General features: G+C 49.7%; 94 protein-coding genes, 4 tRNA genes, 1 other RNA gene and 1 riboswitch (1 of these 100 running past the window's edge). Of the genes, 55 read left to right on the top strand and 44 right to left on the bottom strand.

What is annotated here, in order from left to right; translation table 11 throughout:
- Positions 1-147: 147 nt before the first annotated feature.
- Positions 148-606: a hypothetical protein gene (locus IC617_RS02240; protein ID WP_191143367.1), complete on the bottom strand. Its 459-nt coding sequence runs from the start codon at positions 604-606 to the stop codon at positions 148-150.
- 511 nt (positions 607-1,117) lie between these two features.
- On the opposite strand from IC617_RS02240, the gene IC617_RS02245 reads away from it, so the two are divergent.
- Complete coding sequence (locus tag IC617_RS02245; RefSeq protein ID WP_191143368.1) at positions 1,118-1,525, top strand: hypothetical protein; 408 nt, start codon at positions 1,118-1,120, stop codon at positions 1,523-1,525.
- Here IC617_RS02245 and IC617_RS02250 read toward each other — a convergent pair.
- Positions 1,522-2,463, bottom strand: a complete 942-nt coding sequence (locus tag IC617_RS02250; protein ID WP_191143369.1) for an AEC family transporter — start codon at positions 2,461-2,463, stop codon at positions 1,522-1,524. The genes IC617_RS02245 and IC617_RS02250 overlap by 4 nt on opposite strands.
- Positions 2,464-2,637: 174 nt before the next feature.
- Between IC617_RS02250 and IC617_RS02255 the strand changes: the two genes are divergently transcribed.
- Positions 2,638-3,195 carry a sugar O-acetyltransferase gene (locus tag IC617_RS02255; RefSeq protein WP_191143370.1) on the top strand — a complete coding sequence of 186 codons (558 nt, stop codon included), beginning with the start codon at positions 2,638-2,640 and terminating at the stop codon, positions 3,193-3,195.
- On the opposite strand, the gene IC617_RS02260 is transcribed toward IC617_RS02255, so the two are convergent.
- Positions 3,192-4,514, bottom strand: a complete 1,323-nt coding sequence (locus IC617_RS02260) for an NTP/NDP exchange transporter (protein WP_191143371.1) — start codon at positions 4,512-4,514, stop codon at positions 3,192-3,194. The genes IC617_RS02255 and IC617_RS02260 overlap by 4 nt on opposite strands.
- The gene (locus IC617_RS02265) at positions 4,514-6,334 is read right to left on the bottom strand and encodes a metallophosphoesterase (RefSeq protein WP_191143372.1); all 1,821 of its coding nucleotides are present in this window, start codon (positions 6,332-6,334) and stop codon (positions 4,514-4,516) included. The genes IC617_RS02260 and IC617_RS02265 overlap by 1 nt, the downstream gene beginning before the upstream one ends.
- 238 nt (positions 6,335-6,572) lie before the next feature.
- Here IC617_RS02265 and IC617_RS02270 point away from each other — a divergent pair, with 238 nt between their 5' ends.
- From IC617_RS02270 to IC617_RS02295, 6 genes are all read left to right on the top strand, one after another.
- Entirely contained in the window at positions 6,573-7,589 is a 1,017-nt protein-coding gene (locus IC617_RS02270) for an alpha/beta fold hydrolase (protein WP_191143373.1), read from the top strand.
- Between the two features lie 244 nt (positions 7,590-7,833).
- Positions 7,834-9,273 carry a nitrogenase iron-molybdenum cofactor biosynthesis protein NifE gene (gene nifE, locus IC617_RS02275; RefSeq protein ID WP_191143374.1) on the top strand — a complete coding sequence of 480 codons (1,440 nt, stop codon included), beginning with the start codon at positions 7,834-7,836 and terminating at the stop codon, positions 9,271-9,273.
- 2 nt (positions 9,274-9,275) lie between these two features.
- Entirely contained in the window at positions 9,276-10,676 is a 1,401-nt protein-coding gene (gene nifN / locus IC617_RS02280; RefSeq protein WP_191143375.1) for a nitrogenase iron-molybdenum cofactor biosynthesis protein NifN, read from the top strand.
- A 2-nt stretch (positions 10,677-10,678) separates the two neighbouring features.
- Positions 10,679-11,161, top strand: coding sequence for a NifB/NifX family molybdenum-iron cluster-binding protein (locus IC617_RS02285; protein ID WP_191143376.1), 483 nt, complete (start codon positions 10,679-10,681; stop codon positions 11,159-11,161).
- A 48-nt stretch (positions 11,162-11,209) separates the two neighbouring features.
- On the top strand, positions 11,210-11,512 hold the full coding sequence (gene fdxB / locus IC617_RS02290; protein WP_191143377.1) for a ferredoxin III, nif-specific: 303 nt from the start codon (positions 11,210-11,212) through the stop codon (positions 11,510-11,512).
- Between the two features lie 9 nt (positions 11,513-11,521).
- A complete protein-coding gene (locus IC617_RS02295; RefSeq protein WP_191143378.1) occupies positions 11,522-12,034 on the top strand; it encodes a SoxR reducing system RseC family protein in 513 nt (170 codons plus the stop codon).
- Positions 12,035-12,042: 8 nt separating this feature from the next.
- On the opposite strand, the gene IC617_RS02300 is transcribed toward IC617_RS02295, so the two are convergent.
- The 3 genes from IC617_RS02300 to cmoA form a co-directional block, all read right to left on the bottom strand.
- Positions 12,043-13,101 (bottom strand): phosphotransferase, encoded by a 1,059-nt coding sequence (locus IC617_RS02300; protein ID WP_191143379.1) that lies wholly within the window; start codon positions 13,099-13,101, stop codon positions 12,043-12,045.
- Between the two features lie 126 nt (positions 13,102-13,227).
- Positions 13,228-14,202 (bottom strand): tRNA 5-methoxyuridine(34)/uridine 5-oxyacetic acid(34) synthase CmoB, encoded by a 975-nt coding sequence (gene cmoB, locus IC617_RS02305; RefSeq protein WP_191143380.1) that lies wholly within the window; start codon positions 14,200-14,202, stop codon positions 13,228-13,230.
- Between the two features lie 36 nt (positions 14,203-14,238).
- On the bottom strand, positions 14,239-14,967 hold the full coding sequence (gene cmoA, locus IC617_RS02310; RefSeq protein ID WP_191143381.1) for a carboxy-S-adenosyl-L-methionine synthase CmoA: 729 nt from the start codon (positions 14,965-14,967) through the stop codon (positions 14,239-14,241).
- A 1,282-nt stretch (positions 14,968-16,249) separates the two neighbouring features.
- On the opposite strand from cmoA, the gene IC617_RS02315 reads away from it, so the two are divergent.
- From IC617_RS02315 to ruvC, 5 genes are all read left to right on the top strand, one after another.
- Positions 16,250-16,483, top strand: coding sequence for an FmdB family zinc ribbon protein (locus IC617_RS02315; RefSeq protein ID WP_087506904.1), 234 nt, complete (start codon positions 16,250-16,252; stop codon positions 16,481-16,483).
- 105 nt (positions 16,484-16,588) lie between these two features.
- The gene (gene aspS, locus IC617_RS02320) at positions 16,589-18,355 is read left to right on the top strand and encodes an aspartate--tRNA ligase (RefSeq protein WP_191143382.1); all 1,767 of its coding nucleotides are present in this window, start codon (positions 16,589-16,591) and stop codon (positions 18,353-18,355) included.
- A gap of 48 nt (positions 18,356-18,403) precedes the next feature.
- On the top strand, positions 18,404-18,850 hold the full coding sequence (gene nudB, locus IC617_RS02325; RefSeq protein ID WP_087506902.1) for a dihydroneopterin triphosphate diphosphatase: 447 nt from the start codon (positions 18,404-18,406) through the stop codon (positions 18,848-18,850).
- Between the two features lie 52 nt (positions 18,851-18,902).
- Positions 18,903-19,649: a YebC/PmpR family DNA-binding transcriptional regulator gene (locus IC617_RS02330; RefSeq protein ID WP_191143383.1), complete on the top strand. Its 747-nt coding sequence runs from the start codon at positions 18,903-18,905 to the stop codon at positions 19,647-19,649.
- Positions 19,650-19,861: 212 nt separating this feature from the next.
- Positions 19,862-20,383, top strand: a complete 522-nt coding sequence (ruvC, locus tag IC617_RS02335) for a crossover junction endodeoxyribonuclease RuvC (RefSeq protein ID WP_191143384.1) — start codon at positions 19,862-19,864, stop codon at positions 20,381-20,383.
- Positions 20,384-20,416: 33 nt separating this feature from the next.
- Here the strand turns inward: ruvC and hcp are convergent, their stop codons facing one another.
- On the bottom strand, positions 20,417-21,994 hold the full coding sequence (gene hcp / locus IC617_RS02340; RefSeq protein WP_224745737.1) for a hydroxylamine reductase: 1,578 nt from the start codon (positions 21,992-21,994) through the stop codon (positions 20,417-20,419).
- A gap of 296 nt (positions 21,995-22,290) precedes the next feature.
- On the opposite strand from hcp, the gene ruvA reads away from it, so the two are divergent.
- From ruvA to IC617_RS02435, 19 genes are all read left to right on the top strand, one after another.
- The gene (gene ruvA, locus IC617_RS02345) at positions 22,291-22,905 is read left to right on the top strand and encodes a Holliday junction branch migration protein RuvA (protein ID WP_191143385.1); all 615 of its coding nucleotides are present in this window, start codon (positions 22,291-22,293) and stop codon (positions 22,903-22,905) included.
- A 12-nt stretch (positions 22,906-22,917) separates the two neighbouring features.
- Positions 22,918-23,931, top strand: coding sequence for a Holliday junction branch migration DNA helicase RuvB (ruvB, locus tag IC617_RS02350; protein WP_087506897.1), 1,014 nt, complete (start codon positions 22,918-22,920; stop codon positions 23,929-23,931).
- Positions 23,932-24,426: 495 nt separating this feature from the next.
- Positions 24,427-24,840, top strand: a complete 414-nt coding sequence (ybgC, locus tag IC617_RS02355; protein WP_191143386.1) for a tol-pal system-associated acyl-CoA thioesterase — start codon at positions 24,427-24,429, stop codon at positions 24,838-24,840.
- Positions 24,830-25,519: a protein TolQ gene (gene tolQ / locus IC617_RS02360; protein ID WP_191143387.1), complete on the top strand. Its 690-nt coding sequence runs from the start codon at positions 24,830-24,832 to the stop codon at positions 25,517-25,519. The genes ybgC and tolQ overlap by 11 nt, the downstream gene beginning before the upstream one ends.
- A 2-nt stretch (positions 25,520-25,521) precedes the next feature.
- Positions 25,522-25,947: a protein TolR gene (tolR, locus tag IC617_RS02365; protein ID WP_087506894.1), complete on the top strand. Its 426-nt coding sequence runs from the start codon at positions 25,522-25,524 to the stop codon at positions 25,945-25,947.
- A gap of 12 nt (positions 25,948-25,959) precedes the next feature.
- Positions 25,960-26,868: a cell envelope integrity protein TolA gene (tolA, locus tag IC617_RS02370; protein WP_191143388.1), complete on the top strand. Its 909-nt coding sequence runs from the start codon at positions 25,960-25,962 to the stop codon at positions 26,866-26,868.
- The gene (gene tolB, locus IC617_RS02375) at positions 26,868-28,232 is read left to right on the top strand and encodes a Tol-Pal system beta propeller repeat protein TolB (protein WP_191143389.1); all 1,365 of its coding nucleotides are present in this window, start codon (positions 26,868-26,870) and stop codon (positions 28,230-28,232) included. Before tolA ends, tolB begins: the two co-directional genes overlap by 1 nt.
- A gap of 38 nt (positions 28,233-28,270) precedes the next feature.
- Complete coding sequence (pal, locus tag IC617_RS02380; RefSeq protein WP_191143390.1) at positions 28,271-28,786, top strand: peptidoglycan-associated lipoprotein Pal; 516 nt, start codon at positions 28,271-28,273, stop codon at positions 28,784-28,786.
- Positions 28,787-28,797: 11 nt separating this feature from the next.
- A complete protein-coding gene (ybgF, locus tag IC617_RS02385; RefSeq protein ID WP_191143391.1) occupies positions 28,798-29,517 on the top strand; it encodes a tol-pal system protein YbgF in 720 nt (239 codons plus the stop codon).
- Between the two features lie 224 nt (positions 29,518-29,741).
- Positions 29,742-29,817 (top strand) — tRNA-Lys (locus tag IC617_RS02390).
- Positions 29,818-29,878: 61 nt separating this feature from the next.
- Positions 29,879-29,954 (top strand) — tRNA-Lys (locus tag IC617_RS02395).
- Between the two features lie 17 nt (positions 29,955-29,971).
- A tRNA-Lys gene (locus IC617_RS02400) sits at positions 29,972-30,047 on the top strand.
- Between the two features lie 37 nt (positions 30,048-30,084).
- A riboswitch (molybdenum cofactor riboswitch) is annotated at positions 30,085-30,242 on the top strand.
- A complete protein-coding gene (gene moaA, locus IC617_RS02405; protein ID WP_191143392.1) occupies positions 30,231-31,208 on the top strand; it encodes a GTP 3',8-cyclase MoaA in 978 nt (325 codons plus the stop codon). Its footprint overlaps the riboswitch before it by 12 nt.
- Positions 31,209-31,210: 2 nt before the next feature.
- A complete protein-coding gene (gene napF / locus IC617_RS02410; RefSeq protein WP_224745738.1) occupies positions 31,211-31,705 on the top strand; it encodes a ferredoxin-type protein NapF in 495 nt (164 codons plus the stop codon).
- 116 nt (positions 31,706-31,821) lie between these two features.
- Positions 31,822-32,856: a quinolinate synthase NadA gene (gene nadA, locus IC617_RS02415; protein ID WP_191143393.1), complete on the top strand. Its 1,035-nt coding sequence runs from the start codon at positions 31,822-31,824 to the stop codon at positions 32,854-32,856.
- Between the two features lie 535 nt (positions 32,857-33,391).
- Positions 33,392-33,479: transfer RNA gene (locus tag IC617_RS02420), tRNA-Ser, on the top strand.
- Positions 33,480-33,550: 71 nt separating this feature from the next.
- Positions 33,551-33,680: non-coding RNA, RtT sRNA (locus IC617_RS02425), on the top strand.
- 281 nt (positions 33,681-33,961) lie between these two features.
- Positions 33,962-36,091, top strand: a complete 2,130-nt coding sequence (locus tag IC617_RS02430; protein WP_191143394.1) for an agarase — start codon at positions 33,962-33,964, stop codon at positions 36,089-36,091.
- Positions 36,092-36,217: 126 nt separating this feature from the next.
- Positions 36,218-38,068: a DUF5060 domain-containing protein gene (locus IC617_RS02435; RefSeq protein WP_191143395.1), complete on the top strand. Its 1,851-nt coding sequence runs from the start codon at positions 36,218-36,220 to the stop codon at positions 38,066-38,068.
- A gap of 25 nt (positions 38,069-38,093) precedes the next feature.
- On the opposite strand, the gene IC617_RS02440 is transcribed toward IC617_RS02435, so the two are convergent.
- From IC617_RS02440 to IC617_RS02465, 6 genes are all read right to left on the bottom strand, one after another.
- On the bottom strand, positions 38,094-38,846 hold the full coding sequence (locus IC617_RS02440; RefSeq protein ID WP_191143396.1) for a response regulator: 753 nt from the start codon (positions 38,844-38,846) through the stop codon (positions 38,094-38,096).
- Positions 38,847-39,126: 280 nt separating this feature from the next.
- On the bottom strand, positions 39,127-41,328 hold the full coding sequence (locus tag IC617_RS02445; RefSeq protein ID WP_191143397.1) for a hypothetical protein: 2,202 nt from the start codon (positions 41,326-41,328) through the stop codon (positions 39,127-39,129).
- Between the two features lie 58 nt (positions 41,329-41,386).
- On the bottom strand, positions 41,387-45,121 hold the full coding sequence (locus tag IC617_RS02450) for a TonB-dependent receptor domain-containing protein (RefSeq protein ID WP_191143398.1): 3,735 nt from the start codon (positions 45,119-45,121) through the stop codon (positions 41,387-41,389).
- A gap of 284 nt (positions 45,122-45,405) precedes the next feature.
- A complete protein-coding gene (locus tag IC617_RS02455) occupies positions 45,406-46,515 on the bottom strand; it encodes an S-methyl thiohydantoin desulfurase family protein (RefSeq protein WP_191143399.1) in 1,110 nt (369 codons plus the stop codon).
- A 7-nt stretch (positions 46,516-46,522) separates the two neighbouring features.
- Positions 46,523-47,827 (bottom strand): cytosine permease, encoded by a 1,305-nt coding sequence (locus tag IC617_RS02460; RefSeq protein WP_224745739.1) that lies wholly within the window; start codon positions 47,825-47,827, stop codon positions 46,523-46,525.
- A 56-nt stretch (positions 47,828-47,883) separates the two neighbouring features.
- Positions 47,884-50,040, bottom strand: coding sequence for a TonB-dependent receptor (locus IC617_RS02465; RefSeq protein WP_191143400.1), 2,157 nt, complete (start codon positions 50,038-50,040; stop codon positions 47,884-47,886).
- Positions 50,041-50,236: 196 nt separating this feature from the next.
- Here IC617_RS02465 and IC617_RS02470 point away from each other — a divergent pair, with 196 nt between their 5' ends.
- The 11 genes from IC617_RS02470 to IC617_RS02520 all read left to right on the top strand — a co-directional run bounded on the left by IC617_RS02470 (position 50,237) and on the right by IC617_RS02520 (position 65,975).
- A complete protein-coding gene (locus IC617_RS02470; protein WP_191143401.1) occupies positions 50,237-50,752 on the top strand; it encodes an Lrp/AsnC family transcriptional regulator in 516 nt (171 codons plus the stop codon).
- 348 nt (positions 50,753-51,100) lie between these two features.
- Positions 51,101-53,410 carry a TonB-dependent receptor gene (locus tag IC617_RS02475; protein WP_191143402.1) on the top strand — a complete coding sequence of 770 codons (2,310 nt, stop codon included), beginning with the start codon at positions 51,101-51,103 and terminating at the stop codon, positions 53,408-53,410.
- A 114-nt stretch (positions 53,411-53,524) separates the two neighbouring features.
- Complete coding sequence (locus IC617_RS02480; protein WP_191143403.1) at positions 53,525-54,763, top strand: NupC/NupG family nucleoside CNT transporter; 1,239 nt, start codon at positions 53,525-53,527, stop codon at positions 54,761-54,763.
- Between the two features lie 265 nt (positions 54,764-55,028).
- Positions 55,029-55,808 carry a deoxyribose-phosphate aldolase gene (gene deoC / locus IC617_RS02485; RefSeq protein WP_191143404.1) on the top strand — a complete coding sequence of 260 codons (780 nt, stop codon included), beginning with the start codon at positions 55,029-55,031 and terminating at the stop codon, positions 55,806-55,808.
- Between the two features lie 8 nt (positions 55,809-55,816).
- Positions 55,817-57,028: a phosphopentomutase gene (locus IC617_RS02490; protein WP_191143405.1), complete on the top strand. Its 1,212-nt coding sequence runs from the start codon at positions 55,817-55,819 to the stop codon at positions 57,026-57,028.
- A gap of 60 nt (positions 57,029-57,088) precedes the next feature.
- Positions 57,089-57,793 (top strand): purine-nucleoside phosphorylase, encoded by a 705-nt coding sequence (gene deoD / locus IC617_RS02495; RefSeq protein ID WP_191143406.1) that lies wholly within the window; start codon positions 57,089-57,091, stop codon positions 57,791-57,793.
- A 315-nt stretch (positions 57,794-58,108) separates the two neighbouring features.
- Complete coding sequence (locus IC617_RS02500; protein ID WP_191143407.1) at positions 58,109-59,041, top strand: alpha/beta hydrolase; 933 nt, start codon at positions 58,109-58,111, stop codon at positions 59,039-59,041.
- 31 nt (positions 59,042-59,072) lie between these two features.
- Positions 59,073-60,047, top strand: a complete 975-nt coding sequence (locus IC617_RS02505) for a sugar kinase (RefSeq protein ID WP_191143408.1) — start codon at positions 59,073-59,075, stop codon at positions 60,045-60,047.
- Positions 60,048-60,062: 15 nt separating this feature from the next.
- Positions 60,063-60,680, top strand: a complete 618-nt coding sequence (gene eda, locus IC617_RS02510; protein ID WP_191143409.1) for a bifunctional 4-hydroxy-2-oxoglutarate aldolase/2-dehydro-3-deoxy-phosphogluconate aldolase — start codon at positions 60,063-60,065, stop codon at positions 60,678-60,680.
- A gap of 734 nt (positions 60,681-61,414) precedes the next feature.
- Positions 61,415-64,264, top strand: coding sequence for a TonB-dependent receptor (locus tag IC617_RS02515; protein ID WP_224745740.1), 2,850 nt, complete (start codon positions 61,415-61,417; stop codon positions 64,262-64,264).
- Positions 64,265-64,505: 241 nt separating this feature from the next.
- Complete coding sequence (locus IC617_RS02520) at positions 64,506-65,975, top strand: right-handed parallel beta-helix repeat-containing protein (protein WP_191143410.1); 1,470 nt, start codon at positions 64,506-64,508, stop codon at positions 65,973-65,975.
- A 58-nt stretch (positions 65,976-66,033) separates the two neighbouring features.
- On the opposite strand, the gene uxaC is transcribed toward IC617_RS02520, so the two are convergent.
- From uxaC to kduD (IC617_RS02565), 9 genes are all read right to left on the bottom strand, one after another.
- Positions 66,034-67,443 carry a glucuronate isomerase gene (gene uxaC / locus IC617_RS02525; protein WP_191143411.1) on the bottom strand — a complete coding sequence of 470 codons (1,410 nt, stop codon included), beginning with the start codon at positions 67,441-67,443 and terminating at the stop codon, positions 66,034-66,036.
- A 70-nt stretch (positions 67,444-67,513) separates the two neighbouring features.
- On the bottom strand, positions 67,514-68,377 hold the full coding sequence (locus IC617_RS02530) for a transporter substrate-binding domain-containing protein (RefSeq protein ID WP_191143412.1): 864 nt from the start codon (positions 68,375-68,377) through the stop codon (positions 67,514-67,516).
- 134 nt (positions 68,378-68,511) lie between these two features.
- Positions 68,512-70,254, bottom strand: a complete 1,743-nt coding sequence (locus IC617_RS02535) for a sodium:solute symporter family transporter (protein ID WP_191143413.1) — start codon at positions 70,252-70,254, stop codon at positions 68,512-68,514.
- A 160-nt stretch (positions 70,255-70,414) separates the two neighbouring features.
- Positions 70,415-71,170: a 2-dehydro-3-deoxy-D-gluconate 5-dehydrogenase KduD gene (gene kduD, locus IC617_RS02540; RefSeq protein ID WP_191143414.1), complete on the bottom strand. Its 756-nt coding sequence runs from the start codon at positions 71,168-71,170 to the stop codon at positions 70,415-70,417.
- A 36-nt stretch (positions 71,171-71,206) separates the two neighbouring features.
- Positions 71,207-73,228: a heparinase II/III domain-containing protein gene (locus tag IC617_RS02545; RefSeq protein ID WP_191143415.1), complete on the bottom strand. Its 2,022-nt coding sequence runs from the start codon at positions 73,226-73,228 to the stop codon at positions 71,207-71,209.
- A 69-nt stretch (positions 73,229-73,297) separates the two neighbouring features.
- A complete protein-coding gene (locus IC617_RS02550) occupies positions 73,298-74,335 on the bottom strand; it encodes an alginate lyase family protein (protein ID WP_191143416.1) in 1,038 nt (345 codons plus the stop codon).
- 288 nt (positions 74,336-74,623) lie between these two features.
- Positions 74,624-75,262, bottom strand: a complete 639-nt coding sequence (locus IC617_RS02555) for an RpiB/LacA/LacB family sugar-phosphate isomerase (protein ID WP_191143417.1) — start codon at positions 75,260-75,262, stop codon at positions 74,624-74,626.
- 44 nt (positions 75,263-75,306) lie between these two features.
- Positions 75,307-75,627: a cupin domain-containing protein gene (locus IC617_RS02560; protein WP_191143418.1), complete on the bottom strand. Its 321-nt coding sequence runs from the start codon at positions 75,625-75,627 to the stop codon at positions 75,307-75,309.
- A gap of 98 nt (positions 75,628-75,725) precedes the next feature.
- Entirely contained in the window at positions 75,726-76,487 is a 762-nt protein-coding gene (gene kduD, locus IC617_RS02565) for a 2-dehydro-3-deoxy-D-gluconate 5-dehydrogenase KduD (protein ID WP_191143419.1), read from the bottom strand.
- Between the two features lie 245 nt (positions 76,488-76,732).
- On the opposite strand from kduD (IC617_RS02565), the gene kdgR reads away from it, so the two are divergent.
- Complete coding sequence (gene kdgR, locus IC617_RS02570) at positions 76,733-77,521, top strand: DNA-binding transcriptional regulator KdgR (protein ID WP_191143420.1); 789 nt, start codon at positions 76,733-76,735, stop codon at positions 77,519-77,521.
- An 81-nt stretch (positions 77,522-77,602) separates the two neighbouring features.
- On the opposite strand, the gene IC617_RS02575 is transcribed toward kdgR, so the two are convergent.
- Together IC617_RS02575 and IC617_RS02580 are read right to left on the bottom strand one after the other, a co-directional pair.
- On the bottom strand, positions 77,603-78,436 hold the full coding sequence (locus IC617_RS02575) for a heparin lyase I family protein (RefSeq protein ID WP_191143421.1): 834 nt from the start codon (positions 78,434-78,436) through the stop codon (positions 77,603-77,605).
- 270 nt (positions 78,437-78,706) lie between these two features.
- Positions 78,707-79,552, bottom strand: a complete 846-nt coding sequence (locus tag IC617_RS02580) for a helix-turn-helix domain-containing protein (protein WP_191143422.1) — start codon at positions 79,550-79,552, stop codon at positions 78,707-78,709.
- Between the two features lie 212 nt (positions 79,553-79,764).
- Here IC617_RS02580 and IC617_RS02585 point away from each other — a divergent pair, with 212 nt between their 5' ends.
- Positions 79,765-81,297: an alpha-L-fucosidase gene (locus IC617_RS02585; RefSeq protein ID WP_191143423.1), complete on the top strand. Its 1,533-nt coding sequence runs from the start codon at positions 79,765-79,767 to the stop codon at positions 81,295-81,297.
- A 105-nt stretch (positions 81,298-81,402) separates the two neighbouring features.
- On the opposite strand, the gene IC617_RS02590 is transcribed toward IC617_RS02585, so the two are convergent.
- From IC617_RS02590 to ureA, 7 genes are read right to left on the bottom strand one after another with little or no spacing between them, the layout of a single operon-like run.
- Entirely contained in the window at positions 81,403-81,939 is a 537-nt protein-coding gene (locus IC617_RS02590; protein WP_191143424.1) for a HupE/UreJ family protein, read from the bottom strand.
- Positions 81,940-81,955: 16 nt separating this feature from the next.
- Positions 81,956-82,612: an urease accessory protein UreG gene (gene ureG, locus IC617_RS02595; RefSeq protein WP_087505935.1), complete on the bottom strand. Its 657-nt coding sequence runs from the start codon at positions 82,610-82,612 to the stop codon at positions 81,956-81,958.
- A gap of 1 nt (position 82,613) precedes the next feature.
- Positions 82,614-83,276: an urease accessory protein UreF gene (locus tag IC617_RS02600; protein WP_191143425.1), complete on the bottom strand. Its 663-nt coding sequence runs from the start codon at positions 83,274-83,276 to the stop codon at positions 82,614-82,616.
- Complete coding sequence (gene ureE, locus IC617_RS02605; protein ID WP_191143426.1) at positions 83,273-83,767, bottom strand: urease accessory protein UreE; 495 nt, start codon at positions 83,765-83,767, stop codon at positions 83,273-83,275. Before ureE ends, IC617_RS02600 begins: the two co-directional genes overlap by 4 nt.
- A gap of 25 nt (positions 83,768-83,792) precedes the next feature.
- Positions 83,793-85,499: an urease subunit alpha gene (gene ureC, locus IC617_RS02610; protein ID WP_191143427.1), complete on the bottom strand. Its 1,707-nt coding sequence runs from the start codon at positions 85,497-85,499 to the stop codon at positions 83,793-83,795.
- Positions 85,496-85,849, bottom strand: a complete 354-nt coding sequence (locus tag IC617_RS02615; RefSeq protein ID WP_191143428.1) for an urease subunit beta — start codon at positions 85,847-85,849, stop codon at positions 85,496-85,498. Before IC617_RS02615 ends, ureC begins: the two co-directional genes overlap by 4 nt.
- 9 nt (positions 85,850-85,858) lie before the next feature.
- Positions 85,859-86,161, bottom strand: coding sequence for an urease subunit gamma (gene ureA / locus IC617_RS02620; protein ID WP_191143429.1), 303 nt, complete (start codon positions 86,159-86,161; stop codon positions 85,859-85,861).
- Positions 86,162-86,290: 129 nt separating this feature from the next.
- On the opposite strand from ureA, the gene IC617_RS02625 reads away from it, so the two are divergent.
- From IC617_RS02625 to IC617_RS02660, 8 genes are all read left to right on the top strand, one after another.
- Positions 86,291-87,082, top strand: a complete 792-nt coding sequence (locus IC617_RS02625; RefSeq protein ID WP_191143430.1) for a PhzF family phenazine biosynthesis protein — start codon at positions 86,291-86,293, stop codon at positions 87,080-87,082.
- 245 nt (positions 87,083-87,327) lie between these two features.
- The gene (nirB, locus tag IC617_RS02630) at positions 87,328-89,898 is read left to right on the top strand and encodes a nitrite reductase large subunit NirB (RefSeq protein WP_191143431.1); all 2,571 of its coding nucleotides are present in this window, start codon (positions 87,328-87,330) and stop codon (positions 89,896-89,898) included.
- 14 nt (positions 89,899-89,912) lie between these two features.
- A complete protein-coding gene (gene nirD / locus IC617_RS02635) occupies positions 89,913-90,236 on the top strand; it encodes a nitrite reductase small subunit NirD (RefSeq protein WP_191143432.1) in 324 nt (107 codons plus the stop codon).
- A 164-nt stretch (positions 90,237-90,400) separates the two neighbouring features.
- The gene (locus IC617_RS02640) at positions 90,401-91,249 is read left to right on the top strand and encodes a formate/nitrite transporter family protein (protein ID WP_191143433.1); all 849 of its coding nucleotides are present in this window, start codon (positions 90,401-90,403) and stop codon (positions 91,247-91,249) included.
- Between the two features lie 109 nt (positions 91,250-91,358).
- Positions 91,359-92,849, top strand: a complete 1,491-nt coding sequence (locus IC617_RS02645) for an FAD-dependent oxidoreductase (RefSeq protein ID WP_369410352.1) — start codon at positions 91,359-91,361, stop codon at positions 92,847-92,849.
- Positions 92,850-92,914: 65 nt separating this feature from the next.
- Positions 92,915-93,472 carry a YehS family protein gene (locus IC617_RS02650; protein WP_191143434.1) on the top strand — a complete coding sequence of 186 codons (558 nt, stop codon included), beginning with the start codon at positions 92,915-92,917 and terminating at the stop codon, positions 93,470-93,472.
- A gap of 275 nt (positions 93,473-93,747) precedes the next feature.
- Positions 93,748-94,251 carry a hypothetical protein gene (locus tag IC617_RS02655; protein WP_191143435.1) on the top strand — a complete coding sequence of 168 codons (504 nt, stop codon included), beginning with the start codon at positions 93,748-93,750 and terminating at the stop codon, positions 94,249-94,251.
- A 102-nt stretch (positions 94,252-94,353) separates the two neighbouring features.
- The gene (locus tag IC617_RS02660) at positions 94,354-94,611 is read left to right on the top strand and encodes a hypothetical protein (RefSeq protein ID WP_191143436.1); all 258 of its coding nucleotides are present in this window, start codon (positions 94,354-94,356) and stop codon (positions 94,609-94,611) included.
- A gap of 70 nt (positions 94,612-94,681) precedes the next feature.
- Here the strand turns inward: IC617_RS02660 and IC617_RS02665 are convergent, their stop codons facing one another.
- From IC617_RS02665 to IC617_RS02700, 8 genes are all read right to left on the bottom strand, one after another.
- Entirely contained in the window at positions 94,682-95,209 is a 528-nt protein-coding gene (locus IC617_RS02665; protein ID WP_191143437.1) for an arsinothricin resistance N-acetyltransferase ArsN1 family B, read from the bottom strand.
- 27 nt (positions 95,210-95,236) lie between these two features.
- Positions 95,237-96,118, bottom strand: a complete 882-nt coding sequence (locus IC617_RS02670; protein ID WP_191143438.1) for an urease accessory protein UreD — start codon at positions 96,116-96,118, stop codon at positions 95,237-95,239.
- Between the two features lie 36 nt (positions 96,119-96,154).
- Positions 96,155-96,862, bottom strand: coding sequence for an urea ABC transporter ATP-binding subunit UrtE (urtE, locus tag IC617_RS02675; RefSeq protein WP_191143667.1), 708 nt, complete (start codon positions 96,860-96,862; stop codon positions 96,155-96,157).
- Between the two features lie 14 nt (positions 96,863-96,876).
- Positions 96,877-97,650, bottom strand: a complete 774-nt coding sequence (gene urtD, locus IC617_RS02680) for an urea ABC transporter ATP-binding protein UrtD (RefSeq protein ID WP_255522909.1) — start codon at positions 97,648-97,650, stop codon at positions 96,877-96,879.
- Between the two features lie 44 nt (positions 97,651-97,694).
- The gene (urtC, locus tag IC617_RS02685) at positions 97,695-98,852 is read right to left on the bottom strand and encodes an urea ABC transporter permease subunit UrtC (RefSeq protein ID WP_224745741.1); all 1,158 of its coding nucleotides are present in this window, start codon (positions 98,850-98,852) and stop codon (positions 97,695-97,697) included.
- 3 nt (positions 98,853-98,855) lie between these two features.
- Positions 98,856-100,469, bottom strand: coding sequence for an urea ABC transporter permease subunit UrtB (gene urtB / locus IC617_RS02690; RefSeq protein ID WP_191143440.1), 1,614 nt, complete (start codon positions 100,467-100,469; stop codon positions 98,856-98,858).
- A 178-nt stretch (positions 100,470-100,647) separates the two neighbouring features.
- Positions 100,648-101,928, bottom strand: coding sequence for an urea ABC transporter substrate-binding protein (urtA, locus tag IC617_RS02695; RefSeq protein WP_191143441.1), 1,281 nt, complete (start codon positions 101,926-101,928; stop codon positions 100,648-100,650).
- Between the two features lie 40 nt (positions 101,929-101,968).
- Entirely contained in the window at positions 101,969-102,970 is a 1,002-nt protein-coding gene (locus IC617_RS02700; RefSeq protein ID WP_191143669.1) for a porin, read from the bottom strand.
- A gap of 299 nt (positions 102,971-103,269) precedes the next feature.
- On the opposite strand from IC617_RS02700, the gene IC617_RS02705 reads away from it, so the two are divergent.
- Together IC617_RS02705 and IC617_RS02710 are read left to right on the top strand one after the other, a co-directional pair.
- Positions 103,270-106,638, top strand: a complete 3,369-nt coding sequence (locus IC617_RS02705) for an ATP-binding protein (protein WP_224745742.1) — start codon at positions 103,270-103,272, stop codon at positions 106,636-106,638.
- Entirely contained in the window at positions 106,619-107,521 is a 903-nt protein-coding gene (locus IC617_RS02710) for a response regulator (protein ID WP_191143442.1), read from the top strand. The genes IC617_RS02705 and IC617_RS02710 overlap by 20 nt, the downstream gene beginning before the upstream one ends.
- Before the next feature lie 5 nt (positions 107,522-107,526).
- Here the strand turns inward: IC617_RS02710 and IC617_RS02715 are convergent, their stop codons facing one another.
- From IC617_RS02715 to IC617_RS02730, 4 genes are all read right to left on the bottom strand, one after another.
- Complete coding sequence (locus tag IC617_RS02715) at positions 107,527-108,672, bottom strand: Hpt domain-containing response regulator (RefSeq protein WP_191143443.1); 1,146 nt, start codon at positions 108,670-108,672, stop codon at positions 107,527-107,529.
- 24 nt (positions 108,673-108,696) lie between these two features.
- Positions 108,697-113,637 (bottom strand): CHASE domain-containing hybrid sensor histidine kinase/response regulator, encoded by a 4,941-nt coding sequence (locus IC617_RS02720; protein WP_191143444.1) that lies wholly within the window; start codon positions 113,635-113,637, stop codon positions 108,697-108,699.
- 454 nt (positions 113,638-114,091) lie between these two features.
- Positions 114,092-114,787: an energy transducer TonB gene (locus tag IC617_RS02725; protein ID WP_191143445.1), complete on the bottom strand. Its 696-nt coding sequence runs from the start codon at positions 114,785-114,787 to the stop codon at positions 114,092-114,094.
- Positions 114,788-115,091: 304 nt separating this feature from the next.
- On the bottom strand, positions 115,092-115,343 hold the 3' portion of the coding sequence (locus IC617_RS02730) for a glycoside hydrolase family 127 protein (protein WP_191143446.1). The gene runs 1,734 nt beyond the window's last position; only the last 252 of its 1,986 coding nucleotides appear in the window; the start codon falls outside the window, past its right edge; its stop codon occupies positions 115,092-115,094.

Below are 115,343 nucleotides of genomic sequence, written 5' to 3' on the forward strand. Positions count from 1 at the left end.
TCAGTGCGCCAATCTGCAGAACGATCATTGATGGAGGCATCAAATAATGCGCTGAGGTGCTTCAGCCGACATGGATGTCGGGTGTAGAGCGATCCATGGATGGACTCGAGCGTCACCGAAGGGCATTGTTTGCTGCCGACTTAGGACTTATTGTTTTGGCTGCGGGTCTAGCTGCATCAAGTGTCCAATATCAAAGACGCCGAGAAATCGTCCCTGATGACTCAACTGCAGCCACTTCAACTTACAGCGGATGTTGTCGCAGCTTGCGAGTTGTCTAGTAGAGACGCCGTAAATACTTCCATGTAGGCTCTGCTGCCGCATCCCTGCGGCAGAAGCTCGACAATCCAACTCCCAAGCGGCTCTCAAACCGTCAGCATGCCAAATCAGCCCAGAGCGATAGTAAACCTCGCAACTTGCTGCTTCAGGCGGCATGGATGCCGCATGCAGAGCGACACAAGGATGTGCTTGAGCGTCAGCATGGGGTGAGGTTTGCTCTCGCTGTTGTTCGCGAATGCTGCTTGTTCCTCGTGAGAAATCTTCGCCGTTTGCAAGCTGTCTCGTCGAGACGCCGTAAATACTTTGCTGGCGGGCTCCTGCCCTCTGCAAAGCCCCGCTCCGGCGTCCTGCCTGCGCGACAACTTAATAAAGTTGTCCCATATAGGCTCTGCTGCCTCATCCCTGCGGCAGAAGCTCGACAATCCAACTCCCAAGCGGCTCTCAAACCGTCCGTGCGCCAATCTATCCAGAGCGATAGTAAACCTCGCAACTTGCTGCTTCAGGCGGCATGGATGCCGCATGCAGAGCGACACAAGGATGTGCTTGAGCGCCAGCATGGGGTGAGGTTTGCTCTCGCAGTTGTTCGCGAATGTCGATTCTGTTCTCAAGAGTCGGCTTCGCCGCTTGCGAGCTGTCTTGACGAGACGCCGTGAAATCATCCCTGATGGCTCTACAGACGCTTCCCTGCGGCAGAAGCTCGACGATCCAACTCCCAAGCGACTCTCAAACCGTCAGTGCGATCTCCTTCGCAGCCAATACCCACAGGGAGTGTGTGATCATTGTCGTGCAAGCCTCTGTTACACTGAATGGATGGCAATGGGCCAGTAATAGGGATGGGTATATGTTCGACCGACACAACGTAGCAACAAAAACTCTGGTGACTTTGCTGACACTCAGCAGTCTGCTGGGATTTCTTTTGTTTGGTTATATGGTGTTGCCAGAGGTCGCCGGCGATGACTCAGGTTTGTACCTGTATCAAGCCTTACTCACAGGATTATTGGCTTGGATGATCTCCAGAAAGAGCATCATGGCATTGCGCATCACAGGCGTTTTGAGCCTCGTTCAGATCATTGAAATTGAAGCTCAAAGCTGGTCTTTAGGCGTTGGCGCGCCACTCAAAATCTTGCTGTCGTGGCAGGCCAACGGTATCGAATATGGGGTTAACCTCTATGCCTTGTTTATTATGCTACTGATTTGGCTGGCCTATCGAAAATTTCGCCAACAAGATGCAGCCGAAGTCAGTCACTAAATGAGCGCTAGCGAACGCAGCGCCAGCAAACCCAAGGTTGTGGTTAGCACCGCAAATACGGTGGTCACCGCAATAATATCGGCCGCTAAATCCGCGTCTCCCGCCATTTGCTTGGCCATCACAAAGCTGGCCGTAGCCGATGGCGTTGCCATCATCAAATACAAAATACCCAAGTTAACGTCTCTGAAGCCCAGCATCGCACCGCAGAGCACCGCGAATGCAGGCATCAACACTAGCTTCACCACCGAAGCTTGCACAATCAGGCTACGATTTCCTTTCAACCGCTCAAGACTGAGCGAACCGCCAACACAAAGTAGTGCCAGTGGTAGCGTCATATTGGCAAGGTAGCGGCCACTGGTCATTAACCATTCCGGTAAGCTGATGCGAGCCAGCGCTAACAACAAACCTGCGGCAATGGCTAAAAATAAAGGGTTGGTCAGCATCGAGCCAATGGTTTGCTTGAGTAAGTTTTGTTCGGAACGACTTTGTGCTGCGCTGAGCACAACAATGGCCGTCAGGTTGTAGACAATGGCGATAATGGCAAGATAGATCCCTGCCGGCGCTAACGCATCGTTGCCAAAGGCATTGACGATGGTCGCTAAGCCGATGATGCCCATGTTGCCGCGAAAACAGCCTTGCACAAACACGCCGCGCTGGGCAGCCGCCATGTTGCGACCGTACCACCACAATAGCGCTGCTGAACCCAAGGTTATCGCCGTTGCTGTTGCCAGCAATTTGGGTTGAATCAGCGCCGCGACATCTGCGCTAGCGACATTAAGGAATAATAAGCAAGGCAAGGTGACATTGAACACCAGACTGGAGCCACTTTGAATAAAGTCGGCTGAAATCATGCCTCGACGACGAAACACATAACCCAGTACCATCATCAACAAAATTGGCGTGGTAACCGATAACGAAAAGCCAAAGGCTTGCAACATAGGTAAAGTCTTCCTGTATGACCAATGTTTTTGAAGTGGTAAGTTGGATGGTGGGTAATGTATCGTAAATTGGCAGATAAAGCTTGTTGACCTTGGTCGATGGCAGACATTTTTGCCGGACCAACTATCTTTGCCAATTCAATGACTGACTTGTTTCACTGATATGGAGCCACAATGCCATCGGAATTCGAAAAAATGCTGAGCGGTCAGCACTATAACCCCTTCGACGCGGAGCTCATGGCATTGCGCAAAAATGCCCGACAACTGACTGAACAGCTTAATCAGATCAGTATGAGTGAGATCCCCAAACGGACCCGACTGATCAAATCACTCTTCGGCTCAACCGGCAAACATATTTACATTGAATCAAATTTTCGCTGCGACTATGGCGTCAACATTCATGTCGGCGAGAACTTTTACGCCAATTTTGATTGTGTGATCTTGGATGTCGCTGAAGTTCGAATTGGTGACAATTGCCTAATGGCACCGCAAGTTGGCATTTACACCCCTGGTCATCCGCTCGACCGCAAAGAGCGGGTCAGTGGTCTGGAATTTGGTTTGCCGGTGACGATTGGTGATGACTGTTGGATTGGCGGCCATGCGGTGATTAATCCGGGAGTCACCCTAGGTGACAATGTGGTTGTTGCGTCCGGAGCGGTGGTGACCAAAAGCTTTGGTGATAATGTCGTGATTGGCGGCAATCCGGCGCGTGTGATGAAACAAATTAGCTAATCAGGTCGGTGTAACTGCCGGTAGCGATTGCCAATATTCAGCGCAAGGGCAATGACCACGATGGCGACAACGACAATAAAATACAGAAAACTCTTGGGGTGAAGAGCTAGCACGTTGAGGCCAACGAACACAGTGAGCCCTTGCAGCATATCGCCACCGCGAACGCACAGTGTTTCGATCAGCGCTCTGGCTTCATAACGCTCCTGTCGTGATGTTGGAATGTAGAGCATTTGTTTAACCGTGTTCATGAGCGAGTAATCGAGGCTGTTTTCAACAATCTTGATGATTTTGAACAGCAGTAAAGCACCAACAAAGAGCACCAGGGCATAGCCGATAAAAATAAATAGAGGCACCAAAACTAGCGATAGTTTGACGCCAAAAGCGTTGATAAATCGTGAAACGACAAAGAATTGCAATAGTGCGCTGCCGATATTCACGGCCAGAAAATAGTTGCTGTAGAACTGCTTGATGTAGGCGTTTTTCGATAACTCCACCGACCCCGACTCAAGTGCCATATCATAGTTGTGCTCGACCAGCAGACTAACCAAATATTCGCCCAATGAATTGGTCCAACTAAACAACAGCACAAACAGGGCGATGAGCATCAGGTATCGATTTGCTCGGATCAGCGCAAAAGCATTGAACAGCTTGGTTGGTTGTTTCGGCCGATCAAGATTGAGTTTGACCTGGCTCGACTTAGCAAATAGCACCGGCAACTGCGACAGCATTAAGGTGATGGCGCCTGCAGCCAGAATAATTCGGCTATCTAATTCTAGCGGTAATGCCTTGGCCGCCATGGCTCCTATCATTGCCCCCATCGACGCGCCAAATGCAATCAGACCAAACAAGCGCTTGCCGCTGTCTTCATCAAGTCGGTCACTGGCATAGGCCCAAAATTGACTGATGGTTAATACCCCAAATGCGCCCAGCCAGATGTAAAACAAAAGACCAATAGCCAGTCCGGCGAGGCTCGCCAGTAAAAACAACACAAACGACAAAATGAAGAAGGACATCACCGCCATCATAAAGCGGCGGCTGCTGAAGCGTCGTGAAAATGCGCCATAAGCGGGTAGCAAAAACAGCAGTAATAGCGCCTGAAAAGCGGTGGCATAGCTCTTTAGCTCAGAACCTTGCTCCACCAGAATTAGCTCCTCGCGAACGGGCTTGAGGATATAGGCGGTGAACATCAACATGAACAGAATGAAAAACAGCGATAGAACTTTTAGCCCTTCGCCAGGCTGAACGTCGCCGCCCAACCTGAGCACTCGCTCAAGCACGGAGTACTCAGGTTGCGATCGGTAATGAGCCGAAAACGTCATTATTTTGCTTTTCTCAAAATGTAGTCACGACGCTTAACGATGGCATTAATCTGGCTATTGCTCAGGTAATCTGACAAGGCTTCTTTGAGTTTTTCTTGAGTGAGACCACGCAGCCGTTTTTCATAGAGATTCGATAGCCGGAAGGTTGAGCGGCGATACATTTTCGGTTTGCCGACTGTATCGCCAAAGGCTTGCGAGTGATCGATGAACATGCCGAAGAACTCTTCATCCCAAAGAATATTGCCGTTGTTACGGTCAATGTTGAACGTCAAGGTATCGAAGTTGAGCATTAATCGGGTCCAACCTAGTTCCTCACAAATGCCTGCGTATTCGATTCTATGGTCTTTCCTGTGGTTATCATCAATCAGGTTTTCGACCCATAGTTGCACTGCACCTTCCTTGCCATTAATGGTCCGCAACACCGTCGGCGGCACTAGGTTTTGGCCAAGCAGACGGTCAAGCTTATAAGCGGCAACTTCAAACACGTAGCGATCGCCGCTCTTATTGAAGGTTTTAAACGAGGCGCGGAGCTGGGTCTCACCTTGCTTTAAGGTGAGTACTCGTGAGCGGGTCACGCCTTTGCCGATGGCACTGTTGTCGATGATTTCTGCTGTTTTCAGAAACTGCTCGACATCCTCGTCTTTCATCCCCGGCGGGTTGTGACGAAAACGCTCGGTTTCCGCAACGATGTTGCTGCCAAATTGATTATTGAGGTGATGACCTGTCGGTTGATCGTGCGACAGTAATAGGGCCGACGGGGTTCCGCCGTAGTAATTGGTTAACATTCCGGTGTCAGCTAAAATCACGGCGCCGTCAACTCGGCTGACGAGACGACGATATCTGACCGAGTGGCCGACGACGATGTGGTCGATCTGATATTTCTTCTGGGCTTTTTCGACCGTGTAGGATTCGAGTAGCTCAGGGCAGAATGCGTTGCCGCGATACCAAAATGGCCCGGTCTGAGAAAACAACAAACTGTCTTGGGCTTCGACAAACTGTTTGGCGGCTTTGTACCAAGGTTGGCGTTTTGCGTTGCGACTATCTAGAAAGGCTAAGGCAGCGGATTCACCCGAGTAGTTGAGCAAGGTGAAGGGCAAAATACCGAATTCAAGCAGGTCATCAAACGGTTTTTGGTAGTCATTTAAAGCTTGCGTTGTGACTTCGTTGAGCTGATCAATGGACAGCTCGAGGGAATCGAGTGATAAACCACCATGAACGAACACCTGATTATTGACTTTGACTGCCGCTCGACCATGTTTGCGCAGCCACTTGCCGATGTCGCCTTGGGGCGAAAAGGCCTGCATCAAGCCGGTAAATCCCTCTGGAAAGTTGCCTTCAAAATCGCTGGTAATGTCCTTTTCGTTTGGAAACAACTTACTGTATTTTTTGAATAAATCATCGCGCAATGATTTCGATGACAAGTCTTTGTAACTGGCAAATTCAATATCGCTGACGTAGCGGTAGTCGCCGGTCATGAGCATGATTTCATGATTACCTAAGAGTTGACTGTAGCCGCCGCCAGCCGCTTCCGCTTGCTGTTGCAACTTCATCATCAATTCAACAACCTGACGAGAGCCTGAACCGCGGTCGACCAGATCACCAAGGCTGACTAGATGGCGATTGCCGCCAATCCAATTGAGCTGTGCATCAACCACCTTGAGCTCTTGTAGTAGCGAGGTGAGCTCATCAAATGCGCCATGAATATCGCCGATAACCACTACTTCTGCATCCGTTGTAATGGTTTCAGCTTGTGACTGCAACGGCTGGGCAAGCAGCATCAACAACAGTGCTGTGAGGAGCATTGATATCCGTGGTGTCATTGATAAATTCCTTATTAGCGTCAGTTGGTTAAAAGCTAGTTGGCGATATGAAGGTGTGCAAGATTTAATCGGTTTTTAATGCGTCGAATCAGATTTTGCGTAATGCCGCAGAATTGACCCAATTAGGCAAATTGTTAAGCCTTCGCATGTCACTTGTTGCACAGGGTATGCTAGGGTGTTGGGGTCTTATCTAGTGTTGAGGGCTTTTTATCTGTTTGCCCCGTTTAAGGATGATGTAATGACTTGTTCCGCTAAGCTTTTGGCTGCTGTATTGCTGTGCAGCATGAGTGTTGCTCATAGCCAAGAACTGACTTCTCCGGCAGAGCCATCATTGGACACGCCCGCCACAACTGGCAACAAAACTCAGACTGTTTCAACATCGGCAGATAACCCGGTGGCGAATATTGATGACAAACCGGCAAAGCCAACTAAGCCGGCGAAAAGCAAGCCGGAACCTTTGGTGCTGCCGGAGCCTGAGGTCCAGCAAGGTGCGTTGTTGGCAAATACCTTTACCCTTGGCGATGTATCAATTCACTATCGAACCGTTGGCACTGGCGCGCCATTGTTGCTGGTTCATGGTTTTCTTGATTCTGGCGAGCTATGGCAACCTTATCTTGATCGTCTGTCGAACCACTTTCAGGTGATTGTCCCTGATCTTCGCGGCCATGGTTTATCCACTAATCCATCGGAAATGTTTTCTTATCGTGAGGCAGCAGCCGATTTATCGGCATTAATGGCTCATTTGAATATCGCCAAATTTGATGCGGTCGGTTACGGTGAAGGGGCGTTGACACTCACTCGAATGGCCATTGAGCAACCCAAGCGAATTGGCAAGTTGGTCCTAATTGGCTCGGGCTCTTACCTTGCCGAGTCGGCTCGCGAACAGCAGCGCAAAGCAAAGGGCTTTAACCACTTTTCTAAGGCGTTTCAAAGTAAGTTAGTGGCGCTTCACCCTGGCGGTCAGCCGCAAGTTGACGCATTGCTCGCTCAATATCGAGCATTGGCTGCTGACTATCAGCAACCTAACTTCTCGCCGCCGCAGTTGCAGAAAATTATTGCCGATACATTGATGATTAATGGCCAGCACGATAAGTATTTCCCATTGGAGCCAGTGCTGGATCAACACCGCCACTTGAAGCAATCAAGCCTGTGGTTAATACCTGATCGTAACCATGATCTGGTGTTCTATGGCGCGCCGCCATCGCTGGAAAATGAGTTCATGCGGATCTTGTTGGCGCATTTAAAAAAAGAATAGATGAACTAACGGTTGTCGTTATTCTGTTCAAGCGAGCCTCAATGGCTCGCTTTTTTTGTCTCTAACAGGCCCATGCTGGCACCCTTTGTCGTAAACCTTACAATAATTAAATCAATTAAATCATTATGTTAATGGAGGTCCGAAGTTTGCACTGGTTCCTATGAAGACTGTTTTAGCAAGAACGGACAATGGTTGCTTGGCACTAGTGCCGTTGAGCCGGTCTTTGCTTCTCAGGAGGAGCCCAATGAAACGTAGTGAAATCGCCGAATTATTAGATGAACCCGCTTGTGAGCACAACAAAGGTGACAAAAGCGGTTGTAGTCGGCCAACCCCAGGTAATACCGCCGGAGGCTGCAGCTTCGATGGCGCACAAATCAGTTTGCTGCCGATTGCCGATGTTGCCCATATCATTCACGGACCCATTGCCTGTGCCGGTAATAGTTGGAACAACCGTGGCACCCGAGCCAATGGCCGAAACCTGTTTCGTTTGGGCTTTACCACCGATCTAAATGAGCAAGATGTCATTATGGGCCGTGCTGAAAAGCGCTTGCTCCACGCCATCAAAGAGGTCATTGAGCGTCACGATCCGCCAGCAGTATTTGTCTACATGACCTGTGTCCCTGCGCTTGAAGGCAACGATGTCGATGCCATTTGCGATTTAGCACAGCAACGTTGGAAGCGCCCAGTGATTGCTGTTGATGCCGCAGGCTTCTATGGCAATAAAAACTTGGGCAACCGCATCGCTGGCGATGTCATGGTGCGCAAAGTCATTGGTACCGCTGAGCCGCCACCTAAACCCGTGATGCGCCACGATGCGACCCGCAAAGTGCATGACATTGTGTTGATCGGCGAATACAACATTGCTGGTGAGTTTTGGCACATTTCACCGTTACTCGAACAACTTGGTTATCGAGTGCTGAGCTGCATGGCCGGTGACACTCGTTTTCATGAAATTCAAACCATGCATCGAGCCGATGCCGCCATGGTGGTTTGCTCGCGAGCACAAATCAATGTTGCCCGGATGCTGGAGCAGCGTTGGGGGATCCCGTGGTTTGAAGGGAGCTTTTATGGCCTTGAGGACACTTCAGAGTCGCTTCGACAATTTGCCCGTCTGATTGGTGATCCAAAACTGATTGCTGAAACTGAACAACTGATTGCCTTTAAGGAAATGGAAACCAAAGCGCTGTTGGCTCCTTATCGTGATCGGCTGCAAGGCAAACGGGCATTGGTTTATACCGGCGGGGTGAAATCTTGGTCAGTGGTCGCTGCACTTCAGCAACTCGACATTGAAGTGGTTGCGACTGGCACGAAGAAATCAACCGAGCACGACAAAGCGCGTATTCGCGAGATTATGGGCCCAGATGCGTTAATGCTTGATGAGGGTGGGGCGCGCAATTTATTGGATGTGGCTGCCGAACACAACGCCGATCTAATGATTGCTGGTGGCCGCAACATGTACACCGCGCTCAAGGCGAAAATGCCATTTCTCGACATTAACCAAGAGCGCGAGCATGCTTATGCGGGCTATGCCGGTCTGGTTAATTTGGCCAAGGAATTATGCCGAACCTTGGAAAGCCCAATTTGGCAAAAAGTTCGCAGTACCGCGCCATGGCTTGAGCCATCGGAGTTGATCCATTTAAGTGTGGTCCGTCATCAAGGCCGAAACATTGCGCGGGAGCACTAATCATGGTGATTCGTAAAGTGAACAAGCGTGCTTTGGTCGAACGACCACTAAAAACCAGTCAACCGACCGGCGCGACGCTGGCGATGCTGGGCTTGGCCAACAGCATTCCATTGATGCACGGCTCTCAGGGCTGTGCAGCCTTTGCCAAAGTGTATTTGATCCAGCATTTTCGTGAGCCGGTACCGCTGCAAAACACCGCGATTGATCAAGTTGCCGCCGTCATGGGCGGCGATGACAATCTGCTCAGTGCCATTGCTCTGTTGTGTGACAAACACCATCCGGATCTGATCGCAGTCATGACCACTGGCCTGACTGAAATGCAAGGGGCCGATATCGAACGCATCGCCAAGCAGTTTCGGCAGCAATATCCGCAGCATGCAGCCACTCGTGTGGTGACCATTAACACGCCTGATTTTACCGGCTCGATGCAGACCGGGTACGCTGCCGCGGTTGATGCCCTTGTTCGGCAGATAACACGGCAAACCACACCACCAGCCGTGAGTCAGCCAACGCGGGCATATCACAATCACAGTTTGCAGCTCAATGTGTTAGCAAGCAGCGCGTTAACGCCTGCTGATGTTGATTTGTTGCAGCGTTATCTTGATGCCTTTGACATCGATGCCATCATGGTGCCGGACTTATCACAATCGCTTGATGGCCACCTTGATGGTGATGATTTTTCTGCCACCAGTGCAGGAGGCACCGCCATTGAAGATATCGAGCGGATGGCAACCAGTGCGGCAACAATCGTGATTGGCGAGTCACTGCAAGCGACCGGTAAATGGTTGCAGCAGCATCATCAGGTGCCTTGCCATTTTGTCGGCAATGTCATGGGATTAGCGGAAACTGATGGCTTAGTGCAGTTGCTGACGCAGTTAACTGGCAAGCCGGTGCCGAATTGGATTAACCGCAGCCGGCAACGGCTGCAAGACGCGATGCTCGATTGCCACTTTGTACTGAGCCAGGCTGCTGTCGCGATTGCTGCAGAAACCGATTTGGCGGCAGGCTACCAAACTCTGCTGGCAGAGCAGGGCATGGCGATCAAACGAATTGTTACTGCCACAGGCAGTGCCGGCGCAGAACATTGGCAAACCGATGATTGGGTTGTCGGTGATCTATCTGACATTGAACAGGTACTGGCTGAAGTTGAAGTGGTAGTTGGCAACAGTCATTGCGCCGCCCTTTGTGAGCCGCAAGTTCCGGTGCTTCGAGCGGGTTATCCATGCCATGACAAATACGGCAGTAGCGATACCTTGCAACTTGGTTACGAAGGCAGTCGCGCCGTTTTGTTTGCGCTGGCCAATTGCTTGTACAAACATCACCACGATGAGGTGACCCCGCACTACTCCAAGTATCGATTTGAAGCTGCAGACACATTGTCGACAGTAGCGCGAGGTAGTTAACGATGAATAACGTTAATCCTCAGCGTAAGCTTCAGCTTGTGTCCGATCCGTCACAGCATTTCGAGTTGTTTGTGGCGTTTGCCACCGATGATCAAGAGCATATCAATCAGCATTTTGGCACCTGCAAATCGCTATCTATTTACGGCGTTGATCGACATCAGGCGGGCGTTGCTGAAATCATCCAATTTAACCAAATGGTCAGCGGCCATGATCAGGGCAAATTACAAGCCAGATACGACGCCTTGCACCGCTGCGCCGCGGTGTATTGCAATGCCATTGGCCCATCGGCCATTGCTCATCTTGTCAGCCAAGGGGTACAACCGGTCAAAGTCGCTCCTGAACAGCTCATTCATCAGGCCATTATTGAACTTCAGACACAGTTAGTTGATGGCCCCAAGGGCTGGCTCGGTAAGGCATTACGCCGCAGCAGTAATCAGAACAATCAGAGTAAGGCACTCACTGATTTGCTGGATGAGAGTTGGTAACACAGAATTCACTTAGGAACCTTTGTTTTAGAAAAAACGGAGAAAAACATGTCAGCCGAGTTTATGGGGAAAACCCGCAGTGGCGAAAGCTGGGAGCCACAGTTTGTCACTGATATTGACCAATCAACCTGCATTGGCTGCGGCCGTTGCTACAAGGTCTGCCCACGGGACGTTTTCGATTTGGTGGAGCGAGAAATCGATGAAGATGACGACGCTTACGATGGCTACGAAGACGATGTGATGATGGTAATGGAGCTCAAAGATGCCGGCGATTGCATCGGCTGCAGCTCCTGCGCTCGCGTTTGTCCAAAGGCCTGTCATACCCACACGCCCGCATCTGCATTTGCGTAAGGAGACGTGATGACTGGGCCAACCGGATCGCCAATAAACCATGATCAGCGAGTGGCTCAGTCGATTGTTACCGAGCAATCGAGTGCTGAAATAGATGATGTCACTGCCAGCCTGCAGGTGGTGTCGGTGACTGATGATTACATTGTTGCAAGAGGCCAACGTCTGGGGGGCTGCAGCAAGTGTCAGCAACGACAGAGTTGCCCGTCCGGCGCGTTCGCCAAAGAAGGTGAGTTTACTATTCAGCTGCCCATCAATGAGCAACTACAGGTTGGCGATCAGGTTCAACTGCAATGCTCAGGAGGTCAATTGTTCGGTGCATTTGCTGTGCTGTTTGGTGTGCCGGTGATCGGCATGGTGGCGGTACCGCTGGCGCTGGAATACTGGACCCAGGCAATTGCTGAACAACTGCCGCTGATCACATCGCTCGAAGTGCTCGTCGGATTTGCTCTTGGTTTGAGTTTGGCCAAGGTGCTCGCCGCCAAAGTGAAGTGGCAGCCGAGAATTTCTCATCACTCTCATTAATCGTCTAATTAACCGAGCACTTCTTGTGGCTCTTCGGTCATGATTTGGTGAAGCGCAGCCATGTCGTGTTCGAGATTGATCATGTCGCGCTGCAACTTACCAATGGTGACGTCACATTGGTTATCGGTGACATCAAATTGGTAGTCCGCTAACTGGTGCAAAAAGTGCACTTCAGCCATGGCAACAAAACATTGTCGTTCGGCATCATTGAGCGGCTCGGCAACTTGTTCGTAGTTTTCCAGAATTACCTGAAGACTATCCTGCCAGCACTGGACGCGGGAGTTGGTCATTGGTGTCAGAGAGAAGTGACTGTTTACACACAAAAAGGCCAGTTGGTATAGATCGTAAATCCGCAGATCGCGACGGGCATCATCAAAGTCAATGCAAGACACTAAGTTCTGCTCGTCATCGAATAGGAAATTGGAGGCTTGAATATCGCTATGAATGATATTTTGTTGGCATTGCGCGAGTAGCTGCTCCGGCAAGATCCGAGACAATCCCATGGCTTTTGGCATGGCGGTGTAGATCAACGACAGCATCGCTGCTGCACATGGGTGGCTTTGTTCGAGCGTATGTAATTCGCAGCGATAGGTCATTAAACGGTTGGTCAGGCCCTGCACGTCGTGGCTGCAAATGTGAGTCGGCAGTAGCTGCAACTCTTCATCTTTGCCGGCATTGTGAAAGTTGGCGAGTAACTTGGCGACTTGAGCGACGTGTTTTTCGGTCAGTTGGTTGTCAGTCGGCAGAGGCTTACCTGCGACGAATTCACTGACCACAAACAATTCCGAATTTTGATATTCGGTAATGGGCTGCGACATCGAGTTACTGAGCACTCGAGCCGTGGGTACGCCATGTTGAGATAGCTTAACCGACAGCGCAATTTCTTGGCGCAGACGTTCCAAGCTGTTGTTTTGAATATGATGCTTTAATGCCAGCCGGCCGCGCTGAGTATCAACAAAGAACACTTCATTGACGCTTGATGAGGCGCAAATCTCAATATTCGACAACGGCTGAATGCCGTAATAAGAGAGTACTTCCTGTAGACGCTTTTGTATCGGCAAGCTCATCGCAATCCTCAGTTCCAAACCTATTGGGTTAGACCTAAGTATTAGTCGCCGGTAATAATTTTGATAGCTTGATTAATGTGAGCCAGACTCAAAATTATTCATTGAATCTGGCTTGTTTGACTCAGATCACAATGGTCGTTGAGCGGTGATGACTGCTCGCAGTGGTGCAGGGTAACCCTCGACGGTTTTGCTCTTATCAGCTGGATCGAGAAAGTCGGCCAGACTTTCATTGGTCATCCAGTCAGTGCGTCGCTGTTCATCGGTACTGGTTTGGTCTAAATCAACCAACTTAATGTGCTGAAAGCCAATGCGTGACAGCCACAGTTGCAAGGCTTCGGCACTCGGCAGGAACCAAACATTTCGCATCTTGGCATAACGATCGGTCGGCACTAGGACTTGATTGACATCACCTTCAATCACTAATGTTTCAAGTACCAATTGACCGCCCGGATGCAGTAAGTCGTGCAATTGCTGCAAGTGATCAATCGGCGATTTGCGGTGATATAGCACGCCCATTGAAAACACCGTATCAAAGGCCGCAAGCGGCGGCATCTGCTCAATGCCAAGCGGCAGCAAATGAATTCCCGCCGGATTGCCAGCGAGCCGCTTGATCGCCAAAAACTGCATTAAAAACAGCTCAGAAGGATCAATTCCGACCACCATATTGGCGCCTTCGCCTTTCATCCGCCACATGTGATAACCATTGCCGCAACCGACATCGAGGATGGTTTTGCCGGCCAGTGGTGCTAAGTGAGGCTTTACACGATCCCATTTCCAGTCCGAGCGCCATTCGGTATCGATGTGCAAACCATGAACGTGATACGGGCCTTTGCGCCAAGGGTGGAATTGGGTCAGCAGTCCTTCAAGTTTGGCCTGCATGCCAGAGTCAATACTGTGTTCGGTACCAATTCGGACTTGCTCGCTAAAATCAACGTCTTGGCTAGCCAGCTCTGGCAGTTTGTTCAACACCCGCTGCCAGCCAGCAAACTTGGAATTGCGCAACTCGCGGTGCCACCTTGCCAGTTGGCTTGGCACGGTTTCAAGCCAATGACTGAGCTTGGTGTAGGGGAGTTCGCGGTATAAGTCGTCAAAATGAATCACGGTGAACCTATTACATTTGGAGCAAGTTGATTGCCGTTACTTGAGGGCAATGATCGAACAGAAATTGTAGCTCTGATACCAAACCGAGGCGTGAGCAAAGCCCGCTTGCTGTAAACGCTGCAGATTGGTTTCCACGCTTTCGGTTTTCATGACGTTCTCTAGAGCGGTGCGCTTTTGCGATATTTCCAGCTCAGAATAGCCATTGGCGCGTTTGAACTCATGGTGCAAGTCGATCAGTACGTCGTTCATGACTGGATCAGCATGTTGAATCTTTTCCGATAGTAACAGCATGCCGCCTTGGTTCATTCCCGCAGCAATCTGGCTCAATACATCTAACCGTTGCTCCGGCTCAATAAACTGCAGGGTAAAGTTCAGCACCACCATGGATGCATTGGTAATTTCTGTGTCTTGCAGGTTTTGGCAGCGCAGATCGATCGGCGTGTCGCCTCGGTAGCTATGAATATGCTGCTCGGCTCGCTCAAGCATGGCTTTGGAGTTATCAACCGACACAATCTGACAACCGGGTTGTTTGTTGTGACGCCGCATCATCAAGGTTGCAGCGCCTAACGAGCAGCCGAGATCATAGAGGTTCGAGTTGGCCTGAGCGTAGCGTTCGGTCAATAAACCTAGGGTGTGCAAAATGGTTTGGTAGCCTGGCACTGAGCGCTGAATCATGTCGGGGAAGACATCGGCAACGCGCTGATCGAAGTTGAAGTCAGCTACTTGTTGCTCAGAGGCGTATATGTTGTCGGTTAATCGAGTCACGGACAAAATGGCAAATTCAAATAATCCGCTAGTCTAACCGAAGCAGGGGGTAGAGCTGAACCTCTTGAGCAGAAAATGCTTCTACGGCCCATTACTCGCTTTGATCAAAAGTGGCATATGGCGATAACAAACCTCACCTCTTGCTGACGCTCAAGCACATCCATGTATCGCTCTGCATGCGGCATCCATGCCGCCTGAAGCAGCAAGTGGCGAGGTTTGCTATCACTCAAGGGAATGCCTGCACATCCGGTTCGAACGCTAGTTGGAATTGGGGGCTAGGTGACAAAATGCGCGGAACTGTCTAGAGCGGAATCAAGTGTCCAATATCAAAGCCTCTGCAGCAGGGAAGCTGCAGTGGAGCCATCAAGGATGATTCCTCGGCGTCTTTGATATTGGATACTTGATGCAGCTAGGCCCGCAGCCAAATCAATCAGCCCTAAGTCGGCAGCAAACAATGCCCTTCGGTGACGCTCGAGTCCATCCATGGATCGCTCTACACCCGACATCCATGTCGGCTGAAGCACCTCAGTGCATTATTTGCTCCCTCTTGTGTCATCGCGGACCACCTATAACACAGCGCTCATACGGTTCGGGAGTAGTTTGGAAGTTGGACCTAGGTGACAGAATGCGCGGAACTGTCTAGAGCGGAATCAAGTGTCTATATCAAAGCCTCTGCAGCAGGGAAGCTGCAGTGGAGCCATCAGGGATGATTCCTCGGCGTCTTTGATATTGGATACTTGATGCAGCTTGTGCCCGCTGCCAAATCAATCAGCGCTAAGTCGGCAGCAAACAATGCCCTTCGGTGACGCTCGAGTCCATCCATGGATCGCTCTACACCCGACATCCTTGTCGGCTGAAGCACCTCTGTGCATTATTTGCTGCCTCTTTGTGTCATCGCGGATCACCTACAACACTGCGCTCATACGGCTCGGGAGCAGCTTGGAAGTTGGGCCTAGGCGAAAAAAATGCGCGGAACTGTCTAGGGCGGAATCAAGTATCCAATATCAAAGCCTCTGCAGCAGGGAAGCTGCAGTGGAGCCATCAGGGATGATTCCTCGGTGTCTTTGATATTGGATACTTGATGCAGCTGTTGTCAGCAGCTGATACAACCGTTGCTCAAAGCACATTTGCCAATCACCGCCACAATCACCAAATTCACCGCTCATGCGCCTAGCACAGCGTAAGTGCTTTCAGTATAATTGCCCGCCGTTATTGATACCGTCGACAAATTAGTTGCCAATCAGGCCAAACCGATTGGCTTTAAAGCTGAGAAAGACACGTTATGCCGATTTACGAGTACCGTTGTGACGATTGTGGTCACGAGTTAGAAAAGTTGCAGAAAATGAGCGATGCACCGTTAACCGAGTGCCCAGCTTGCAACAACAGTAGCTTAAAAAAACTGATTTCAGCTGCCGGCTTTCGCTTATCCGGCTCCGGCTGGTATGAGACCGACTTTAAAAGTGGCAACAAGAAAAACTTGTCCGGTGACAAAAAATCAGACGCCAAGAGCGCCTGATTGCTATCGAATTTAGATTTTGTGTGATGGCCCTTAAGGCCTTTACACAGAGCAAACATCACAGCATGAAACATCATGCTAAGTAACAAAATATAAGGGATACAGATGCGCACAGTTTATTGCGGTCAGGTTAATCTTGAACATGTTGAGCAATCCGTCACTTTGTGTGGCTGGGTAAACAAACGCCGCGACTTAGGTGGCCTGATCTTCGTTGACTTGCGCGATCGTGAAGGCATTGTTCAGGTCGTATTTGACCCTGACAACAAAGACGTGTTCGAAGTCGCCAACTCTCTGCGCAACGAATACTGTGTCCAGCTCACCGGTCAAGTGCGTGCTCGTCCAGAAAGCCAAATCAATAAACAAATGGCAACCGGTGAAGTTGAGCTGATTGCTACTGAACTGACGATTTTGAATGCCAGCGCGCCGCTAGCGCTTGATTCCAACCAAGAAAACTCAGAAGAGCAGCGCCTCAAGTATCGCTACTTAGACTTGCGTCGCCCAGTTATGAGCGATCGCATCAAGTTCCGCTCTAAAGTCACTAGCGCCGTTCGCCGCTTCTTGGATGACAATGGCTTTCTCGATATTGAAACCCCAATCCTAACCGCTGCAACACCTGAAGGTGCCCGCGACTACTTGGTGCCAAGCCGCACTCACAAAGGCAAGTTCTTTGCCTTGCCGCAATCACCTCAGTTGTTCAAACAGCTACTGATGATGTCGGGTTTCGACCGTTATTACCAAATCGTTAAGTGCTTCCGTGATGAAGACTTGCGTGCCGATCGCCAGCCTGAATTTACTCAGATTGATATCGAAACCTCGTTCATGACGTCGGCCGAAGTGATGGCCAAAACTGAAGAAATGATCCGCGATTTGTTCAAACAATTGCTGGACGTCGATTTGGGTGAGTTCCCATCGATGCCATACTCCGAAGCGATGCGCCGCTTTGGCTCGGACAAGCCAGATTTGCGTAACCCGCTGGAGCTGGTCGACGTTGCGGACTTGCTCAAAGAGGTTGAATTCAAAGTATTCTCTGGCCCTGCCAACGATCCTGAAGGTCGCGTCGCGGTGATTCGCGTGCCTGGCGGTGCAAGCTTGTCGCGCAAGCAAATTGACGAATACGGCAAGTACGTTGGCATTTATGGTGCCAAAGGTCTGGCGTGGATGAAGATTAACGGCGCCGCTGCCGGTGATGTGCAGTCGCCAATTGCCAAGTTCCTCAACGAAGACATCATTGCGCAATTGATTGCTCGCACTGAAGCGGCTGACGGTGACATCCTGTTGTTCGGTGCTGATAACGAAACCGTCGTGGCGGAAGCCATGGGCGCGTTGCGTTTGAAGTTAGGCGAAGATTTTGAACTGGTAGAAGATTGCTGGAAGCCGCTTTGGGTGGTTGATTTCCCAATGTTCGAAAAGCACGACGGCGGTTTAGCTGCCATTCACCATCCATTTACTGCTCCAGTTGGGGTAACGCCAGAGCAGCTAGAAGCTGACCCTGCTAATGCGCTATCGGATGCCTATGATATGGTGTTGAATGGTGTTGAGTTAGGCGGTGGTTCGGTTCGTATTCACGACCAAGCGATGCAAGCTGCGGCCTTCCGCGTATTAGGCATTAGCGATGAAGAAGCTCGTGAGAAGTTTGGCTTCTTGCTCGACGCGCTGCAGTTCGGTGCGCCACCACATGCCGGCTTAGCTTTTGGTCTTGACCGCTTGATCATGCTAATGACAGGCGCCACTTCGATTCGTGACGTAATGGCATTCCCGAAAACCACCACTGCTGCTTGCCCGTTGACGGATGCGCCAAGTGTCGCCAACCCTGCGGCATTAGCCGAACTGGGCATTACTACCCAAGTTGAAGCAAAAGAAGACGACGCATAATTGTCGCCAGATATAGCGAAGCAAAAGGCTATAGCGAGTTAGGTCGCAATGACTATCGCTAAACGACCGGTGTCAGTGTTGGTGGTGATCACCAGCCAAACCGGTCACGCCCTAGTGATGCAACGGGCGGATGACGCTAACTTCTGGCAGTCAGTGACGGGCAGTTTGGAGTGGCATGAACTGCCTGAGCCCGCAGCAATTCGTGAGCTTGCCGAAGAAACAGGGCTGACTCCACAAATGGGAGTTTGGTCCAACATGAATCGGCAAGTTTGCTATACCATTCGTCCTCAATGGCGTCATCGCTATGCCGATGGCTGCACTACTAACACCGAGCACTGGTTTAGTTTAACGCTGCCATCTCCGACACCGATTCAATTGGCTCCTGAAGAACACCTGAAGTTTGACTGGCTGCCATGGCGTCAGGCGTTAACCCGTTTGAGCTCACCCAGTAATCAGCAAGCATTGCGATTGTTGATGACAGGGGCCGAGCAGTAGCAGTCTGAAAAAAACACAGTGCCATTGAGTAACAGCATGCAAGGAGTAACAAATGGCTGGTCACAGTAAATGGTCCAACATCAAACATCGTAAAGCGGCGCAGGATGCCAAGCGCGGCAAGCTTTTCACTAAATTGATTCGTGAGCTCACGGTATCTGCGCGAGAAGGCGGCTCCGACCCAGATTCAAATCCTCGCTTACGAGCGGCAATCGACAAAGCGTTATCGAACAACATGACTCGCGATACCGTTGATCGTGCGGTTAAACGTGGCGCAGGCGAGCTTGATGGTGTCGAACTAGAAACCGTGGTTTACGAAGGCTATGGCCCCGGCGGCACGGCGGTTATGGTTGAAACCATGACCGATAACCGTAATCGAACCGTCAGCTCGGTGCGCTCTGCCTTTACTAAGTCAGGTGGCAACCTTGGCACCGATGGCTCAGTTGCTTACTTATTCAGTAAACAAGGTGTTATTAGCTACGGCAAGTCAGAAGATGAAGATGCGCTGATGGATGCCGCTTTGGAAGGTGGCGCGGAAGACGTGCTGACCAATGACGATGGTAGCTTTGAAGTAGTTACCACACCGGAAGAGTTTGGTGATGTTAAAGATGCCCTTGATGCTGCAGGCTTCGAAGCGCTGAATGCTGAAGTGACTCAAGTACCATCGACAAAAGCTGAACTGGACCTCGATACGGCGAAGAAGTTTCTCCGTTTGATCGATACCTTGGAAGATGATGACGATGTCCAAGAGGTGTATCACAATGGCGATATCTCCGATGACGTCATGGCTGAGTTAGATTGATACTAATCGGCGCATTAAACTCGATTGGCTCAGGGGGCATCAGTGTCCTGAAGAATGCAGGAAGCTAATGCAATTTAAGACGCGCCGTAAATCCATCCGTGGAGGCTTAGCGACCGCATCCATGCGGTCGATAGTCTGAAATCGCATCAGTCATCCTCCATTCAGACCGGCGCAATCAATTGAGCTGGCAGTTTTTATAAGAAGGCAGATTTTTGGCAGTCATTCTTGGTATCGATCCTGGTTCTCGTATCACCGGCTATGGTGTGATCCGCGCGCAGGGTCGCAAACTCGACTATCTCGGCAGTGGTTGTATTCGCACCTCGGAAGGCGAGTTAGCTGAAAAATTACGGCAAATTCACGATGGCGTGCGCGAATTGATTGTTCAGTTTCAGCCCGAACAGTTTGCGATTGAACGCGTGTTTATGGCGCGTAATGCCGACTCGGCACTGAAGCTAGGGCAAGCCAGGGGCGCGGCAATTGTCGCTGCGGCATGCCAAGGTTTGCCTGTGGCCGAATACGCCGCGCGTGAAATTAAACAAGCCGTGGTTGGCACCGGCGCGGCCGATAAACCCCAAGTGCAGGCCATGGTTTCGCATATGTTAAAGCTACCCGCAGCGCCGCAAGCCGACGCAGCTGATGCCCTTGGTGTGGCCATTTGTCATGCGCACACGCAGCAGAGTTTAATTGCCATGGCAGGGACGACCACGGGTACCCGCCGCGGCCGTTGGCGCTGACGTTTCCTGAGGGAAAAAATCACTGTCCTGAGATCATCGTCCCAGCATCATCGCTTCGACATCTTGTTCAGGGCTGCCAATGCCTTTCAGTTCAAAGCCATTGAGCAAGATATCGGCAACTTTACCGGTGACAAACGCCGGTAAGTTGGGGCCAAGGCGAATCCCTTTAACGCCCAAATGCAGTAAAGCCAGTAACACCGCCACCGCTTTTTGCTCATACCAAGCGACATCAAATGACAACGGCAAATCATTGAGCGAATCAACCGCAAATGCCTCTTGTAACTTCAGTGCGATGACCGCAAGCGAGTAGCAATCGTTGCACTGACCCGCATCAAGCACCCGAGGAATACCATTAATCGTGCCTAAATCCAGCTTGTTATAGCGAAACTTTGCACAACCAGCGGTTAGGATGACGGCATCTTGCGGCAATTGCTCGGCAACTTGGGTGTAGTATTGGCGCTCATCTGAGCGTCCATCGCAACCCGCCATCACCACAAATCGCTTGATGGCCCCCGCTTGCACCGCTTCAACCACTTGATCGGCCAATGCCATCACTTGGTCATGGCCAAAGCCTCCGACAATATGGCCTGTTTCCAATGGCTCTGGAGCAGGGCATTGATGAGCCAAATCAATCAGTGCGGAAAAATCTTTGTCGCCAGCAGGATTCGTCTCGATATGAGTCAGGCCAGAATGGCGCACTGGGCCGGTGGTAAACAATCTGTCTTCATAACTCTCTTGTGGTGGTACCAAGCAATTGGTCGTCATCAAAATAGGCCCGTTAAAGGCGCTAAAATCCTGCTCTTGTTGCCACCATGCGCCGCCGTAGTTGCCCTTGAGGTGGGAGTATTGTTTGAAGTAGGGGTAATAGTGGGCCGGTAACATTTCACCATGAGTGTAGATATCGATACCCGAATCCTTGGTCTGTTCAAGTAATTGGGCCAAATCCTTCAAGTCGTGACCGGAAATTAAAATACCCGGAACAGAGCCAGCTTCGAGGCTTACTTCGGAAATTTCCGGTGAGCCATAACATTCCCTGTGGGCCTTATCGAGCAGTGCCATGGTAGCGACCGATACCTCGCCGGCTTTAACGATCCAATCCATCAAATCACTAAACCGCAACGGAGTGGTTAAAGCCGCCATCACCTGGCGAATAAACTGATCTACCGAAGGATCGCGATAACCCAACTGAGCGGCGTGTTCGGCATAGGCGGCAATCCCCTTGACGCCATAAATCAGCAATTCTTTGGCCGAGCGGCGATCTGGGTTGTGCATGGTCAACACCCCTGCTGACTTGAGAATGTCGGTGCGGATCACACTCGGGATTGCATCTGGCGTGTAGCGTTCAATTTCATTGGTCATGCAAGTGAACAATTGACGCAAACTTTGATTGTCAAAGTTGACGTTGGTGATGGTGGCAAACAGAGCGGTACGGATCAGATCGTCAACCTTCGGGCAGTCGCCGATTTCCAGCGTCGCGTAGGCCAGTTGCGATGCGGCTTCGATAAGCTGATCTTGCAGCTTGGCAGTACTGACGGATTTGCCGCACAAACCTTTGGTGGTGCAAGCCTCGCCATTGTTGGTTTCCTCACATTGGTAGCAGTGCATTGTCATAACTGGTTCCTTTTTTACTCTTGCTTGAGACTATTTGATTGCAGCTAACTCACTGATAAAAATGATTTATGTTGTCTTAAGTAGTAACGGCTATGTGTTAGCTGGGATGATTAGTGATGACTCATTGCAGATGCTAGGCCATTGTTGTCAGTGGAATGCAATTTATAATTTGCTATTGCGGACATGATGTTCAATAACCCAAATGCACCACTGTATTTTTTTACAGTGAAATCTACTCAAGACAACCAATCTTTGTTAACCTCGGGCTCATCAAAGCTATTGATGGAATCAAACACGTGATTGGACGTTTACGGGGCGAAATCGCCGACAAACAACCGCCAGAAGTTTTATTGGATGTCGGTGGCGTCGGTTATGAAGTACAAATGCCGATGAGCAGCTTCTTTAATCTGCCTGAAATTGGCCAAGCCGCCACTATCTATACCCACTTGGTGGTGCGAGAGGACGCTCAATTGCTGTTTGGCTTTGGTTCTAAATCAGAGCGCGCATTATTTCGAGAGCTCATTAAGACCAACGGTGTTGGACCTAAACTGGGTTTAGCAATCCTCAGTGGCATGACGGCAGAACAGTTTGTTCGGTGCGTCAATTTAGACGATGTCACAGCATTGACCAAGTTGCCGGGGATTGGCAAGAAAACAGCCGAACGGTTACTGATTGAGATGCGTGACAAACTCAAAGACTGGCACGGTGGTGAAACTGAGGTTTTGGCAATGCCGACGGTGGAGCCAAGTGCAGCAGTTGCAATGCCGGTTGATGCTAAAGCCGATGCCATTAGTGCTTTGGAAGCATTGGGTTACAAACACAATCAAGCCAAGCAAGCGGTGACTAAAATAGCCAAAGACGGCATGAGTTCAGAAGATCTGATCCGTGACGCGTTAAAGTCCATGATGTAAGGATCGTGAGCCATGATTGAAGCGGATCGACTGATTCAAGCCGAAGCGACCCGAGAAGACGATGCCATCGAGCGGGCAATACGGCCTAAAACATTGGCTGAGTATGAGGGCCAACCTCATGTTCGCGAGCAAATGGACATCTTTATCGAAGCGGCGCGCAAGCGCCAAGATGCGCTCGATCACTTACTGATCTTTGGCCCACCCGGTTTAGGTAAAACCACACTAGCCCATATTGTTGCCAATGAAATGGGCGTCAACATGCGACAAACTTCTGGACCTGTGTTGGAAAAAGCAGGCGATTTAGCTGCCATGCTGACTAACCTTGAAGCCAATGATGTGCTGTTTATTGATGAGATCCATCGCTTAAACCCAGCTGTTGAGGAAGTGTTGTATCCGGCCATGGAAGATTATCAGCTGGATATTATGATCGGCGAAGGGCCGGCGGCTCGCTCGATCAAACTGGATTTACCCCCTTTTACTCTGATTGGCGCCACCACTCGTGCGGGATCATTGACTTCGCCACTGCGTGATCGCTTTGGCATTGTGCAGCGCTTGGAGTTTTACAATACCGCCGATTTAACCAATATCGTTGAGCGCTCAGCTGGCTATCTCAGCATGAATTTGTCATTAACCGGCGCCGAAGAAATTGCCAAACGTTCGCGCGGCACACCAAGGATCGCTAATCGCTTGCTTCGTCGGGTGCGAGATTTTGCTGATGTCCGGCACGATGGCCAGGCTGACCAAGACGTGGCAAACAAAGCGCTGGACTTACTTGATGTTGATCCGCGTGGCTTTGATTTCATGGACCGTAAATTGTTACTGGCGATTATCGATAAATTCAGTGGTGGGCCGGTTGGCTTGGACAACTTGGCAGCAGCTATTGGTGAAGAGCGCGATACCATTGAAGATGTGCTTGAACCTTATCTGATTCAGCAAGGCTTTATTCAGCGTACGCCTCGTGGCCGTATCGCGACCGAGCGGGCCTATCAACACTTCTCACGTATCCATCCGTCTCTCGATCAGTAAAATCAAGGCAAAAAAAAGCCCGCGAAATTCGCGGGCAGCATTTATGCTTCAGGAAAGAAAATAAATCAGGGAACTATCCGTAGTAACCACCAAGTCCGTACTAAAAACTTAATGGTCATAAAACGCTTACTCGAACACAGCGCTAACTGTTGCTTCGATGGGGAGCATATTATTGTTAGATCGGTTTTATCTCAAACGAGATAATTTGAGACTCATCATTAATAAAACTAATGTCACTTCTATTTTTTCAGTTTTTATTTTTATTTGTGAATATTTTGTTAAACCTCGCTGGCGCGGGATTTGTTGATTTATTCGCGTTTCTTGAATGAATATTCGGTTTTTACTCAAGGTTAACCATAGTAATGCAATTCAAGGGCGCATTTGTAGAATTGTTGGCAGCTATTGGCGAAAGTTAAATTTGCTGGAAACTTTCTGTATAGTGAGGCACTCAAACTCTTGTGCGCTAAATAAACTGGATGCTCTGGCAGGTAAGCCGTGACAACAGAATCATTTAACTGGCCTGTACGCGTTTACTACGAAGATACGGATGCCGGTGGTGTGGTCTACTACGCCAACTATCTCAAATTTATGGAACGAGCCAGAACCGAATGGCTCCGTCATTTGGGTATTGAACAAGATAGCTATCTCGATGAAGGGATTGCCTTTGTTGTGCGCCATGTTGATATCAATTACCTTGCCTCTGCACGCTTCAATGCATCGCTCAATGTTAGCTGTGAGCTGACTAATCTGCGCAAAGCTAGCTTAACCATTGCACAAACGGTTTGCAGTTCTGATCAAAATCAACAGTTTGTCTCTGGTCAAGTGACCCTAGCCTGTGTAGATTTGACCCGCAATAAACCCGTTGCCATACCAAAACCCATTATGGAGGTGCTGACACGTGTCGGCTGAAATTTCTCTCATCGGTCTGTTTTTAGAAGCAAGCTTACTGGTCAAGCTGGTCATGCTTACGCTGTTGCTGCTCTCCGTAGTGTCTTGGGCGATGATTTTTCAACGCAGCAAAATGCTCAATAATGCTCAAAAGCGCTTAGGCCAATTTGAAGATAAGTTCTGGTCTGGGCTGGATCTGAATCGGCTATATCAAGAAGTCAGTGTGCGCTCAGATACTTTTGGTCTGGAAAAAATATTCCATTCAGGGTTTAAAGAATTCATTCGCTTGCGCCGCAATGGCAACCGTGACTCGGCACAATCACTTGAAGGCACGCGCCGCGCCATGCGGGTGGCCTTGTCACGTGAAGTCGATAACCTCGAAACACACTTGCCGTTTTTGGCAACTGTCGGCTCGACTAGCCCATATATTGGCTTGTTCGGCACCGTCTGGGGGATCATGAACGCCTTTATCGCGCTCGGTGCGGTTAAACAAGCAACGCTGCAAATGGTTGCCCCAGGTATTGCTGAAGCACTGATCGCAACGGCCATGGGCTTGTTTGCGGCAATTCCAGCGGTGATTGCCTACAACCGTTTTTCTACTCGGGTTGAAAAACTGGAAAATGCTTACATCAACTTTGCTGATGAGTTTCTTTCCATTTTGCAACGCCAGACTGTCTCTGAAGAGCAAAAAGAGTCCTAACCATGTCATTTGAGCGTAAGCGCCGTCGTAAAGTCGCTGACATTAATGTGGTTCCCTACATTGATGTCATGCTGGTGCTGCTGATTATTTTCATGGTCACGGCGCCTTTGATCACCCAAGGGGTGAAAGTTGACTTGCCGCAGGGCGAGGCCGAACCGTTGTCGACGGATACTAATCCGCCTTTGGTTGCGTCAGTGGACGCTGATGGTAACTACTATGTGTCCATTGGTGATGACGATGACAACACGCCGCGAGAGCTGGATGAGTTAGCGGAAATCGTAGCCGCGCAATTAGTGATTGCGCCTGATACGCCGGTGGTGGTCAAAGGGGATCGTCGAGTGCCGTATGAGGTGGTGATTAATCTGATGGTGACACTGCAAAATCACGGTGTGCCGGCTGTCGGTCTGATGACCGAAGATACCGAGTAGCAGGGTAGTTCCGTGAAATTAGGCCCATTCAGTATATACATTGGCATCTCGATAGTGGTTCACATCGCTTTGGTAGTGTTGCTGTCGATCTCGATGAGCACTACACCGAAGCCAAAGATCCAGCCCAAACCGCAAGGTCAGCCGATTCAAGCCGTCACCGTTGATCAAAGCAAAATTGATGAGCAGGTTAAGCGCATCAAAGCCGATAAAGAAAGGAAGCGGTTGGCCGAGAAAAAGCGCATCGAGGAGCTTGAGCGCAAACTCAAAGAAGTTGAGAACAAACGCAAGGCCGAACAAAATCGCCTGAAAAAGCTCGAAACCGAACGCAAGCGTAAAGAACAAGAGAAAAAAGCGGCTGATAAAGCTGCTGCCGAAGCGAAGAAAAAGCAAAAGCTAGAGGCTGAAAAAGCACGCAAGGCCGAAGCCGAGCGGAAGCGCAAAGAAGCTGAACGCAAGGCCGCGGAAAAAGCCGCTGCCGAAGCGAAGAAAAAGCGCGAGAAAGAAGAAGCGGAGCGTCGTCGTAAGGAAGAAGAACGCAAACGCAAAGAGCGTGAGGCGCGAGAGCAAGCCGAGTTAGAGCGACTGATGCAACAAGAGCTGGAGGCTGAAAACCAGCAAATTGGCCAGCAACGGCAAGCGCAAATCCTATCGGAAATTGATAAGTTCACTGCCTTGATTCGCGCCACTATCCAGCGTAATTGGCTAGTTGATAGCAGCATGGCCGGTAAACAATGTCAGCTTACTATTCGACTAGCGCGCGATGGCTTTGTGACCTCTGTTGATAATGGTGTTGGTGATCCTGTGGTGTGCTCTTCTGCCCGCAATGCGGTGCTGAAAGCGGGCACATTACCGATGTCTGCTGACCCGGAAGTAAACCAAAAAATGCGAGAAATTCGACTGACTGTGGAGCCGAATCTTTAATGAGTACTCTGTTCAAACGCTTACTTAAGAGCTTGACTTGTGTGGTGGTTCTGATCGCAGCTGCGCCATCGCAAGCTGCCTTAGAAATTGTCATTACTGAGGGCATTGATAATGCCCGCCCTATTGCAATTGTGCCATTCAGTTATCAGGGCCAGCCCAATTTGCCACACGATGTTGCCACCATTGTCTCTTCCGACTTACGTCGCAGCGGTAAATTCAACCCGTTGGCTGTGCAGGCGATGCCAGAGCGGCCAAGTCAGTCATCACAAGTGAACTTTGATAAATGGGCGAACTTGGGCGTCGAAGCTGTAGTAACCGGCTCTATTACCTTTATTGGTGATGATCGTTATCAAGTGAGCTTTGAGTTACTGGATGTGCTGCAAGGACAAATGTCGAAAGGCGATGTCGCGGTCGCTGCCGACGGCTCCATTATCTCTAGCCAGTCATTCATTCTCGATGGTCGCCGCAGTGTCGTGAAAGGCGCCCAATTGCGTCAGTATGCTCACCGCATCAGTGACATTATTTACGAACGCTTAACCGGTGAACGTGGCGCCTTTTTGACTCGTATTGCCTACGTCGTGGTTGATAACGATGACAGTCACCCATACAAGTTAATGGTGGCCGACTATGATGGTTATAACGAGCTCAACTTATTGCGCTCGACTAAACCCTTGATGTCGCCCGCCTGGTCGCCAGATGGTCGGCAGTTGGCTTATGTGTCATTCGAAAAGCACAAAGCGCAGCTTTACATTCAAGATCTATACACTGGCCAGCGCCGATTACTTACCGATTTCCCCGGCATTAATGGCGCCCCGCGGTTCTCGCCAGACGGTAAACGGATGGCAATGGTATTGTCAAAAGATGGCAATCCAGACATTTATGTGATGGATATCGCTAGTGGCCAATTGAAACGGGTTACCCGCAGTCGTAGCATTGACACCGAGCCTTATTGGGTGCCGGATGGCGGCAGTTTGGTATTCACCTCTGAGCGGGGTGGTAATGCGCAACTTTATCGCGTAGAGTTAGCGTCGGGCAAAATAAAAAGGCTTACTTTTGAGGGCGATATGAACCTTGGTGGTGCAGTCTCTCCCGACGGTAAGCAAATGGTTTTGGTAAACCGGAACCGCGGCAATTACCACATTGCCAGACAAGATTTGCAAACAGGATTACTACAAGTATTAACCAGTACCCGGTTGGATGAATCGCCCAGTATTGCTCCCAATGGGGGAATGATTATTTACAGTACCGTGCATGGCAACAAACAAGCGCTTGCTTTGGTTTCCATGGACGGTCGCTTTAAAGCACGACTCCCTGCTGTGAACGGACAGGTCAAAGCTCCGGCTTGGTCACCGTTCCTGCAGTAATAAGTATTTGAAAATATCGATTGAAAAGGAAAGTGGCAATGCAATTGAAACCGTTGACTAAAGGCCTAGTGATGGCGCTGCCGATGATGTTCTTGGCAGCTTGTAGCACTACTGATGACGCCGCTAGCGGCTCTGCTGGCACTGGTGCAGAAGATTCTGCGATCAGCTCAGCTGTTGCTCCAGTGTTGACGCCTGAAGAAGAACGTATGCAGAAGTATGCTGAGTTGCGTAAAGAGCACATCATCTACTTCGACTTCGACCGTTCTGATGTTCGCGGCGAGTTTGCCGAATTGTTGGCTGCACACGCTGACTACTTGGTTAAGAACCCGAACGTTGCAGTACGCGTTGAAGGTCATGCTGATGAGCGTGGTACCCCAGAGTACAACATCGCTTTGGGCGAGCGTCGTGCCAAAGCAGTATCTAAGTACCTGATGAGCCTCGGCGTAATGGCCAGCCAAATCAGCACTGTATCGTACGGCGAAGAAATGCCACTGGTTTCTGGTCACTCAGAAGAAGCCTGGGCGAAAAACCGCCGCGCTGTTTTAGTTTACTAATCAGTTAAGCCATGAAACGACATATTGTTGTGTTAGCCGCTACCCTCACGGGAGCGGCTTTTGCTGCTGCACCAGTTCGCGAAGCCAGTGGCAATTCGATAGAAGAGCGTGTTGATCGTCTTGAGCGCATGCTTGAATCTCGCAATCAGGTCCAGGTTGAAATGCAACAGCAATTGTCTGATCTGGAATACGAGGTAGGGCAGCTGCGTGGCTCTATTGAGCTTCACGGCCATCAGCTTGAGCAGATCCTTGCTCGCCAACGTGATTTATACCAAGACATTGAACGCCGTTTGGGCGGAGCTAGTCAGGCTCCGGAACCGACTGCGCCGACCACAGTTGCGCCAGTGACGCCACAGTCAACCGCAGAGGTGACGGCAAATGTTGCCTATGAGGCGGCGTTTGGGCTGCTCAAGGGTAAGCGTTTCGACGAGGCAGCTACCGCTTTTTCGGACTTTATCCGCGATTATCCAACGTCCAATTACGTTGCAAATGCCTATTACTGGCAAGCGCAGCTGAAGTATCGTGATTCCAATTTAGTGGATGCTAAGCAATCGTTTTTGACTGTGGTGAATAAGTATCCGAAGTCATCAAAGCGGGCTGAATCGATCTTTAAACTCGGTTTAATTGCCGATAAGCAAGGCGATGCAGCAGAAGCCAAAAAACGCTATCAGCAAGTGATCAATGAGTATCCAAGCTCAAACGTAGCGCAGCTCGCCAAAGGCAAGCTTTAATCGCTAGTTGAACCAGTAGCCGTCGACAGAAAGTCGGCGGCTTTTTTATGCTTGTAGCTGGTTTCTTTCTGGAATAAAAATTGACCAAGCTGGCTGAGGATTGGCCGACCGGCGAAAAGATTGCATTTTTCTGTTGCAACTGCCCGTCTTTTAAGTATTATATGCGCCGCGCCGGAGGATAGGGTCTACTCTTTATCAACGCAGGCCGGTGCGCAAGTTCAGATGGGTTGTTAGCTCAGTTGGTAGAGCAGTTGACTTTTAATCAATTGGTCGCAGGTTCGAATCCTGCACAACCCACCACTTACTTCATCTCACCTGCAAACTATCAAGTTGTTCTTGCAACTTGATGACAGCGAAATACGGGTTGTTAGCTCAGTTGGTAGAGCAGTTGACTTTTAATCAATTGGTCGCAGGTTCGAATCCTGCACAACCCACCACTTTCGCAACTCAATACGGGTTGTTAGCTCAGTTGGTAGAGCAGTTGACTTTTAATCAATTGGTCGCAGGTTCGAATCCTGCACAACCCACCACTTTTACTTCCTCGTTTCTTCGCGCTAAACTCAAGCAACAATTAGTTCACTCCGAAGCTTCGTGACCTAAGCCATTTAATGCCAATGATATGGTTTGCAAATGACATGGTGACGTAGCCGAGACCGAGAGTCTCCGGGTTGTGCTTGAAAAGGCTCAGCCTCCCGTGCTTGGAAAGGGGTAAGATGTCACTATCCGATGCTTTTGGTCGGCAGTTCCACTATGTGCGGCTGTCGATAACCGATGTATGCAACTTCAGTTGCAACTATTGCCTGCCTGATGGTTATCAGTGCGATGGCGATCGTAACTTTCTCAACCTCGATGAAATTCGCCGCGTGGTTCGTGCTTTTGCCGAGCTGGGGGTGGAAAAGATCCGCGTCACCGGTGGCGAGCCGACACTGAGAAAAGACCTGCCACAAATCATTGAGCAGTGCGCCAACACGCCGGGCATCCGGAAAGTCGCACTGACCACCAATGGTCATAAGATGGCGCGCCACTTGGCCAACTGGCAATCGGCCGGCCTCAACGCCATTAACGTCAGCGTCGATAGCCTCAATCCACACGTCTTTCACCAAATCACGGGCCACAACTCATTAACCGATATTCTCGATGCCGTTGATCAGGCCCAACGAATGGACTTCGACTCGATTAAGCTCAATGCCGTGCGGATGAAGGGCATTAATGCCCATGAACTTGAAAGTTATATCGATTGGTTAAAAGACAAAGACATTTGTTTGCGCTTCATTGAATTGATGGAAACTGGCGATAATCGTGAATTTTTCCGCAATCATCACAGCTCTGGTCAGGAAATTGTTGATGCCCTTATTCGCCAAGGGTGGCAACGGATAGAACGGAGCATTTCTGCTGGTCCTGCGCAAGAGTACGGCCATCCAGACTGGCAAGGACGGGTTGGCGTGATCATGCCGTATAGCAAAGATTTCTGCGCCAGCTGCAATCGTTTGAGAATGTCTTCGCGCGGCGACTTACATTTGTGCTTATTTACCGAAAGCGGCCTGAGTGTGCGCCACCTGATGCAATCGGATGCGGATCTGCCGCTACTGAAAAATCGTTTGCAAGAATTACTGGTAGAAAAGCACGCCAGCCATTATTTACCTGAGCACCAGGTTGGCTCGACAAGGCATTTGGCCTCGATTGGCGGTTAGTTTTGGCCACTGATAGAGCCAAGCGGGCTCTGTTTCGCGGTAAAGCTAACGCGCCATTGGTGGTGCGGCCACCTCATGCGCTGGCAGAAAGCCAATTCACCGAAACATGCACCCGCTGTGAAAAGTGCATTGCTGTCTGCCCCACCAATATTATCGTCAAAGGTTCTGGCGGCTTCCCTGAAATTGATTTTGGCGCAGGCGCCAAAGAATGCGAGCTTTGCAACAAATGTGTCGAAGCTTGCCAAGATGATGCGCTGAACGCCGCCAACGAGCCGGTGTGGCGTTGGCAGCTGACATTAAATGAGCAGGCCTGCTTGCCTTTCCAAGGGGTAGCATGTCGCAGTTGTGGCGAATATTGTGCGGATAGTGCGATTCGCTTTCAGCCAAAAATTGGCGGCCAATTTACTCCCGAGCTTATCCTTGAAGCGTGCACCGGTTGCGGAGCCTGCATTCATCCGTGCCCGACCAATGCGCTACAAATTCAACCAGCCGACTGAAGCCTAGAAGCAATCTATGTCTGGCTAGATTGGCATTATTTATTTCGTCATTTTTCGCGTATAATCCCTGCGCTTAAAATTATTCCAACCACTGTCCGTTGTTGCCGGAGTTCGCCATGAGTGACGTGTTAGACGTGTTGTCGCCAACTTTTCCATTCCCGCCAAAGCCGAAGCGTTTGGCTGAGGACGAGCGTGAAGCCGCCATTGAGCGCATTAAAAAATTGCTCGTTGAGAAAGATGCGGTGTTGGTCGCTCACTACTACACCGACGATGATATTCAGGCGCTGGCAGAGGCGACTGGTGGCTGCGTTGCCGACTCGCTCGAAATGGCACGTTTTGGTAATCAGCATCCAGCATCAACGTTGCTGGTAGCTGGTGTCCGCTTCATGGGTGAAACGGCAAAGATCTTAACGCCAGAGAAGAAAGTCATCATGCCGACGCTTGAGGCGACTTGTTCATTAGATCTTGGTTGTGACGCTGAAGAGTTCAGTAAGTTTTGCGATCAGCACCCAGACCGGACTGTAGTGGTTTATGCCAATACATCGGCTGCAGTGAAAGCCCGAGCTGATTGGGTAGTGACGTCGAGTATTGCACTGGACGTTGTCGATCATCTTGATGCCGAAGGCGAGAAGATCCTATGGGCGCCAGACAAGCACTTGGGTGGTTATGTTGCCAAACAAACTGGCGCTGACATGTTGTTATGGCAAGGCGCTTGTATCGTCCATGACGAATTCAAATCGAATGCGTTACGGCAGTTGAAAATTGAACACCCTGAGGCTGCAATTCTGGTCCACCCAGAGTCGCCAGAGAGTGTTGTCGATATGGCCGATGCTGTTGGTTCAACGAGCCAATTGATTAAAGCCAGCCAAGAGTTGGATAACGACACCTTTATTGTTGCTACAGACCGCGGCATTTTCTACAAGATGCAGCAGCTGTCACCTGAAAAGAACTTTATTGAAGCACCAACCGGCGGTCAGGGCGCAACATGTCGCAGCTGCGCTCATTGCCCATGGATGGCAATGAATGGCTTGGTTGCGATCGAAGAAGCCTTGCTTGATGGTACCGGCAGAGAAGTGTTTGTTGATGAAGACATTCGTCAAAAAGCGCTTGTGCCGCTGAATCGAATGCTGAACTTTCAGGTAAATCGCTAACTTTGAGTGGATTTTGCTCGAACAGCGCATTTAGACAAATTTCTTAGGGCTAAATCATTGACCTGATCAGGGCTTTTTCTTAATATACGCCGGCCTTGAGGGATTGCCCTTGCATGAGCTACATGGATAAAAAAGCAGACAATTCGATTTCAATGGTGAGGTGTCCGAGTGGCTGCTAAGCAGCGCAGCGAAAGGATAGTCACGCAAAGCGTGCTCCCAGCCACCATTGAGTAGTTAGACATGAGCTACATGGATAAAAAAGCAGACAATTCGGTTTCAATGGTGAGGTGTCCGAGTGGCTGCTAAGTCGCGCAGCGAAAGGATAGTCACGCAGAGCGTGCTCCCAGCCACCATTGAGTAGTCAGCCATGAGCTACATGGATAAAAAAGCAGACAATTCGATTTCAATGGTGAGGTGTCCGAGTGGCTGCTAAGCAGCGCAGCGAAAGGATAGTCACGCAAAGCGTGCTCCCAGCCACCATTGAGTAGTTAGACATGAGCTACATGGATAAAAAAGCAGACAATTCGATTTCAATGGTGAGGTGTCCGAGTGGCTGAAGGAGCACGCCTGGAAAGTGTGTATACGGCAACGTATCGAGGGTTCGAATCCCTCCCTCACCGCCATTATTTAGAAAGCCCGCGTGTTAACGCGGGCTTTTGTCGTTTAAGCGCAGTTAAATGTTGAGTTGAAAGCTCCTCAATGCAGCTTGGGAGGGTGAGAAGCCTCGTGGGTTCGAGTCGAGCGCGCAGCGCGAGACAACATCGCCAATGGCGATGGCCCGAAGGGAAGGAGCGAAGCGACGCATCATCCCTCCCTATGTTTAGCTACTTTGCCGCCATTATTCAAAAGCTCGCATAACCTAGCCTTTAATCGCTTGAAATCAGCTTGTTATGACGCAATCGTGAATTCATAAAAAACTGCAATCTAGATACAGATCGCGGTTTTCTTTCTCTTGTTGAATTATTGTTAACAATTAAATGTATGGGATTGGTGGGTTTTCTTCATTAACTGATCAACATAACAAGTAGCGCTAATTACAAAGAACGATGCGTTATTCACACGTTAACAAGAGGCTTTTCTTACGCCTCAGGAAGAGAGCGGTAACATGTCAAAAATAAACAACATCCTTCTATCCTTAATTATTGCAATGGCTCTTGGGATTAGTGGTTGCGGTGGAGGTGGTGGGTCGTCAGATTCATCTGCGCCAACACCCGCGCCGACTCCAACTCCAGATCCTGATCCAGCCCCTGAGCCAGATCCTGAACCCGAGCCGATGGGAACTCAGATTGATATTAACCTCGATATGAAGCATGTGGTTGGTGGTGTTGAGACCTTTGATCGCCGTAAGTTCATTGGTATCCATGCGTCACCGTTGGAAAACGAGTGGTTGTGGGAAAACCAATATGGGCCAAATGAATCCGATGATCTGATCACCGATTTTTTGGACGGCTATGATGTCTACCTTGGCCGGAACACCGGCGGCATTTCTTGGGAGTTACGTAATGTTGCCCAAGATCCGGCAAAGCCCGGTTTTGTCAGTGAAGCGTCGACAACGAGCCGCTCGGCCTGGGTGAAAAATCAGTTTGTCACCAACACTACTGAAAAGTACGTCAAAGGCCGCCAGCATGAACAGCGCGCGACCGACATGATTATCGGTGCTCAGCAGCATCCATTCTATCCAGATGGCACCTTGATTAATTCGCTCGATGGCAATCAATGGGCTTTTTCTCAAGCGGATAGCCAAGCAGAACCATTTGGAACGGCTACAGGCCATTACATGGGGCAGTACCTCAGTAAGTACTTTGGCGTGTCATCAACTGATGCGAATGCTGGTCAACCTAAACCTAAGTTTATTGAAGTGATGAATGAGCCGCTTTATGACCTAGTAACGGTTAAGAGTGAGCTGACTGAACAGCAAAAGTTAGATAAAACTCACCAAATTTTTGAATTTCACAATGCCGTTGCCAATGAGATCCGCAAAACAAATCCTGGCGCATTGATTGGTGGATACACAGTGGCATTTCCTAATTTCGAGGAAGACAACTTCAACCGATGGGAGCAGCGCGATAAAGCATTTATCGACATTGCCGGTGACAACATGGACTTCTTGTCGCTGCATTTATACGACTTTCCCGCCTTCCAAGGAAAACAGCGCTATCGCCGCGGTGGTAATCTCGAAGCGACTTTCGATATGTTAGAGCAGTACACCGACATGCAGTTTGGTGCGCCAACACCAATGATTGTGTCTGAGTACGGTGCACAGGTTCATAGCCACATCAAGAAACCTTGGTCGCCTTACACCGACTGGGAAAATGTTGCGTCCTTTAATGCCATGATGATGAGTTTCATGGAACGTCCTGACTTAATTTGGAAGACGTTGCCGTTTATCGTGGTGAAAGGAGAGTGGGGGCGCACCGGGCCTAACCAACCTTATCAGTCACGCTTAATGCGTCGTCAGGATGAGCCCAATAGCGACACCGGCAACTGGGTTTACACCAACATGATTCACTTTTTCGAATTGTGGAAAGACGTGAAAGGAACGCGAGTCGATAGCTGGTCATCGGAAGTGGATATCCAAGTCGATGCCTATGTTGAGGGCACGAATGCCTACGTCATTCTGAATAACCTTGAGTTTAGCGATCAAGAGCTCACTTTCAACGCGCTTGGCCTGAATGGCAACACCATCGATAGCGTCAAGATAAAGCACTTTTTTCAGCAAGGTGAGGGAGGTGTGATTGAGCAGTCAACGGTTAGCACACTGGCCGAAACCATTACCTTAAAGGCGAGTGCCACTATGGTGCTCGAGCTGACCTTTGCCAACGATCTGAGCCTCAGTGAAGTTAATCATGAAACCAAGTATTACGCTGAAAGCTACAAGCAAGCCATTGCGGCTAACCAAGCGATTAGCTTCAACATTAATGACGTTGAGCTTGGTAGTGAAGGGGAAGCGGTGCTGCGGATGGGCGTTGGCCGCGATTTTAATCTGTCGCTGCTACCGACGATTACGCTCAACGGCAAGGCCATCAGCGTGCCTGAAGATTACCGCGGTGATGACCAATACCTTAATGGCGATGGCCGTGAAAGTTTCTTTGGTTTGATTGAAATCCCTGTATCGCTGGCCGATTTGCAAGCCAACAATACGGTGGAGGTGACCTTTGCGGATGGCGGAGGTTATGTCTTATCAATGACTCTGCAGGTATTTGACACCACTCGCGCATTAACTCGGACCAAATAACTCGACATTTTGAGCGCACAACACCGGCCGCAGTAATTCTACTGCGGCTATTTGGTTTGCAGCTAGGCGAACTGTTTATCCATTCAATTGATGATGAAAGCGCCTGATACTCGTAGAGATCCCTTAATGACAAACGCTAACCTTCTCCATTGCATACTTTTCGTTACCCTACTTGGCTACAGCAGTCTGTGCTCAGCTTCGGTGCCGGTAGCGCTAAATGGCGAACTCCGCCAGTGGCATACCATTGAACTGGCTTTCGCTGGGCCAGAGGTTTCGGAGCAAGACCCATACAACCCATTTCTCAATTACCGCTTGAACGTTGAGTTCCGCCACCCAACAACGGGCAAAAGTTATGTCGTCCCGGGCTTTTTTGCCGCGGATGGCAATGCGGCGAATACTGCTGCCAGTCGCGGCAATCAATGGCAAGTTCGATTTAGTCCCGACGAGGTCGGGCTGTGGAGCTGGCAGGCACAGTTTCGTAAAGGGCCGTATGTCGCTATTTCTGAAGCCAAGCACTCCGGTCGTTCAGGGGCATACATGGATGGCCAAGGCGGTCAATTTGACGTTCAGGCATCAAACAAACAAGCGCCAGATTTTCGCGCCTTAGGTCGCTTGCAATGGGTGAATGAACGTTACTTGCGATTTACAGGAAGTGGCGATTACTTCATTAAAGCTGGACCCGATTCGCCGGAGAACCTGCTGGCTTACACTGATTTTGATGGCTCTCAGCATCAAGATGGTTTTGGCGATGAACTGATGAAAACCTGGGCACCGCACCGAGCTGATTGGCAAAAGGGCGACCCCACTTGGGCCGATGACAAAGGTAAAAACCTGATTGGTGCATTGAATTACATTGCCTCTAAAGGAATGAACTCAATCAGCTTTTTAACCTTGAACATTAAAGGCGATGACAAGAACGTGTTCCCTTATGTCGATTACCACACCTACGATCGCTTTGATGTGAGTAAGCTGGAGCAGTGGAATATTGTCTTTAGCCATGCCCAATCGCTCGGTTTGTTTTTACATTTCAAAACTCAGGAAGTGGAAAACCAAGGATTGCTCGATGGCGGCGGATTGGGCGCTGAGCGCAAACTGTATTACCGAGAGCTTATCGCCCGCTTTGGTCATCATCTGGCGCTGAACTGGAATATGGGCGAAGAGAATGGCGACTGGGTGCCGGAAAATACCACTGCGCCGCAAGGGACGTTACAGCGCCTTGCCATGGCAGCCTACTTTAAGCAGGTTGACCCTTACCAACATCATCGAGTGATCCACAATGGCTGGTATTTTAACGATCTCAGAGGGGCGGATAGCTGGTACACCGGCGCATCAGTGCAAACGTCGTCGCCTGATTTCAGCAATGTTCACAAGCAAGCCAAAGAAATTCTTAGCTGGCCCAATGCCAATGGCCGCCAATGGGCGGTAGCGGTGGATGAGCCAGGGGATGCTGAGCATGCTTTGAAACCCGATGCCATTAACCCTGAGCATCGAGATGCGCGGCAAAATGGTTTGTGGGGTGCCTATATGGCCGGCGCGTGGGGCACTGAGTGGTACTTTGGTTACAAGCATGCCCACAGTGATCTGACCGCTCAGGATTGGCGCTCACGAGATAAGTTTTGGCAGCAAGCCAAGATTGCCATCGACTTTTTCTCAACGGTCGACGTTCCTCTGCACAAAGCTAAGAATCATGATGATCTGGCCGAAGGCGCATGGGTGCTGGCCGAGTTGGGGGAATTTTACATCGTTTATGTCAAACGTATGCCTGAAAAGTTGATGCTGAAAATGTTGCCTCAGAACGCCCGTTACAGCGTCCAGTGGTACGATCCACTGCGCGGTGGCGGGTTACAGTTCGGCTCGGTAAAACAACTTCAGATCGAAGATGAGGGCAAGTATTCCTGGCTCAGAGTGGCGAGCGATTTAGGACAACCACCGACTCACCCAAACCAAGAGTGGGCCATTCTCGTTAAAAAGCTCTAGTAGGGCATGGTTACCGATAACATTTTCAACCAGCCTTGAGCTGAGGTGTGATGATTTCGTCAAGCTCATTATGCTGCGATACTTCGGCAACAAAGACATAGCCAGATCCCCGAATCGTTTTAATGAGGCGGGGGTTTTTCGCACAATCGCCGAGTCGCTGTCGCAGCCGGCTCATCAGCACGTCAAGCCCTCTCTCTGTTGGCAAGGCCTGACGCCCACGCATGTAATCGGAAATATCATCTCGAGATAGCACCCGAGAAGGGTTGTCGATAAATATTCGTAGCAGTGTGTATTCATTGCTCGATATCGGCTCTGACTCGCCAGACGAGATTTTTTGTAAGCGTCTCATTTGGGTATCGACTAGCCAGTCAAGAAATAAGTAGTAGCGCTGGTTGGTTGGGGTTTGGCGGCTGCTGCGACGAAATTGAGCTCGGATGCGGGCGAGCAACTCTCTTTTGCCGTAAGGTTTATCGAGGTAATCATCAGCACCGGCATCCAAGCCCATGACTTTATCCATTTCATCGGAATCAGCGGCTAGCAAAATAATCGGCACCGACAGAAAGCTTCGCACGTCACGACAGGCTTGAAAGCCATCTTCACCGGGTAACATAACATCTAAAATAATTAAATCTGGCGCGGAGTGGCGCGACAGCTCTTGCATCTGTTGGCCACTATGCGCCGATAAAACGCGATAGCCGTTGTTTTCCAACATTAATTGCAGGGCTCGATTGTGTTCATGATCAGCATCGACAACGAGTATTGTTTTTTTGTCGCACATCGCAAACTCCATTCCGAATCGTTACATACGAGTTGTATGGCACCGCGGCAAACAAGCTCGGCACTCAATTCTTCCGATAGTTATCGTTACCATATTGTTACATTGTTAACAATTTTCTTTCTAGAGGGAAGGATCACCAATTTTCCGATTCAATCATTCGAATGCCAGTAGTGTGCTTGAGATCACTTGGGTTGAGATAAGGCCAGAAAAAAGCCCCGCGACCTTGCGGGGCAATAACGTAGCCTTGGGGGAGGCATATTGTTGTAATTAGCGATATGGACTAAGGAATCTCAATGACGCGGACATTGTCGATGTTGTACTGGGCGTTGGCCTCGGTGAAGCTCAGCTCCAAGGTGACCGTCTCATTTTCCCAATCAATACCTGCGCTGGAGGCTTGCGTGGCTTCATTCAACAACACGGTTGGCGCCATGGTGTAACCTCCATAGGTTTGCGCCACAGTGCTAATGGTGTCGCCAGAAGCGGTGGCTAATGCCACGCCAACAGGCGTTGATACATCATTGCCATAGTTGTCGCTGAAATTGGTGTAGGTCACGGACATCGATACCGCAAAGCGTGCGCCTGGTTTCACCGCTCCCATCGATACTGGCAAGCTGACAACTACTGGTCCTGCAGCGCCTGTGGTATCAACGGCTAAACCACCAGTGGTGCCGTTCGCGGCAGCATCTGCTGAGATTGTCGCGCTGCCACCATCAACGGCAACAGCAGCAGTCAGGTCCTCAAAGGTACCGGCGTCATCTGCCACAATGTCATGTATGGCTGAGTCGATGTGACCAAACTCCACCATGCGGTAATCATCCATTGCCAATGGTGGAATGTCGTCATTACCGGAACCATTGAACAAGAACATACTGATGTTCTCGGCGCCATAGGTATTGATCATCGCGTGGAGTTGATAGTTACCGAATTCGCCAGTATCGAGATATAGGATGGCTTCATCCCATTCGCCCGCGTTGTTGTAGGCAGGGCGAGGGCTAAACCAGAACTTGTAACCAATATCCGGTAGGTTACCAGCAATGGTTGATAGTGCCGTCATCGGCGCGGCGCCACCAGTTTTCAGGTTGTACGCCAAGTAGTACTTGGTATCAGCCTTCATATCAGGTAGGTTGTCGTTCGGCAAACGCAGCAGCGTACTCCCTTCAAACAACATGCTGCCATTGCCGTTCGCAGCATCACCCTCAGTTTGGTAAGGTGCTGCGCCGCAACCCCATGGACAGTGAATTGGCAGTGCCAGTGGCTTCTCGAAGTTGTAGTTATCAAAGGTCTCAACAAACAAGTTAGACTCGGCTCCGACAACGGTGACATTAACGGTGCGGAAACCATCGGTCTCGATGTCGTTGCTGTCTTTCAGTCGGTACGTCATTGATACGGTTTGCTGCTCGCCCACTGCTAAGGTGTAGAATGCATGTGGGTCAACGACTAGCTCATTGCCTTCAAAACTAAAGCCATATTTGTAGGCTTGCTCCGCAGCAAAGTCACCATCAAATGCGGTGATGGCATCGCCTTCTGCATCGCTTACGCCTTCAAGCAAGTCAATACGGGTGAGGGCGTCAGTTGACTGTATTGTCTTGTTGAGAACGTACTCGGTAACATCTGGTGCGCCGGGAATGTCTTCGACACCAAACACATTAATGACCACCTGACGAGGCACTTTTCTTAGGCCATCAAAGACGTTGTAGTTGTAAACCAAGGGCGTTGATACACCAAACGGGATACTGTCTTTGACAGACGACAAGTCCAGTATGAGGTTGCCACCGTCAACACTGTGAACATCGGCATCTTTAAACAAGTTGTCATCGGCAGGGCTCAAGTCGACCGCAGATAAATCATCGCCATCGCCATCTGTCGCGCCCTCAAGCAAGTCAAATGATTGCGGTGCATTGGCGGCGTCTTTGGTTATGGTGTGCTCGACATTTCCGTGGAACTCGGGTGGTACATCTGCACCTTGGATCACCACAGTCATGACGCGCTCTGCAGCCAGTTCACCATCGGAAACATCGTAGGTGATCTCAAGCGTTTTAGTGGTCTCGTTGACCAGTTCGTCCATGTAAACACGTGGTTGAACCATCACTCGAAAATGCGAGCTCGCTAATTCAAATGCACCGTCATCGATAATCAAATTCGGCATGCCGTCGCCACCATCATGCTCAATGGTTTCGCCATCAAGGGTGATCCGAACGTTTTTGATTTGTAATGGGTCGCCATTGGCGTCCAGAGCGCCGTTGGCGCCGTTATTGCCAGCTTTGCTGCCGTCTACTTGCCCGGTCAGGTAGTAGTAGTATCGAGAGTCATCGCTAATGCCTTTTTCTGATAACGCAATAGCAATATCACCAGGATGCTGTGGCGCGACATTTTCTGTTGGCACACTATCCGGAAGTTGTGGGTCAGAACTGCCACTGCCGCCACAGCCGACTAGGGATGCGGCTATCATTGCCGCTAACAATGTTTTGTTCGTATTTATCATCTTTAAACACCAAAGTTTGGTAGGTGGCGCGATTGCTCGTCCACCTACTGAATCCAAGTTAGAAGGTTGCGCGCAATGCTAGGCGGTAGGTGGTACCCACTTTGTAGCGGGTAATCGTCCGCGACTTGGTGGCGCCATCCATTGGTGTTGATTCCAATAATGCGGCATAGCTATAACCATCACCTGCTTCATTGAGGACCGGTACCACTTCTAATTCGCGGCTGGTCCAGAACGTGCGGTGTTCTGAGTCGGTTAAGTTGATTGCTTGGAACGACAGACTCATCCAGTCGTTGGCTTGCCATGTGGCAGATAGGTCGAGCGAGTTACGCCCTTCACGCCACAACGAGCCTTGCTGATAAGTCCGGCCGCGAAGGCCAGTGTTCCAATCTTTACCAACCAACGAGTCATCTTGACCTTGGAAACTTAAGCGGATTTGGTGGCCATCTTGCTCCCAGAAACCTGTCACGTTGTAGGCATGCTCTGGGGTGTCGGCTACTGGATAACTTGGCATTGATTTGCCAGTTACATCAGAGATCTGCTTATCGTACTCACTATCCTGATAGGTGTAGTTGGCGGATAAGCCTAAACCGCTGAGGAAGTAGCCCGGCAAGAAGTCATACATTTGCTGGTAGCCCACTTCGATCCCTTTAACAGTGGCTGAATCACCGTTAAATAAGCGGTTGACGTTGAACTCGTGACAAACATCAGACCACGCATCGGAAACAACTAATGGATCGTTTTTGTTGAAGGCGATGTCGGTCGTAGTACGCAGTGGCATACAGCCTGATAGACCTTCATCCTCTAAGCTTGGATCATGCGAGAGCAAAATGTCGTTCGGATCAATCGAGTCAACGTCTCTCACGTCTTTGATGTAGGTGCGGAATGATTCGGTATCGGTGAAGTTAGACATGTCTTTGTAGAAGAATGCCACGCTTAACATCGATACGTCGTTGAAGTACCACTCCAAGGACACATCGAGGTTTTTCGACTCCAATGGATCCAACTTGGTGTTGTACATGTTGATGGTGCCCGGATTAATCCGTTCACGCCCGCCACCCCAATAGGTCGCCCACATTTCATTGAGGCTTAAACCGGCACGCAACTCATCAATTTCTGGCCGTGTCATGGTCTTAGAGGCAGCAAAACGACCAATAAAATCATCACTAAAGGCATAGTTCAGGTTCAAACTAGGCAGATAGTTGGTGTAGCTATGGCTGCCTTTACTTGGATACGACGCGATGGTTTTATCAACTTCGCCAAGCTGGTAGAACTCAGGGCCAACGTCGGTTGTGCCGTTGCCTGTGTAGCCGTAGTGTGGTGTGGTCGCAGCTGGATCGCCCCAACCATGGTCGCGACTGGTGCTGACATCAGCATAACGCCACATGGTGTACCAGTTGATTGTTGGTGGTGTGTAACCTGCTGGGTAATTGCCTTGATTGCCACCGAAGTGATAATCGGCCCACTCCGCATAAGCAGGATCGTGACATGCGCCTTGATCGGCGATTCGTGTCCAAGTGCTTGGATCTGGATTGCTCACCTCAACCATCTGGCCCAAGCCATTGTCGACCATTTGCGTTGTGCGCCAACCAAGACCGTCTACCCGTTGGAACTTCTGCTCGTAGTAGGTAGTTTCACCCGGATCACCGAAGAATGGTTGCGAACAAGCCGGCAAGTTGGTGTTGCGCAAATCACGCAGGGTCAGCCAGTCAAACTCTGATTCGTTACCATTTTGTGGGAAGTCATAAAATGTGGCACCGGAATAACCTCTGGCATCAACGTCGGTTTTGACCATGCGCATACCAACGTTACCGGTCAGCGCGCCATCGAGATAATCAAAGTTCGCCTTGATGTAAAACGCTTTGGTATCAATGTCCGTTTCGCGAGTGTTGGTTGAGTTGATGGTTTCAGACAGCTCAGGGTCACCGACGACTAGGTTGTAAGCTTCGACCAAATCAATGGTGGTCCAGTTCTGCGTTGCGTTGGAGCGAGGTATACCAAGCGAGCCCATGACGTTGTCGTAGCGCATGCCGCTCTCGTCCAAGATCATCGGCGCTAAAATATTGGTCAGTGGACCGGAAGGCGGTACCAGCGGATCGCCGTTTTCGTCTTCTACAGCTTCAGTCTTGGTGTTGGCATTGTAGGTAAACTGCTGATGATCAACATACTTTTCACGTTTTGAAATTTTGGTGCCAAACTCGATTTGAGTCACGCCAAAGGCGTCAACATCCCAGTCAAAATCTAACTTAAAGGTTTTGATTTCATCTTCGATGTGGCTTTGGTTACGACTAATCGAACCAAGGTGGAAAGTGTTGGCGTCTGCTGGATTAAATGCAGTATTGACCTCATTATCGCGCCACGGCAACTCACCATCAGGGGTATCGGCTGCGGTAATGTTTTCACCCAAATCAGCGAAGCTCTCGCCAACCTGTAAGCGGCACTTGCCGGTGGTGCAATCGTAGCCGACCAATTCAGTGATTAAGCCTTGCTGGCCTTTGTCGAACAATAGTTCAGAGCTGACTTGGCTGTAGTTCTGCATGTTGGTGTACAGAGCCAGTGGCACCGTGTCAGATTCACTTTTCGACATGCTGATTGCGGCATCCATATACAAGGTGTCGGTCAGCTCTTGGTTCCACCGTAAGCTTGCGGTGTAGTTTTCATCATCCGTACCGCCTTGGGAGCGCGAGATGTCGCCTTTGGTGAAGCGATCAAGACGTTTGACCAAGGTATAAGTATCTGGGTTGTAGACGTACCAATCTTCCTGCGGATCGGTAAATAGCGAGGGTTCGCGGTTCGCCAACGTGGTTTCGCCTTCAATCATGTTCGGCGAAGTTGAACGATTGACGCTAATACCGTCATATTCACGGCGATTTTTCTTCTTGCTGTATGTGACATCAAACATCACGTTAGTGGCGTCAGATGGCGCATATTGCAAACCGATGGTGCCACCCCAACGGTCGTCTTCATTAAAGTGAGCCTCGTAGTGCGAGTTGTTTGGCTCAATAGCGCGAACGTTATTAATCAAGTTACCGTCAGTGTCTCTGGCAATGCTGATTTCAGGCGATGCTTCGTAGCGGCCGACACGGAATTGATCTTTGCGATAGCTATTGGTTTCGTCATAGAAGGTAAAAGCGATACCAAACGACTCATCCAAGAATTTCTTCACGCCAGAGACTTGGAATTTGTGATCGTATTCTTCAGCAAAATCGTTGTAGCGACCCTGTGCAACAACGTTAATACGCTCGTTTTGAACATCCAAAGGACGCACTGTTGTTAGGTTAATGGTCGCGCCTAAAGAGCCTTCATCGTGATCGGCACTTGGTGTTTTTACCACTTCAAGTTTTGACAGAATGTCGGCGGAATAGAGGCTGAGATCGACGGCTTGGCTGTCGCCTGTTGAGGTCAGTACTTGGCCATTCAGTGTGATTTGGTTTTGGTTCGACGACGCGCCTCGAACGGTGACTTGGGAACCTTCGTTACCGCCGTTCGTCACCACTGAAACGCCAGTAATACGACCGAGTGCGTCGGCAATATTTTGGTCGGTGGTTTTACCAACGTCCTCGGCGTTAATCGAGTCGCTGACGTTAGAGTTGAAGCGTTTGTTGTTCATTGACTTGAGTAAGCCGCCACGAAGGCCTTTTACTTCAATGACTTCAACTGCTTCCGATTGATCTTCAGCGGCAACCGCGGTTGTACTGTCTTGGTTTTGCTCCGCTGCCACCGCATTCAGTGACATGGCGGATACAACAGCTAAAGCCAAGGCACTTAATTTGAAATTAGTATCAGTACCAGCCATTAACGTATTCTCCAATTTGAGTTTTTCATCTTTTCCCCCTATTTTGCTCCGGTGGCCCTCAGTGGGTTGAAAGCAAAATGTTAATTTATGGATATTTTGTTAACAATTAAACGATAACCATAAACCAAAAAGGGATCTGCTGATTAAAACTCACGGTTACAGTCGGAGATGGTTTGTAACTTGAGAGAGGGCTTTGTTGCAAAGTTGTTACATTGGTTAGATCTGAACCTGCGGTAACGTTGGATTGGTATTAGGTGGGAGGCGCCAGCCCTTGGCAAATCTTGTCATTTGCCGTTGCTAATTGCCGGCTGGTAGGGCAGAGCAAGGCCAAGATATTGCGGGCCGAAAGCGGCTAAACCCTTTTCTGTGGTGAATTCTTTGGGTGCTGGCAATATCACCACTGCAACATTGGCATCGATTGTGACATTCGGGTTGGTAATGGGCTCTCCGCTATCAAGCTCGATACAGCAAATCAGATCCGGAATCGTCACGTCCACTTTACCGTTAAGGCGTGACATCAGGTTTTCGTTTTTAACATCAATTTGATAACTGTCTCCGCTAAATTCACCCGAACCAATAAGATCAATGCGACCGAGAGTAAAGCCATCTTGAGTGACGAACTCACAGTTTGACACCCGGCCGCGAAAAGCGACATAACCACCACCATGGTTGGCGATTTCATTGGCGACATCGAGCCCTTGCTCGCGGGCGATACGGTAGGCTTGCCCTAACCCCAACGCCATCGATATGGATCCTTTTATCACGGCATCTTTCACTTGCTCTATCGGCATGGCGTGATCGATAGCCGCAATGTCGTTGCGACTGACCATAGAGAGGGCGCGGACAACGTCTTCAGCTCGCCTGTCATCGATGATGTTTTCCAGTACAAAACACTCACCAAACTCATTGGCGGTGACAACAGGAGCTGCTGGTAATCCGTTGAAGTAATAGGTGGAGTGAGTAATTTCAGGCACCGCTCTACCGGCTGGATCAGCATCGATAATGTAACCATCGGCCATGGCGGCGACATAGAAAGAAATTGCCGTATTAGAGCCGCCAAGCTCGCAACAGATAGTGCCGTAAAAGGTCTCGCCAGTGTATTCAACCAAGCGTTTGTACGCTGTCATGATGGCCGGCTCGCCACTTTGCGGTAAGCCTTGGTAAACCTGCTCCAGCTCGGTTGTTAATGGCGACAAGGCGCCCAGCATATAGGGCGTACAAATCATGCTTCCAGCTGGTACTTCATCGACTGATACCAGCTTAAATTCCTTGCCAGCGGCTAGTGCTTTGTTGATGTAATCAAACCCTTCATCAAGCTCGCCGCCGCCGCCAGTGCCAAGAATGGCGCAGCCGTAAAGAATATCGGTCAGATCGTCTCGGCTCAGAGATCGCATAGTTACCTCACTGAAATGATTGAGCAGGTTTGAAAAGATAAGCGCGCAACAGCCAATAGGCCGGCACAGTCACTAATAGCGCATCACAGGCTTCAATGCCGGTAACGCTGATGTAACCGTGATTGGATAGCAACGCAGCCGTGATGCCCATGACCCAGGCAAATAGAGCGGCCAAGTTGATGGCACTGGTTTCGGATAGCTCTGCGAGTTGATAGTGACGTTTGCGGCGGATCAGGAAGAAATCCACCACGTAGATGGCTGCAACAGGTGTAAATACCACCGATAAGCCAAACAAGAAGTCAGTAAATCGATCGAGTAAGTTGAAAGAAGCGAAGATAGTTCCGAACACGCCTGCAACAGCGATAATTTTCCACTCTTTCCAGCGGGTAAACATGGCATTTAAGCCCAGTGCAGCACTGTATAAATTGACCACATTGGTTACCCAGCTCGACACGATCAGTAAGAAAAATGCGATGCCGCCAAGGCCCAGCATCAACATGACCTGCAATACATCGTCGTCATGCACCACCAAGCCAGCGAATGCCGAGACGATGTAAACAAAGCTACTCAAGCCTAAAAACGGCAGAAATGACGAGATTGCGGTATCACTAGAAGTGCGAGCAAAACGAGTGAAGTCGGGCATCAATACGACACTGACGATAAAGCTGCCAACCACCACAGATACCGCTTCGCCAAATCCTATGCTCGCTGTTGCAACCGTGGGATCGGTAGTTGTCGATTGGTAGTCAAAGCTCTGCATCAGCAGATACACCAAGATCAGAGCCAGCAGCGGTACGAACAAAGTTGATACCCGCTCGATCAGCTTAAATCCCCAGATCGTGGTCAAGGTGATGATGATGCCAAGGGCAATTTCCAACGCCAGAATCGAAGGCGCGCTACCAAACAACTTAAAACTAAGTTGCTGAGCCACGTCGCTGAATAAATCAATATTGACGCCATACCAACCCAGCAACGCCACGACAAACAGCAGGCTGATCAAGTTGGCGCCGAAGCGGCCGAACACAAACTTCATGGTCATACAGGAAGCAAAGCGATTGTGCATGCCCACCAGTCCCGTCACTGTGCCGAGTACTGATAAGATCAATCCGCCCAGAAGAAAAGCATACAAACTCTGTTCAAAGCCAAGTGCTGTGCCCAGTTCTAGTCCGGTAATTAGTCCAGGCACCGCAAATGCTAAGCCACCATTGATCATGCCGATACCGACACCACCGACCGTTTTATTTTGCGGCACGGGGGTGGTGGCGTAATCCTCAAACATCTGATCCAGCGCTTTGTTATCTTGGCTTTTCAATGGTTACAACCTGTCAGTGATTCGTCGTTTGGCGTTGGCTGATAGTCTCGAAGTTATTAGAAGCGGTAACTCACTTCAACGCCATAGCTGCGCGGTTTATTGGGTTGCCGGGCAAGTTCAGTGACGCCATCAGCAAACAAGAAGATATCTTCAATACCACGTTCGTCGGTCAGGTTATCGACAAACACCTGCACTAGCCAATCGTCTGAACGGACGCCAAAACCAGCATTGACAAAGGTGTAGGTCGACGACTCCACGTCGGGCATCTCGATGTCGTAGTATTTAGGGCCTTCCACTTGGACATCTGCGCGCGAGATCAATGACCACTCAGCAGTCAGTTCATACTCATGGTTGGCAGAAATGGCGTAGTTGTACTCTGGAACCCAAACCTGCGATTTACCTTCTAACTCCGGTCGCTCATCGAATACTTTGATTTCTGAATCAACGATACCGGCAGAAAAACGCAAATCAAGATTGTCAGTTGCTTGCAAAGCAACCTCTAATTCCAAGCCTCGAGTTTCTACATCGTCGATAGCAAGGTTCTCAAGGGTGAAGGTATCGACATTAAACTGAGTAATTTGGGCATCGGTCTGATCAATCGCAAATACCGCGCCATTGACTACTAGACGGTTATCCAACCAAGTCGATTTAAATCCGGCCTCATAGCTATCGGAAACTTCCTTATCAAACACTCGGCTAATACCTTCGGCAGGCTCGTTGAAACCACCGCTGCGGAAACCTTTGGAGTATCCGGTGTATAGCAAGAGGTCATCATTGTATTGATAGGCTACCGACACTTTCGGTTGCCACTGACTAAAATCTTTGTCAGCGAAGGTATCGTCCTTAAAGTTCGGATCATAAGACTCTCGGGCATCATGGTCGTAACGCAATGCCGCAGTCAGCTCCAATTGGTCCGTCAGGTCATAGTTTAGTTGTCCCGCCACAGCCCAAGCTTCGGAACTGTTTTTATCGGCGATGGTGAGGTAGATCAGCTCATCAGTGAAATCATCACGTTTCAGCGGCACGTCACCTAATAGGTCATCAAAGAAGTTGATGGTATTGTCGCGCTCCTTGTCCTGATAAAAAGCCGACACCGCCCAGCGCAGGGCGCCATCGTTGAATGATGTAAAGCGCGCTTCAAGGGTTGTTGCTTCAACATCGAACAGGCCTTCGGTGCCAAAAGGAGCTCGCAGAATATAACCATCATCGTCTTCTTCATAAGTCGGATCAGCAGAGTAATCGCCATCGTAGAAATGCTCATTTTCCGACTTACTATAAGCGGCAATCAGATCAAGGGTGCCTAACTCATAATCTTGGCTGATCTTGGCGCTCAGTTCATAAACATCACGCTCGTCGAGGTTGCGAATGTTCTGAGAGGTGTCGATATCAAAGTCTTCTTTACTCGCTTCGGTGACGCCCTGATAGTAAGCAAAGCCTGCTTCGCTGGTGGTGTAGCGGCCACGCAATGCCAAACTGGTATCTTCAAACAAATCGAATTGCAGTTGCGCGAATGCCGATTGTTCATCCAAGTGGTCGGCTTCTTCATCAAGGAACTCATTGTCGATAAGGCCGTCGGAGTTTTTGGTGTAACCGCCAATGCGGAAAAAAGCGGTATCGGCTTGGTTAAGCGAGCCGGAAATGACGCCGTTTAATTCATAGCTGCTGCCATTGCCAATCGCACCTTTTAGCTTACCTTCGAGCTCTTCTGTGGGGTGCTGAGTGGTCACAATCACCGCGCCACCAACGGCGCCGCGACCATAAAGCGCTCCTTGAGCGCCGCGCATCACTTCAATGCGGTCAATATCAACGAGATCCTGATTAATGAACTCTAGATCGGGTGCGGTTACGCCATCGACAACAAAAGCGAGCGGCGGATCGCCGACCTGAGGAGTAATCAAGCCACGGACAGTGACGCGAGCTAACCCTGGCCGGAAATTGTCTAGGGCGCTTAAGTTGGGCGTCAAATTGGCAAAATCACGGAAGTTATTGATGCGGGAACTTTCGATAAAGTCGGCATCAAAGACAGTGACGGAATCTGGCACACTTTGTAGCGTTTCAGTGCGCCCCCTAGCCGACACCGTAATCCGCTCGACTTCGACATCAGCGCCCGAAAGGGGCGCCTGTTGTTCGGCCAGAGCAGGCAATGACAAGGACACACACACGGCTAATGCAATGCTTGATTGAGCAAAATAGCTAGAAAAATTGGTCTTCATTCCCTACTCCCTGTCGGATAAAGTGGCGGATAAGGTGATGTTCAACTCGATCAATGAGTTGCAGTTTGGTTATCCTCATTGTGGATTTATGCCACAAAAAAATATTCTTAAATTCACAACGCAGGGAAAAGAAAATTGGTGCCTTTAGCACCAGCTCGACAAAATTTTCTTTCAGTCCGGCTAGCGAAAACAAACCATGAAGAAAAACATCAAGCTCGACGCCTATAACAAGAAGATCCTCGCAACATTGCATTTGCAGGCCGATTTGACCAACAACGAGCTGGCAGAAAAGGTCAACTTATCGCCCAGCGCCTGTTTTCAACGCGTAAAGGCGCTGAAAGAAGCCGGCTATTTCAGAACCTTTCACGCTGACATTAATTTGGAGCAGATATGTGAGCATGTGTTGGCCTATCTTGAGTTCACCCTCGATCGCAACACTGCTCAGGTTTGTCGTGATTTTGCTGCCGCCGTGGGCGAAATACCGGAAATAATGGATTGCATGCAAGTCAGTGGTGACGTCGATTTTATCTCGCTAAGTTGCTTTTCCAGCGTTAAAAAACTCAATGAGACCTGTGATGCTCTGAGTGAGAATCCTGCTCTGCACATCAAACACATTCGTACCCGATTAGTCATGGACCGCGCTAAATGGTTCTTGGGCTACCCGTTGGCCAACTTGAAATGGTTAGATGACCCAGATTGCAGTGATGATTAATAGGCCGCCGGTTTAGGCTGACCATCGGCAAGTCATTGACTTGGTTAGAACATAGTGATCACTGTCACATTTACTTAACAGTCAAGCGGCTGCGCAAGCTTGCATCAATATTGCTACAAGCCTCTCTCCACTTATATATTCGCCGTGAAAAATTAATCGATTCGTAACATCGAAGCGAATGGTTTAAGTTTGACCATGCTAATGAATTACCTGGAACGGATTAGCGAAAGGTTTTTTGCTCGATTAACAAAAACAACAAAGGGTTCTCGAAAACCCTGGCGACATTGGAGCGTTGCTGACAGTGCAGCCCTCCTAACGACACAACTACCAATGAGAGAACTACTCCAAATGTTTACTAACCATAGTGCGATAGCCATTGCCGTTCAGCTAGCTTTTGCCGCCACAACTTCTACCGTTGCTTTTCAAGCCAGTGCTGAAGAGCAACAACAGCAAGAAGCGGACAAAAACAAACTCGAAGTCATTCAGGTGACGGCTCGTAAACGCGTTGAAAATGCTCAGGAAGTACCGGTAGCGATCACGGCCCTGCAAGGTGAAGCGTTGGAAACACTAAGCTCTGCGGCGATGGATATTCGCTTTTTGAATGCCCGTACCCCAAGCTTGACCGTTGAATCGTCATTCGGTCGAACCTTCCCACGGTTCTACATGCGTGGTTTGGGTAATTCAGATTTCGACTTGAATGCATCACAGCCAGTGTCTCTAGTTGTTGACGATATCGTCCAAGAAAACCCAATTCTTAAAGGCTTTCCTGTGTTTGATGTCGAGCGGGTGGAAACTTTGCGTGGCCCACAGGGCACCTTGTTTGGTCGTAACACCCCTGCTGGCTTGGTCAAATTTGATTCAGTGAAGCCATCACAGGCATTTGATGCATTCGCGTCTGCATCATACGGTAGCCACAACACCAGCGACATTCGCGCTGCAGTGGGCGGCGGCTTGACAGACTCATTGTCGGCTCGTGTTTCGGTATTGCATCAAGACCGCGACGATTACATCGATACCATTGCCCCAGGTTTTGAAAAGAAAGACGTCCTCGGTGGTTACACCGACAAAGCCATCCGCTTGCAGTTGTTATGGGAAGCGGATGATTTCTCAGCGCTGCTTAACTACCACAAGCGCGATCTTGACGGCAAACCGGTGGCTTTCTACGGCAACGGTATCAAGAAAGGCAGTAATAAACTCGGTGGCGAAGGCTGGCAAGGGCGCGACAAGGTGTTCCATGATTCTGCTGACCGCGCGACCCAAGAGGTAGAGATCGAAGGCTATAACCTCAAGCTTGAGTGGGACTTGGGTGATTACACCGTGACGTCGATCAGCGGTGTTGAAAAAGCCGAGTTGTTCTCACGTGCCGATGTCGATGGCGGTTATGGTGCCAATTGGGCGGCAGATTGTTGCGGTGTTCCTACTGGACCTGGTTCCATCGCTTTTGACTCTGAAACCTCAGATGCAATCCCAGATCATGACCAATTTACTCAAGAATTGCGTTTGTCGAGCAACTTCAATGGCCCGCTAAATTACCAAGTAGGCGTGTTCTATTTCGATGAAGATTTGGAAATCGAAAGCATCGCTTACGATCCAATTTTCTCTGCTGGTGATGTCACTGGTCGTGTCAAACAGTGGCAAGAGACAACGGCATGGGCTGTGTTTGGTTCGGTCGATTATGACTTCACTGAGCGTTTGTCGGTCACTGCGGGCTTACGTTACTCCGATGATGACAAAGACTATCGCAATGAACGTTTCAAAAGCCCGCTTGCTGGCTTTGGTGCGCCTGATCAAGTTAAAGGTGAAGTGAACCCCAGTGATACTCACGTCAGCTGGGATCTGAGCGCCACCTATAAATACAACGACGATGTGAATTTCTATGGTCGCATCGCCGATAGCTTCCGTGCGCCAAGTATTCAAGGCCGTAACTTGTTTGCCTTTGATGATGGTATTTCGGTTGCAGACTCTGAAACCATTTTGTCGTTTGAAGCCGGTACCAAAGCAAACATTCTTGATGGCCAAGGTCGTTTGAATGCGGCGGTGTTCTACTTCACCATGGATGACCAGCAATTGACTTCCGTCGGTGGAGACAGCAATACCGCTCGCTTACTGAATGCCGATGAGACCCAAGGTTATGGTTTTGAAGTCGATGCTGAATTCATCGTCACCGACAACTTGTTCGTTACCTTGGGCACTAGCTACAACAACACCGAATTGAAAGATAGCAGCTTGTCGGTGCCAGTTTGTGCTAACTGTGCCGTTACTGATCCAGTTGTTGTTGACCCTGATGGAAGCCGTCGCGCCTTGATCGATGGCAACAGCCTGCCACACGCACCAGAGTGGATTCACACCTTCACCGCACGTTGGTCACAAGAGCTTGGTGATGGCGAAGTGTTCTTGTACACCGATTGGTCTTATCGCAGTGAAATCAACTTCTTCTTGTATGAAGCAAAAGAGTTCGAAGGTGAATCACTGCTCGAAGGTGGAGCCCGTGGTGGTTACGCGTGGGAAGACGATGGCCGCGAGTATGAAGCCGCTCTATTCGTTCGTAACATGACCGATGAACAGCAAGCAATTGGTGCTGTTGACTTCACCAATAATGCTGCAATTGTCAATGAAGAGCGCTTCATCGGCGCCGAATTCAAAGTCAATTTCTTCTAAGATTTGACCGAATTCACCAAGTAACTCCAGAGCTGTTCAAACAGCTCTGGAGTTTTGTTGTGTTATCACTTAATTGATTGCGCATTGGCGTCATCAAAAGGAAACCAGAGCACTATGGGAATTGTTATCAGTTTGGCAGGGATCGTCTGTTTACTTGCGATTGCCTTTGCTTGCTCAACCAATCGAAGCGCCATTAACTGGCGTACCGTCGGGGGCGCATTGGCCATTCAAGCAAGCTTAGGCGCGTTTGTACTTTACGTTCCGTTTGGCCAACTGGTGCTAGCGACCATAAGCGGCGGTGTTCAAGCCGTCATCGACAGTGCTCAGGCTGGTATTTCCTTTATGTTTGGCGGCCTCACCAGCGACACCATGTACGAGCTGTTTGGTGGCGGAGGCTTTGTTTTCGCCTTGCGTGCATTGCCGATTATTGTGTTTTTCTCGTCGCTTATCGCGGTGCTTTATTATCTCGGGATCATGCAATGGGTGATTCGAGTCATTGGTGGCGGTTTGCAAAAGGTGCTGAAAACCAGTCGACCCGAATCGATGTCAGCCACCGCCAATATTTTCATTGGCCAAGCTGAAGCTCCTTTGGTGGTAAAACCATTTATCCCAACCATGACTCAGTCTGAGTTGTTCGCCATTATGGTTGGCGGTTTAGCGTCGGTGGCGGGCACCGTATTGGGTGGTTACGCCAGTTTGGGCGTTGAGTTGAAATATCTGATTGCGGCCAGCTTTATGGCGGCTCCGGGTGGCTTATTGATGGCCAAAATCATGATGCCGGAGACTGAAAAGCCAGTGGACTCGATGGCGCTGACAGAAACAGCAACCAAAGAGCACGTTAATGTCATTGATGCTGCGGCATCCGGCGCATCCTCTGGTCTAAAGCTGGCGCTGAATGTCGGTGCTATGCTGATGGCGTTTATTGCCCTCATCGCGCTGATTAATACCTTGTTCGGCTTTGTTGGCGGGTACTTTGGTATGCCTGATTTGACCATGGAGCTAATCCTTGGCTATTTGTTTGCGCCGCTGGCGTTTTTAATCGGCGTACCTTGGGACGAAGCCTTTATGGCAGGCTCCTTTATTGGCCAAAAATTAATTGTTAATGAGTTCGTTGCTTACATCGATTTCATTGGCGTTAAAGCGCAGTTGTCAGAGCAAAGCCAAGCCATTATTACTTTTGCCCTCTGTGGCTTTGCTAATCTTTCTTCAATTGCTATTTTGATCGGCGGTTTGGGCGCGATGGCGCCATCACGCCGTCATGATATTGCTCGCTTAGGAATGCGAGCGGTATTGGCCGGCTCACTGTCTAATTTGATGAGTGCAGCCTTGGCTGGTTTGTTCTTGGCGCTTTAGCCAATTTTTCGGGGGAACCTTGGCTATAAGCTGGGCTTCCCTAAAGTATGCGGTTACACGGATGTTTGCCTAGACGCTGTTGCTGATTGAATCAGTTGTTAGCTGCAGCGCTCTACCTTTTGTCTCTTCACGGAACCAAGTCCGCCACGTCAAGCTGTCTTGCTCACTCGTTGGTTCGAGATCGATTGAGCATTGATGAGCTAGGCTGCTGATTTGACGTGTTCATTTAAAAAAGGTGATACACCTTTTTATTGAGAGATAACTCATGACTGATTTGCAACAGATTGCTCGGCACGCCATCTCGATGATGGATTTAACCACCTTAAATGACGACGACACGGACGCCAAAGTCATTGCCCTTTGCCAACAAGCGCACAGTCCTGCCGGTAATACAGCGGCAGTGTGTATCTACAAGCAGTTCATTCCTGCGGCCAAAAAAGCGCTGCAACAACAAGGTTGCGACGATATCAAAATTGCTACCGTGACCAATTTTCCGCACGGCAATGATGATGTCGCTGCGGCCGTCGCCGAAACTAGAGAAGCCGTTGCGTTAGGGGCTGATGAAGTGGATGTGGTGTTCCCTTACCGTGCCTTGATTGACGGTAACGCGACGGTAGGGGCAGAGCTGGTGGCGCAATGCAAGCAAGCTTGTGGTGACAAAGTGACCTTGAAGGTCATTGTTGAAACTGGCGAGCTGAAAACTGAAGCGTTGATTGCCAAAGCGAGCCAGATTGCAATTGATTCCGGTGCTGACTTTATCAAAACATCAACCGGTAAGGTGCCGATCAACGCTACCTTGGAATCCTGCCGCATCATGCTTGAAGCGATCAAAGCCAGTGGCAAGCCAATCAAATTCAAGCCCGCAGGCGGGGTCCGAACCGTAGAAGATGCACAAGCATTTATCGGCTTAGCAAGCGATTTGATGGGGGACGATTGGGTTAATAAAGACAATTTCCGCTTTGGTGCTTCCAGCCTGTTAAACAACTTGTTGGATACACTGGGGCAGGGAGCAGAGCAACAAAACCGCGCGACAAGTGCCTACTAGGAGGCGATATGAAACGAGCAATCATATTAGTACTCGATTCCTTTGGCGTTGGCGCTACGCCAGATGCTGATAAGTTTGGTGATGCCGGTTCCGATACCTTTGGCCACATCGCTGAGCAATGCGCTAATGGAAGCTTGGGACGTGGCCCCATTCACTTGCCTAATCTTGCCGCAATGGGTCTCTATCACGCTCATCGAGACAGCACCGGTGCGTTCGCTGTTGGTGTCGATAGCAGTATTGAACCGCTTAGCGCCTATGGTTATGCCAAAGAGCTGTCGTCAGGTAAAGATACCCCAAGTGGTCACTGGGAAATGGCCGGAGTACCGGTGTTGTTTGACTGGGGTTACTTTCACGATAAAACCAATAGCTTTCCGCAAGACTTGATTGATGCCTTTGTTGAGCGTGCTGGCGTTGAAACCATTTTGGGCAATTGTCATAGCTCAGGTACGGTGATCTTAGATCAGCTGGGTGAGGAGCATATGCGCAGCGGTCAGCCGATTGTTTACACCTCTGCGGACAGTGTGTTTCAAATCGCTTGCCATGAACAAACCTTTGGCTTGCAACGCCTCTATGAGCTGTGCGAAATCGCTCGCGAATTATTGGACGACTACAACATCGGCCGCGTGATTGCCCGACCATTTGTTGGCGACAAAACCGGCGCCTTTGAGCGCACCGCCAACCGTCGCGATTATTCGGTACTACCGCCAGCCCCAACGTTGCTAGACAAGCTCACTGAAGATGGTGGTGAAGTGGTGTCGGTAGGCAAAATTGCCGATATTTTTGCCCATCAAGGGATCACTAAGAAAGTCAAAGCATCAGGTATTGACGGCTTGTTTGATGCGACATTGGAGGCGCTGGCAAACGCTTCTGATCGGTCGTTGATCTTCAGCAATTTCGTTGATTTTGATTCCAGCTACGGCCATCGTCGCGATGTCCGCGGCTATGCCGATGCCCTTGAGCAATTTGACCAACGTTTGCCAGAGCTGCTGACGCAATTGAGTGACGATGACGTGGTCATTATCACCGCTGATCATGGCTGTGATCCGACTTGGGCTGGCACCGACCATACCAGAGAGCATGTGCCAGTGTTAGTGCATGGCGGCAAGGTCAACGCAGGAGCGTTGGGCCAACGTCAATCTTTTGCTGATATTGGTCAGTCGCTCGCCGATTACTTTGGTTTGGCGCCAATGGCATACGGTACTAGCTTTTTAAACAATTAACTTATTACCAATACCTGTCAGCCGAGTCGCGGCGGGATGAAAAGAATAGAGGAACAATCAATGGCAACTCCACACATTAATGCCAAGCCGGGTGATTTTGCAGAAACAGTGCTGTTTCCTGGCGATCCACTGCGAGCAAAATTCATTGCTGAAACATTTCTTGATGATGCTCGTTTGGTCACTGATGTTAGAAACATGTTTGGTTACACCGGCACTTACAAAGGTAAAGCTGTGTCGGTGATGGGCTCTGGTATGGGCATTCCGTCCTGTTCAATTTATGCCAAAGAGCTGATCACTGAATACGGCGTTAAAAATCTGATTCGGGTCGGCAGTGCCGGAGCTGTCAGCACCGATGTAAAAGTGCGTGATGTGGTGGTGGCGATGGGCGCTTGTACCGACTCTGGCGTCAATCGCACTCGTTTCAAGGGCAACGACTTTGCTGCGATTGCTGATTACGGCTTACTGAAAAATGTTGTTGATTCGGCAGCTAAACTGAATTTACCGGTCAAAGTGGGTAACTGCTTCTCGGCGGATTTGTTTTACACCCCAGATGTTGAGATGTTCGATGTCATGGAGAAAATGGGCGTGTTGGCGGTTGAGATGGAAGCTGCCGGTCTTTACGGCGTTGCCGCTGAATTCGGGGCCAATGCTCTTGCCGTGCTGACGATTTCCGATCACATTCGCACTGGCGAAGCGACCACTTCCGATGAGCGTCAAACCAGCTTCCGCGACATGATGGAAATCACCCTTGAGTCGCTACGCTAGGCGAATTCCTTGCCAAGTCGCTCCGGTATTGCGTGATCGTTTAAGCATCACAATGCCGGAGTGGCCAATGAGTGGTGGCTGTTGATGAGCCAAGGAATGCAGAGCGTGCCTTGAAACCCGCTGCCGTTGGCACAGACTCCATTGACGATGAGGTGCACCGGCTAAGGCGGTGTTATTCCTGATAAGTTGTGGTTCGAATCAAGTTTTTGACAAAAACCGAACTGGATAATTGAAACAGTGGTTCATAAAAGATAATCTCGCATTTTGTTATGCCAATAGCAGATCTGAGAAATCATATGGAGCGCCGTTCAAATCATGCTTAAGATACTGTTATTGCTCACCTTTGGGTTGATATCAAATCATCTGATGGCAGCAGACTACAGCGTAGAAGAGCTTGAGCTTTGGCAAGACCGGGAAGTGCCGTTCAACAAGCCCAATATTGAACTGGCTGAAACGCTTGATGAAGAAGGCAAGCGCTTCACTGAAATTTCCAAACCGACTATCTATCTGTATCGAAATAGTCGCATTGAAACACCTGGGCCCGCTCTGCTTTATGTTCCCGGAGGAGGGTACGCTAGAGTCGCGGTGGGCAAGCGGCGAAGTGCCGAGTGGGCCGAGTTGTTTTTTGATATGGGCTTCGCTGCCGTAGCGGTGCTTAAGTACCGACTCCCCGATGGACGCATTGTTGATAACCCGCACCAAGTGCCGCTGATCGATGCACAGCAAGCCCTCGCGATGCTGCATCGCAATGCCACATCATGGCATATCGATCGCAATAAAATTGGCGTGAAAGGCGTCTCTGCTGGTGGTCACCTTGTTGCTAGTTTGAACAACTTCACTTCGGATATTGTGGCGCCAGACGTACAAGCCCATGAGCTAAAACAAGCCTTCTCTATTTTGAGAGTTCCCGTCATTACCTTCAAAGCACCATTGCGACATAGCGGCTCCTACCAGCGTTTGCTGGGCGGATTGTCCGAACCACAGCGTTTGATCGATTATTTTTCGATGGAAAACCAGGTGTCAGCAACTACGCCGCCAACCTTCTTGGTGTATGCCACCGATGACCAATCGGTGTCTTATCAAAATAGTGAGATCTATGCTGCGGCGCTCAGTCGTCAACGCATCCCATATAAAGCGGTGGCGCTTCAACGTGGCGGCCATGGTTTTGGTTTGGATCGCAGTCTAGTGGACAAAGACTGGATTCCAGAAATGACCGACTGGGTGTTCGCTGTGCTAGCCGACCAATAGTCATTATGTAGTCTCAATTTAATGGAATGATATGAAGAAAATATTTTTGTTGGGCGAATCCATGGTCGAGTTGTCGCGCCGAGAGGATGGGGCATTCAATCAATCGTTTGCCGGTGATGTTTACAATACCGCTGTTTACCTGAAACGCGCATTTGACGATGTCAGTGTCAGCTTTGTGACCGCGCTAGGTTGCGATGCGCTGAGTGCCGATATGCTAGCGGCATTTGAAAGCGAGCGGATTGACACCGATTTCGTCCAGCGCTCTAGTGACAAACTACCTGGGCTTTACACCATTTCGCTCGACGAGTCGGGTGAGCGGAGCTTTGCATATTGGCGTTCAGATTCTGCAGCCCGACAAGTGATGCAATATGTCAGTTCTGATCTGGTTGATTCGCTTTGTACGGGCGATATGTTCTTCTTTTCAGGTATTTCTCTGGCCGTCATTCAGCCAAATGATCGAGATGCATTTTGGCAACTGCTGCGTAAATTAAGGGATTCCGGGGTACAAATTGCCTTTGATCCAAACTATCGAGCCCGAATGTGGAGCAGCGGCGCTGAAGCAAAACAGCAATTTGAGTTGGCATTTGGTTTGGCTGATTTGGTGTTACCCGGAGTTGATGATTTTAATGAGCTTTACGGCATGAACAACGTGAGCGACATTCGCAACTTCTGTCGCTCGTTTGCGATTGATGAACTGGTTCTGAAAAGTGGCTCTGGAAGTGTCTATTGTTTTACTGATAGCGACAGCTTGGAAGTGAAAATCACCCCCGTTGAGCATGTTGTTGATACGACTTCCGCAGGTGATTCATTCAACGGTGTGTATCTCGGAGCGCGATTGCAAGGGATCTCGATTGAGCAGTCGGTAAAACTAGCATCAGCTGCGGCGGCTGAGGTGATTCAGCACCGCGGAGCAATTATCCCCAAAGCGCGTTTTGTCAATCGTATTCACCCGCTCATAAAGCAAGCCGACCCATCACCTACATCGAACAAGACAACGATTGAATAGAGGAACCGTAATTACATGAAACAGTTTTCTGAGCTGATGGCAGGGCAAACACTATTGCCAATTATTCAAGCGGATACAGTGAATGAAGGAGTGGCAATAGCAGGAGCAATGGCGAAAGCTGGCTTGCATGTTGTGGAAGTGGTGTTGCGATCAGACGCTTCGCTAGAAGCCTTAACAGCAATTAAAAACGCGCACCCAAGCCTAACCGTGGGGGCGGGCACCGTATTGGATGCTGAGATTTTATCGCAAGCGGTTGGCGCAGGGGCTGATTACATTGTGACGCCTTGTGTGACGCCGGCTTTACTCGAGGCGTTAAAAGAATGTGGGGTGCCAGCCATTCCTGGGGTATCTAATTGCGCTGATATTGCCTTGGCCCGAGATGCAGGCTTTCATGAAGTGAAGCTATTTCCTGCCGCTCTCGCTGGAGGGACGGCATTTTTGCGAGCCGTCGCTAGCGTGTTCCGTGATGTTAAGTTTTGTCCGACTGGCGGCATAAACCAGGACAACAAAGACGAATTTCTATCGCTGGCAAATGTGGTAGCTGTTGGTGGTACCTGGGTTGTTCAGAAAAACTGGGTTCAAAATCAAGATTGGGATGCCATTACAAACGCATGCCAGCTTGCTAATAAATAGCTGGTGTTAACGAAATGATGTGACGAAAATCACGCTTAAAAAATGGAGTGTAAAGTTTTCGTCACGTTATTTCTTTGTTATATTTAATTTTAAATATAAAAATAAAACATCGTTTCAAAAAGTTTTGTTATTTATATTTTTGCAGTGTTAGTATCAATTTGTGGGTATTGCTGTGCCTTTGTGTGATTTGGGTATAGCAACACTATTCAGTCCCAATTTTTGCTGAGTTGCTTGGTGGCGATGCTCAGCAAATCCTCCCCCTTGCGGACTTGGCAGCGCAATCAGTTTGCGCTGCCTTTTCTTTTTTAGTCGTGTCAATAGCAAACAAATTATCAATGTGCTTGTCATTAGTTTATTGATTTGTATCATTTTTATTTTGTTTTTCTGTTGGTGGGAACCTGTCGGTTTTATCAACTTAGAGGCGACCAATCTTGTGTGTCACCGGCGCTTTTGTTCGCCAATCTGATGAGCGAGCTGGCCAGAATTTGTTGTTGAATGTTGCTGCAATCAAGCGCGATTAGATTAAAGTAAATCGCTATATCTGCAAAAATTGTGATCTCTAAAAATAAAAACGAAACAATGTTTCACAAAATAGGTTTTAGATCACAACTGTTGAGTTGTTAGCTTTTTGTTGATGTTTTGTTTTGCTACTTTCAAATGCGAATTTTAGTAAGGCTATGGGAATTTCCGTGGTGGGATAAACCATAAAAATTCTAATTCAAGGAGTTCAAATTTTGGCCACTCAACAAACACATTTATTACCCAGCTTTAAAAAAACACTACTCAGCACCATGATTGGCCTAGCCAGCATCGGTGCGTACGCAGCTGATAACGAACCAGAAATCACCGAAGAAACAGAAGTCATCTCGATTTCTGGAATGAGGGCTTCATCGCTTAGCTCAATCAATACCAAGCGCTCTGAGGCAAACCTAGTTGATGCCGTGTCGTTAAAGGACATTGGTGCGCTGCCAGATAACTCAATTGCGGAAACACTTGAGCGGATCACTGGTGTGACTGCTGATCGCTTTAAAGGCGGTGCTAGCGAAATCTCAATTCGTGGTTTGGGACCTTTTCTTGGTATGTCCACCATCAACGGACGCGCTATCTCATCAGGTAGTGGTAACCGTAGCGTTGCGTTTAGCCAGTTCCCTTCTGAATTGGTAAATGGCGTCAAGGTTTACAAATCTCAGTCCGCTGAATTACTCGAAGGTGGCGTATCAGGTACGGTCGAATTGGGCACGATTCGTCCGATTGATTACGGTAAAGAGCGTCTTCAGGCGGAAGCGAAAGCGAGCTACGCAGATTATCAAGCAAAGCAAAAAGGCGACGATGGCTTTGGTCATCGTCTTTCGTTCAGCTACGTCAATAGTTTTGAGATTGCCGGCGACCAACAGTTTGGTTTTGCCGTGGGCTATGCCGGAGGTAAAAGTCCACGTCCGGAAGATACCTTTGTTGGTAGCTCAACGTTGCGTCCTTGTAATTCTGACTACGCCGTTGATGGCGGCAGTAACTGTAGCTTTAAAGACAGTAATGAAGCGGCCAATGGCGGTGCTCCTGAAAATGGCGACTACTACTTCATTTCCAACATGCAAAGCTATCGGCAGATGGAGTCGGTTGAAGATCTTGATGCTGTTATTGGTGCCATTCAGTGGCAGCCCAATAGCGACGTAGATGTCAATGTCGATGCCCAATGGTCAAAGCGTTTTTACTATGAAGATCGCCATGATCTGAGCTTTGATGATGGCCGCAGAAAAATTCACGACTGGACTGTCGATAAGAACAACGTGCTGCAAAGCTACAGCGGCGAAACTCGTATCGGCAATACCAATGAATATCGTGAGCGAGACGAAAAATACAAAGGCTTTGGTGTCAACGTAAACTGGCAAGTGACCGATGATCTGAGCTTGATTGCCGATGCCGCCTATTCGGGAACGGAGCGCTATCAGGACCGAACTTACGTTCGTTTCCGCAGCAAGCGCAAATACTTTGACTGGGAAAAAGGCACTAACGGCGACTTCCCTAATATCACCGTCCTCGATGGTTTTGGGGGCGCGCCACTTGAATCATTTTCTGAAGATATCAAATCGCTGTCTTTCTACAACGATGACAGCGAAGCGAGGAAGTACCGGTTAGACGTTGAAGATGAAATCAAGAGCTTCAAGCTCGATGCAAACTATTTCCTTGATGGAGCCATCTTCAAAACAATCCGCTCGGGCATTGCTTACTCAACGCGCGACCATCAAAACTACCAAGAAGCTCGCGTTTCAGCCAAGCCCGCTGACAAAGCTCAGGCGCTGGTTGATACCGAAGAGCAGTGCTCCATTTCTTGGCCGCAAAAAGACTACGGCGATGACTCCAAAGCACCGTTCACTGAATGGGCAGCCATTAATACTCGCTGTGGCTACAACATCGTTATCGGTGATCAAGAGTTGATGCCTGATGCCAAATCGCCATCCGATGGCGATGTGGATCTGACTGAAGACATTACTGCTTTCTATTTGATGTCTGACTTTGAGACTGATCTTGGTGACTACTACCTCACTGGTAATGTGGGCGCCCGTTATGTGAAAACTGACATCACTTCAACAGGTGTGTCGCAAGCTTACACCTCAGAAGTGAACGACGAAGGCTTTTATATCTTGACGCCGGTAGACGGCTTTGAGCGACAGCGCTATGACAACGACTTCAGCAACCTGCTGCCAAGTTTGAATATGACCTTGGAAGTTCACGAAGATGTGGCATTGCGGTTTGCCGCTTACAAGGCGGTTTCTCGTCCAGATATGTGGTTCTACGGTGCTGGACGCGATGTCAACATCGACGCTTCTGATGAGGGCTACGAGTCTGTTGAAGATGCACTTGATGATGTCACTTCAAAAGGTAACCCAAATCTTGAGTTGCTGGAATCGGACAACGCTGAATTCGGTGTGAACTGGTACTTTGGCGATGAAAGTATGTTGTCCGTTGCCTTGTACAAGAAGTGGTTTGAAGCACGAATTGGCGCCTCAACGGTGATGGATACGGTCACGGTAGACGGCCAAGATTACGACGCTGAAATTAAGAACACGCCGACCATCTTTAGCGATGAATCGGATATCAAAGGCTTTGAAGTGTCCTTAGTGCACCAATTCGTTGAATTACCTGCGCCGTTTGATGGGCTTGGTTTCTCTGGTAGTTATAACTACGCAGATTCAGACTATGAAACGCCTGAAGCTGGTTCAAGCATTCCAGAAGAAGTCCAAGCTCAAGTGAAACCGGGCAACTTGCCGGGCTTGTCTGAGCATGTTGCGAACGCTCAATTGTACTGGGAAGGTGAATCGGTTGCTGCGCGTATTGCCTATAAATACCGTTCAGAATACTTGAAGCCATTTGGTTCTAACTTGGGTCAAACCAACCGTTTTGTTGAAGGCCAGAAGTCTCTGGATTTGAGCTTGAGCTACAAGATCAACGATAACTTTACCGCTAAAGCGCAAGTGATGAACCTCACTGAAGAGCCTGCACTGCAGTACCGTGTTGCGCCAGGTGCCTACAACCAGATTGAGCACAGTGGCCGCAAATATTACGTGAGTTTGCGATACCGCATGTAGGTCTTGGTTTCACTCTTAACTAACGACCATTAGCCACCTGCTTTGCAGGTGGCTCCACTCAACTAGGCGACACCGCCACTTTTTAAAAGTAATTGCTGTTCCCTTTGCGGCAAATGTTCGATGTTCAGGCAACTCTTTAATTAACAAGCCGTTAATTGAATAGGGTAGTGCTGCCTGAAAAACCATTAGCCATAGAGGTATTAACCATAAAAACAATGAGTTAAAAGTAACTGAGGTAATTATGCCAAATCTATTGTTTAGTAAAACTGGATTAGAAAAAAGTGCAGTACTGGCTTTGATGATGAGTTCATCATGCGCTTTCTCGGCAGAAAGAATTGATGTATACGATGCCGCGCAGCTGCAACAAGCCTTGAGAACCGCGCAAGCTGGGGACGAAATTGTAGTCAACCCCGGAAGCTATGTCGGTAACAAGAATTCAACTGCGAGTGGTAGCTCAAAAGCTCATTTTTTCAGCGACAGAAGTGGCAATGAAAATGCGCCGATCACGCTGCGAAGTCTATCGACGAACAACAAGCAAGTGTTGATGGGCGAGAATGTTGATTCAGGCTATGTGTTTTATCTCAAGGGGGATCATTGGGTCATTAAAGATCTGAAATTCTCCACAGCGCAAAAAGGCATCATGCTCGAAGGTGCGAATAACAATGCCATCGATAACGTTGAGATCGCCAACATTGGTGCAGAAGCGGTGCACTTTCGATATTTCAGCTCCGACAATGAGTTGTCCAATTGCTACATCCACGATACTGGCAAACGCTCAGGCGGCGAGGGTTATGGTGAAGCGGTGTATGTTGGCACCCACGATGGCCACACGTCAGCCAAGCTCGATCACAGCAATGATAATCGTATCGGTGGCTGTACCATTGGCCCGAATGTGACCGCCGAGGCCTTTGACGTTAAATCAGGAACCAGAGGCACTGTCATTGAATCGAACTACATCTCAGCAAAAGGAATTATTGGTACCGCGGGCAATCCTGCCGCTGATAGTTTCATTGACCTGAAAGGCACGAACAATATTGTCCGCCATAACAAAATGGATTGGGCAAACGATAGCGATCTAGACCACGCAATTTTTACCTATCAAGAGCATCGTAACTCCAATGTGTATAACAACGAGTTCACCCTGGCTGCTGACAGCGCTATTTTCCATATGCTCGAAGAAACGGTTCATGCCGTGAACAATGTGCGCTTAGACGGCGGCACTAAAATCGTCAAAGCGGATTACCAGAACAAGAAGTGGGATGACCAGTTAGATTCGAGCATCGAAAAGCCCGCCAAGGTTTATCCGTGTTTTGACGAACTTGACGGTGGCTGTGGTTCAGTGCCGACCGATCCCGAGCCCGATCCGGAACCAACTCCAGATCCGCCAACTGAGCCGGAAGATCCACCGACAGCTCCGAGCGGCGATTGTTCCGGCACGTTGGACCTTGTCTGGGGCGAAAAGACCGAGGTGGATTTAGCGCTAACCAACTGCATTCGGTTTGAGCGTGATGTGGCGGGGTCTACCGTTCAGGCATGGGATAGTGACGAAAATAACTCGTGTGATTTCAGAGGTGAATTGGTGTCGGTCGACAATAGCTCGGTGGTTGCGACAATTTCATCGAATTACCACGCCTTTAACTCGCTCAGTGGCGATACGTTCATTGTTCAGGCCAATAACAACTGTGGTTATATAAAAGTCCGCAGTTATTAGATGCGCCAACACAGGGGCTGCTGGCGATTGGCGTGTGTCAAAACCAGCAACCCCTAGATTAATCGAAGCGAAAGTAGCGCTTGGCGTTGTAATAGCAGATATTCTCGATTGTTTGCTTGAGCAGATCTTGGTCATTGGGGATTTCGCCAGCCTCGACCCATGTTGCCAATAGATTGCACAGCACCCGCCTAAAATATTCGTGGCGGCAGAATGAAAATATGTTGCGGGAATCGGTCAACATCCCAACGAACCGGCCCAGAGCGCCCAAATTCTTGAGCGTCGTTAGCTGAGACTCCATCCCATCTTTATGATCATTAAACCACCAGGCCGCACCGAGCTGAACTTTACCAGCAGCGGTGTCACTATCTTGGAATGCGCCAGCGATACAAGCCAAAACGGCATTGTCGGTCGGATTCAGGTTGTACAAAACGGTATTGGGTAAGCAGGCCGATGCATCTAAATCACTCAACAGATGCGACAGCGGAGCCGCGATTGACTGAGTATTGATGACGCTAAAGCCAGTTCCTGCACCAAGCTGAGAAAGTCGGCGTTGGTTGACATTCATTAGCACGCCAATATGCAGCTGCATACTCCAGCCGAGCTCGAAGTATCGCTTGCCTAACTCAACAAACAAGCGAGACGATAATTGGACCAATTCACTCGCGGTGACTGGCTGATCGGCGAGGAATTTATCAAAAATAGCTCGTGCGGCAGGTAAAGAGCATGGCTGGTAGCTTACCTGCGGCAAGCCCAAATCGGAAAGCCGGCACCCACACTGATGAAAGTGATTGAGCCTGGATTCAATGGCTTCGAGATAGCTGTCGAAACGCTCGATAGCGATGTTGGATAGGCTCGATAGTTGATTCAATACCTCGTGGAATTTTTCAGGGCTTGCAAAGCAAAACAATTCATCAGCGCGAAAAGTCGGTAATACCTGCACATTAAACGCTGATTGCGCCAGAGCGGTATGGTACTCGAGGCTGGATAACGGCGAATCTGTGGTGCAAAGTGTTTCGACGTTGAGCCGCTGGAGAATGCTACGGGTGCTATTTTTGCCAGTGCTAAACACCTGATTCGACTGTTGCCAAATGGCCGATTGATTACTCGGGTTGATTAATAACTGGCAATCAAAAAAGCGACTCAATTCTAAGTGCGACCATTGATAGAGCGGGTTGCCGATTAAGTAAGGGACGGCCTCACACCACTTGGTAAATTTATCCAGATCGCTGGCATTGCCGGTGATGTAGTGCTCGGCAATGCCATTGCTGCGCATGGCTCGCCACACATAGTGGTCACTGTAAAGCCATGCTTGGGCAAGGTTTTGGTGCTGTGTGTCCAGCCATATGTCTTTCGCTTCGATATGATTGTGAAAATCAATGATGGGCAAACCAGCAGCCACGTCATGATATAAACGCCGCGCCAGTTCGGAGCCTAAGAGAAAGTTCGGGTGAATGTAATCTTGATTCATGTTTCTCCTCGGTATGAGTCTTTTGTCGTCCTTGCTGTGGGCTCTGTGTGGCTCAGCTGGATCAAGCAATTCAATGTGATTGACTGTTAAACCATAGCGCGTTGCGCTCGAGCGGCGTGGCTGACGGCAGCAGCGGGTTATCGATGTGGAGTATCTTACGGCTGGCGATGTTGACCTTCGATAACGCTTCTTTAATCATCGGATGATTGTAAAACCATTGATCAAAACTGCCGTCGCTAATGGCTAAGTTGAAGGCGCTCTCCAAATCAGCGGCGAACGCTTCGTTTTCTTTCGATGTAAACAAATACATGGCGGTTGGGTAGACCAACATGAGGTTCGGCTCGATTGCCAAATTGAGGTCGGCGTACTGTGCCAGTTCGCTATATATTTCCAAAATACCCCGAGGGAAATAGTCGAAGCGCTCACCGTCTAACATGTAAAACAATGACTTGTACTTGGTCGGCGTAATAGTCGGCATGCCGGCATTTTTAAATACAGGGGTGCTGCCCCAAAAGCGCCCTTGCCCAGCGGTAAATCGCTTTAGCTCAGCAAGCTGGGTGATGTTTTCAAAGCGACTTTGTTCACCACTTCGGATCAGGAAAATACGATGCCCGAGTAGGCCTTTGTAAATCGGAATTCGAATCGGTCGCAGCTTGGCTTCTATGTCATTGGAGGTCGATAAGGCCGCGAACGATAAATTGCCCCGTTGCACTTCCGAAACTTGTCGACTGCCCACCATGGATGTTGCTGCAATTGGTTGAAAGCTGTAATCGTGCTCAATCTTGCTTAGCAGAAATTGGACTAACTCAAATGGGTACTTATCTTTGGTCGCTTCAAACGGGATGTAACTCAATTGAGTTGCTTGGACAGTGAGGTGGGGAGCAAGAGATAAAACGAATAAAGTGATGCATATCGATAGGTTAGGGTACTTCATATCGGTCGACCTATTGTATTGTTTTGACACTCCCGATAGCGCGAAACGCTAACTTTTCCCTGTGCATGATTAAATGAACCGAGGTACGGTAAAGCCAGCTCATTTATTGCCGTTAAATGAGCTGGCTGATGCAGTTATGCCGCTGGCGCCTTACCACTTCGCGATAGCGCGAAGCCAATTGAAAAGACGCCGAGTGCGCAGCCTGCGAAGACCAAACGCCCCCACAGCGGGTTGGGGATCAGCGTCATCAATACTAATCCGCTGGACATCGCCATAATGAGGGTACCCAGCTTTTTGCATTGAGCTCGGTCCACTTCACTATGCTGTTGTTCAGCAACAACCTCGCGTTCGATGTCTTTGAAAAATTTTGTGGTTTTTTGGTGATTCGGATCGGTTTCGGGGTTGTAAAACAGCGTCGTTGCCCAGAAAAATCCGGTGGTAAACACCAAGTGAGCGGCGATCGTGATCATCGTCAGCATCTCTGAGTGTTCCCTTGGCGTGATCTCTTCGACACCAAACCAGCCCATCACCACCTGAGGGGTAAACACATTCAGCACCGACCAGGAAACCAAAGCACCAAATACCACGGTTGCCCACGGTGCCCACTTCGGCGTGTTTTTAATGATCAAGCCGAAGCAGAGGGGCACCAAAATTGGCCCTTGCAGTAGGGTGGTCACCTGCATCATCAAATCAAACAGGCTTAACTCTTTAAGGTAGAGGAAGTACTGAGCCATCAAAATCACGGCAAGGCCATTAACGACACACACCACTTGACCGGCTCTGAGTTGCTCTTTATCGCTTGCTTTGCCTTGGCGCAAAATGTTGGCGTAAAAACTACGCACGAAAATGCCTGAATTGCGATTGAGCGCGGAATCCATCGAGGACATGGTGGCTGCGAATAAGCCGGCCATTAATAGGCCAATGGTACCAATTGGCATGGCTTCGCGAGCGAATACTAGATAGACCGCGTCTCTGGCTTTAGCGCCGAGGCTTGAATATTGGGATGCTGCATCAGGGTACAGCGTTGCTGCGGCCCAAGGCGGAATAAACCAAATGATGCAACCAAACAACATCATGAAACCGGCAAACAAAGCGGCTTTTGACGCGTTATGCGAATCTTTTGCCGATAAGAACCGATATGAATCCTGCATGTTATTCAGGCTTTGAAATTGCTTCACAATAAAGAATAGAAACGAGCAGAATATGACCAAGGGATAGTTCATATCTGGGCCAATCCAAAATTCGTTGGGGAAGCTGGTGACCAGCTCCACTGGCCCGCCAACTTTCACTAACGCAACAATGGCGCAGGCGATGGATACCATGGCAATGATCAGCGTTTGAATAAAATCGGAAGCGACAACGCCCCATGCGCCACTCAACAAGGAAATCAGCAACACCACCAAGCCAGTAGCCCAGATCGTGGTGGAAATATCGGAACCGAATACTGCCGAGGCAAAGACGCCCAAGCCGTTGAGCCAAACGGCAGCGACGACGACACTGAGCGGAATAATCATCCAGGTGAAAAATTGCTCGTTGGTCGCATCAAAACGAGCGCGAATCCCTTCGGTGGGTGTATCCACTCGCATCTGCCGAAAGCGCTTGGCGAAATACAAATAAGCAATTAAATAACCAACAGCATTGGCAAAGAAAATGCCGAGCACTGCAAAGCCATCACTGAATGCCTTGCCAGCTGCTCCGGTAAAGGTAAATGCTGAAAATTGCGTCATAAACGCGGTCGAGCCAACCATCCACCAAAGCATTTTTCCGCCACCTCGGAAATAGTCACTGGAGCTAGAGCTGGCCATTTTCTTAAAGGCTAAACTAATGGCTACCATAAGAACGAAATAGCCAATCATGACGATGTAATCAAAATTCACGCAACAACCTCGATAACTAATTGCGACTTTTGATGCATGTTACATAAATAAATGAAAGGTGTTTATATAAAAATTAAAACAATGTTTTGTTTTTTGTTTAATTGAGATGGTGCTCACTGATTTGCAAACTGAACCAGCGAGCAGTGTGGAGAGGTATTTACTATCGAGCGAGCCAGCCGCCATCGACCGCAATGGTATAGCCGTTGATATAGTCAGATGCTTTTGACGCTAGAAAAACACAGGGACCAGCCAAGTCTTCAGGAGTGCCCCAACGGCCAGCGGGAATGCGGTCCAAGATGGCTTGGTTTCGATCACTATCGGCTTGCAGCGCTTTGGTATTGTTAGTGGCCATGTAACCCGGCGCAATGGCATTGACATTAATGCCGTGGCTCGCCCACTCATTTGCCATGGCACGAGTCAGGCCAGCAATACCGCTTTTAGAGGCGGTATAGGAAGGCACATTAATCCCCCCCTGAAACGACAGCATCGATGCGATATTAATAATCTTGCCGCCGCTGCCCTGCGCAATGAATTGACGCGCAACCGCTTGTGATAAAAAGAACGCGGTTCTGAGGTTGATATCCATCACGTCATCCCAGTCTTGCTCAGTAAAATCAATGGCGGGATTGCGGCGGATAATGCCTGCATTGTTGACTAAAATATCGACTTTGCCGAAGGTGCTAACGGTTTGCTCGATAATATCGGGGATCTCTTTGGTGTAGGTTAAATCAGCTTGCAGTGATAAAAATTTACCGCCGGCCTGCTGTACTTTTTCAATGGTGTCGTGGGGCCTTGATGTCGACACCCCAACTACGCTGCAGCCAGCACCGACCAGTGCCAGCACCATGCCTTGACCCAAACCGCCACTGCAACCTGTGACAATGGCGACTTTTCCAGTTAATTCAAATTGATTCATTGTGAGTTCGTTCTCCAGCGCGAGTGAATCTCGCTATTAGTTATTTGCATCAACAGAAGCGCCGAGCGCAACTGAGCTGGCGTCAAAGTCAATGGTGCATTGAAGTGGTTTGCCATGTTGGCGCAACTGCAATTGCAGAGAATTGCGCTGCCATAGCGCCGCTTCGAGCTGATAGCCGTTGCTCAAGTCATGCAGTACCACATTTCTCAGTGTGTCCTGTCGACTGCGTACCAGCAAGTATTGCAGATCACTGACGGCCGGGTTATCGGGTGCTTTGCCCATCAGAATGCTGTCAGCACCAAGGTTAATGACGGTTTGCTGATAGGGCTTGCTCGCCTTGGTTTGATAAACAAAACGCAGGTTAGCGCCACTATCTTGAGCCGTCTGGCACGAATGCATTCGCTGTAATGGGCCGGTGAGCGGGTTTTCTGCATTGCTGAGCGAGGCCGAGCTACTGTCGAGCTCGCCGCGGACGTGCCACGTTAAATCCAGCTGTTGGCGGCGCGGGTTATCGATCTGATTGATCTCTATGGCCGCAGAGCCTAACCACAGAATGCTGCGGCGAAAGCGCACATGTTGGTAACTGTCGGCATCCCAGGCAACCAATGTGTGGCTATCAACAGTGGCCTCTGGCCCATTCCAATCGGCGACGGTGTCGACCCAACTGTAGCGGTCTGTGGCGACAAAATTGATTAGCTCGGGATTAATCGGCGGTTGATTTTGTTGATTGACGACTAGGGTATTGTGCGTTGCGGTATTTTTGTAATAGCCATAATGCAACTCCGCGCCATAACCTGTGGTGCCCAGATCGGGAACAATTTCCTGGCCATCCATAATGATAATAAGGCCGAGGCGATCGTAGTGATCATGTTCGCCACCATAGGGTGAATGTTTCAGTAGCAAGCTGTTATTGCTACTCGCGTCATGTAATAAGGTGATGCCTGATTCTGCTGTGTGCAGGCTACCGGCTTGCAGCGGTGCCAGATTGGGCAGCGCATCGACGCCGTAGAGCAGGGCATCAATATTATTTCGCGGTTGGTTTTGATAAATACTAACCAAGGCCGCACCGAATAATTCATCACCAAATTCGCGGTAGGCGAATTCAAACAGATGGCTGTGAGTTAATTTTTCCTGACCGGCGATACAGTCGTTAAGCTTAGGAAAATCACCGGTGTTCAAGATCAGCTGGAGTGGAAAGCCAATCATCGCTCGGTAGTTGGGGTTGGCAACCAAACTGTGCTTTGTTCCCCGCGCCAGTTTTTCGAATGCCAATAGCGCTTCAAGGGCATAGTAATGGTAGTGAACTGAGCCTTCGAACCAAAAGCCATCGTCACGGACACCATGGTTCAACTGATAATTGATGCCGTACTTAGAATGAAGGGCAAACTCCAAGTAATTTGAGTCGTCTAAGATCAGTCCAATAACACCGACGGTGGCATTGATCTTCATTTCATGGTTGTGAAGCTGGGCCGTCCGATGATCCATCAGAAAGTCGGCCCCTTCACGCAGCAATCGTTGCTCAATTGCAGCCTGTTCAGTGTCGCTTAGCTGCTGTTTGATGAAATCGTAGCCCAAGGCAAAATCGAGATGGCAATTGGCTTCGCATAGGGTTTGCGCATTGGCTTTACCTGGGCCGTTGTAGGGAATGCCGCCATGCTCCTCGTAATCCGGATAATAGCGGGCATAATGCACGAGTATTTCCCGCACTTTGCTCAGGTAGTCGTTGTTTCCGGTCATCTGCCAAAGCAGGCCCAGCTGTTTGCAGGCTTTGGCGTTTAAGCCATTGAGCCAACGCCACCATGCGCCATCGTACGGTTCGCCCGTAAACACTTCGCCATCCACCGGGCAGCGGTGCTCGGTCGGTTTGTTGCGATCCCATTCCAAGCGAACGCCGTGCTCTGGACAGAAGTAATAGAGATTCCATGTCGCTCTGCCATCGGGCGGAACCAAAACATCATGCGCAAGAACCACTTCATTGCTTTGGCGCAATTGCTCGATTATCGAATCGGTCGCTTTGCTGCGGATGTGCGCCATCTGCTCTTGTGTAAATTGTTTCATCTATGTTCCATCACTGCCTTTGGATTGGGTTGCTGCCTGACTCGCTGAGGTTTAAGGCGGATAACCGCCTTAAAACAATAGGTTGTGAATGTCTTCCTGAGCCTTTTCAAATTGAAGCAGGGCTTCGATGGCATCGCTATAAATTGCAGTGCCGTAGGCTTTGTTGGCATACATCAGGTTGCCGTAAGCCTGATAAGGTTTGTAGCCACCTTTTTCCTTGTAAGGCCAAGCTTTGCCAGTGGCTGCGTAGTCGGCAACAAAGCGATAGCCTTGCTCAAGAGAAATATCCCCCGCTTTGAAGTTCCAAAGATCAACGCCCAGAACATCAGCATAGCGGCCGAGCAAGCTGTAGGCTTCTAAGTTGAAATTGACATAGTGCCAAGGTCTGGTACGAGACAGCTCTTCTTCTTGCTCGCCGTGGGCATCAAAGTGCGCTTGAATACGACCCGTGGTGATATTTCGCAAACGTGTTTTGGCTTCTTCGATGTCGCCAACAAAAATGGCAATAGCCACAACTTGAGCATCAAACCAAGTGCCATGGTTGTTGAAATAGGCATCTTCTTCTTGGCCGTTTTTGCTGGTCAGCATCCAGTGTTTCAGCTCGGCAAACCATTGCACGATGGCGTTGTATTCTTCATCGGTTAGGGTTGGACGAATCAGCTCAACGCTATCAATCACGCCAATGAGTAAGCGGCTATCAATGATTCCAATACCTCGGCCATCGACAAGCCCTGGGATCGCTTGGGCATGATTCATATTCGGATTCATCCGAGTCGCTGGGTTGATATACCAGGCCCGTAGTTGCGCTTTGGCCTTTTCGGCATACTTGGGGTCTTCACTGAAGTAATAGGCGAGTCCCAGCGCTTTGACCTCTTTGGCCAGTCGAATCATGCGCATTTTATCGGTTGCCGCAGTTTTCGTGGCCATGTTGTAGTCGCCGTCGCGCTTGACATAAGGCAAGCCATCTTCAGTGTCTGGGTTCGGCCACCAATAAGGTCCAAAGCTAAAGTAATCATGCGGATCGCCACTGGCAGGAAGCAGTGTTTTGTTGGTGACCGGATCGATAGCTGATTCTAGCGCTGCATCGGCTTCTTCTATCAACGCCACATACGCTTTATTGGACGGTCCAACGAGCTGTTTGTTTTTTGCTAAGGCAACTGAATCGTAGGAAATAAACCGTAATTGATCGACGTTGTTTGTGGATGTACAGGATGTACAAAGTAGGGCCAGGAAAGCCACTAGGGACAGCAGACTTCTCATTTCGGGTTCCTCAAGTTAACCGAGAGACATTTGTTGATCAAAAGGACACAACTAACAGCGGCTTTATTGGTTAGCCACTAAGCGCGCCGTCAGAGCGACGGCGCATGGTTTTATCAATTTTTATTATTCAATTCGTTAGCCGAGTAACTCGCGAACATAGGCGGTGATCTCGGGATCTTGGCTGTTGTCAAACAGGCATTGCTGGAAGCGCTCACCAGAAACCGCCGTTTTGACAAGCTCTTGGTCGATAGCGCGCATGGCGTCAAGGAAGTTGTCTTTGACAACGGCCGATTTAACGTCGTTTAAAATGGACGCATTGCGCTGTTGTGGCTCGGCACGTTCAAGCGGATATCCTTGGCCGCGATCACCAGTTAAGAATGCTTTCTCAAAGATGTATCGGACATTGAGCTCTGCGCCCCAACCGAACCCTTTGGCAAACGCTAACGATAGCGCATTGCCGTTGTTGATTTGGTTAAACAAGAAGGCATCAGAAGGATCAAGGCAATAGCCGCATACAACACCGGGGTGGATGTTTAAAGACATCATCGCACCTTGGCCGGTGCCACAACCAGTGACGACAAAATCGACCGCTTTCGAGTTCAGCAACAGGCTCGCCATAATGCCGAGGTGAATATAAGTCAGGTGATGGTCGGCTTCGTCAGCCATACCAACGTTAAACACGTCAGACTGATCGGCGACAACCGTTTGTAGTTGCTCAAGGACGATCGCGTTCTTCGCTGCTTGGCTGTTTTCCATCATTAGTGCAATTTTCATGTTTATCTCCGGTGAGCACTTGCCTGCTCACACTCTGTCAGGGCTTAAATAAAATCTTTACGCATTGGGGTGAATGTATCGAGCAGGGTGCCAGCTTGAGTACAAACACAACCGTGCTCAATATTTGGCTTTTTGTAAATGGTGTCGCCTGCGCGAACGACTTTTACTTCATCGCCGACGGTAAATTCGAACTCGCCGGATAACACGTACGTCAGCTGTTCGTGAGGGTGAGTATGCATAGGGCCAACGGCACCTTTTTCGAAAAATACTTCCACAGACATCATATTGTCGCTGTGTGCCAGAACTTTGCGGGAGACACCATCTCCCAGATCTTCGAGTTTTATCTCATGATTAAATACAAACATTGGTCACTCCAAAAGACTTCGGTCTGCTCTGGCAAACCCTTGTTGCCAGAGTCAAATAAGGTGCTGGATCGAAAGTAAACTCAGTCAACCGACAGAGCTTAGCGAGCTAGCCAGCCACCATCGACAGCAATGGTGTAGCCATTGACATAGTCTGATGCGGCAGATGCTAAGAACACACAAGGCCCCGCTAAATCTTCTGGTGTGCCCCAGCGATCAGCAGGAATGCGATCCAAAATGGCTTGGTTACGTTCTTTGTCAGCACGCAGTGCGGCGGTGTTATTGGTCGCCATGTAGCCTGGTGCAATGGCGTTGACGTTAATTCCTTGCGCGGCCCATTCGTTGGCCATTAAGCGAGTAATACCCATCACGCCGCTTTTAGATGCGGTGTAGGAAGGCACGCGAATACCGCCTTGGAACGACAGCATTGAGGCAATATTGATAATTTTGCCGCCTTCGCCTTGAGCGATAAATTGCTTGGCGACAGCCTGCGACATGAAAAACACTGATTTGACGTTAATGTCCATGACGTCATCCCAGTCTTGCTCTGAAAACTCCAACGCATCATTGCGGCGAATAATGCCAGCGTTATTGACCAAAATGTCGATGCGACCACATTCAGCAACGGCTTTTTCGACAATGCCGGGAATATCATCAAGCTTCATTAGATTGGCGCGAATATCGATAAATTTACGGCCTGTTTCCGCCATTTTTTCAATCGTTTCTGTTGGCTCCACAATGTTCACGCCAACGATGTCACAGCCAGCTTGGGCCAGGCTGAGCGCCATGCCTTGGCCTAAACCTGTATCGCAGCCCGTAACAATGGCAACTTTGCCTTGTAAATCAAATGAATCAAGAATCATCTAATGTTCCTTAGGATATTTTACAGCGCGACAACACGCATATTGTTAACTACGGGCTTGACGATACATAAAAAGGGAATACGCTTCAATAAAAAATGAAATGATGTTTCATAAAAATGATTTCTTTGTTTCTTTTTCTCGATCCAGCTCTTGTTTTTAATTTTATGAAATGGGTTTTTGAAATTACTTTCATATGACCTTTTCCGCTGTATAATGCTCAGCAACGAATGAGGTGAAAATTAAACATGGAAAAATCAACACAGCCTGAAGCCGTTTCGTCGGTCCTTAAAGTGTTCAACATTTTGCAAGCGCTTGCTGAGCAGAAGGAAATTGGCGTTACCGAGCTATCGCAGTGGCTCATGACGTCGAAAGCAACGACCTATCGTTTTCTGCAAACGATGAAAGGGTTGGGGTTCGTCGCTCAGGAAGGCGATGATGATAAGTATGCGTTGACTTTGAAACTGTTTGAATTGGGCGCTAAAGCGCTTGAGTATGTTGATCTGACCGCGTTAGCTGATGAACCGATGCGCTCCATTTCAGAACAAACTCACGAAGCGGTTCACCTTGGCGTACTGGATGCTGATTCGATTGTGTATGTTCACAAATACGGCTCTAGCTACAACCTCTGTATGCAAACGCGCATTGGCAGCCGCAACCCAGTTTATTGCACTGCTATTGGTAAAATCCTGATGGCGGCGCGCAGCGATGAAGAGATTGCTGAAATCTGCAAAGATACTCAATTTGTGAAGCGAACCGAGCGAACCATCACCAGCGTTGCTGAGCTGATAGCTGGTATGGAAGATGTCCGAAACCAGCATTATGGCGAAGACAATGAAGAGCAAGAGCCAGGTTTACGTTGTATCGCTGCACCAATTTATGATCGCTTTGGTAATACCATTGCCGGCATTTCCATTTCGTTCCCTATGGTTCGGTTCGAAGAGGGCCTGTTCCAAAACTACATCAAGCTGCTGCAACAGGCTGGTAAAACCATTTCGGCCAAACTTGGTTTTCACGATTACCCAAGTTTGGGCTAATTGCGTAGGCGCTCCACCTCTGGCGCCTACCAATTAAACCTTTCTAAAATCAGTGGGCTTAGTGCCCAATACCGATTGTCATTACTCCGGTAACACCGAAGACAAGGTGGTTCCCACTTTCATATCGTGGAAATAAGCATTGACGTTGTAATGGCATGACTTTTTGTTGTACGCCCCCCATTTGGGATAAACAAAGCGGCCATCATTGGTTCGGTGATACACCGTTTTGTGATCATCAGATAGCTTCACTCGATATTTCTTCGACTGGAGATTATCTAACTCTTGTTGCTCGCCATTAAACCAAAAGCGCACCAATCCGCCGAAATCATCTTTATCGACCTTAATGTGAACAACAAACGACACCCACTCATTCTGTGGCACGGGTTGGCGCCACAGCACGGCGCGTCTGGCGAACTGGCCCACTTTCCCTTCATAGTCGGCACCGAAGGCGTTGAGCGTTAGGTCGCCATCGTATTCCATGTTAAGTGGGTAGTTTTGGTTGTGAGGGCTAGCTGATTTCCACTGAAATACGGTGATTTCTTTGTCAATTTGTGCGCCATCCTGAGTATCAATCTTCCACTTCCACGCAATGTAGATGTCATCACCTTCTTTGGGGCTCAGCGAATTCACTAGCCCTTCAAATCGGGCGAACTCGCCGCGTTTTCTGTTTTTCGGTTTGTTGATCTGCCAAACCTTACCAAACTCTGGATCCGTCACCACCGACACCGATGATGGCGTGACGCCGGCTTCATCGCCTTTGCTCACGCAATAGTCCTGCGGGTAGTTACCATCATCAAAGCGTTTGAAAAAGTCGCCGACCTTGGTGCTCTGGTTTGGATCGGCTGACCAGATGATTTGTGCTGAAACATGGGGTGTGGTTAATAATAATGACAACAATAGAGTTATTTTTTTCACGTTTATGGTTCCTATACGCTAAGAGCCTGTTGATCTTTGGTGTATGAATTTTGACGAACCCTTCGGGCAGCGTTTATTGGCAATTTATTCAGCGTCAGCGATTACTCATTGACGGCCAGTCAACTTCATAACCGCTTCCTTGCCTAAATCCCCAATAAATTGCTGCAAAAACACACAGCAAAGATCAACAGGCTCTGATTGGAAGCGAAAAAATAACTCATTTTCGACCAACTTGCAGTGCTTCCGTCGCGTTTTCGGTGCTCGCTTACTTTAGCCATAGTTTGAGCGGTAATGCAGCGGGGCAACTCCCGTATGTTTTTTGAATACTCGAGAGAAATGGTAGGGATCATCAAAGCCACATTGACAGGCTATCTGTTTAACTTGTTGATTGGTTTGACGGAGCAGCAACTGGGCATATTGCATGCGTTTGTGGGTGGCATAAGCAACAGGCGATAGCCCTAATTGTTGCTTAAATCGGCGGCTAAAATGCTCACTAGATTGGCCTACAATATCAGCCAAGGTTTGCAATTTGATCGGTTGATGCAAATGCTCTCGGATAAATTGTAGCACCGCCCGATAGTCCTCGGCTTTGCCCTGTTGCCGTCTATTGCGTGCTCGCTGCAAGAAGGGAAGCAATGCTAATAATGCATAGGCTGAACGTTCAGCATTAATCCAACTATCGGTTTGCTGATTGAGTTGGCATAAAGTTGTCAGAAGGTGTTCGGTATTTGGCGCTTGCGTGACCGATAATTCAAGCGGAACCTCGATGAGGTCAAACAGATCAATGTCGTTATGGGTGTCGAGTTGAAAATGGCACCAGTAAATTCGGATATGGTTATCGCAATAGTGGCTATGGCGACAGCCCGAAGGGATTAAATAGATGTGATTGGCTTTGAGCGCGACATCGCCGCTGTCCAAGCTTATTTTGCCCGAGCCGCCAACAATAAAATACAGTCGAGCGAAAATGTCGGATATTTTCTCGCTCCGCCAATCTGGCCCGAGCTCAGAGTAATAAGCGCACTGTACATGTGCCCGTATGCCGGATAACAGCCGCTCTGAGACCTCCTCCTCTTGCTTTTCGCACACTTTACTTTGCGCAACTGGTGTACTAGTCACGTATCAATTTTATCCATCATTTTGTTGATTGTTTACATTCTACTTCGGTGGTTCTCTTCCTTACAATCTTCCTTCTTATTCGAGCTTTGAAAGTGAGCGGCTGATCGCTTTCATCACGGTCTAAACAGTGAGGAATTGCATAGATGGCTATATCAAATCGCGCTATTAAACGGTTGCCAATGCTTGTTATTGGGACAGTTATTGGAAGTTTGTTGGTTGGTTGCAATGAGCAATCTCCCCCGCAGTTAAGCGATAACTCAAAGCAACGTTATCAGGCAACTGAGCAGTCATTGGCTCGGCATCAAGCCGCGCCAGAGTGGTTCCGCGATGCCAAATTAGGCATTTACTTTACTTGGGGGCCATATACAGTCGCTGAAGATACCAACGAATGGTACCCACGATGGATGCATTTTGATTTTAGCGAAGAACAATGGCAGGGGCGTGAGCCGGGTTACCATATTGATCGCCTTCAGTGGCATCAAGAGAAGTTTGGTCATCCATCCGAATTTGGCTATCACGATATGATCCCGTTGTTTACGGCAGAGAATTTTGATGCCGAAGAATGGGTGCAGTTATTCAAAGACGCAGGTGCTCGGTTTGCTGGGCCTGTTGCTATGCACCACGATGGTTATGCACTTTGGGATAGCCAGATCACTCCTTGGAACTCGGCAGAAATTGGCCCTAAACGTGATATTACTGGGGAGTTGGCTGCGGCATTGCGAGCCAATGACATGAAGTTGATTACCACGTTTCACCACGCTCGCCATTTACAACGCTATAAAGGCCAGTCAATTGAACAGGCCATGCAGCGCTATGGTCACCTCAATAGCTATCATGCTTTTTGGAATTCTCATTATCCTTGGATTGAAGGGCTGGCAACTAGCTCCGAGGATCCCAAGCTACGTTTGCTATATGGCAATATACCTGAGGATAAATGGTTAACTGATTTTTGGCTGGCTAGCTTAAAAGAAGTGGTGGATAACTATCAGCCCGACATTGTTTGGTTTGACACTTGGCTCGATCAAATTCCACAGCAATATCGCTATGATTTTGCAGCTTACTATCTGAATTCGGCTCAAGACTTGGCAAAAGAAGTAATGATGACTCATAAGGATTTGGACATGCCGGCGTCGTTTTCAGTGGAAGATTTTGAGCAAGGACGCAGGGATAAACTGAGTGGGGCACCTTGGCTGACAGATGATACGATCTCCAAATGGAGCTGGTCGTATATCGACGGTTTGCCGGTGAAACCGGCACATTGGGTTATCCATGATTTTATCGATATCGTCTCTAAAAATGGCCAACTATTGCTGAATGTGTCTCCAAAAGCAGATGGCAGCATTCCAGATGATCAGCGCGCCGTATTAAACGCATTAGGCGGCTGGTTGAAAGTCAACGGAGATGCGATTTACGGCACGCGGCCTTGGCTCATTTATGGAGAAGGGCCAACAGAAATGGAAAATAGTGGGCACTTTACGAAACATGTCGATTACCAAGCTGAAGACATCCGCTTCACGACCAAAGGCGATGTTATTTACGCAATCGCATTAGGAACGCCTCGGGAAAAACTCACCATCGTTGCTTTGGCGCGCAATAACAGTTTGTTGAATCAGAGAGTGTTCCTGTCGGTTTCCGCGCTCAATGGGGATTATGTTGAGTCATGGCAGCAACGACCAAATGGCTTGGAAATAAAGCTCAAAGAAGGAGCCCCAGAGCAGGTCGCTTACGCTTTTGAAATCAAGTAATACTTGTGCTGTAAAAAAGCCCGCTGCGACAGCGGGCTTTTATCTAACTAAATAGTCTAACTAAATAGTGTTTGGCAAATAAGTATACAGCGAACGACTATCCGGCTAATTGGCTTGAATAGCTGGCCACAACCGCGTTTGAGCCAACCGCGCTAACGCTAAACCGGCAACACAAGTCATCATGCTACTGATCACTGCGCCGACGCTAAACATGATAACCGAGCCACTGGCTTCGGAACCTTGGACAAAGCCGTGAGCACCGCCGAATAATGCTAAGGCGACGAAGCTCACCGCTTCAAGTAGATGATGTCGGCCAATCGCTAGACCCGCTAAGGGTACCAGTACCACTGAAGCCATCATTAAGTATTCGATGGTGGCTGGCGCGGTGAATAATGACGTTAGCAGCATGCCGCCGACAAAGCTCAAAGCAATCATCGAGAGTAGCACTTTGCTTTGCCCGTTTGATAAACGAGCCGCAACCACGCCCATCAGCAACATGGTCAATAGGTGATCGATGCCGGTCAGCGGATGCAGTAAACCACTATACCAATGGCTAACGTCATGGTGACCAGCGTGGGCCAATGCCGCTGGCGATAAAACACAGGTTGTGGCGAGCAGTGCCATGGAGGTTAGTTTTTTCATGATTAATCTGCCTTGATTAGACGGTTTCTGCAGTAGCTGGCTCAACGGCAACGTGGTAGTCACGTTTAGCCAACATGCCTTGCTCAACGATAAAGTCGATAATGGTGGCGACACCGTCACCACGCATGAAATTGGTGAATACGAAAGGTCGCTCGCCGCGCATTTTCTTGGCATCCCGGTCCATCACCTCAAGTGAGGCATTCACCATGGGCGCCAAATCAGTTTTATTAATAATCAGAAGATCGGACTTAGTAATACCCGGTCCGCCTTTGCGCGGGATCTTATCTCCGGCACAAACGTCAATGACATATAAGGTCAAATCTGACAGTTCTGGGCTGAAGGTGGCACTTAAGTTATCGCCGCCACTTTCGACAAGGACTAATTCAAGCTCGGGATGACGTTCTTGTAATTCATCAATAGCGGCCAGATTCATCGACGCATCTTCACGAATGGCGGTGTGCGGGCAACCGCCGGTTTCAACCCCCATGATGCGATCGGCTTCCAGCGCTTCGTTACGAAGCAAAAATTCAGCATCTTCTTTGGTGTAAATGTCATTGGTCACAACGGCGATGTTGTAATGCTGACGCAAGGCTGCGCAAAGTTGTCGCAGCAATGCTGTTTTACCTGAGCCAACAGGGCCGCCGACTCCGACGCGTAAACATTGGGTGGTCATATTAACTCCTGAATAATCGAGAATATTGGGTTTCATGCCAGGCACTGACCATGGCGAGATTGGGCAGCGTCATACCAATTTGCTCATCGTCAACGCTAAGCCCATGCTGGACGCTTGCTTCAATTGCAGGCATCAACGCAAGTAAGGTTTGTTGTGCTGGGGTTTGTCCCAGCGGAATGGTTTTACAAGCAACGGTGACTTGGTTTTCCAGCCAGCTCCATAGCCAGCTGCACAAGCCGGATTCGAGTTCGATATCAAAGTGGGCGAGGGCATAAGCAAACATAGGTAGGTAGCCTAAGCCCTTTGACTCAGCAGGTAGATTACAGTCCAAGCTGTTGAGCAAGCGATGCAGCGTGCTGCCCAGTTGTAGCTCTTCTTTCAATAGCTCTGCACTATCGCGATTGGCAAGAAGAATCGCTTGCCAGTGCTGAATTGCGCCATAATCTTTGGCCTGCCAAGCTTGATAGCAACGACTCATCAGCGGCACTTCAAGCTGTGACAAGCTGTACTTCAACTGCGGCTCAATCCACTGAAGCAAACTCTGCTCGTTGCTCACCCAGCCCAAATCGACCGCTGTTTCTAAACCTTGGCTGTAGGCGAAGGCCCCAATCGGTAAGCTAGGACTGGATAGATGCAATAGCGATAACAGTTGCTGTTGCTTCATGCGTGTTCATGCTCATGGTGCGCATGTTCATGATCGTGGCTATGGCCATGACTGTGGCCACCTAGGCCTTGAGCATAGGCACCGTTTTCTGGGGCAAAACCAGCATGAACTGTGGATACGGTTAGGCCCAATAGTTCGACCATTTGCTCCAGCACATGATCAGGCTGAAAGCGCACCCACATCTCGCCTACTTGCAGCGGTGTATGACGGTTGCCTAAGTGATAGCAGGCCTTGGCAAAGGTCAGCCAATCGGCCGCTTTCGCTTGGCTCAATTGTTCTGGCTCAGCTTTGACCAAAAAATTTTCGCCACATTCACTAGTGAGGTAGTCACCTTCGCGCAGCACTTCGCCACGGGTAAGAAATACTCCAACTTCTTTACCGGTCACTGTGGCGGCTTTGAACCGGCCGCGTTGGCGGGTTTCAAACGGCAATGAGACAATATCTAGCACTTTGCCGTGGCAATGATCTGATTTACTGATGACTTTATACATCGATCTGTCCTTTACCTTGCCAGCGTTAAAACAGGCAGTAACGTTGCGCCAGCGGCAGTTCGCTCGCTGGTTCGCAAATGAGTGGCACGCCGTCGGCCTTGACTTCATAGGTTTGGGCATCAACGGTCACTTCTGGCTTGGCGGTGTTATGGATCATCGCTTCTTTGAATGCCTTGCGGGCACCAATACATGGCACCAAGCGGCGTTTCACGCCAATTTTCTCGGCCAGTCCTTGGTCAATCGAAGCTTGACTCACGAAGTACACTGATGTTTGTGACGCCGATGAACCGAAGCCACCAAACATATAGCGGTAGTGAACCGGTTGTGGCGTTGGAATCGAAGCGTTGGCATCGCCCATCGGCGCCGCGGCGATAAAACCGCCTTTGATAATCAGCGATGGTTTGATGCCGAAAAATGCTGGCTTCCACAGCACCAGATCGGCCAATTTGCCGGTTTCAATTGAGCCCACCAGATGATCAACACCATGGGTAATGGCGGGATTAATGGTGTATTTGGCAATGTAACGTTTGGCTCGGAAGTTATCACAGCCAATGGCTTCATCTTCGGGCAACAAGCCACGTTGGGTCTTCATCTTGTGGGCTGTTTGCCAAGTCCGGCAGATCACTTCACCGACTCGGCCCATGGCCTGAGAGTCCGAGGCGATCATCGAAAACGCCCCCATGTCATGGAGGATATCTTCGGCAGCAATGGTTTCTTTGCGAATTCGAGAGTCAGCAAATGCGACATCTTCTGGAATGTTTGGATCAAGGTGATGACAAACCATCAGCATATCCAAGTGCTCATCCACCGTGTTGATAGTGTAGGGGCGAGTCGGGTTAGTCGAAGAGGGCAATACGTTGGATTCGCCACAGGCTTTGATAATGTCTGGCGCATGGCCGCCACCAGCCCCTTCGGTGTGGTACGTATGAATGCAGCGCCCTTTAAATGCCGCGAGGGTGTCTTCCACAAAACCCGATTCGTTCAAGGTGTCAGTATGAATCGCCACTTGTACGTCATACTGCTCGGCAACGGTTAGGCAGTTATCGATAGTCGCAGGCGTGGTGCCCCAATCTTCGTGCAATTTCAAGCCGCAAGCACCGGCATCAAGTTGCTCAGCTAACGGCTCGGGCAAGCTAGCATTGCCTTTTCCCAAGAAACCAAAGTTCATTGGCAAGTCATCACAGCTTTCAAACATCCGCTGCAAATTCCATGCGCCTGGCGTGCAGGTGGTGGCATTGGTACCTGTTGCCGGTCCGGTGCCACCGCCGAGCATCGTGGTGGTGCCTGACATCAAGGCTTCTTCGACTTGCTGCGGACAAATAAAGTGAATGTGGGAATCGACGCCGCCAGCGGTCAGGATTTGCCCTTCACCGGCGATCACCTCGGTGCTAGCGCCAATATGAATATCAACGCCCGGCTGAGTGTCGGCATTACCGGCTTTGCCGATTGCGGCAATCAAACCATCTTTGATGCCGACGTCGGCTTTGACAATGCCCCAATGATCGAGAATCAGTGCATTGGTGATCACGCAGTCCATCACTTCATCGCGGCACTTTTGACCTTGGCCCATGCCATCGCGAATGACTTTACCGCCACCAAATTTGACTTCATCACCGTACTGGGTTTTGTCCTCTTCGACTTGGATCCACAGCTCGGTATCGCCCAAGCGGACTCGGTCGCCGGTGGTGGGGCCATACATATCGGCATAAGCTTTTCTGGATATCTTAGTCATTTGCTGTCACCTTGAACGCTGGTCTCGGTTGCGTGCTCGTTGCCATCAAGTGGTCCCATAACTTCGTTGCGAAAACCATAAACGTGGCGCGAACCGGCAAAGGCGACTAACTCGACTTCGCGGTTTTGGGCGGGCTCAAAACGAACCGCAGTACCCGCCGGAATATTAAGGCGCATGCCGCGGGTTTTGCTGCGATTGAATTCCAGTGCTGGGTTGGCCTCGAAGAAGTGATAGTGGCTGCCGATTTGAACAGGGCGATCGCCATGGTTGACCACATTGATGGTGATGGTCGGGCGACCCGCATTCAATTCAATGTCATCACCTTGTAATTGATATTCGCCTGGGATCATGGCCAACTCCTATTGAACGGGATCATGAACGGTGACCAGTTTGGTACCGTCAGGGAAGGTGGCCTCGACCTGAACCTCGTGAATCAGTTCAGCAACGCCAGGCATTAGATCATCATGGCTGACAATATGGCGCCCTTCGGCCATTAGCGTCGCGACACTTTTGCCATCACGAGCACCTTCCATGATGGCGGCTGAGATCAATGCGACCGCTTCGGGATAATTGAGTTTGGTGCCACGGGCCAAGCGGCGCTCGGCCAATAGTGCCGCCGTAAAAAGCAGTAATTTGTCTTTGTCTCTTGGGGACAGTTCCATCGTCAGCTCCTAAAACTAAAGCTAACGGCTAGGCTATCGGAACGGGCAGCAAGAGTAAGTACGCTAATTGACGTAGTTTTTAGTCAGTCAATTGAAATTATTAAAATTTTTTACAACCAAGGAGTGACTGTGAAAATCAGAGTAGACGTCGTCGACGCATTTACCAAACAACGTTTCAAAGGCAATTCTGCTGCCGTGGTGATCACCGAAGCTTGGCTTGCCGATGATTTGATGCAAGCGATTGCCGCAGAAAACAACTTGTCCGAGACTGCATTTTTAGTACAGTCAGCCGATGGTAGCTATCACATCCGCTGGTTCTCACCGCTTAATGAAATCGACTTTTGTGGTCACGCCACGTTGGCTGCAGCCTCGGTGTTGTTCAAACAGCAGCCACAGTGCAATGAACTGGTGATGGTCGCAGAGGCTGTGGGGCGGATGACCATTAGTCAAACTGCTGAAGGTTTAATTGAGATGGATTTTCCCAACCGTAAACCAGCAGCTGTGGCTGATATTCCGCAAGCGTTGTTCGACGGGTTGTCGATTCAACCGGCGCAGGTGCTGTTAAATAATCAAGCTTACTTTGCTGTTTATGATAGCGAGGCGGATGTTAGGGCCGTGGTTGCCGATTCTGAACAGCTGAAAAAGCTGGCGCCATACGATGTAGTGGTCACTGCTGCTAGTGAGCAATACGACTTTGCCTCGCGCTATTTTTGGCCTGCCAATGGCGGTGACGAAGATCCGGTAACGGGCTCGATTCATACCGGTTTAGCGCCTTACTGGGCTGAGCGACTCGGCAAGCAGCAACTCCATGCCTATCAGGCATCGCAGAGAGGGGGCGAGCTTTATTGTCGAGTCGAGAATGATCGGGTGTTTATCTCTGGTGGCGCGGTGCACTATCTGCAAGGTTATATTGAGCTTTAATCGCTATTCCAACAGGCTCTAATTAGCGCAGATTTTTTCGGTTTCATTCTCAGGGCTCTCGGCTCACAGCTCAGGGCCGATAATTTTCGCCGCTCATGGCTTAACTGTTAGCGGCGACCTTTTCTCGCTCAATTCGATTGTTGCATTTCATTTGTATTTTATTTGTTGCATTTGATATGCATCAAATAATGATTTGGTCAGGCCAATCACAATGCGCTCAGATTTTTGCAGTTTTAGGAAGTTGTATGAGCAAGTTGAAGTTGGTCGTGATCGGCAATGGAATGGTTGGTCACCGCTACATCGAAGACCTAGTGGAAAAAACAGAACTGGCCCAGTTTGAGTTGACAGTTTTCTGTGAAGAGCCGCGAGTCGCCTATGACCGCGTGCATCTGTCGTCGTATTTTTCCCACCACACGGCCGATGAGCTTTCGCTTGTGAAAGAGGGCTTCTATGACAAGCATGGCGTCACAATGTTGGTTGGGGAGCGGGCAATTAACGTCAACCGCGATAAGCGTATTGTTTATTCCAGCACCGGCAGGGAAGTGCAGTATGACAAGCTGATCATGGTCACTGGTTCATATCCTTTTGTTCCTCCCATCAAAGGTCGTGAAAGCAAAGATTGCTTTGTTTACCGCACCATCGAAGATCTCAAAGCCATTGAAGCATGTGCCAAACACAGCAACGTTGGTGTTGTTGTCGGTGGTGGCTTGTTGGGATTGGAAGCCGCTGGTGCCCTAAAAGCACTAGGTGTTGAAACCCACGTCGTTGAGTTTGCGCCGAAATTGATGGCTGAGCAGCTTGATTTGGCGGGCGGTAATCAGCTGCGACAAAAAATTGAAAGCATGGGCGTGCATGTCCATACCAGCAAAAATACCCTTGAAATTGCGCCGCAAGGCATTACGTCTCGCAATGTCATGCGATTTGCCGATGGCACCGAGTTAGAGACTGACTTCATCGTGTTCTCTGCCGGGATTCGGCCACAAGATAAGCTCGCTCGGGAGATGAACTTAACCACTGGCGCCCGTGGTGGTATCGCCATTAATGACTGTTGCCAAACGTCCGATCCGGATATCTATGCCATCGGCGAGTGTGCCTCGTGGAATGATATGTTTTATGGCTTAGTGGCACCGGGCTACAAGATGGCCACAGTGGCGGTTGATCATCTTATCCACGGTCAGCAACTGCCAGCTGAAAGCCAATTCGCCGGTGCAGATATGTCAGCCAAGCTTAAACTGCTGGGCGTTAAAGTTGGCTCCATCGGTGATGCCAATGGCCGCACGCCGAATTGCAAGAGCTACGTCTATCAGAATGAAGAGCTAGAAGTCTACAAGCGTCTAATCGTCTCGGCCGATAACAAAAAGCTGCTTGGCGCAGTGATGGTTGGTGATACCTCTGACTATGGCGATTTATTGCAGCTGATGCTCAATGAAATCGACCTGCCAGAGCATCCAGATACGTTAATTCTGCCAGCCCATGCTGGTGCAGAAAAACCAACATTAGGTGCTGACGCGCTGCCTGAGTCGGCGGTGATTTGCTCATGCTTTGACGTCACTAAGGGCAAAATTGCCACAGCGGTGGCCGACGGTCATCACACCGTGGCTGAAGTCAAAGCAGCGACAGGCGCAGGCACTGGCTGTGGTGGTTGTATTCCACTGGTCACTTCAGTGTTAAATGCCGAGCTGGCAAAAGCCGGTGTCGAAGTGAAGAACGATGTTTGTGAGCACTTTGCCTACTCGCGGCAAGAGCTATTCCACCTGATCCGCATTGAAGAAATCAAAACCTTTGATGAGCTGCTTGCCAAGCATGGCAGCGGTTACGGCTGTGAGGTGTGTAAGCCGCTGGTGGGTTCTATTTTGGCGTCATGCTGGGGTGAGCACATTCTCAAACCTGAGTTGGTTAAATTGCACGATACCAATGACAACTTCCTCGGCAACATTCAAAAAGATGGCACCTATTCGGTTATTCCGCGGATGGCCGGTGGTGAAGTGACCCCGCAAGCATTGGCAGCACTCGCTAAAGTGGCAGCCGAATACAGCTTGTATACCAAAATAACTGGCGCCCAGCGCATTGGTTTGTTTGGCGCGCAAAAAGATGACTTGCCAGCCATTTGGAAAAAACTCATTGCCGCAGGCTATGAAACCGGCCAAGCCTATGCCAAAGCGCTGCGGATGGCGAAAACCTGTGTCGGCTCCACTTGGTGCCGTTACGGCGTGCAAGACTCGGTTGGCCTTGGGGTGATGATTGAAAATCGCTACAAGGGCATTCGCACCCCGCACAAGATGAAATTCGGTGTTTCCGGTTGTACCCGTGAATGCGCTGAAGCCCAAGGTAAAGATTTGGGCATTATTGCCACCGACGCCGGTTGGAACATGTACGTCTGTGGTAACGGTGGTATGAAGCCGCGCCATGCCGATTTGCTGGCCAGCGACCTGGATAAAGCAACCCTTATCAAGTACATCGACCGCTTCATGATGTTCTACATTCGCACTGCCGCGCCATTGCAGCGTACCTCCGTATGGTTGGAAAACTTAGAAGGTGGCGTTGATTACCTGCGTGAAGTCATCGTTGACGACAAGCTCGGTATCAATGACCAACTCGAAGCCGATGTTGCCAAACTGGTTGCGGAATACCGCTGCGAATGGACCGATACCATTGACAACCCGCAGCAGCTCAAGCGTTTTGCTCATTTCATCAACTCAGATGAGCGTGATGCCAATGTGGTGTTTGTCCCTGAGCGGGCCCAGCATCGCCCTGCCACCTTTAGTGAAAAGAATCCGCAAGTGAAGGGTGACATCCTCCACGTCGCAGCCGAGTAATTGAGAGAAGTACCATGGCATTTACCACGATTTGCAATATCGACGACATCATCCCAGGTACCGGTGTTTGTGCCTTAGTGGCTGGCGAACAAGTTGCCCTGTTTCGGCCAACAGCGGATCAGCAAGTGTTGGCCATTAGCAACACCGATCCCTTTTTCAAAGCGAACGTGCTATCGCGCGGTTTGATTTGTCAGCACCAAGGCGAGTTATGGGTCGCAAGCCCGTTGAAGAAGCAACGCTTTAACTTGAGTACTGGCGTTTGCATGGAAAATCCCGAATTTAATATCAAGGCCTATCAGGCGCGTGTGGTCGACGGCGTTGTCGAAGTCGCCGCCTGATCAGAATTATTCCTAAATCACACAGATTAATTAGCGACAAGGTTTCTTACCGGCGGTCACAACGGCGTGACTGTCGGGCGCCACAGGAAGTCTTTGTCTATTGAATTTTAAGTTTTTAAAACAACCCACTTTTTATCACTTTTAATAAAATTAAGGACGTATCTATGTCTGCTCCAAAACCTGCAGAATTTGTACAAACAATGATTGATGTTGGTGAAGCCAAAACCAAAACCAGCAGCCGAGACTTATTGCTACGTGGCGTCATGGCCGGGGCAATTTTGTCATTTGCCGTAGTGGTTGCCATTACCGCGATTACCCAAACCGGTCTTGGTCTAGTTGGCGCGTTGGTATTCCCAGTGGGCTTTTGTATTTTGAGCCTGATGGGTTACGACTTGGTCACCGGCGTATTTGGTTTGGCGCCTTTGGCAAAGTTGGAAAATCGCCCGGGTATTACTTGGGGGCGAGTGTTGCGCTGTTGGGGCTTGGTTGGCTTGGGCAACCTGATTGGCTCTTTGATCGTCGCCTTTTTAATTGCGCTGTCATTGACCATGAACTTCACCATTGAACCGAACGCAGTGGCACAAAAAATCATTGCCGTTTCCACCGCACGCACTGTCGGTTTTGAAAACCTTGGCGCCGATGGTTGGCTGACCTGCTTTGTTCGCGGCATCTTCTGTAACTTGATGGTCTGCCTTGGCGTTATCGGCAACATGGCGGCTCGCACGGTTGCTGGCAAAATTGCCGCGATGTGGTTGCCGATTTTCATCTTCTTTGTGTTGGTATTCGAGCACACCGTGGTCAATATGTTCTTGTTCCCACTGGGCATGATGTTGGGCGCCGATTTTGGTGTTGTGACTTGGTTGAACTACAACCTGATCCCAACCATTTTGGGTAATATCGTCGGTGGTTTGGTTTGTACTTGCATTCCGCTCTACATGACTCACGCCCGCACAGCACCCGCGCTGGATACTGAAGAGCCAACGGTAAACGCCGAGCCGGTGTTAGAAAGTTAATCAATCGGCAGGGCCGGGAGGCCGGTCCTGCTGAAAAATAACAACTTTTGTGACCCAAACACGTAGAATCGGGTATAACTAGCATCTACATCTGCTTAGGGTTCAATTGGTGTTAACAAACATTGCTCCACAGACGCAGCCGAAAGTCGCCGTAATTGGCGGTGGTATGGCGGGTTCGACGATTGCATTAAGACTGTCTGAGCTAGGCATTCAAACCATCCTGTTTGATAAAGGCCCAAGCCTGGTCAATGGCCCGCCGATGTGCCATTTGCACGCTGGCGGCAATCTCTATCGTGATATTTCAGATCAGCAATGTTTTGCGTTACTTGAGCAGTCGATTGATACCCTCAAGGTTTACCGCAACTGTGTTGATTGGCGCCCCACCGTCATTGCCTTGCCAACTACTGACAAAAGTCAACCTGCTGCGCTATTGCCGCGATTACATAAATTGCAGGCGCATTATCAGGCATTGATTGATGAAGATGAATCCAATGCGGTACTGGGCGAACCTGAGCATTATTTCCGAGCTTATGAGCGTGAACAGCTAGAACAGCTTGCTCAGCGCGCCACGCCTAAATTTGCCCAACATTTTGATGACTGGTTAATTCCGGTAGCCAAATCGATGGATTTGGATGCCCTGCAATTTCCAATTTTTCTCGTGCAGGAATATGGCTTAAACGCCTTTCGTCTCGCTGCCACCGCGTCGTTGGCAATGACCAAGTTAGCCAGCAGCGAGCTTCGGTTGCAGCATCGGATTATCGCCATTGAACGGCAGCCCCGCGCTGGTCACTCGTCGCCTCAGTCAGCCCAGTGGCGTCTGACTAGCCGCTCAGAATCGGGCGAACTGAGTTATTGGGATGTCGATTACGTAGTCAATGCATGTGGCTTCCAAACCGGCGAAATCGATGATTTGTTGCAGCAGCCGCGCCAGCGCATGGTTGAGTTTAAAGCCGCTTATGTTGCTTATTGGCATGACGCCGACGGCCAATGGCCGGAAGTTATCATTCATGGCGAGCGCGGCACGCCGCAAGGGATGGCGCAGTTGACGCCTTATGCAAACGGTTTTTTCCAGCTTCATGGCATGACCAAGTCCATTACCTTGTTTGAAGATGGTTTAGTGGCAGCCTGCGCCGAGAGTGCTCAGCCGAAGCTGGCGCAACCCTTTTTGCATAAGATTGAAAAACATTGGCCAGCGCAGGAAGTGCAAAGTCGAACTCAAGCGGCGATTGCCCATGTTGCGCAGTACATTCCACCATTTGCCAACGCCAAAGTGGGCACTAAACCACTGTTTGGCGCCCAGCAGATCCCCGGCTCAGACCCAGGATTACGGGCGGCAGATGTGTCGTTTTGCTGCGATGGCTATGCTCGCGCAGAGATTGTCAAAGCATCGTCAGCACTGGCTGCATCCGATGCGATATTAGCGGACTTAGCTCGACTCAACGTGATTGATGGCGAGGCGCTAGGTGACAAGCTCACTGATCACTATCTACCTGTGACGAAAGCATTACCGCCGGCTAGAGTCGCCGGCTTAGCAGCGCAAATCGCATCGCAACGGGATTATGCCGCAGCTATGGCCGAGCCCATCAATGCAACAGCCTGATCGCTTTTAGTCGTTTGGCGCACGGGGTATCATGGCGGCTGTAATGCACTCATGTAGCCCCCAAAATGACCAATAACGACATCCTTCGCCGTGTTCGATACATCTTTAATTTCAATGATGCCAAGGTCATTGAACTGTTTGCATTGGCCGACTTGCAGGTCACCAGAGAGCAAGTTTCCGGCTGGCTAAAGCGCGACGATGATCCAGCTTTTACGCCCTGCAATGACAAAACCTTAGCCACTTTTCTCAATGGCTTGATCAATGACAAACGCGGCAAGCGCGAGGGCGAGCAACCTCAACCTGAGAGCCGCCTGACCAATAATCTGATTTTGATGAAGCTTCGGATTGCGCTTAACTTGAAAGCCGAAGACATTCTAGAATTGCTCAGCAGCGTTGGATTTAATTTAAGTAAACATGAGCTCAGCGCCTTTAGCCGCAGACCAGACCATAAACATTTTCGCGAGTGCAAAGATCAAGTGATCCGCAACCTGCTAAAAGGCATGCAACTTAAATATCGTGGTGATGCAGGGCCTAAAGAGCAAAGCAAACAACGCCGCTCAGCTAAACCGACTACCAACAAAAAACAGCCGACCAACGGCGGTTTTAAGTGGCCTTCAATTTGATGTGACGGGTTAGCTCTCCGCTCCCCAAAGTGGCAGTTTTTATCTTTATGATTTGAACCACAATTTAGCATCGACTAATGTGCTTACATAGACCTACATAATTTTTCATTCTCACTTTCCACACCAAGGATTGGTTCGAAAGCTGCGCTCTCGCTCACCTACCTCCTTGTTCTTGATTGAAAAATTAGGAATGAATCAATTGAAAAATTGTATTGCGAATTTCGGGCTTACTGCTAATTCGCAGCAATACACTGTTATGCAAACAAGGATAGAACGTGATATTCGATGATTATTTTATAGTAATTCCAGTCTATCGATTACCTGAAGATAAGTACTATTCAGAAATGAACAAAGATTTCGAAAAACTTGTCTCAAGCACTTGGGACGAGGACTTTCGAAAGAACAACCCCGATTTAGTTGAAAACTGGAAAAGAAGCCATCGTTCCTCTTATGGGGGAGATTGGGAGTTTAATGAAATCATTGGGCATATAAAACTTTTCTTTATGGGCAGCCAAGTTCGAGGTGAGTATTGGAGTACTAAGCCACGACGAAAAGTTAAAACAAGAAAGAAGGAATTTGAATTCAAAGCACATAAGTTGGCTGCTGAAAGTGAAATTTGGGATAAAACCAATAGCGGTATACTTTCAGCTATCGAAGAGTATTTATCTCGTTGCGAGAGAGAGTTAAAGAATCGCCATATTGACTTGAGAGAATTCGAAGCGCTAAAAGCTCATATTGATTGGGTATCAGTTCATAAGGTAAAAAATAAGTTTGCATAACAAGTTACTCAACAAAAATGCCAGCGAAAAGCGCTGGCTCGGACTTGCTAATGCTCGCCCGTTAGCAAAGCGTTGATATTCCATCATGCAAAGGATTGTTAAATGATCAGACTACTTGGCCTCTTGGTCGTTTCATTACTCTGGCTTGGGGTGATAGCTTCTCCGGTTTTAGTCTCGTCAATTTTAGGTGTCGCGGTATTTCAAATGGTTGAATTTTCATTTGGCTTAGTAATGCTGTTTTTCATTACACCAGGCATCTTGATTGGAGTTTTGTGGGCGGAAAAAGTCCGAAGGGGGGTTGGACTCATAGCTTTCTGGGGGCGCTTAGTTGGCCACCCTGAAATAGATGGTTCAAGGTAGATTTTAGTCAATGGAATATAACAAGCTAGTTAAACCAGCTGTCTAACAAGTTGGGCAATCGACATCGGCGCTAGCGGCCATTTTCAGTACCATTCTGCCTATCTCCCTCGGTATGCAATGTTCGCTGCCAATAACCGACATCCAGCCATTGGCCAAATTTAAGGCCAACATCTTTAAAGTGAGCGACTTTTTCCATTCCTAACTTTTCATGTAGCGCAACGCTGGCTGGGTTAGGTAGTGTTACGCCGCCAATCACACTATTGAAGCCAAGCGGTTTAAGGTGCTCAATGAGTGCCTGATAAAGCTCGGTGCCTAAGCCTTTGCCGTGATAGCTGCGGTCCAAGTAGACAGTTGATTCCACCGAGTAGCGATAAGCGCTGCGTTCTTTCCATTGGGTTGCATAGGCATAACCGACCACCTTATCGTCGATAGTCGCCACTAGCCATGGTAGTCCTTGTTGCTGGACCCGCTGAATCCGTTCGGCCATTTGCGCTTCATCAACAAGCTGCTCTTCAAACGTCACCACGGTGTTTTCTATGTAGTGGTTGTAGATTGCGGCAATGGCGTTGGCATCGTTGTTCGTTGCTGTTCGAATCATCAAGATGGGCCTATGGTCGGTTTGTTATTAGGTGTTCCAAATCCGCGGCACACAGGGCGCTTTATCAATAATCGCCGGTCGCAAGATATGCCAGCATTGCCGCAGCAGGCGCTGTGCTTGCTCTGAGCAATTGCCCAAATAGCGCACCAAAATCAAGTCAAGCCGTTGGGTGATGCTAATGCAGCGTTCCTCTTCTATGTCAGTCATCGTTTGGCGCAGTTGCTCAACTTGTTGCTCTGGTGCATCGGCACCAAATGCCACTAAGGTGCCGGACACCGTACAGTTATTAAAACCAACCAGCGCTTCAATGAGCGGATCTTGACTGCCCAATCGCTGGCGATCGAGCAACAATGGTTTGTCGTTGTGATAGAGATTGAAGCTTTGTTCAATCATTCCTTGCTCAAACGGCAGACCACTGTGGGTGCGACCCAAGCAAAACACATCCATACCAATAAAACGGGCATCGCCATAAAGGTTGATCTGAGTGTTGAGAAAACCATGGGCGCCATCGAAGACAATGGTTTCCATTGGCAGCCATTCGCATTTGGCGTTATCGACGCTGATGTCGACGCGTTGCTTCTGCTCAATATTGGCCGAATCGGCTTGATAGATTTTGCCCGCCGAAGGCGTGGTGAGTAGGGCATGAGATTGAGGCTGGCAGTCAACCTGAATGTGCAAGTCATCGCCGGATACCAGCCCGCCAGGCGGGTGCAGCAAATAGACATGGCTGGTTTCGCCTTCTGGGTAAAATGGCCGTTGCACGCGCAAAGGCCCAGCGAACTGCATTTGATTCATTCGGGTTTTGCCCCGCGCTTGGTCAAACCCTAGGGCAATCCAAGCCGGCCAGTGGCGCTGCTGGTCGGCTTCAGAGGCTTGGTTGTTATTGATTGCATTCAAATAATCAGTCATCGAAAGGCGGTTTCCTACCACTGGGCTGCTATCAGGTTAAACAGTCAGATACTGCTTCACCAGCTGTTCATCTAAATCGCCGATGTCGCCATTGGCAACCTGACGGCCTCGATCCATCAAGCAAAAGTTATCCGCTACTTTACGGGCAAATGGCAATTTTTGCTCGACTAACAGCACGGTCAGGCCGATTTCCTCGTTGAGTTTGCGAATAATATCGCCAATTTCAGCGACAATGTTGGGCTGAATACCTTCGGTGGGTTCATCAAGGATCAGCAGCTCAGGCTTAATTGCCAGCGCTCGGCCAATGGCCAACTGTTGTTGCTGACCGCCGGACAAATCACCCCCTTTGCGGCTCAGCATTTGCTTCAATACCGGGAACATGTCGAAGATGAATTCTGGTACTTGTCGCAGCTTATCAGGACGGGCAGGTAAGCCAATGCGCAAATTTTCTTCGACTGTCAGCAATGGAAAAATCTGCCGGCCTTGTGGCACGTAGCCTACGCCTAAGGTGGCTCGGCGCTCCGACGACATTTTTTGCAAGCCCACTTCCATGCCACGTCCGCGATAAATAATCTCACCACTTTTGACTGGCAATAAGCCCATAATGCTTTGCAGTAGGGTGGTCTTGCCGACGCCGTTGCGGCCCATCAAAACCGTGCATTTACCTTGCTCCACTTCTAAATCAAGATCCCACAAGGTGTGGCTTTGACCATAGAATTGATTGAGCTGTTGAATACTTAACATGCTGTTCATCGCGACTACTCTCCTAGATAAACCTGAACGACTTTGTCGTCGCTTTGCACTTGGTCCATGGTGCCCTCGGCAAGCACTGAGCCTTGATGGAGCACAGTGACTTGATTGGCCAGCGAACGGACAAAGTCCATGTCGTGCTCAACGAGAATCACGGTATGCTCGCCTGCCAATGAGGTCAGCAGTTCGCCGGTTCGATCCATTTCTTGGTGAGTCATGCCGGCCACTGGTTCATCCACCAGCAACAGTTTCGGGTTTTGCATTAACAGCATGCCGATTTCTAACCACTGTTTTTGACCGTGAGACAGCGCCCCTGCTAGCAGGTTGCGCTGTTGCTTGAGACCAATTTGGCCCAACACGTGATCAATGTGGTCAAGTTGCGATGAACTGAGTTTTGCCATCAAGGTGGTGAATACGCCTTTAGGGCCAGTCATCGCCAGCTCTAAGTTGGCGAATACCGTTTGCTGTTCAAACACGGTTGGTTTTTGGAACTTACGACCAATACCGGCTTGGGCAATTTCTGGCTCCGACATTTCCAGCAAATTGATTTTTTGGCCAAACCAAGCTGAGCCTTCATCGGGGCGGGTTTTGCCGGTGATGATATCCATCATGGTGGTTTTACCCGCGCCATTGGGGCCAATGATGCAGCGCAACTCGCCTTCGTTAATGTATAAGTTGAGCTTGTTAATGGCTTTGAAACCATCAAAGCTGACGCTGATATCTTCTAAATAGAGCAGGTAACCTTGACCAACGTCTAATGCTGGGCTGGTGTTCGGCATCATGAAATCGAACACCTTGTCGCGATGCTGAAATTCTTCGATGAGCCTCATGCTTTTACTCCGCAGTTATCCAAATCGTTGCCATTGTCCAAGTTGTTACCGTCGCTATCGTCATTGTCTGGCCGCTCGCGCTGCAATATCCCCATCACTCCTTTGGGCAAGAACAAGGTCACCAACACGAACATAGCGCCGAGGCTGAATAGCCAAATCTCTGGCATGGCGGCGGTTAAATAGGTTTTCGCGTAGTTGACGGCGACGGCACCAACCACGGCGCCATAAAGTGTCGCGCGACCACCCAAAGCGACCCAAACCACCAATTCAATCGAGTTAAGCGGCGAAAACTCCGACGGGTTGATGATGCCAACTTGCGGCACATATAACGCCCCGGCAACACCGGCTAGCACCGCTGAGACGACAAAGATGAATAGTTTGACGTTCTCAACTTTGTAACCAATAAAGCGGGTGCGGGCTTCGGCATCGCGAATGGCGACTGCGACTCGGCCAAGGCGACTGGTGACAATCATCCGGCAAGCGATGTAGCCCAAGCCCAGCGCTATTGCTGATGCAACATATAGGGCCATGCGGGTGGCATCGGACTGGAGATCAAAGCCCAAGATGTCTTTGAAGTCAGTGAGGCCATTGTTACCACCAAAGCCCATTTCATTGCGGAAGAAGGCCAGTAGCAGGGCATAGGTCAGTGCTTGAGTGATGATCGACAGATACACGCCAGTCACCCGCGAGCGAAAGGCCAGCCAGCCAAAGACAAAAGCGAGTAAGCCAGGCACCAATACAATCATCAAGGCAGCAAACCAAAACTGATCAAATCCGTACCAGAACCAAGGCAGCTCTTGCCAGTTAAGAAATACCATGAAATCCGGTAATAGTGGGTCGCCATAAACGCCGCGGTCGCCAATCTGACGCATCAAGTACATGCCCATGGCGTAACCACCAAGGGCAAAAAAGGCGGCGTGGCCGAGGCTCAAAATACCTAGGTAACCCCAGACCAAGTCCACGGCAACTGCCAGTAGGGCATAGCACAAATACTTGCCCATCAGCGTCATGGTGTAGGTCGATACATGCAGTGGGTTTGAGCTGTCCAGCGCATTGAGTAGTGGCACAGCAAGTGCCACGACAATTAACACGGTCAAAAAGCGAATGGTGCTTTTGTTGAAAATGCCTTCATACATTTGTGGATGTGTTGTCATAACTTAGCCCTCAGCCGAACGGCCCTTCTGAGGGAACAATCCACGTGGCCGTTTTTGAATAAAGAGAATGATGAATACCAGTACCAAGATCTTCGCCAGCACGGCGCCAGCCCAAGGCTCCATGATCTTGTTAGCAACACCCAGAGATAAACCAGCAACCAAAGTGCCCCAAAGGTTACCCACGCCGCCGAACACCACCACCATAAAGGAATCGATGATGTAGGCCTGGCCCAAATTTGGCCCGACGTTAGTGAGCTGACTTAAGGCAACCCCAGCGACACCGGCAATGCCCGAGCCTAAACCAAAGGTCATGGCGTCAACCCACTCCGAGCGAACGCCCATAGCGCGGGCCATGGCTCGGTTTTGGGCAACTGCACGTACTTCAATCCCCAAGCGGGTGTAGCGCAGTAGCATAAACAACAGGGCAAAAACAATGAGACAAAAGGCAATGATGTACAGGCGGTTAAGGGTCAGACTGAGTACTGGATTAATCTCAATGACGCCACTCATAAACTCAGGCGTTGCCACCGAGCGGTTTAGCGGCGAGAAAATCGAGCGCACGGCTTGTTGCAAAATCAGGCTGATACCAAAAGTCGCCAGCAGGGTTTCCAGAGGCCGACCGTAAAGAAAGCGAATGACGCCACGTTCAATCAAAATGCCAACAAAGGCGGACACTAAAAAGGCCGCTGGAATCGACACCAGAATCGATAAGGCAATATTGTCTGGCATCAGTAGCTGCACCACATAGGTGGTGTAAGCGCCGAGCATAATAAGCTCGCCGTGGGCCATGTTAATCACGCCCATCACGCCGAACGTAATGGCCAAGCCAATTGCCGCCAAAACGAGCACCGAGCCAAGGCTCAAGCCAAAAAATAAGGTTTCGGCGTGGCCAGCCCATTTGCGCTTTTCATCGATACTACGCAAGCCTTTACTGGCTTGGCTTTTGAGTATGGCGTTATCGGTTGTTTCAACAAACTGCGCCAGTGCGTTGCGGGCAGCCGGTTGTAGGCTGTCAGATAAGGTGGCAACGGCGGTTTGTTGGACGGCTGAGTCGCTATCTGCGCTGTTCAAGTCGGTGACGGCGAGGGCGACGGCAATCAGTTCTTGCACAGAACTATCTGACTCAACGTCGAGCCGTTGAGAGAGCGTTTGATACAGCTCAGGTGTCAGTTTACCGATCAATTGGTTGACGGCTTGACGACGTTGCTCTGGCTCTGCCGCTGACAGTTTTAACGAGGCCAATGCTGCTTTTAGGCTGGCGCGAATGTTGTTATTAATCCGCACCTTTTTAATTTTGCGTTTGCTGACGGTTTGAGCGGAAGCGCCGCTGTCGTCGAACAAGTTGACGATGATAAGTTTCTTATCTTGCTTGCCTTGCACGACAACCAACTCATCGGTTTTTTTCAGGCGATAGAGTTCGCCATTGAGTAATAGATTCAGGACCAATTCGGTGTTGGCATTACCACTGCTCGCAATGGCAGCTATGCCTTGTTCAATATGGCTGAAGTCCTTGGATTTTAATTGTTCTAATCCTTGCTCAAATGAATCTGCCCGGGCAATGCTGGTTGCCAGTCCAAATCCAAGCAGCAAGCTTACCCAAAGTACTCGAAGTAACATCTGTAATCCTCCAGAGCCACTAAACGGAAAAAGGATGGCGCCTCTCGGAGCCATCAATCCAGGTGTACACATTACGTGTGATTCCTTTCCAACTGAAAAGGAGTAGAACTTGATGAACGACTGACCTTTACCGGACCGGAAGCCAGTCCGGTAAAGGGTGTTTCAACGGTGTTCAGGATTAGTAGTTCTGGCCTGAACACTTCGAGGTCTTAACGTTGTAGTTACCGCAAGACAAAGGTGCGCGCCAATCTGAAATCAAGTCTTTCGAACCCGGCAGGAAGTCAGACCAAGCATCGCCTGCGACTAAGCCAGAAGTTTTCCAAACGGTTTCGAATTGACCATCATCCTGAATCTCACCAATCAACACCGGCTTGGTGATGTGGTGGTTTGGCATCATGGCCGAGTAGCCACCGGTCAAGTTAGGGACTGCAACACCAATCAGCGCATCACCGACCACGCTTGGGTCTGTGGTGCCGGCCTTTTTCACTGCTTCAACCCACATGTTGAAGCCGATGTAGTGCGCTTCCATTGGGTCATTGGTGACGCGATCTTCATCTTTAATGAAGGCATGCCATGCTTCGATGAACTCTTCGTTGACGTCTGATTCAACGCTCATGAAGTAGTTCCAAGCGGCCAAGTGACCCACCAGAGGCTTGGTGTCGATACCAGACAGTTCTTCTTCACCGACCGAGAAAGCAACCACTGGGATTTCATCGGCGCTGATGCCTTGGTTACCCAACTCTTTGTAGAACGGCACGTTAGCATCACCATTAATGGTTGAAACGACGGCTGTTTTCTTGCCTTTAGAACCGAACTTTTTGATGTCAGAAACAATCGACTGCCAATCAGAGTGACCAAACGGGGTGTAGTTGATCATGATGTCTGATGCTGGTACGCCTTTGTCTTTCAAGTAGGCTTCGAGGATCTTGTTGGTGGTACGCGGGTAGACATAGTCAGTACCAGCCAGTACCCAGCGTTTGACGCCTTGGTCCATCAGGTAATCAACCGCAGGAATGGCCTGTTGGTTTGGCGCTGCACCGGTGTAGAAGACGTTTTTCGATGATTCTTCACCTTCATACTGAACGGGATAGAACAGCAGGCTGTCGAGTTCTTCGAATACTGGCAGGACTGATTTACGCGACACCGATGTCCAGCAGCCGAATACCGCATCAACATCTTTCTTTTCAATCAGCTCACGGGCTTTTTCGGCGAATAGTGGCCAGTTTGAGGCTGGGTCAACGACCACGGCTTCAAGCTTTTTACCCAACAGGCCGCCCTTTTTGTTTTGCTCATCAATGAGCATCAACATGGTGTCTTTGAGGGTGGTTTCACTGATGGCCATGGTGCCAGAGAGTGAGTGCAGCACGCCTACTTTGATGGTGTCTTCATCCGCCATCACACTGCCGGCGCTCATGCTGCCGGCGATGGCGGCAGCTAACATTAATTTTTTCAGGTTCATCGTCATTATCCTTGTTTAACGAGTGGGGTTGGGCGAGTGCTTAGAAAGTCAGCAGCGCTTCGAGCGCAAAGCTGTCGGTATCGACGTCAGTGGCGTCGTCGGTATCCATGCGGTATTCAGCAACAATCAGCAGGTAATCGTTAACGGCATAGCTTGGTGAAATGGTGAAACCGCTGATGTCTTCCACTTTATCGCCATCATCGTTTTCAACGTTCCAAGCGTGGTAACGCAAGGTGATGCCGGCTTTGTCAAAGGCGTAGTTGGCCATCAACAAGTAACCATCGGCATCAGCACCTGGGCCACCGGCAGTTGCGGTCGCAGCAGGGGTTTCTTCTGAGGTGTTGTATTCCGCAGCTAGGGTGATTGGGCCTGCGGCATAACTTGCCCAGACGTTAATCATGCTAATGTCTTCGCCGGTGGCGTCGTTCTTATCGGCAAGGTAGAAACCTTTCACTGTGACCGATTCGATGGGGTTGAAGGCCAGCATGGTTTCAACGGCTGGATTTGAGAAATCGCTACCTTCGCCTTTGAGATCGCCGGTGTCTGCGACCAAGGATACTGCCGCGCTAAACATGCCGCCGCTATACAGGCCAGACACACCTTGCTGGTAGCCGCCGTAGAAGTACTTTGCGTAGCCTGTGCCCGAGTACTGGTACAAGCCTGTTGGATCTTCAGTTTCCCAACCAGAGTAGCTCAGGAAGCGACCGGCTTTAACGGAGAATTGGTCGTTGTAGGCATAGTTGATGGTCATTTGCTCGAGGTGCATTTCCTCGCCATCACCGTTGTCATCCCACTCAATGTCAGCGTGGATGCTGAGTTGGTCGGTCAGGGCATAGCCAAGTTGAACTTCGGCCTGATCGAGCGCTGCGCTAGAGTCTGAGCTCGCGTTATCTGGGTCTTCGTAGTAGTACGACATGTCGACGAAACCAGAAATGCTGAATTTGTCGAATTGAGCGGCAAGTTCATCGGCGGTCAAGGCATTGGCCATTGGGCTTGCCATGAGTACTGCTAGAGCGAGTGCGTTCTTCTGAAAGCCTTTCATCACGCTATTTCTCCTGAAAAATGTTATGTTGTTTGTTGGTTAAAAACCTTCGCAGAGTGTTTTTGTCGCTAACGTTTCAGGCTCTGGCGACTCTTCGATGAAAGTGATTCGCGAACCAGCAACGTCGGCTTGTGGCTACTATCCGAGGAAAGGGCAATGGGGCCAATCAGGTGATCGGCGCATAGGGCTACGTTAAATAACGCATATTCGAAAACACGCGGACTCAATAGACTTAGGAATGAAGTTACCCTATGCCGCAGGAAGCAAATCTGTCCGCTGATGGACAGCCCCGCCAACAGATGCAAAAAGTCCTTGTCACGCGCCGGATCTACAACAAGTTCGTTGCCAATGAGATGCAAGAAGACTTTGCCTTGCGTTTTACCGCCAAGCGAGCGCGTAAATGGTCGTCGGGCTGGATCGCCAACACTGCACTGGGCACCGTGTCATTTCTGGTGCTTGAAGCACTCGGCGGTGCCATTACCCTCAACTATGGTGTGACCAATGCGCTGTGGGCGATATTCGCGGTTGCCTGCGTGGTGTTTATTAGTGGTTTGCCGATTAGCTATTACGCCGCTAAGTACGGTGTTGATGTCGATTTATTGAGTCGTGGCGCTGGTTTTGGCTACATCGGCTCTACTGTGGTGTCGCTCATTTACGCCTCCTTTACCTTTATCTTCTTTGCCCTTGAAGCCGCCATTATGTCGATGGCGCTGCAATTGCTGTTGGGGATCCCGCTGGTGGTGGGCTATATCATCAGCGCCGTGGTGGTCATCCCGCTGGTGATGCACGGCATTAGTCGGATTGGTCAATTTCAGTTGTGGACCCAGCCGCTGTGGCTGCTGATGCAGCTGATCCCGTTGTTTTACGTCTTTACTCATCCCGATAGCCGAGTGGATGAGTGGCTTAGCTTTGCCGGTGTTGACGGCGTCGGCGGTCAGCATTTTGATTTACTCATGTTCGGTGCCGCATCGGCGGTGTTGCTCTCGGTGGTTGCGCAAATCGGCGAGCAGGTCGACTTTCTGCGATTCTTGCCGCAGCCAGAGAAAACCACCAAGTTGAAGTGGTGGAGCGCAGTGATTTTGGGCGGTCCCGGCTGGATGTTTGTTGGCGCTGCAAAGTTGGTGTTGGGTAGCTTTCTGGCTTATTTGGCGCTTAAACATGGCGTTGCTGCGGCGTTGGCTGACGACCCCGCGCACATGTATCAGGTGGTGTTCAGTTACGTCACCGATAACCCGCGAGCAGGGGTGCTGCTGGCGGCAGTATTTGTCATTGTCTCGCAGTTAAAAATCAATGTTGCTAATGCTTATGCCGGCTCGCTAGCCTGGTCAAATTTCTTCTCGCGACTGACCCACAGCCACCCGGGCCGCGTGGTGTGGATGTTTTTTAACGTCACCATCGCCTTGCTGCTAATGGAATTGGGTGTTTATCAAGCCATTGAAAGCATGTTGCAGGTCTACTCCGTGCTGGTACTGGCGTGGATTGGTACCTTGGTTGCCGACTTGATTATCAACAAGCCGTTGGGTTTGAGTCCAAAACACATTGAATTTAAGCGTTCGCAGCTCTATGACATCAACCCTGTGGGGCTGGGCTCGATGATCATCGCCTCGGTGGTTGGTTTTTTGGCGCATATGAACTGCTTTGGCGAAGTGGCCAAAGCCTTGGCGTCATATCTCGCTTTTGTTATTCCATTTGTCACGGCGCCTGCGATCGCGTATTGGACCGCTGGCCGGTTTTATCTGGTGCGCTCGAATCAGATTTTATCGATCGATCAACCACAAAGCACCTGCGGCATTTGCGAGCTGGAATTTGAGCACGAAGACATGGTCTGGTGTCCGGCTTATTCTGCGCCCATTTGCTCTTTGTGTTGCTCGCTTGATGTTCGCTGCGGTGATAAGTGCCGTCCGAAAGCGACCTTGGCAGCGCAGTTCAAACGCTGGTTCAGCCCCTATTTGAGTCCGGCGTGGATGACTCGGTTGTCATCATCGCTCGGCCAGTTTTTATTGGTGATGACCACTATCAGCATCATCATGGCGGTGATCCTGACGCTCGCCTACGCGCAACTGCCGCACCGGATGTATTACGCCGAAGATCCAATTTTCTGGGCCTTCACCAAAGCCTTTTTCTTGCTATTGATTCTTATTGGTGTGGTCAGTTGGCTATTTGTGTTGGCGCGCTCTAGCGGCATGGTGGCCATGAAAGAAGTGCAATCCCATGCTCGCTTACTAGCCGAGGAAGTCGAAGCGCACCAAGAAACCCACAAAGCCCTGCAATATGCCAAAGACTTAGCGGAAACCGCTAATCAGGCGAAAAGTCGTTACTTAGCGGGGATTAGCCACGAATTACGCACCCCGTTGAACATCTTACTCGGGTACGCCCAGTTGCTGTGTAATGACAATGAATTGAGTCGAGAGAAGCGCGACTATGCCCAAATTCTCAAGCGCAGCGGCGAGCATTTGTCGGATTTGCTCGAAGGCTTACTGGAAATTTCAAAGATTGAAGCGGGGCGCTTGGAGTTGGCGCGCGATGAATTCAATGTCCGTGCTTTGATGAAGCAGTTGGTCGATATGTTCCAATTGCAAGCACAGCGCAAAGGCATTGAATTTACTGCTGAGATCAGTGACCGCCTGCCATCCTATGTTGCCGCTGATAAAAAGCGCTTACGCCAGATCCTGATTAACCTGCTGAACAATGCCATTAAATTTACTGACTCAGGTAGCGTGAAGCTAACCGTTAGTTTCCGCAGTGATGTTGCGCGCTTTATTGTTGCCGATACCGGTATTGGTATCGCACGGCAGGATGTTGAGCGTATCTTCAAGCCCTTTGAACGTGGCGAGGACTCGTCCGCCAAAGGCATTCGAGGGACCGGCTTGGGACTGACCATTTCCAATAGCTTGGCTGAGTTGATGGGCGGTGAGATCCGCTGTGATACCGAACTCGGTAAGGGCAGTACGTTTACTTTGAGCTTGATGTTGCCTGAAATTGAGCAGCCTGAGTCCAGTGCGGAACTGCATTCTGCGACTGTCATTGGCTATCAGGGCGGACCATTCAAGATTATGGTGGTTGATGATGAGCCCGCCCAACGTGAGCTGCTTCATCACATGTTGCAGCCTTTGGGATTTGCCATCGCGCAAGCGCCAGATGCAGCGGATTGCCTGCGGCAAACCAAACAATCGGCCTTTGATTTGTACTTCCTCGATATTCAGATGCCGGGCTTATCGGGCTGGCAGCTGGCGCAACAACTGCGCCAGTCTGGCGTCACTGCGCCGATCGTGATGTTCTCCGCCAACACTCTGGAAATGGAGCAAAAGAGCATGATTGCTCAGCTACATGATGACTACATCACTAAACCCGTGGCACTTGAAACCTTACTCGAAACCTTAGAGCGCAACCTGAAATTGGATTGGATTTTTGCCGACGATGAAGGCAACCAAAGCAAGCAGCAACTGCGCGGCGATCAAATTCCTCCGGTTGAGGTGTTATTACAACTCAAAGGCTGGGCGGAAATTGGCTACATGAGTGCATTCAGCCAAGCGTTTCGAGATTTAGAAAAAGATCAGGCGATTTGCGGCGAGTTTATTGAGCGCCTCGATGCTGATTTAAAGCAGTGCAATTTCGTCAATATTACTCAATACCTAGATACCTTGATTCATGAACCTAGCGCAAACTAACAGCTCCATCGTATTGGTCGTTGACGACTCGCCAGAGTCGCTCGGCATGCTTAATGTCACCCTCAACAACGCGGGCTTAACCGTATTGGTGGCCTTGAATGGTTTGCAAGCGCTTACCATTGTTGAGCGGGTCACGCCCGATGTGGTGTTGATGGATGCGGTAATGCCGGAAATGGACGGTTTTGATACCTGCCGGCAACTGAAAACCAAACTGCCGCAAACGCCGGTTATTTTTATGACGGGGCTGACGGAATCCGAGCATGTCCTGAAAGGCTTTGAAGTCGGTGGTGTCGATTATGTCACCAAGCCGATTGTGCCGGATGAAGTACTGGCCCGCATTCGAGTCCACTGCCAGAACGCCAAGCTTGCCGAAACCGCGCAAGCTGCGTTGGATTACAGCGGCCAGTACGTGTTTTGTGTTGATAACCAAGGGCAAATGCAATGGGCGACGCCCAACACTCAGGAGCTGGTGGGCACGCTGACCGAACAACCCGAGCGGGCATGGCAGCAAATTGAACAGCAATTAGCACCGTGGTTGACGCAATCAGATAAAGCCTCAGGGTTGGAGCTACAGGCGTTTGATCCGCCAATGAAAGCTTTCTATTCCGGAGAACATGAGGGCGCTTATCAGCTGATCCGTTTGGTGACGCCGAAGAAAACCAAAACCGCAGAAGCACTACAACAAGAGTTAGGACTGACTAAGCGCGAATCGCAAGTGATGTATTGGGTGTCGTTTGGCAAAACCAACTGGGAAGTGGCTCAAATCCTGTCGATGAGTCCGCGCACGGTCAACAAGCATCTGGAGCAAATCTTCAAAAAGCTCGGCGTTGATAACCGAACATCGGCTTCCGCTATTTCAATTCGAGTATTGGAAGCCGAATAAACCTCTTACAACTGATTGCCAAGCTGGCGGCAAATCTGTTGGATGCGGGTTGAAGCTTGGGCCAAATGGCCGGATTCAGGTTGGCCTGATGCGGCGATTTGTTGTTCCAAACTGACTGCCAGATCAACAATGGCGGTGATCCCCAAATAGGCCGCCGCGCCTTTCATCCCGTGGATATAGCCAGCGAGCTCGGCAGACTGCTCTGGCAATCCTTCGTTGTACATCTCTGCAAACCTAACGAGCAGATTGCGATACACCTGGGCATCGCCACCACAGCGTTTAAGGCCGGCTTCAACATCAATGCCTTCAAGGGCCGATAAATCCAGTGCGCTTGTTGCTTGTTCTGAGTGGTTCGCTTCGGCATCTTGCAGCGATTGCTGCCAGCTGCGAATGTCTTTAATCAATTGCTGGTAGCCGCTGATGAGCTGCTGGCAGATGTCGTTGACTTGCTGCGCTGATAATTGCTCGGCCTGTTGTGCCAGCTGCGCTGCTTGGGCGGTGAAACTGGCCTCGGCGATAGGTCCAATGGCTTGCTCAATTTGCTGTGCTGCCGCTGCCAAAGCAGTGGGTTGTCCGCTGGCGGCGGCTTTTTTTAGTGCCATCATTTGGGGCACGCATTGGCTGTTAAAATCAGTCAGGATTGCTGCGATTGGCTGGTCACTTTGCTCGCTAAAGGCGATGACTCGCGGCCGATCGAGATAACTGGTGCTGGCGCTGCGGATTGCTGAGTCGGGCAGCCACTGATAAAGCAACGCAAATAACTGCTCTGGCTCGACCGGTTTACTGGCAACCGCGTTCATGCCTGATGCTAGGGCCTGCTCGATTTCCGCGGTTTCGGTGGCGGCGGTGAGGGCAATAATCGGCAGCGCCTGATATTGCGGTTGTTGTCGGATCTGGCGACTGGCTTCGAGGCCATCCATCACCGGCATCTGACAATCCATTAAGACTAAATCAACCCCTTGTTGGCTGAGCGCCGTGAGCGCTTGTTGGCCATGTTCGGCCAGTACCACCTGAATGTCGGCGCGCGCCAGAATATCCAGCAGCAAGGTTTGATGGATTTCATTGTCTTCGACAAAAAGTACCCGACTGCCGCGAATCGCTGACATGACCTGTTGTTGGCACACGCCTGCAATCGTTCTGGGTTTCATCATGGCTTACTTATACCTTTTTATTTGCTAATCGCTAATCGCTAATCGTTTAAGCAGTGGTGCAAGCGTACTCAGTGCTTCATCAAATTCAAAATTTTCTGCCTGCTCGGCAATTTGCTTGAGCTCCGGTAAGGTTGTTGCCAATGCCGGTATTAACTGCTCCAGCAGTGACATTGCTGCGGCGTCATAGCGCTGCAAATGATCCTGTAACTCAAGCAACTGCTGGCGCTGCTGCTCGCTCAAGGCACTGGGCTCCGCTTGCAGTTGGGCCAGCGAGGTGAGCACTGGTGCCAGTTTTAGCATCACTTGTTGCAACCGGCGCTCGACATACTCAGGCGCCAAGCCATCAATCAATGCCGCTTCGAGCTCTTTGGCCGCCTCTTGTACGCCTTTGGCGCCAATGCTCCCGGCGACACTTTTCAGGGTGTGGGCATGGCGCGTGGCGGTGGTCAGATCGGGTTCAGCCAAGGCCGCTTTGAAGCTCGGCTCAAAGTCCTGGTAATTGTGATAGAACTTGTTCAACAGCTTGCGGTAGAGCACTTTGTTGTTCATTGATACTTGCAAGCCGGTGCTGATATCAATATCGGTCAGCGGCGGTAGCTCGATCTCGGGGGCTTGTTGGCTGCTCTGTTGATCGCTCTGTTGGCTGCGATTGCTCGGCGTGATCCAGTGCGCCATGATCTGGAACATCTGGTTAATATTGATTGGTTTGGCGATGTGATCATTCATGCCTGCTTGCAGTACTTTTTCCCGATCGCCGGCCATGACGTTGGCGGTCATGGCAATAATGGGCAAGTCTCTAAAGCGTTGCTGGGCGCGAATTGCTCGTGTTGCGGTGTAGCCATCCATCACCGGCATTTGGCAGTCCATTAACACGCCATCAAATTGGCGCTCGTTGAGTAAGTCCAACGCCTCTTGACCGTTGTTGGCAACGGTCGGCGTTAAGCCGTGGCTGCGCAGCAACTCCACTGCCAACTCCTGATTGATTTCATTGTCTTCGACCAGCAAGATCTCTGCGCCATTAAGACGCCGGATAGCATCTTTGATGCTTTCTTGCTTGGTCGAGCTGCGGGAGTCAGCAACCACGCCATGACCAAGGGCCTGCAACATGGTATCGAGTAGCGTCGATGGCATCACCGGCTTTGATAAGAAGCCGGCTAAGTTGACGTCCTTGGCTTCGAGTTGCGCTTCTTCACGGCCGTAGGCGGTGACCATGATCACCGTTGGTGCCGATTGCAGCTTGGGATCGTTCTGGATTTGACGCGCCGTTTCGATGCCATCAATGCCTGGCATCCGCCAGTCCATCAACACTAACCCGTAAGGATTGGACTTATCGGCAGCTTCAATCATGGCAATGGCATCTGTGCCGTTGGTTGCTTCATCAATCGCGAAGCCAAAGGTCTCCAGCATGTTACGCAGGATTAACCGCGATGAGCTGTTGTCATCCACAATCAAGATGTTGAGATCATCCAAATCTTTGCTTTGTTTGAGGCTTGGTTGCTGGGTATTTTCCTGCAACCCAAGACAAGTGGTGAACGAAAAGGTGCTGCCTTGGCCGGCCTCACTTTCAACCCAAATGTCGCCCTGCATTAATGACACCAGCTGTTTGGAAATTGCCAGACCAAGACCGGTGCCGCCATGCTTGCGAGTGGTTGACGAGTCAACCTGACTGAAGGACTCGAATAGGCGCTGTTGCTCGGTACTGTTCATGCCAATACCGTTATCGCGAATGGAGAACTGTAGCACTGCTTCATCTTTGGCGCGCTCTTTCACTTGCGCTTGAATCACTACTTCGCCGCCTGGCTCGGTAAATTTAATAGCATTGCTGCCCAAATTCAGCAGGATTTGACCGAGTCGCAGCGGATCGCCAATCAGCGCGGTTGGTAAGTCGCATGGCAGGTCAAACATTAGCTCAACACCGCTTTCTTCGGCTTTTAAGCCCAGCAGGTTGTTGAGGCTTTCCATGACATCTTCGAGCTGGAAGTCGATGTATTCCAGTTCGAGCTTACCGGCTTCGATTTTAGAAAAATCGAGAATGTCATTGATGATGCCGAGCAGGCTCTCAGCACTGCGATGGACCTTCTCAATGTAGTTGCGTTGCTTGGGCGCCAGATCGGTGCCAAGGGCCATGTGCGACATGCCGATAATGGCATTCATCGGGGTTCGAATTTCGTGGCTCATATTGGCCAAGAAGTCGGATTTAGCTTGGGTCGCTTCTTCGGCCACCTTCTTGGCTGCAATCAGCTCGGTGACTTCTGCTGAAAAGCCAAATAAGCCAACAATATTTTGCTGATCGTCGTAAATGGGGCGCTTATTGGATTTCACCCAGCCGGTAGAGCCGTCGGGTCGAAGGTAGCTTTCGAGATGATCGATGAGTGGCTCGCCCTGCTCGATGACTTTACGTTCATTTTCATAGTAGGCTTTGGCGTCCTCTGCGGGGAATACGTCGAAGTCGGTTTTACCTTTGGCACCAAACACCGAGTCGACGCCAATTAAATGGCCAAAGTTGAGGTTGTGGGCTTTGAACCGATGCTGGGCGTCTTTGATAAATAAGAAGTCGCTGGAGAAGTTGAGGATTGCTTTGTAGTCGCGGGTCAGTTCTTCTAACGCTTTGTTTTTTAGATCGGCCGCTTCTTTCGCTCGCGCCAGCCGGTTTTCCATTTCTTTGCGGGTGGTGATGTCGGTCACCGAGCCACTAGTTCGATAGGCTTCGCCACTGGCGTTACGCAACGATTTAGCGCGGGCGCGGAACCAGCGATAAGCGCCCGACTTGGTGCGCATGCGATATTCAATATCGTACGGCACATCATCACTGAGGTGGGCGAGAAATGCGGTATTGGCCATTTCCAATTCGTCGGGATGAACATGATCGCGCCAAGTATCAAGTGTATTGGGCAGCTCGCCTGGCAGATATCCGAGAATTTCAGTAAACCGAGAGGAGAACCAGTTTTCACCACTGCGCGAGTCGTACTCCCATAAGGCGTCGCCACTACCACGCACTGATAGCTCAAAACGCTCTTGGGTTTCGGTGAGTTTTTGCCGCGATTTTTTCACTTCATCGATCAACTGGCTTTGCTTTTGTTCCTGTCGAATCGAATGACGCAGGTAAACAAACAGCAATATGGTCAGCAAAATCACCGCCATGGGCAGCACTAAGCTGGTTGGATCCCAAGTGGGGTAAAGTGATGGATGCGCCGGAATGGCAATCATCTGCCACTGGCGATCGCCGAATGCAATGATGTTTTCGGCGTGCATGTTTTCTAACGACAAATCGAATACGTCTGGCGGCGCGGTGGCGCCAGGATAGCGACTGGCGTGAGTGTATAACCGCTGCGGATCCGTCGGGTTGGTGATATCGACAAAGCGCATGTGGATACCACCGGGTTTGGAATAATTGTCGAGGATATCCTCAATCATGGTGCCCACTTCAATGGTTGCCGCAGCAATACCTAAAATGGCGCTACGACGGTCAGCAACATGACCTAAGGTTTCTCCTTTGTGGTACACCGCGAGCAAAATTGCCGCACCGACGGCGTCTTTGCGATCCTTAAGTTGCACCAGGTTCAGTGGTGATATCGCCGTTGGTGCGCGGCTATCTATAGCCTTGTAAACCGCCGGCTGAGAATGTGGATGCGAGGTCACATCAATGCCAATGGCGCCTTGGTTTGGTTCATAAGGCGCTGTGTAGAGAATTGGGTAATGTTCTTTTTTATTGCCGATCTCGATGTAATTCTGACCGTCAAACAGCCGAATCGTTAGCGGGGTTTGATAGAGCTCGCTAATGTGCTGCTCAAACACCGTGCGCTGATCACCACTGACTCTTGGTAACCATTGCAAACCCAACAAGCCTGGCTGAATTTTCAAGTTACGTTGTACATAACTGGCAAATTCTTCTCGAGAAATGTGGCGTGATGAATTGAATAGCTTTTCGATGTCGTAAAGCGATTCGGTGTAGGCGGTGATGCCACGAGTAATCGCGCTAGCGTGACTTTGCGCAGCCGCCTCAAAGCGTGCTTTGGTGGTTTCGAACGCGGTTTTATCAAGAATGGTGTAAAGCAAAGCGGAGAGCGCAAAGCCAAAGAACAGGGCAACTAGTGGCGCAAAGTCTTTGAGTTTTTTGTCCTCGGGTTTGTTGGCTGACAAGCTGGTTCGAATGGCTAAGGTGAGCCCCAGCGTAGCAATAATGCCAAAGAACAGTACGCCTTCATCGGCAAACGAATTGGCTGATGAGCCGAGTAATTCAACCATCTTATATTCGTGGGACTTTAGCGCCTGCCACGCGGCGATGCTCAGTGACATACAGCCAATGCCAACGGGCCATGGTAGCCAGGTCGGTAATGGCTTTTTACTCTCCGGTGATAACGCATTGACGGTGTAGGCCAGTAGACCAAGACCAAGAATGACAAAGCCAAACGAGGTGTGCACCGCCATTTTGGTGAGCTTACCCCAGCCATAGGCGGTATCGATGCCAATTAAGTAGCCGGTAAAGGCAATAAAACCAAGAGAAAACACCAGCGAGGCGACTATCGCCGAATTCGATAATTTCCACGGATAATTGTGAGTGCGAGAGACGATGAAACAGCCGATGCCAAAGAGCAAAAAACACAATGCGGTGTTGGGCGCCATTCGGCCTGGGTGGGAGGTGTTGATGTCGACATAGTGGTCCATCAACAGTTGATCGATGTGCAAATCAACGCCGGCGATGTACTCAGTCAGCGTCAAGGAGCCTAGCACAATCAAAAACACCGACATGAAGCCGGCAGTCTTGGCGGAGCGAACACAAAGTAGGGCAATGGCCGATGCGACAAAACCCAGTGCTGTGTTGTACTGCATGGGGACAAACGACGGGTCGATTTGAATTAGCAGCTCGTTGTGGGTATACCAGCCGATTATCACCAGAATGCCCAACGATAGCGTTATCGCACCCGCAATTCGATGTGCCCAATTCCACCAAGTACCTTGAATCATTTCAGCAAGCCAATCCCGATCTAGATTTGTTTTTTATCGCTGCCAAGTTAACCACACTGGCGCTAAATTTACACATCGAATTGTTTTGGAACGGGATGTTGGAGTGGCTTCGCTAGGCTGGAGCTGTTGAATCGGTTTAGTGAGTTTTGTCGCTCCTAGTTAAAGTGCAATGAAAACAAAACACACAAGCCGTTAGCGAAGTAGTGTTGGCAACAAACCGATTAAGACAACGCTCAGACGCCGTAAACACATCCGTGTGGGCTCGGCGCTGACTTCCATGCCAGCGACGCCTCGCTAGCGTATTAATCGGTTCGTTACTCGATCCAGTTTTTTGCCTTGTGCTCTTTGTTACTCGCCGCCGACAGCGAAAACAAATGTTGACGTCAGCAAGGGCACGCTAGATATAGCGCCGTGTTAAGGTTTTCGCCGCTAGAATCAGGGGGCAGCAGCTTGGTTATGTTTCTAGAAGCTGGTGGTAAGCTAAATTAAGCGCTGGCAGTAGCGGCTGGTCTAGATCTGACTGGCAGACGTTTTGTAGCTTTTCGAATGTTGCTTTGAATTGCTTGGGTTGGTACTGGGTACTTAAGTTCTGCCCAGCGGTGTAGCCATAGAGGAAGGAAGCAAACAACAATGCTTTGTACCGGCCTTTGTCAACAAACTTATAGACCAAAGCCATCGAGTTGAACTCTCGGCAAGTGAGCGTCTCAATATCGACGATGGTGCTTTCGATTAAGTTGTCACTAACGGTTGGCTTATTTGGCCTTGACGCGTTGTGATCAAAACTAACCACTACTTCGTGGTTTTTTCTGACCACAGCTTTGCCATCGATCCACAGCGGTTTGTATTTCCAGCGTTTAACAGCCTCACCAGCATTCTTTTCAAATCCATAGCGTTTGGGGTAAGAGTCAACCACGCGGATGTTTTGCACTGCACCGAGTGTCGATATATCAAAGCGCAAGTGAACCCAGCCGGACTTACGTTTTTCAGCAGCGCGCTTAGGGTATTTAGGTTCAATACGAACGATTGGATTTACTGACTGAAACTGTTCAGCTAATTGTGGGACCGATTGACTGGAAGTGGACGTTGTTTCAGACGTTGATGCGCAGCCAAATAGTAGTGCTGCGGTTAGTATGATCCATCCTTGTTTCATGAGGTTTGTTGCTCCTAGTTAAACTGTCTTGAAAATAAAGGGCACAAGGCGTTAGCGAAGTAGCGTTGGCAACAAACCGATTAAGACAACGCTCAGTCGCCGTAAACACGTCCGTGTGGGCTCGGCGCTGGCTTCCATGCCAGCGACGCTTCGCTAACGTATTAATCAGTTCGTTACTCGGGTAAGTTTTTGCCTTGTGTGCTTTGTTCCTTGTTTGCCGTAGCCGACACCCCTAACAAAAAAGCCGCCCAGAAAACTGAGCGGCAAAGGTGTGGGGGGAAAGTAGGACAAGGTCCCTAGAACACTACTTCCAAACAACCGGCATAAAGACGGTCATTTCGGCGTCGCCTCGGTTACTCCAGGCGAAGTAAGGAACCAGCTGCACACGCTGCTCGTTCCAAACGGGTTTCGTCACAGCGCGGTACATGCTCTCTTTCTCGACTGGACGCAATAACAAGTTGGCATCAATGGTGGTAATGCCGCCAAGGAAATCAGTTTTATGGACTGCACTGAGATCAGCATCGCCTTCAATGTAGACGTCGAGGATCTCGGTGCC

The sequence above is a fragment of the Neiella litorisoli genome, assembly GCF_014773395.1.
In the GTDB taxonomy this organism is placed as follows: Bacteria; Pseudomonadota; Gammaproteobacteria; order Enterobacterales; family Neiellaceae; genus Neiella; species Neiella litorisoli.

What these genes read in the sequence shown, in the direction of transcription:
- urtA (WP_191143441.1), bottom strand. Translation starts at nt 101,928, where the DNA reads ATGAACCTGAAAAAATTAATGTTAGCTGCCGCCATCGCCGGCAGCATG.
- IC617_RS02265 (WP_191143372.1), bottom strand. Translation starts at nt 6,334, where the DNA reads ATGACACCACGGATATCAATGCTCCTCACAGCACTGTTGTTGATGCTG.
- IC617_RS02470 (WP_191143401.1), top strand. Translation starts at nt 50,237, where the DNA reads ATGAAGAAAAACATCAAGCTCGACGCCTATAACAAGAAGATCCTCGCA.
- IC617_RS02435 (WP_191143395.1), top strand. Translation starts at nt 36,218, where the DNA reads ATGACAAACGCTAACCTTCTCCATTGCATACTTTTCGTTACCCTACTT.
- IC617_RS02720 (WP_191143444.1), bottom strand. Translation starts at nt 113,637, where the DNA reads ATGATTCAAGGTACTTGGTGGAATTGGGCACATCGAATTGCGGGTGCG.
- nadA (WP_191143393.1), top strand. Translation starts at nt 31,822, where the DNA reads ATGAGTGACGTGTTAGACGTGTTGTCGCCAACTTTTCCATTCCCGCCA.
- IC617_RS02650 (WP_191143434.1), top strand. Translation starts at nt 92,915, where the DNA reads ATGACCAATAACGACATCCTTCGCCGTGTTCGATACATCTTTAATTTC.
- IC617_RS02665 (WP_191143437.1), bottom strand. Translation starts at nt 95,209, where the DNA reads ATGATTCGAACAGCAACGAACAACGATGCCAACGCCATTGCCGCAATC.
- IC617_RS02710 (WP_191143442.1), top strand. Translation starts at nt 106,619, where the DNA reads ATGAACCTAGCGCAAACTAACAGCTCCATCGTATTGGTCGTTGACGAC.
- hcp (WP_224745737.1), bottom strand. Translation starts at nt 21,994, where the DNA reads ATGACAATGCACTGCTACCAATGTGAGGAAACCAACAATGGCGAGGCT.
- kdgR (WP_191143420.1), top strand. Translation starts at nt 76,733, where the DNA reads ATGGAAAAATCAACACAGCCTGAAGCCGTTTCGTCGGTCCTTAAAGTG.
- IC617_RS02600 (WP_191143425.1), bottom strand. Translation starts at nt 83,276, where the DNA reads ATGAAGCAACAGCAACTGTTATCGCTATTGCATCTATCCAGTCCTAGC.
- IC617_RS02660 (WP_191143436.1), top strand. Translation starts at nt 94,354, where the DNA reads ATGATCAGACTACTTGGCCTCTTGGTCGTTTCATTACTCTGGCTTGGG.
- ybgF (WP_191143391.1), top strand. Translation starts at nt 28,798, where the DNA reads ATGAAACGACATATTGTTGTGTTAGCCGCTACCCTCACGGGAGCGGCT.
- nirD (WP_191143432.1), top strand. Translation starts at nt 89,913, where the DNA reads ATGGCATTTACCACGATTTGCAATATCGACGACATCATCCCAGGTACC.
- IC617_RS02545 (WP_191143415.1), bottom strand. Translation starts at nt 73,228, where the DNA reads ATGAAACAATTTACACAAGAGCAGATGGCGCACATCCGCAGCAAAGCG.
- nifN (WP_191143375.1), top strand. Translation starts at nt 9,276, where the DNA reads ATGGTGATTCGTAAAGTGAACAAGCGTGCTTTGGTCGAACGACCACTA.
- deoC (WP_191143404.1), top strand. Translation starts at nt 55,029, where the DNA reads ATGACTGATTTGCAACAGATTGCTCGGCACGCCATCTCGATGATGGAT.
- tolB (WP_191143389.1), top strand. Translation starts at nt 26,868, where the DNA reads ATGAGTACTCTGTTCAAACGCTTACTTAAGAGCTTGACTTGTGTGGTG.
- IC617_RS02465 (WP_191143400.1), bottom strand. Translation starts at nt 50,040, where the DNA reads ATGAAGACCAATTTTTCTAGCTATTTTGCTCAATCAAGCATTGCATTA.
- eda (WP_191143409.1), top strand. Translation starts at nt 60,063, where the DNA reads ATGAAACAGTTTTCTGAGCTGATGGCAGGGCAAACACTATTGCCAATT.
- IC617_RS02250 (WP_191143369.1), bottom strand. Translation starts at nt 2,463, where the DNA reads ATGTTGCAAGCCTTTGGCTTTTCGTTATCGGTTACCACGCCAATTTTG.
- IC617_RS02315 (WP_087506904.1), top strand. Translation starts at nt 16,250, where the DNA reads ATGCCGATTTACGAGTACCGTTGTGACGATTGTGGTCACGAGTTAGAA.
- IC617_RS02640 (WP_191143433.1), top strand. Translation starts at nt 90,401, where the DNA reads ATGTCTGCTCCAAAACCTGCAGAATTTGTACAAACAATGATTGATGTT.
- IC617_RS02450 (WP_191143398.1), bottom strand. Translation starts at nt 45,121, where the DNA reads ATGGCTGGTACTGATACTAATTTCAAATTAAGTGCCTTGGCTTTAGCT.
- IC617_RS02295 (WP_191143378.1), top strand. Translation starts at nt 11,522, where the DNA reads ATGACTGGGCCAACCGGATCGCCAATAAACCATGATCAGCGAGTGGCT.
- IC617_RS02480 (WP_191143403.1), top strand. Translation starts at nt 53,525, where the DNA reads ATGGGAATTGTTATCAGTTTGGCAGGGATCGTCTGTTTACTTGCGATT.
- nifE (WP_191143374.1), top strand. Translation starts at nt 7,834, where the DNA reads ATGAAACGTAGTGAAATCGCCGAATTATTAGATGAACCCGCTTGTGAG.
- IC617_RS02455 (WP_191143399.1), bottom strand. Translation starts at nt 46,515, where the DNA reads ATGCGATCTCTGAGCCGAGACGATCTGACCGATATTCTTTACGGCTGC.
- IC617_RS02430 (WP_191143394.1), top strand. Translation starts at nt 33,962, where the DNA reads ATGTCAAAAATAAACAACATCCTTCTATCCTTAATTATTGCAATGGCT.
- IC617_RS02475 (WP_191143402.1), top strand. Translation starts at nt 51,101, where the DNA reads ATGTTTACTAACCATAGTGCGATAGCCATTGCCGTTCAGCTAGCTTTT.
- IC617_RS02255 (WP_191143370.1), top strand. Translation starts at nt 2,638, where the DNA reads ATGCCATCGGAATTCGAAAAAATGCTGAGCGGTCAGCACTATAACCCC.
- IC617_RS02670 (WP_191143438.1), bottom strand. Translation starts at nt 96,118, where the DNA reads ATGACTGATTATTTGAATGCAATCAATAACAACCAAGCCTCTGAAGCC.
- ureA (WP_191143429.1), bottom strand. Translation starts at nt 86,161, where the DNA reads ATGGAACTGTCCCCAAGAGACAAAGACAAATTACTGCTTTTTACGGCG.
- urtC (WP_224745741.1), bottom strand. Translation starts at nt 98,852, where the DNA reads ATGACAACACATCCACAAATGTATGAAGGCATTTTCAACAAAAGCACC.
- IC617_RS02520 (WP_191143410.1), top strand. Translation starts at nt 64,506, where the DNA reads ATGCCAAATCTATTGTTTAGTAAAACTGGATTAGAAAAAAGTGCAGTA.
- ureE (WP_191143426.1), bottom strand. Translation starts at nt 83,767, where the DNA reads ATGTATAAAGTCATCAGTAAATCAGATCATTGCCACGGCAAAGTGCTA.
- IC617_RS02300 (WP_191143379.1), bottom strand. Translation starts at nt 13,101, where the DNA reads ATGAGCTTGCCGATACAAAAGCGTCTACAGGAAGTACTCTCTTATTAC.
- kduD (WP_191143419.1), bottom strand. Translation starts at nt 76,487, where the DNA reads ATGATTCTTGATTCATTTGATTTACAAGGCAAAGTTGCCATTGTTACG.
- IC617_RS02245 (WP_191143368.1), top strand. Translation starts at nt 1,118, where the DNA reads ATGTTCGACCGACACAACGTAGCAACAAAAACTCTGGTGACTTTGCTG.
- IC617_RS02490 (WP_191143405.1), top strand. Translation starts at nt 55,817, where the DNA reads ATGAAACGAGCAATCATATTAGTACTCGATTCCTTTGGCGTTGGCGCT.
- ruvB (WP_087506897.1), top strand. Translation starts at nt 22,918, where the DNA reads ATGATTGAAGCGGATCGACTGATTCAAGCCGAAGCGACCCGAGAAGAC.
- IC617_RS02715 (WP_191143443.1), bottom strand. Translation starts at nt 108,672, where the DNA reads ATGATGAAACCCAGAACGATTGCAGGCGTGTGCCAACAACAGGTCATG.
- moaA (WP_191143392.1), top strand. Translation starts at nt 30,231, where the DNA reads ATGTCACTATCCGATGCTTTTGGTCGGCAGTTCCACTATGTGCGGCTG.
- IC617_RS02270 (WP_191143373.1), top strand. Translation starts at nt 6,573, where the DNA reads ATGACTTGTTCCGCTAAGCTTTTGGCTGCTGTATTGCTGTGCAGCATG.
- urtD (WP_255522909.1), bottom strand. Translation starts at nt 97,650, where the DNA reads ATGATGCCGAACACCAGCCCAGCATTAGACGTTGGTCAAGGTTACCTG.
- IC617_RS02260 (WP_191143371.1), bottom strand. Translation starts at nt 4,514, where the DNA reads ATGACGTTTTCGGCTCATTACCGATCGCAACCTGAGTACTCCGTGCTT.
- aspS (WP_191143382.1), top strand. Translation starts at nt 16,589, where the DNA reads ATGCGCACAGTTTATTGCGGTCAGGTTAATCTTGAACATGTTGAGCAA.
- fdxB (WP_191143377.1), top strand. Translation starts at nt 11,210, where the DNA reads ATGTCAGCCGAGTTTATGGGGAAAACCCGCAGTGGCGAAAGCTGGGAG.
- tolR (WP_087506894.1), top strand. Translation starts at nt 25,522, where the DNA reads ATGTCATTTGAGCGTAAGCGCCGTCGTAAAGTCGCTGACATTAATGTG.
- deoD (WP_191143406.1), top strand. Translation starts at nt 57,089, where the DNA reads ATGGCAACTCCACACATTAATGCCAAGCCGGGTGATTTTGCAGAAACA.
- IC617_RS02705 (WP_224745742.1), top strand. Translation starts at nt 103,270, where the DNA reads ATGCAAAAAGTCCTTGTCACGCGCCGGATCTACAACAAGTTCGTTGCC.
- nudB (WP_087506902.1), top strand. Translation starts at nt 18,404, where the DNA reads ATGACTATCGCTAAACGACCGGTGTCAGTGTTGGTGGTGATCACCAGC.
- urtE (WP_191143667.1), bottom strand. Translation starts at nt 96,862, where the DNA reads ATGTTAAGTATTCAACAGCTCAATCAATTCTATGGTCAAAGCCACACC.
- urtB (WP_191143440.1), bottom strand. Translation starts at nt 100,469, where the DNA reads ATGTTACTTCGAGTACTTTGGGTAAGCTTGCTGCTTGGATTTGGACTG.
- IC617_RS02500 (WP_191143407.1), top strand. Translation starts at nt 58,109, where the DNA reads ATGCTTAAGATACTGTTATTGCTCACCTTTGGGTTGATATCAAATCAT.
- kduD (WP_191143414.1), bottom strand. Translation starts at nt 71,170, where the DNA reads ATGAATCAATTTGAATTAACTGGAAAAGTCGCCATTGTCACAGGTTGC.
- IC617_RS02555 (WP_191143417.1), bottom strand. Translation starts at nt 75,262, where the DNA reads ATGAAAATTGCACTAATGATGGAAAACAGCCAAGCAGCGAAGAACGCG.
- ureC (WP_191143427.1), bottom strand. Translation starts at nt 85,499, where the DNA reads ATGACTAAGATATCCAGAAAAGCTTATGCCGATATGTATGGCCCCACC.
- IC617_RS02505 (WP_191143408.1), top strand. Translation starts at nt 59,073, where the DNA reads ATGAAGAAAATATTTTTGTTGGGCGAATCCATGGTCGAGTTGTCGCGC.
- ureG (WP_087505935.1), bottom strand. Translation starts at nt 82,612, where the DNA reads ATGACCACCCAATGTTTACGCGTCGGAGTCGGCGGCCCTGTTGGCTCA.
- IC617_RS02330 (WP_191143383.1), top strand. Translation starts at nt 18,903, where the DNA reads ATGGCTGGTCACAGTAAATGGTCCAACATCAAACATCGTAAAGCGGCG.
- IC617_RS02285 (WP_191143376.1), top strand. Translation starts at nt 10,679, where the DNA reads ATGAATAACGTTAATCCTCAGCGTAAGCTTCAGCTTGTGTCCGATCCG.
- IC617_RS02590 (WP_191143424.1), bottom strand. Translation starts at nt 81,939, where the DNA reads ATGAAAAAACTAACCTCCATGGCACTGCTCGCCACAACCTGTGTTTTA.
- nirB (WP_191143431.1), top strand. Translation starts at nt 87,328, where the DNA reads ATGAGCAAGTTGAAGTTGGTCGTGATCGGCAATGGAATGGTTGGTCAC.
- IC617_RS02700 (WP_191143669.1), bottom strand. Translation starts at nt 102,970, where the DNA reads ATGAAAGGCTTTCAGAAGAACGCACTCGCTCTAGCAGTACTCATGGCA.
- IC617_RS02725 (WP_191143445.1), bottom strand. Translation starts at nt 114,787, where the DNA reads ATGAAACAAGGATGGATCATACTAACCGCAGCACTACTATTTGGCTGC.
- uxaC (WP_191143411.1), bottom strand. Translation starts at nt 67,443, where the DNA reads ATGAATCAAGATTACATTCACCCGAACTTTCTCTTAGGCTCCGAACTG.
- pal (WP_191143390.1), top strand. Translation starts at nt 28,271, where the DNA reads ATGCAATTGAAACCGTTGACTAAAGGCCTAGTGATGGCGCTGCCGATG.
- IC617_RS02615 (WP_191143428.1), bottom strand. Translation starts at nt 85,849, where the DNA reads ATGATCCCAGGCGAATATCAATTACAAGGTGATGACATTGAATTGAAT.
- IC617_RS02440 (WP_191143396.1), bottom strand. Translation starts at nt 38,846, where the DNA reads ATGTGCGACAAAAAAACAATACTCGTTGTCGATGCTGATCATGAACAC.
- IC617_RS02445 (WP_191143397.1), bottom strand. Translation starts at nt 41,328, where the DNA reads ATGATAAATACGAACAAAACATTGTTAGCGGCAATGATAGCCGCATCC.
- IC617_RS02560 (WP_191143418.1), bottom strand. Translation starts at nt 75,627, where the DNA reads ATGTTTGTATTTAATCATGAGATAAAACTCGAAGATCTGGGAGATGGT.
- IC617_RS02530 (WP_191143412.1), bottom strand. Translation starts at nt 68,377, where the DNA reads ATGAAGTACCCTAACCTATCGATATGCATCACTTTATTCGTTTTATCT.